This is a genomic window from Burkholderia sp. Bp9140, from assembly GCF_003853425.1.
In the GTDB taxonomy this organism is placed as follows: Bacteria; Pseudomonadota; Gammaproteobacteria; order Burkholderiales; family Burkholderiaceae; genus Burkholderia.
This window is the reverse complement of sequence record NZ_QTPQ01000005.1, coordinates 110,058-223,607: the sequence shown is the minus strand read 5'-3', so window position 1 is coordinate 223,607 and position 113,550 is coordinate 110,058. Positions and strand designations below refer to the sequence as shown.

Here is a 113,550-nt window from a genome sequence, read left to right as displayed (position 1 = left end):
TGCTCGACGGCCCGCTGCCGCGGACGTTGCCGGACGCCTATGCGCGGGCGCCGCCGGACGGGCCGGCCGTCTATCGCGTGGCGCTGCAGCGATCGGTTGGCGACGATGCGCCAGTCGTCTATGAACTCGTTGCGAGCCCGCTCGATGCAGGGCCGATGCGCGACGACGCATGCGGCGCATTCACGCTGCGTTCGGACGGGACGAAGGGCAATGCGGGATCGCGTGACGGAGAGACCGATGCACGGCAGCGGACATGCTGGGCCGCGCGTTGATCACGCCGGCAACGCACGGAAAGCCCACGAAAAACGCGCAACGGCCCGGGGCCGTGCGCGTCTGTCATCACGTGTCAGTCGTCGTTCGCGGCAGTTTCGCGTTCGTCGCGCGACTGTTTCCAGATCCGGTAGACCTCCCATGCGGCGAAGCCGACGGTGCCCCACTTCAGCGCGGGGCCCGCGCTCGCGCGCAGCAGCGAGCGAACGGGTTTCGCCAGCACGAGCGACGCGAGCGAACTCAACATCGGATACTGGTTGACGAGTTGGCCGAGGCTCGCGTTCAGGTTCCTGGCGGACTGGCTGAACTTGCTGCCCGACAGCCCGGGGATGAACACCTTGAGCCAACTGAAGCGCGTGACCGCGTGGCGCATTTCGGCGGCGGCTTCGGCAAGCTCGAGCCGCTCGACCTCGGATCGCAGGATCAGCAATTCCTTGCGGAGCGCGCGATGCTGCGATGCGCTCCAGTTCGATCGCGACGGATGGGGGCGGGGTGAATTGCCCGTGACGTTCTGGCTCATGGCGCGTCGGCGAAGTAGGTGAGAGGGGCGAACGCGACTGCGTTCACGACTTGCCGCGGAAAATTTCGCGGTCTTTCTCGAGCTCGGCGAGCGTGGTCTCGAACACGGTCGGCGCTTCGCGCAGGCCCGAGCGCGCCTTCAGCGCGCATACGATGCCGGCGATCGCGTACAGCGCGGTGATGGCCGCGAGCGACTGCCAGCGATAGGTGTCCCAGAACGCGATCGCGACGAGCACGGTCAGGCTGATCAGCGCCATCGTCGCGAGCATCATGGCCGCGAGCCCGAGGAACAGCACGCCCATCAGGCGTTCCTTCTCCTCGGCGAGTTCGATGCCGACGAGTTCGAGGCGCGTCTGCAGGAGGCCGATCGCGGAGCCGACGAGGCGGCGCAGCGGTCCCTGGCCGGACGGCTGCGGGTGGGTGTCTGTCGTCATGGATGAGGCGCTTGCGCGCGCAGTGAGCGGCTAGGTCGAAGCCGGCCGGCGGCGAACCGCCGGCCGGCTTCGGCACCCATGCGCCGCACCGGGCGGCACATGGGGAGGAACGGCGCCGAGCGCGCTACTTGCGGTTGACCAGCAGGCCGATCAGCACGCCGACGCCGGCGGCGACGCCGATCGACGTCCACGGATGCTCGTGCACGTAGTCGTCGGTCGCGCGCGCGGCCTTCTTGCCTTTCTCGACCACCACGACCTGGACGTCGGTTGCCTTTTCCTTGGCCTGCTTCAGGCGCGACATGGCTTTCTCGCGCAACTCGGCCGCACGGTCGCCCGTGCTGCTCGCCGCTTGCTTGAGCAGATCCTCGGCGTCCGCGAGAACGGTTTTGATATCCGACATCAGTTTCTCCTTGTTGATTTCCGACATTGCAACTCCCTTCATGCTGTCATGCTGCAGGTTCACATCGTAGCGAAACCCCTGCCTGCTGGCGAGCCGGGACGACACACGGCGGCGGCGCAAGATCGCATGGTAAACGACTCGTAATCGACTCGTAATCATCAACAGAGCCGCAAACCGTGCGAAAAGTTTCCACCGTGGCCGTCCGTCCTGCCCCGACACCGGGTAAAAATGACAAAAAAGTATGAATATCAAACGGAATAATCGTTCGCACGGCCCATTGCTTCCCGTAAGCTGATGGACTTTCCCGCGCCACCCAGCGCGCGGTTTCAACCAGCATCGTTCGAGGAGGGAACATCATGAGTCTGCGTCTTGGCGACATCGCACCGGATTTCGAGCAGGAATCGAGCCTGGGCCCCATCAAGTTTCACGAGTGGCTGGGCGACAGCTGGGGTGTCCTGTTTTCGCACCCGGCCGACTACACGCCGGTGTGCACGACCGAGCTCGGGCTGACCTCGAAGCTGAAGGGCGAGTTCGAGAAACGCAACGTGAAGGTGATCGCGCTGTCGGTCGACGGCGTCGAATCGCACCAGGGCTGGATCAACGACATCAACGAAACGCAGTCGACGGTCGTCGGTTTCCCGATCATCGCCGACGCGGACCGCAAGGTTTCGCAACTGTATGACATGATCCACCCGAACGCGAACGAAACGCTGACGGTCCGCTCGCTGTTCGTGATCGACCCGAACAAGAAGGTGCGGCTCACCATCACCTATCCGGCCAGCACCGGGCGCAACTTCGACGAAGTGCTGCGCGTGATCGACTCGCTGCAACTGACCGACAACTACAAGGTCGCGACGCCCGGCAACTGGAAGGACGGCGACGACGTCGTGATCGTGCCGTCGCTGCAGGATCCGGAAGAACTGAAGAAGCGCTTCCCGAAGGGCTTCAACGCGGTGCGTCCGTACCTGCGCCTCACGCCGCAGCCGAACAAGTAAGCAGCGGCTGACGCATCGGCGGCGCGTGACGAACGCGCGCGCCGATGAAAAACGGCCCGCCCGGCAGCGATGCCGGGCGGGCCGTGTCGTTTCGGCGGCGACGATGCGACGCGAAGCGCGCCGCGTATCGCACGCGAATGATCAGAAGAATGCCTGGATGCCCGTCTGCGCGCGGCCGAGGATCAGCGCGTGGATGTCGTGCGTGCCTTCGTAGGTGTTGACCACTTCGAGGTTCACGAGGTGGCGCGCGACGCCGAATTCGTCCGAGATGCCGTTGCCGCCGAGCATGTCGCGCGCGAGCCGCGCGATATCGAGCGCCTTGCCGCACGAGTTGCGTTTCATGATCGACGTGATCTCGACGGCCGCCGTGCCTTCGTCCTTCATCCGGCCGAGACGCAGCACGCCCTGCAGGCCGAGCGTGATCTCGGTCTGCATGTCGGCGAGCTTCTTCTGGATCAGCTGGTTCGCGGCGAGCGGGCGGCCGAACTGCTTGCGATCGAGCACGTACTGGCGCGCGGTGTGCCAGCAGGACTCGGCCGCGCCCAGCGCGCCCCAGGCGATCCCGTAGCGCGCCGAGTTCAGGCACGTGAACGGGCCGCGCAGGCCGCTCACGTTCGGCATCAGGTTCTCTTCGGGCACGAACACCTCGTCGAGGACGATTTCGCCGGTGATCGACGCGCGCAGCCCGACCTTGCCGTGGATCGCGGGCGCCGACAGGCCCTTCCAGCCCTTCTCGAGAATGAAGCCGCGGATCGCGTCCTGGCCGTTTTCTTCCAGCTTCGCCCACACGACGAACACGTCGGCGATCGGCGAGTTCGTGATCCACATCTTCGCGCCGGACAGCGAATAGCCGCCGGGTACCTTCTTCGCGCGCGTGACCATGCTGCCCGGGTCGGAGCCGTGGTTCGGCTCGGTCAGCCCGAAGCAGCCGATCCATTCGCCGGTTGCGAGCTTCGGCAGGTATTTCTGCTTCTGCGCATCGGAGCCGAATTCGAAGATCGGCACCATCACGAGCGACGACTGCACGGACATCATCGAGCGGTAGCCGGAGTCGACGCGCTCGACCTCGCGCGCAATCAGGCCGTAGTTCACGTAACTGAGGCCGGGGCCGCCGTATTCTTCCGGAATCGTCGGGCCGAGCAGTCCGACTTCACCCATCTCGCGGAAGATCTCGGCGTCGGTGCGTTCATGGCGGAACGCCTCGGTGACGCGCGGCGCGAGCTTGTCCTGCGCGTATGCGTGCGCGGCATCGCGCACCATCCGCTCTTCTTCGGTCAGTTGCTGGTCGAGCAGCAGCGGATCGTCCCAATGAAAAGTTGCGGCGCCCATCGTGTCATCTCCTGTCTGTCGAGTCCCGTGCCGGCGGCTTCGTCGCCTGGGCCGATGTCTAAAGTTCGCTTGACTGAAGTTCCGCTGTGCGGAACAATGTTTTGCAAATCGAACCCAGTGTAGCATCAGATGACGCTTTCAACCATCGACGAAACCACGATCGACGAACGCAAGTTCGTCGTTGCGCTCGCGCGCGGGCTCGACCTGCTGCGCGCATTCCGGCCCGGCGAGACGATGCTCGGCAATCGCGACTTCGCGGAGCGCACCGGGCTGCCGAAGGCGACGGTGAACCGGCTCGCCTATACGCTGACCGTGCTCGGCTACCTGCGCTACGACGAGACGCTCGGAAAGTATGCGCTCGACGCCGGCGTGCTGTCGCTCGGCTACGCGCTGCTGTCCGGCTCGGGGACGCTCGACCTCGCGCGGCCGCACATGCAGGCGCTCGCGCGCGAGATCGGCGCGGCCGTGTCGCTCGGCTGCCGCGACGGGCTCGACATGATCTACCTGGAGACGATCCGCAGCGAAACCGCGCTGACGCTCGGGCTTGCGCCCGGCTCGCGGCTGTCGATGCTGACGAGCTCGATGGGGCGCGCGTACCTGGCCGTGCAGCCGGAGGACGTGCGCCGCGCGCTCTATGCGGATCTGCACCGGACGGCGGGCGGCGCGGCCGACGCGGATGCGCTCGTCGCGGCCGCGCAGGATGCGGTGGCCGAATTCTCCGCGGGCGGATGCTGCTATTCGTTCCGCGCATGGCACATGGACGTGAACGCGGCGGCCGTGCCGTTTCGCGAGCCGCGCGAGGGGCGCTGGCTGATCCTGAGCTGCAGCGGGCCTGCGTCGTCGATGGACGAGCAGGTGTTCCGCACGCAGGTCGGGCCGAAGCTGAAGGCGCTCGCGCAGCGGCTCGGGCAGACGGTCTGAGACGGACGCCGCGAGCACGCGCGTCGCCGGTTCTCCGGAACGGGGAAAGCGCGCGGCCGCCGGTTGCACCGCGCGCAAACCGCGCTCATCATCGTTGCCCGGCTTCCCGACATGACGAGGTTCGCGATGCCACACCCGGAAACGATGGAAGGCGGTTGCGCATGCGGTTCGATCCGCTACCGGATCGCCGGCATTCCGGCTGACGCAGGCTTTTGCCATTGCCGGCTCTGCCAGCGCACGACGGGCGCGGCGGTGGTCGCGTCGGCATCGGTGCCGATCGACGCATTCGAGTACCTGCAGGGCGAGCCGACGGTCTATGCGTCGAGCGCATGGGGCGAGCGGCGCTTCTGCGGCCGCTGCGGCGCGCAGCTCGAGTACCGGCTGGCCGATGCGCCGACGACCGTGGAAATCAACTATGCGACGCTTGACGAGCCGTCGCGGCTGCGTGCCGCGTGGCACGTCTGGTACGGGGCCCGTTTCCCGGGCATCGAGATCGACGACGATCTGCCGAAATACGACGACGGTGGACGAGCGTAGGCGGCCATCGGCGTCGATGCGCCGCCAGCGAATCCGCGAGCAGGCGCGTTCGATCTTGCCGCGCGAGCGGACCAGGAACCGGCCGGCATCGGGTGACGAGGCACGCTGACCCCCGATTCCTGCAGCAATACGACATCGCAATCCGCCGTCCGGCGCGCCTGTCAGTCACGCGCCCGGCTCAGGCCGTGACGACCTTCGCGAACACCGGCCCCTGCATGAACCGCACGTCGTGCTGGCGCAGCAGCTCGCACTGCGTCTCGTCGACGACGCCGTCGAAAATCAGCGGAATCCTCACGCGCTGCGCATACGCGACCAGCGCCTTCACCATCCCGTCGCGCAGCGCGATGCCCGCATCGATCTTGATGTAGTCGGGCCGCGCCATCTCCGATTCGACCGCGAGGATCCGGCCCGGGTCGGGCAGCTTGTCCGCGACCTTGAAGCCGTGATGCTGGTAGCTGCGCGTCAGGTAGCCGAGGAAGGTCTTGTGCGCGACCGCGACCGCCGGCAGCTCGATCACGATCCGCTCGGTCGGCAGCCCGAAACGCTGCAGCACCGACGAGAAATGCTTCCCGTGGTCGTACTTCACGCTCTTGAGCAGCCGCTCGTGCACGCGCAGGAACAGCAGCCCGTGGCGTTGCGCGCCGAAGAAGTTGATCGCGTGCAGCGCGCGCGACAGCCGGTCGATCGCGACGAGCGCCTGGTCGTCGACGGCCGAGTCGACCGGGTCGTGCGGGGCGCCCGTGACCAGCGTGACGGCCTGGAAGCCGAGCTCGTCGCCGTAGCGCTCGATCGCGTCCGCGAACGACGTCGACTGCGGTGCGCCGGGCATCGTCACGTCGTAGATGGGTTCGTAGGCGCTCGCGAGCGTGCGCTCCGGCAGATGTGCGCACGCGGTGCCGCCCTCGGCGAGCGCAAGGTGTTCCCGCAGATACGGCAGTTGCCCGGCACGGACGACCAGCTCGGGAATGTTGGGCGGAATCATCGGCGTGGGAAGGAAAAATGGCGGCCGAAAGGGCCGCCTCATGTCTCGATATTAGCAGCGCGCGCCCGGCTCGGCTTGGCGTTTCGCTCATATGGTTATCCCATCCCCGAGACGATGGCTAGGGTTTACGTTGATTTCACTATTCGTAATTGGTTTTACTATTCGTAAATCCAAGGATGTGTCGCCGATCAAGAAAAGCGGCGTTCGGGCGCCCGGAGCGGCGTCGTGTCCCGAATCGAATCAACAGGAAGCAAGGAGCGAGACGTGGCGGGTGACAGGAAGTGGGCTGAGCAGGGCGGGCCGCGACAGCGGCGGGCAACGGGCGTGGGCGGAACGACGGGTCGCGCGCCGGCGTGCGCACGGCAGGGCTGAGGAGCGGATGGCGACCATGAGCATCGATTACCAGACGCTGAAGTTCGACTACCGGCCGCGCGCGGCGCGCGCCGCCGAAGACGACACGGCCATCCACCCGGTGATCGTCGTCGGTGCAGGCCCGGTGGGCCTGTCGGCCGCGATCGACCTGGCGCAGCAAGGCGTGCCGGTCATGCTGCTCGACGACGACGACACGCTGTCGACGGGCTCGCGTGCGATCTGCTTCGCGAAGCGCACGCTCGAGATCTTCGACCGGCTCGGCTGCGGCGAGCGCTTCGTCGACAAGGGGGTGAGCTGGCACGTCGGCAAGGTGTTCCTGCAGGACGAACAGCTGTATGCGTTCGACCTGCTGCCGGAGGAGGGGCATGCGCGCCCCGCGTTCATCAACCTGCAGCAGTACTACGTCGAAGGCTATCTGGCCGAGCGCGCGTTCGAGCTGCCGAATCTGGAGATTCGCTGGAAGCACAAGGTGACGGGCGTCGCGCAGTCGGCGGACCACGCGGCGCTGACCGTCGAGACGCCGGAAGGCATCGAGACGCTGCGCGCGCAGTACGTGATCGCGGCCGACGGCTCGCGCAGCCCGATGCGCGCGGCGATGGGCCTCGAGAGCCGCGGCCGTACGTTCAAGGACCGCTTCCTGATCGCCGACGTGAAGATGAAGGCGGAATTCCCGACCGAGCGCTGGTTCTGGTTCGATCCGCCGTTTCACCGCAACCAGTCGGTGCTGCTGCACCGCCAGCCCGACAACGTGTGGCGGATCGACTTCCAGCTTGGCTGGGACGCCGATCCGGTCGCCGAGAAGCAGCCGGAGCGCGTGATCCCGCGCGTACGCGCGCTGCTCGGGGCGGACGTCGAGTTCGAACTGGAATGGGTGAGCGTCTATACGTTCCGCTGCCAGCGGATGGATACGTTCCGGCACGGCCGCGTGCTGTTCGCCGGCGATTCCGCGCACGGCGTGTCGCCGTTCGGCGCGCGCGGCGCGAACAGCGGCGTGCAGGACGCGGACAACCTCGCGTGGAAGCTGAAGCTCGTGCTCGACGGCCGCGCGGACGACCGCCTGCTCGACACCTATGCGAGCGAGCGCGAGTTCGCGGCCGACGAGAACATCCGCAATTCGACGCGCTCGACCGACTTCATCACGCCGAAGAGCGCGGTGTCGCGCGTGTTCCGCGACGCGACGCTGAAGCTCGCGCGCGACTGTGAGTTCGCGCGCAAGCTCGTGAACAGCGGCCGCCTGTCGGTGCCGGCCGTGCTGGCCGATTCGCCGCTGAACACGCCGGACCGCAACGGCGACGCGTTCGCGTGCGCGATGCGCGCGGGTGCCGCGGCAGCCGATGCGCCGGTGCGCGCGCAGGGCGCGTCGGGCTGGCTGCTGCGGCATCTGGGCGACGGCTTCGCGGGCGTGCTGTTCGGGCTGCCGGGAGACGCGGCCGCGCTCGTGCAGGCGCTCGACGGCCTCGCGCTGCCGGTGCGGCCCGTGCTGGTCGTGCCGGCCGGGCAGGCGCAACCGGTGGCCGGTGTCGACGTCGTGGAGGACGTCGACGGTTTCGCCGCGCAGCGCTACGACGCGAAGCCCGGCACGTTCTACCTGCTGCGCCCCGACCAGCACGTGTGCGCACGGATGCGCACGCTCGATCGCCAGGCGATCGCCGACGCACTGGCGCGCGCGACCTGCGCACGCTGACCATCGCATTGGACACGACAACGACACCGGAGACACCCGTCATGCCCCGACTCGACACCCGCCCGCGCCTGGCCGACCCGGACGCGTTCTACGAAGCGCTGATCGACATGCATCGCGACCTGTCGGACGCCGACAGCCAGCTCGTCAACGCGAAGCTGATCCTGCTGCTCGCGAACCAGATCGGCGACGCCGACGTGCTGCGCGAAGCGATGGCGCTCGCGCGCCAGGGCGTGAGCCCGCCCGTGCATCCGGCCGCCGAGGTTGCGCAATGAGCGCGGCGCCGGCCGACGCGCGCGTGCTCGAAGTCGAGCGCGTGATCGACGAGACCCATCGCCCGGCCTTTCACTGGATGCTGCTCGTGCTGTGCGGGCTGTGCCTCGTGATCGACGGCTTCGACGTGCAGGCGATGGGTTATGTCGCGCCCAGCGTGATCGCCGAATGGGGCGTGCCGAAGCAGGCGCTTGGGCCCGTGTTCAGCGCGAGCCTGTTCGGGATGCTGCTCGGCGCGCTCGGGCTGTCGGTGCTGGCCGACCGGATCGGGCGGCGCCCGGTGCTGATCGGCGCGACGCTGTTTTTCGCGGTGACGATGCTCGCGACCCCGTTCGCGGGCTCGATCCCGGTGCTGATGGCGCTGCGCTTCGTCACGGGCCTGGGCCTCGGCTGCATCATGCCGAACGCGATGGCGCTGGTCGGCGAGTTCAGCCCGGCCGCGCATCGCGTGAAGCGGATGATGATCGTGTCGTGCGGCTTCACGCTCGGCGCCGCGATCGGCGGCTTCATCAGCGCCGCGCTGATTCCGGCGCTCGGCTGGCGCTCGGTGTTCTTCGTCGGCGGCGCGGTGCCGCTGGTGCTGACGCTCGCGATGTTTGCGCGCCTGCCGGAGTCGCTGCAGTTCCTGGTGCTGAAAGGGCGCGACGCGCAGGCACGCGCGTGGCTCGCGCGCTTCGCGCCGCAGGCCGGCATCGATGCGAGCACGCGCGTCGTCGTGCGCGAGCGCGCGGCGAGCGGCGCGCCGGTCGCCGAGCTGTTCCGCGATGGCCGCCGGCCGGTCACGCTGCTGCTGTGGGCCATCAGCTTCATGAACCTGATCGATCTGTACTTCCTGTCGAACTGGCTGCCGACCGTGATGCGCGATGCGGGTTATGCGCCGGGCACGGCAGTGATCGTCGGCACGGTGCTGCAGACGGGCGGCGTGGTCGGCACGCTGTCGCTCGGCTGGTTCATCGAACGCCACGGCTTCGTGCGTGTGCTGTTCGCGTGCTTCGCCTGCGCGGCCGTCTCGGTCGGACTGATCGGCTCGGTCGCGCATGCGCTGCCGTGGCTGCTGCTCGTCGTGTTCGCGGGCGGCTTCTGCGTGGTCGGCGGGCAGCCAGCCGTGAACGCGCTCGCGGGCCAGTATTACCCGACGTCGCTGCGCTCGACCGGCATCGGCTGGAGCCTCGGCATCGGCCGGATCGGCTCGGTGCTCGGGCCGCTCGTCGGCGGACAACTGATTGCGCTCAACTGGACCAACGGCGCGCTGTTCCATGCGGCCGCGGTGCCGGTGCTGTGCTCGGCGCTGTTCGTGCTGGGACTGGCCGGCGTCACGCGGCGCAACGGCGCGCAGGCGCCGAACGCCGCCATGAATTGATGGAGAAAGGAAACGATGACGCTTGACCTGTCGAAACCGGCGAGAGCCGGCTACCTGAGCGGTTTCGCGAACGAATTCGCGACCGAGGCGCTGCCCGGCGCGCTGCCGCACGGCCGCAACTCGCCGCAGCGCGCACCCTACGGGCTGTATGCGGAGCAGCTGTCGGGCACCGCGTTTACCGCGCCGCGCAGCCACAACCGCCGCTCGTGGCTGTACCGGATCCGGCCGGCGGCCGTGCACCGGCCGTTCGAGCCGTTCACGGGCCCGCAGCGGCTCGTGTCGGAATTCGGCGACTCGGCCGACGTGCCGCCGACGCCGCCGAACCAGCTGCGCTGGGATCCGCTGCCGATGCCGGTCGAGCCGACCGATTTCGTCGAAGGGCTCGTGACGATGGCCGGCAACGGCTCGGCGGCCGCGATGAACGGCTGCGCGATCCACCTGTATGCGGCGAACCGCTCGATGCAGGACCGCTTCTTCTACAGCGCCGACGGCGAACTGCTGATCGTGCCGCAGCAGGGACGGCTCTTCATCGCGACTGAATTCGGCCGGCTCGACGTCGAGCCGTTCGAGATCGCGGTGATCCCGCGCGGCGTGCGTTTCTCCGTCGCGCTGCCGGACGGCGACGCGCGCGGCTACATCTGCGAGAACTTCGGCGCGCTGCTGCGCCTGCCGGACCTCGGCCCGATCGGCTCGAACGGGCTCGCGAACCCGCGCGACTTCCTCACGCCGCAGGCCGCGTACGAGGATCGCGAAGGCGCGTTCGAGCTGGTCGCGAAGCTGAACGGGCGCCTCTGGCGCGCGGACATCGGCCATTCGCCGTTCGACGTCGTCGCGTGGCACGGCAACTACGCGCCGGTCAAATACGACCTGCGCCTGTTCAACACCATCGGCTCGATCAGCTATGACCATCCCGATCCGTCGATCTTCCTCGTGCTGCAGTCGCCCAGCGACACGCCGGGCGTCGACTCGATCGACTTCGTGATCTTCCCGCCGCGCTGGCTCGCGGCCGAGGATACGTTCCGCCCGCCCTGGTTCCACCGCAACGTCGCGAGCGAATTCATGGGGCTGGTGCACGGCGCGTACGACGCAAAGGCCGAGGGCTTCGTGCCGGGCGGCGCGAGCCTGCACAACTGCATGTCGGGCCACGGGCCCGACGCGGACACCTTCGAGAAGGCGTCCGCGAGCGACACGACGAAGCCGCACAAGGTCGACGCGACGATGGCGTTCATGTTCGAAACCCGCACGCTGATCCGGCCGACGCGCTACGCGCTCGACACCGCGCAGCTGCAGGCCGACTACTTCGAATGCTGGCAAGGCATCAAGAAACACTTCAATCCGGAGCAGCGATGAGCGACACCCAAGACTGGCGCGCGACGCTCGACCCGGCTCGCAAGAGCTGGGTCGAGACGGCGAACGATCCCGCCTGCGATTTCCCGATCCAGAACCTGCCGTTCGGGATCTTCAGCGACGCGAAGCAGGCGGCGCGCCGTGCGGGCGTCGCGCTCGGCGACCAGGTCGTCGACCTCGCCGCGCTTGCGCGCGCGGGCCTCGTGACGCTGCCGGCCGGCGCCGACGTGTTCGCCGTGCCGACGCTCAACGCGTTCATCGCGCTCGGCCGCGACGCATGGCGCAGCGTGCGCGTGCAGCTGTCCGACCTGTTCTCGCGCGACCACGCGCGGCTGCGCGATGATGCCGCGCTGCGCGCGCAGGTGCTCGTCGCGCAGCGCGACGCGACGCTGCATCTGCCGGTCGACATTCCCGGCTACACCGATTTTTATTCGTCGAAGGAACACGCGACCAACGTCGGCTCGATGTTCCGCGATCCGAAGAATGCGCTCCTGCCGAACTGGTCGGAGATGCCGATCGGCTACAACGGCCGCGCGTCGTCGGTGGTCGTGAGCGGCACGCCGGTGCGGCGCCCGAACGGGCAACTGAAGCTGCCCGACCAGGAGCGTCCGGTGTTCGGTGCGTGCCGCAAGCTCGACATCGAGCTGGAGACGGGTTTCATCGTCGGCCGCGGCAACGCGCTTGGCGAACCGATCGCGTGCGAGGACGCCGAAGCGCACATCTTCGGGATGGTGCTGCTGAACGACTGGAGCGCGCGCGACATCCAGCAGTGGGAATACGTGCCGCTCGGCCCGTTCAACGCGAAGACCTTCGCGACGACGATCTCGCCGTGGATCGTCACGCTCGACGCGCTCGAACCGTTCCGCGTCGCGCAGCCCGAGCAGTCGCCGCAGCCGCTCGCATATCTGCGGCACGCGGGCAGGCACGCGTTCGACATCGCGCTCGAAGTGACGCTGCGCGTGGAGGGGGCCGCCGAAGCGACGTCGATCTGCCGGACCAACTTCAGGCACATGTACTGGACGATGGCGCAGCAGCTTGCGCATCACACGGTCGCGGGCTGCAACACGCGCGTCGGCGACCTGATGGGTTCGGGGACGATCAGCGGGCCGACCCGGGATGCGTTCGGCAGCCTGCTCGAGCTGACGTGGAACGGCAAGGAGCCGCTCGCGCTGAACGGTGGCGGCAGCCGCGCGTTCATCGAGGACGGCGACGAACTCACGCTCGCGGGCTGGTGCCAGGGCGATGGCTATCGCGTCGGCTTCGGCGCGTGTGCAGGCAAGATCCTGCCGGCGCGCAGCGCGTAATACGTAACACGCAACGTGTGATCCGTAAGGACAGGGCGGCCCGCATTGCGCGGGCCGCTTTCGTTTTGCCGGCGAGCGGCGGTGCGTGTGCGCTTGTGCGTACCGATGCGTGGCGCCGCGCGCCGGCATCGGCGTCAGACCGCGCGCTGCAACGCGGCGCGTCGTTCCCATAGTGCGGCCGCAACGAACGCGGTGACGCAGACGACCAGCACGCCGATCAGTGCATTGCTGCCCAGCTGCTCCATCAATGCGCCCGCAACCAGCGGGCCGCCGAAGCTCGCGGCGCTCCACGATGCCGACACGAGCGAGCTCGCGGTGACGAGCGCCGCGCCGCGGAAGCGTTCGCCGCACGCGACGAGCGACAGCGTGTAGATGCTGCCGGCCGCCGCGCCGAGCGCGAACAGCAGCGGCCAGCACAGCCACGGATTCGCGATGACGAACGGCAGCAGCGGCAGGCCCGCGAGCACGATCCAGCCCGCGCCGAGGTGCACGCGTTCGCGACCGAGCTTGTCCGCGAGCCAGCCGATCGGGAACTGCATCGCGGTGTCGCCGAGCAGCATGATCGATGCGAGCAGCACGGCGGTCGCGCTCGCGACGCCATGATCCATCGCATAGAGCGGCAGCAGCGACAGCGCGAGCGTGTCGAACAGCGCAAAGAAGCCGGTGCCGATGATCAGCGCGGGCATGCGCGGCAGCACCGCGAGCCAGTGGTCGTGTTGTTCGTGATGCGCGTCGTCGCCGGCGAGCGGCGCGCGCCGGATCGTCGCGAGCGTCGGCAGCGCGAGCAGGAACAGCGCGCCGCACAGCGCGAAGCGGATGCTCGTCGCGCCGGCGATCTGGCTGACGAGCACGGGGCCCGCCATCTGGAACAGCGTGAAATTGGTCGCGTAGATCGCGACCACGCGGCCGCGTGTCGAATCGTCGGCGAGCTGGTTGACCCACGCTTCGCCGATCGTGAACAGCAGCATCAGCGCCGCGCCGCACAGCACGCGCAGCACGCCCCACAGGACCAGGTCCGACGTGAACTGCATCAGCGCGGTGGCCGCGGCGAGCAGCACGACCGACACGACGATCGCGCGGCGCGAGCCGATGTGTCGCGCGAGCGCGGTGACGAACGGGACGACCGCGAGGCCGCCCAGGGCCTGCGCGGCTGTCAGCATGCCGACGACGTTGGTGCCGTGTCCGGCTTCGGTCAGTGCGAGCGCGGTGAGCGGCAGCGTGGCGCCGGTGCCGAGGCCGACGACCGCGACGCTCAGGATCAGCGCGAGGAAATCGCGATTGAGAATGGCTTTCATCGGCGGGGATGCTACACCGGGGGCCTTGAAAGGTCCATGAAGGCCGTCAGGTTCGAATGGCGTTGCGTGCGCAACGAATGAATGGCCGTTGCGTTACACGTAGCCGGCCGGCCCGCTCACCGGGCGGCGTTCGAGCGATGCCGACCAGAGCGTGAGCGCGAGCGCCGCGACGGCCATCGCGGCACCGACCCACGGCAGGTTCACGAGCGACACGCCGGAGCCGATCGCCATCCCGCCGAGCCACGCGCCCGTCGCGTTGCCGAGGTTGAATGCGCCCTGGTTCAGCGTCGACGCGAGGTTCGGCGCATCGCTCGCGCGATCGACGATCAGGATCTGCAGCGGCGGCACGATCGCGAACGCGAGGATGCCCCACACGAAGATCGTCGCGAGCGCGGCGAACGGCAGGTGCATCGTGCCGGCGAACAGCGCGAGGACGATGCCGATCAGCGCGAGCGTCGCGATCAGCGACGGCATCCGGCGCCAGTCGGCGAGCTTGCCGCCGAGCGTGCCGCCGACGGTCAGGCCGAGGCCGAACAGCAGCAGCACGTAGGTGACCTGGCGCGGCGAGAAGCCCGTCACGTCCTCGAGGATCGGCGTGATGTACGTGAACACGCTGAACAGGCTCGCGGACGCGAGCACGCTGATGCCGAGCACCATCAGCACCTGCGGGTGCTTCAGCACGCTGAATTCGCGCGTGATGCTGGTGTCGGGCATCGCGAGATGCTTCGGCAGGCATACCGCGAGCGCGGCGGCCGCGGCGATGCCGATGCCGGTGACGGCCCAGAACGTCGCGCGCCAGCCGTAGGCCTGGCCGAGCGCGGTGCCGAGCGGCACGCCGAGCACGTTCGCGAGCGTGAGGCCGGTGAACATCAGCGCGATCGCCTGCGCGCGGCGGTTCGGCGCGACGAGGTTGCTCGCGACCACCGAGCCGATTCCGAAGAAGGCGCCGTGGCAGAACGCGGTGACGACGCGCGCGGCCATCAGCACCGCATAGCCGGGCGCGATCGCGCAGAACAGGTTGCCGGCGATGAACAGTCCGATCAGGCCCATCAGCGCGCGCTTGCGCGGCATCTTCGAGGTGACGATCGCGAGGATCGGCGCGCCGATCGTCACGCCGAGCGCGTAGCCGGACACGAGCATCCCGGCGGCCGGGATCGACACGCCGAGGTCGCGGGCGACGTTGGGCAGCAGCCCCATGATCACGAACTCGGTGGTACCGATTCCAAATGCGGCGACGGCAAGGGCGAAAAGAGGCAAGGGCATCGCGGTGGGCTACGGAAAAGACCGCGGCCCGAAGCCGGCGCGGGATGCGCGGGACGGGCGGGGCGGGGAGGCGTCAGCCGCGATTCTACTTCAGTGAAAACCCCTATGCTCGGGGTCAAAACGGATGTTGCCGGCGTGCGACGCGGTACGGGTGCGGTCGCGCCACAGTGTGGGATCTGGCGGTGTGTTCGACGGCGGCGGCGTGGCGAAATATCGGGTCGGAGCGAGGCTGGCGGCGCGTCCATGCCACGCGCCGTGCGCACGGTTACCGGTCGGGAAGCGTCCCGGCTGGTGCCGGGCCGGAGCCGCCGTCCGCTGCGCAAACCTCGGGCGACGGCGCCGACCCGGCGGTCGCCGCGCGATCGGCGGCCTGCGTCGCCGGCGCGTCCCAGCCGTTTTCGAACAGGCAGGCTTCGATCGGCATCCGTGCGGCCCAGCGCTCCTCCTCGAGCATCGGTTTCGCATAGAACGCGTCGACATGTCCGACGCACAGCACCGCGATCGGCTTCGCGCCGGCCGGCATGCCGAGCAGCGTGCGCAGCGCGTCGACGTCGAACAGCGACACCCAGCCCATCCCGAGCCCTTCGGCGCGCGCGGCGAGCCACATGTTCTGGATCGCGCAGGCGGCGGACGCGAGGTCCATCTCCGGCAGCGTGCGGCGGCCGAACACGTGGCGCTCGCGATCGTCGGTCAGCGCGACGACCAGCAACTCGCCGCATTCGCGCACGCCTTCGACCTTCAGCCGCATGAATTCGTCCTGCCGCTCGCCGAGCGCGTCGGCGGTCGCGCGGCGCTCGGCCTCGACCAGTGCATGGATCGCGGTGCGCAACGCGGCGTCGGTGATGCGGATGAAGCGCCACGGCTGCATGAAGCCGACGCTCGGCGCGTGGTGCGCGGCGCGCAGCAACCGCGCGAGCGTGGCCGGATCGACGGGCGCCGGCGTGAAGTGGCGCATGTCGCGCCGTTCGAAGATGGCGCGGTAGACCGCGGCAAGGGCGGAGTCGTCGAAACGCATGAGTGGCGGAAGCAGGGGGAGGTCGGCGCAACGATAGCAGACGCCGCGCGTGCGGCGTTACATCAGTCGAAACAAAATGGCGCATCGTTGACGGATCGCGTGCGCCGAACGCGGAATGCCGTGGATCAGCGTCCGGTCGTGACGACGTTGGTCGGCGTGCCGGCGTGCCACGCCTCGATGTTCAGCAGCGTCGTGTGCGCGATCTCGGCGAGCGCCTCGCGCGTGAAGAACGCCTGGTGCGACGTGACGATCACGTTCGGGAACGTCAGCAGGCGCGCGAGCACGTCGTCCTGCAGCGGCAGGTCGGAATGATCCTCGAAGAAGAGGCCGCTTTCCTCCTCGTACACGTCGAGCCCGAGATGGCCGAGCTGGCCGCTCTTGAGCGCGTCGACCAGCGCCTGCGCGTCGACGAGGCCGCCGCGGCCGGTATTGATCAGCATCGCGCCGTGCTTCATCCGCGCGAGCGTCTGCGCATTGATCAGATGATGCGTCGACGGCAGCAGCGGGCAGTGCAGGCTGACGATGTCGGCATGGTGCAGCAGCTCGTCGAGCTCGACGTAGCGCGCGCCGAACGCGATCAGCTCGTCGTCGTGCGGCGGCATCGAGTGCGCGAGCACGTGCATGCCGAAGCCCATCATGATCTTCGCGAACACGCGGCCGATCAGGCCGGTGCCGATCACGCCGACGGTCTTGCCGTGCAGGTCGAAGCCGAGCAGCCCGTTCAGCGAGAAGTCGCCTTCGCGCGTGCGCGCGACCGCGCGCGGCAGCCGGCGGTTGAGCGCGAGGATCAGCGCGACCGCGTGTTCGGCGACCGCATGCGGCGAATACGCGGGCACGCGCACGACCGCGATGCCGAGCCGCTCGGCGGCCGCCAGGTCGACATGGTTGAAGCCGGCCGAGCGCAGTGCGATGAGGCGCGTGCCGCCGTCGGCGAGCCGTTCGAGCACGGCCGCGTCGACGGTGTCGTTGACGAACGGACAGACAACCTCATAACCGTGCGCGAGGATCGCGGTTTCCGCGTCGAGATGCGACGGCTGGAAGTGCAGCCGATAGCCGAACTGCCGGTTGGCGGCGGTAAACGATTCGTCGTCGTACTGCCGGCTGCTGAACAGGATCACGCGCACGCTGCACCTCCGATGGCTGTCGCGTGCAGTTTACTGCAGGCCCGTCTGCCGGCCCGTGACGACATCGACGCGATCGGTCGTGCGCAGGAAGCCATAGCCGGTCCGCTCGCGGGCCGCCTGCACGCCGAAATGCTCGAGCGCGTGCTCGACGAAGCTGCGGGTGCGGGCCGGCACGTACTGGCGGTTCGGGTAGACGAGCGACAGCTGCGCGTCCGGGTCGTCGATCCGGTAGGCGGACAGCAGCCGCACCAGCGTGCCGGCGGCGAGCGCGTCGGCGACGCTCGGCTCGGGCAGCACTGCGATGCCGGACCCGGCGACGGCCGCCGCCTGCACGAGCGCCAGCTGGTTGACCGTGCAGGTCGGGCGCACGGTGATCGAATGCGTGACGCCGTCGTGGCCGACCAGCCGCCACGCGGGCGCATGCTGGTGCGGTGCGAGTGCGACCCAGTCGTGGCCAGGCAGGTCGTCGGGCGCGCGCGGCTCGCCGCGACGTTCGAGATAGGCGGGCGCCGCGCAGGCGACGAACGGGTTCGGCGCGAGTGCGTGGCCGATCAGTGTCGGGTTGCCGTCGAGCCGGTTGCCGGTCACGATGCCGACGTCGTAGCCCGAATCCAGCACGTCGAGCGGCCCTTCGGCGACGGTGAGCTGCACGCGCAGCTCGGGATAGCGGTGCCGGAAACTGCTGACGAGCGGCGTCAGCGCGAGCGGCGACAGCAGGCCCGACGCGACGACCCGCAGCGTGCCGGCCGGCTCGCGCACTGCATGCGCGACGGATGCCTCGAGATGATCGAATTCCTCGAGCAGCGCGCGACAGCCGTCGAGGTAGCGCAGGCCTGCCTCGGTCAGCGACAGGTTGCGCGTGGTGCGGTGGATCAACCGCGTGTTCAGGTGAGACTCGAGCATCGCGATCGAACGCGTGACGAGCGCATTGGATACGCCTAGATGGTGCGCCGCGCGCCGGAAGCTCTGCTGCTCGGCGACGCAGACGAACACACGCATGGTCTGAATCTGGTTCATGGCTCGCGGATTTCTGGCCCGGTTGATTGATTCTGGTGGTGATTTTTCGTGGCACGACCTGGAAACCGTCGCGCAACCCGCGGTTCTGGTCCGTATCGAAAAATCGGTTTTCGATTCTGCAGACGATTGTTGATTACAGAAGCGATATCCGTCAACCTGAGAAAAGGGGCGGGTTGCGGAAAATCGAAATCACGGGTATCGCTTTAACGAGGTGGGGTCGCAAGCGTGCGCCGGGGATAGTCGGTGGCGCATTGAAGTCGGCTGCCGGGTATTTGAATATTTCGTATGTTAATCAATGCCTTGTGTTTGATTCGGTGCGGCTGGATGCGGTAATGGGTGAAGTCGCTCACCAATTGATGTCGAGATTGTGGAGTTTTGAATAGGTTCGGTTTTCGCCGCCCGATTTCGCCTTCGCGATTTTTGCCGTGATGGCCAGTATTCCAGTCGATGCGTGGACCGTACTGAACGTCCGCATCGGGAAATCGTCGCAATATTGCCGGAGAAAATCGCGGGGGATCGAACCGCGAATGGAACCGTTTCGCATGCGGCCGGCAATGCCGCGACAATACGAAACCCGATCGTGCGACGTGTGCGCGGCCGGCTGGCCCGGTCCGTCGACCGGGCCAGCATCACGCTGTCCGGCCGCGCGTGCCTCTTGCGCGCGGCCGCGGAACGCGGAATCATCGATCAGTTCGCCATGCCGTGCGGCGGATGACGTCCGTGCGTTTTCTTCCTTCCTCTTTTGCCAGCCATGTCCATCGATTACTCGCCGATTCCCTGTCCCGTCGTCGTGCCGCTCGACGCGATCCTGCCCGAAGAACCGCTGCTGATGATGGGGGCCGGCCCGGTCCCGATCCCGGCCGCCGTCGCGAAGGCGAACACGATCGTGATCAACCACCTCGGCGCGACGATGGCGAAGATCATCGAGCAGGTGAAGGAGATGGCGCGCTACGTGTTCCAGACCCGCACGAAGTGGGTGCTCGGCGTCGCCGGCCCCGGCTCCGCCGCGATGGAAATGGCGATCTCGAACCTCGCGTGGCGCGGCACGCGCGTGCTGTCGATCCGCAATGGCTTCTTCAGCGCGCGGATGGCCGAGATGGCGACGCGCGTCGGCGCCGACGTCGCGACGCTCGAAGTGGCCGACCGCTCGGTCGCGAGCCTCGACGAGATCGCGGACGCGATCGCGCGCGAGCGGCCCGAGATCGTGACGATCGTGCAGGGCGAGACGTCGAACACCGTGTGGAACCGCGACCTGCGCGACATCGCGGCACTCGCGAAGGCGGCCGGCGCGCTGGTTGTCGTCGACGCGGTGTGCACGCTGTCGACGATGCCGCTCGAGATGGACGCGTGGGGCATCGACGCGGTGATCACCGGCGGCCAGAAGGGGCTGTCGTCGATCCCCGGCGTGTCGCTGATCGCATTCTCCGACGCCGCGTGGGAGCGGATGAAGCAGCGTCCGGAACCGAACGCGCACTGGTGCCTCGACATGGCGCTCGCGGAGAACTTCTGGCACAACGCGGGCTATCACTACACGGCGCCGGTGTCGGGCGTGCTCGCGCTGCACGAGGCGCTGCGCCTCGTCTGCGCTGAGACGCTCGAAAGCCGCTTCGCGCGCCACCTGCGCTGCTCGCTCGCGCTGCAGGCGGGCGTCGAGGCGATGGGGCTCACGCTCTATGCGCCGAAGGACTGCCGGCTCAATTCGGTGGTCGGGATCGAGACGCCCGAAGGGCTCACGCCCGGCATGGTGTGCGGCCATATCTCGAAGCAGTACCAGGTCGAGATATCGGGCTCGTTCGGGCTGCCGATCGTGCGGATCGGACAGATGGGCGAGCAGTGCCGCGAACACAACCTGTTCCGCACGCTGCATGCGTTCGGCCGCACGATGGTCGATCTGAAGGTACCGGTCGACCTGCCGGCCGGCGTGGCCGCGCTCGAGCAGGAACTGTCGCAGCGGGGCGTGTAAGCCAGGGGGAACCCGCGCGGGGGGCGCGCTTGCGGCGCTTCCGGCCCGGCGGTCGGCAACTGCCCCCGGTATGGCGAACGACGGTCGGCCGGCCTGGCCGCCTTTCGTCAACCGTGCTCAGCCGCCCTGCATCGCGCGCCGGTATGCATTCGGCGTCGTGCCGTGTGCGTCGCGAAAGCGGTGGCTGAAGTGGCCGGCGTTCGCGTAGCCGCATTCGGCGGCGACCTGCGCGAGCGGCAGCGCCGTCGTGCGCAGCAGCAGGCGCGCCCGCGCGAGTCGCTGCTCGGCGACCCACGCATGTGGCGCGCGGCCGAACGACAGCCGGAACATCCGCGAGAAGTGGTATTCGGACAGCGCGGCGACGTCCGCCAGTTCGCCGAGCGTCAGCGGCTGCGACAGGTAGCTGTCGATATAGTCGCGCACGCGGCGCCGCACGGCCGGCGCGAGCCCGCCGCGGAACGGCACGTCGGTGCGCGTCGTGCTCTGGCCGCGCAGCAGCAGGCTCAGCACGTCGTGCGCGGCCTCGTTCACGCGCAGCCGCCCATCGGCATCGTCCCAGCGCTCCAGCGCGAGCGACCGGAACTGCGCGGCGACGCGCGCATCCTCGAAATAGGTGCGGTCGGCGAGCTTCAGCTCGCGCGGCTCGCGATCGAGCTCGCGGATCGCGCGCTGCGTGAAGTGCTCGGGCAGGAAGTACAGGTGGATGAAGTGCATCTCGCCGCGCACCCACCAGCGCGATTCATGGTCGCCCGGCAGCGCGCACAGCAGGCTCGGCGCGCCGTAGCGCGGCACGCGTTCGCGCTCCGTCCGGTAGCCGCCGTCGAGATAGCACGACAGCGTGTGGTGGCCGGGCTGTTCGTAGATCGTCTCGCTTTCGTCGGTGATGCGCGTCCATTCGGCGATCGCGAGATGGTCGCCGAGCCACGTGAAACGCTCGAGCGTCGCGTTCGCGTCGGCGAGCGTTCGGCACACCGACTGCAGGCCGAACGGCAGCGCACCGCCGGCAAGGGCGGCCGCGTGATCGACGGGCGGGGCGTACAGGGGCGAACTCATGGTGCGACGAGTATAAGCGCGCGTGATGCGCGCCGTGCGGCGGCGAGAAAAAGAGCGCAATTCCGGACAATCCGCGCGGGCGGGGCGCCGGCATAGTCGGAGTCCGTTTCACTCGTTCCGCATCGTTGCCGCCATGAACCTGTCGCTTTATTTCGTCACCGTGCTGATCTGGGGCACCACCTGGATCGCGATCAAGTGGCAACTGGGCGCCGTGCCGCCGCCCGTGTCGATCGCGTGGCGCTTCTGGCTCGCCGCCGCCGTGCTGTTCGCGCTGCTGCGCGTGATGCGCCGGCCGGTCCGCCCGCCGCGCGAGGCGTGGCGCTACCTGGTCGCGCAGGGCGTCGCGCTGTTCTGCCTGAATTTCCTGTGCTTCTACTATTCGGAGCAGGTCGTGCCGAGCGGCCTCGTCGCGGTGATCTTCTCGACCGCGCCGCTGCTGAATTCGATCAACGGCCGGCTGTTCATGGGCCGCCCGCTGCGGCCGTCCGCGATCGCCGGCGCGCTGCTCGGGCTGACCGGCATCGCGTGCCTGTTCTGGCAGCAGATGGCCGGACACCTCGACGATCATGCGACGTGGACGGGCCTCGCGATCGCGTTCGCGGGCACGATGTGCTTCTCGGCCGGCAACCTGCTGTCGAGCCGGATGCAGTCGATGGGGCTGCACCCGCTCGTGACCAACGGCTGGGCGATGCTGATCGGCGCGGCGATTCTGACGGTCGGCAGCGCGCTGGCAGGATTGCCGTTCATGATCGATACGAGCCCGCGCTATCTCGGCGCGCTCGTCTATCTCGCGGTGCCGGGCTCGGTGATCGGGTTCACCGCGTACCTGACCCTCGTCGGCCGGATCGGGCCAGAGCGCGCCGCGTACTGCACGGTGCTGTTCCCGATCGTCGCCCTGGCCGTGTCGACGGTCTTCGAAGGTTACCAGTGGTCGCCGCTCGCGGTGATCGGGCTGCTGCTCGTGCTGGCCGGCAATCTCGTCGCGTTCGATCTGACGCGCAGGTTGTTTCTGCGCACGGCGTGACTGGCGTGCCATATGGCACGGCTTGGCCCGGTCCGGGTATCGCGCGAATTGGTTGACTTGGTTGACTTGGTTTTGATTTGGGGCTAGGCTTGATCCTCCGGTTGCATCAGGAGGTGATGATGGTCACGCACGCTCATGCGCTTGAAGGCGCCGCTACGATTCTCGATGTCGAGACCGAGGAGGCACTGCGCAGTGCCGTCGGCGCGGCGACCATGCTCGGGCCGGATCGCGCCCGTGCGCTGCTCAGGCTGTCGGATGAGCAACTAGGGCACCTGTTCAAGGTGGGCATCGCGCAGGTCATCGATCTGGCCGGCACGATCACGTTCGGTATCGCGGCAGCCGCGACGCGCGACAGGAAGCCATTGGGCCGGAAGAAGGGGACGACGGATACGCGCACCGGTGTCGCCGTCGCCGATCTGGAGCGGCGTGCGCAGGCTCAGCGACACGCGCTGGTTGCCGACGGCAAGCTGTTGCCGGCCGCGCAGATCTGGACCGGGCTCGGCATGACGCGGCAGGCGCTTAGCAAGGCGGTGGCGTCGGGGCGAATCTTCACGGTCGATGTCGGAGCCGCGCAGTACTACCCGGCGTTCTATCTGGCAGGCGACGTCGATCGCAAGACACTGGGGAGGGTGACCCAACGTCTCGGCGGCTTGCCGGGATGGAGCAAATGGCAGTTCTTCACGACACCCAAGGCATCCCTGGGCAACGTCACGCCGCTAGTTGCGCTGTCGCGCGGGAAGCTTGACGAGGTCGAGCGTGCCGCCACAGCGTTTGCGGAACGCTAGGAGGCGCATGTGTTGACGGCGCCGGGGAAACATTTCGGGAGCGCGACGCTCACGACCCGCGAGGTGGCGCCCGCGGCGCTGGTTCGCATCTCGCGATACGCGACCGGCGAGCCGCACTTCGGCAAGTCGGGCGGCAACCGCTTCGACGATCCGCGCCCGAGGCGGCGGTACGGCACCAGCTATTTCGGTTTCGATTTGCATTGCGCATTCGCCGAGACGGTGCTGCACGACGAAGTCGCCGATCTGGTGCTGGGCGGCTTTCCGCTCGTGACGACCGAACTCGATCGCTACGTGCTTGCATTTGACGGCACGCCGTTGACCGTGGCCGTCCTGCACGGCTTGCCGCTGAAGAACCTGGGCGGTGATGGCGCGTTGTCGACCATCGTGCCGTATGACGTTCCGCAGCAGTGGTCGCTTGCCGTCCACCGGCATCATCGGCGGGTCGACGGCTTTCTATACATGTCCCGCCATCTCAACACGTCGGAAGCGCTCGTGCTCTTCGATCGTGCCGAACCCAAGCTCTCGCTCACGAACGCCGTTCCGTTCCGGCGCCACCCTCAAGCCGTCCGCGTATTGCGGGACTTCAACGTGTTGCCGCGTTGAACGGCGCTGCACGTGCCGCAACACGGCTCAAGCCGCTGCGCCGCTCCCCGCGACCCGCGCCTGCCGCTGGTACAGCACCATCGACAGCGCGACGCCCGCCGCGGCGGCCACCGCCGCGAACAGGAACACCTGCGGATAGCCGAATGCACCGGCCACATAGCCGGCGAGCGGGCCGGTGATGCCGAGCGACAGGTCGAGGAACACCGAATACGCGGACAATGCCGCGCCGCGGCTCGCCGGCGGCACGAGCGCGACGGCCTCGACGCCGAGCGCCGGGAAGATCAGCGCGAAGCCGAAGCCGGTCAGCGCGGCGCCGACGAGCGCGACGTGCGGCACGGGCGCGAGCCACAGCAGCACGAGGCCCGAGCATTCGAACGCGAACGACACGATCGCGACGCGGAAGCCGCCGTAGGTCTTGATCGTATTCGCGAACAGCAGGCGCGCGCCGATGAACAGCGTGCCGAACACGGTCAGCGACAGCGCGGCGTTCGGCCAGTGGCGCGCCGCGTAGTACAGCGTGACGAAGGTCGCGATCGAGCCGAAGCCGGCCGAGCCGAGCGCGAGGCCGAGGCCGTGCGGCAGCACGCGGGTGAACACGCTCGCATACGACATCCGCTCGCCGTGCACGAGCGGCACGGAATCGATCAGGCGCGCGAGGTAGAAGCCGAGCGCCGCAAGCGCGATCACGATCACGCCGATCAGCGCCGGATTCAGCGTATGCGCGATGGCGACGCCGACCGGTGCGCCGAGCGCAAGCGCGCCGTAGGTCGCGATGCCGTTCCACGAGATTACCTTCGCGTTGTGCGCGACGCCGACCCGGCCGATGCCCCACAGGATCGCGCCGGTGCCGCACAGGCTTTCGCCGACGCCGAGCACGAGCCGGCTCGCGACCAGCAGCACGAGGCTCGCGACCGGCCAGTGAGCCAGCAGCAGCGCGACGAGCAGCAGCACGCCCGACACGCCGCAGCCGATCAGCCCGCGCAGCACCGTCTGCTTCGGCCCGAGCGTATCGGCGAAACGCCCGGCGAGCGGGCGTGACGCGAGCGTCGCGAAATACTGGACGCTGATCGCGCCGCCCGCGACGATCGCGGAAAAGCCGAGATCGTCGTGGACGAAGCCCGGCAGCACGGCGAGCGGCAGGCCGATGGTCAGGTAGCAGATGAACGTGAAGCAGACGACGGACACGATTTGCAGCGTGACGGCGAACCCGCTGCGCGGCGGTGTGGCGGAATCGGTTGACATGGGGTCGGATCGAATGAGCGAAACGAAACGGAAGGCGGCAAAAAACGGAATCGGGATTTTCCCATGGAACCGGTTTTCACGCAGGTACCATTTAGTTAATCGCGACCCGTTTCCGGTGCGGAAGGATCGATGACGGACCGGTGCGGGCAGGCGCGGAACCCAGGCGGGACAACGCGCACGACGCGCGTCGCGCGGCCCCGGCGCTCATATCGCGGCAGTTATATGGGCCCCATGCGTGATGGGCTATGGGTTGCGGAATTTGATGGTGATAGCGTGCAAACTGTCAGAGAAACGTCGGTCGAGCGCCCCGCGCAGGCCGCCTTGCCCCCACTTGAAGAACGACAGAGACATGAGTGAGCCGATTCGCTTCTACCATCGTCACGCGGTCCGCGAAGTCAGCGGCGCGGACGTCACCCGCACCGTGCTGCAATACCTGCGCGAGGATGCGCACTGCATCGGCACCAAGGAAGGCTGCGCGGAAGGCGACTGCGGCGCGTGCACGGTCGTCGTCGGCGAGCTGACCGACGCGGGCACGGTTGCGTTCAAGGCCGTCAACGCCTGCATCCAGTTCCTGCCGACCCTCGACGGACGTGCGCTGCTGACGGTGGAGGACCTGCGCCAGCCGGACGGTTCGCTGCACCCGGTGCAGCAGGCGATGGTCGATTGCCACGGCTCGCAATGCGGGTTCTGCACGCCCGGCTTCGTGATGTCGATGTGGGCGCTGTACGAGAAGCACGGCCACGAAGGCTGCGGCAGCGCGTGCGCGAAAGAGAAGGACGTGCCGACGCGCACCGAGATCGCCGATGCGCTGACCGGCAACCTGTGCCGCTGCACCGGTTACCGGCCGATCGTCGACGCGGCGGTCCGGATGTTTGATGCACCCGCGCCGGCGGCCCCGGTCGACACGGCCGCGCTGGCCCGCACGCTCGCATCGCTCAAGCGTGACGACACGTTCGACTACACGACGCTCGACGGCGCGCGCTTCGCGGCGCCGCGCACGCTCGACGCGCTGGCTGCGCTGAAGATCGAGCGTCCCGCCGCGCGGATCCTCGCCGGCAGCACCGACATGGGCCTGTGGGTCACCAAGCAGATGCGCCGGCTCGACGACCTGATCTACATCGGCCAGATCGCCGAACTGCAGAACGTCGTGCACGGCGACGACTGGATCGAGATCGGTGCGGGCGTGACCGTCGAAAACGCGTATGCGGCGCTCGCCGGCACATATCCGGAACTGACCGAAATGTGGAAGCGCTTCGCGTCGGTGCCGATCCGCAACGCGGGGACGATGGGCGGCAACGTCGCGAACGGCTCGCCGATCGGCGACTCGATGCCGGGCCTGATCGCGCTCGGCGCGCGGGTCGTGCTGCGCGGCGGCGACACGGTGCGCGAACTGCCGCTCGAGGCGCTCTACACCGGTTATCAGCAAAAGGACATGGCGCCGCACGAATTCGTCGTCGGCCTGAAGGTGCCGACCCGCACCGGCGCGCGCGCGAAGCTGCAGTTCCGTACCTACAAGCTGTCGAAGCGGTTCGACTCCGACATTTCTGCGGTGTGCGCGGCGTTCGCGTTCGTCGCGGACGGCGAGCTGATCCGCGAGCCGCGCATCGCGTTCGGCGGGATGGCCGCGACGCCGAAGCGCGCGACGCACACGGAAGCCGTGCTCGACGGCGCGCAGTGGCACGAAGCCACCGCGCAGGCCGCGATGCAGGCGCTCGAGCGCGACTACCAGCCCCTGTCGGACATGCGTGCGACGAGCACGTATCGCCTCGATACCGCGAAGAACCTGATGTATCGATTCTGGCTGGAGACGCGTCCGCACGATCCGCTGCCGCCGCAAGCCCTGAATGTGCGTGAAGTGGCCGCCGAAGCCGGCGCCGAAGCTGCCGATGTCCAGGCGCGCGTCTGAAGACGGAGAACACCGAACATGAACCAGCAAGCAGAACCGTTCCTGAGCACCCTCGACCCGCAAGCCGACGCCGCGCAGGTCCACGTCTCGCGCCCGCACGAATCCGCCCACCTGCACGTGAGCGGGCGCGCGACCTACACCGACGACATTCCAATCGTCGCCGGCACGCTGCACGCGGCGCTCGGGTTGTCCGCGAAGCCGCACGCGAAGATCGTGTCGATGAACTTCGACGCGGTGCGCGCGACGCCGGGCGTGGTCGCCGTGTTCACGGCCGACGATATCCCCGGCGTCAACGATTGCGGCCCGATCATCCACGACGACCCGGTGCTCGCGAAAGGCATCGTGCAGTTCGTCGGCCAGCCGATGTTCATCGTCGTCGCGACGTCGCATGAAATCGCGCGGCTCGCGGCGCGCCGCGCGCAGGTCGACTACGAGGAACTGCCCGCGATCCTGACCGCGCAGGACGCGCGCAAGGCCGAAACCTACGTGATCCCGCCGTTGAAGCTCGCGCGCGGCGACGCGGCCGCGCGGCTCGCCGCCGCGCCGCATCGCGAGTCGGGCGAGATGCTGCTCGGCGGCCAGGAGCAGTTCTACCTGGAAGGGCAGATCGCGTACGCGGTGCCGAAGGACGACGACGGGATGCACGTGTACTGCTCGACGCAGCACCCGAGCGAGATGCAGCACCTCGTCGCGCACGTGCTCGGTGTCGCGTCGCACAACGTGCTGGTCGAATGCCGCCGGATGGGCGGCGGGTTCGGCGGCAAGGAGTCGCAGTCGGGCCTGTTCGCGTGCTGCGCGGCGCTCGCCGCGTGGAAGCTGCTGTGTCCGGTGAAGCTGCGTCCGGACCGCGACGACGACATGATGATCACCGGCAAGCGGCACGACTTCCATTACCGCTTCGACGTCGGCTACGACGACGACGGCCGCCTCGACGGCGTCGCGCTCGACATGACGTCGCGCTGCGGCTTCTCGGCCGACCTGTCGGGCCCGGTGATGACGCGCGCGGTGTGCCACTTCGACAACGCGTACTGGCTCGGCGACGTCGACATCGCCGGCTACTGCGGCAAGACCAACACGCAGTCGAACACCGCGTTCCGCGGCTTCGGCGGCCCGCAGGGCGCGTTCGCGATCGAGTACATCCTCGACGACGTCGCGCGTGCGCTCGGCCGCGATCCGCTCGACGTGCGCTACGCGAACCTGTACGGCAAGACCGAGCGCAACGTGACGCCTTACGGGCAGACGGTCGAGGACAACGTGCTGCACGAGTTGCTCGGCGAACTCGAGACGACGAGCGACTACCGCGCGCGCCGCGCGGGCGTGCGCGAATTCAACGCACGCAACCCGGTGCTGAAGAAGGGCATCGCGCTCACGCCGGTGAAGTTCGGCATCGCGTTCAACGTCACGCACTTCAACCAGGCCGGCGCGCTGGTGCACATCTACACCGACGGCTCGGTGCTGGTGAACCACGGCGGCACGGAGATGGGGCAGGGGCTCAACACGAAGGTCGCGCAGGTCGTCGCGCACGAGCTCGGCATCCGCTTCGGCCGGATCCGCGTGACGGCGACCGACACGAGCAAGGTCGCGAACACGTCCGCGACGGCCGCGTCGACGGGCTCCGACCTGAACGGCAAGGCCGCGCAGGATGCGGCGCGCCAGCTGCGCGAGCGGCTCGCGGCGTTCGCGGCGAAGCAGTTCGGCGACGGCAAGGTCGATGCGGCCGACGTGAAGTTCGGCAACGACTTCGTGTGGGTCGGCGGCGCGAGCGTGCCGTTCGGCGAGGTGATCGCGAAGGCGTATCTCGCGCGCGTGCAGCTGTGGTCCGACGGCTTCTACGCGACGCCGAAGCTGTACTGGGATCAGTCGAAGCTGCAGGGCCGGCCGTTCTACTACTACTCGTACGGCGCGGCCGTATCGGAGGTCGTGATCGATACGCTGACGGGCGAGATGCGCACGCTGCGCGTCGATGCGCTGCACGACGTCGGCGCATCGCTGAACCCGGCGCTCGACATCGGCCAGGTCGAAGGCGCGTTCATCCAGGGGATGGGCTGGCTCACGACCGAGGAGCTGTGGTGGAACGCGGGCGGCAAGCTGATGACGCATGCGCCGTCCACGTACAAGATCCCGACCGTCAACGACACGCCGCCGGAGTTCAACGTGCGGCTGTTCCAGAACCGCAACGTGGAGGACAGCATCCATCGTTCGAAGGCCGTCGGCGAGCCGCCGCTGCTGCTGCCGTTCTCGGTGTTCTTCGCGGTGCGCGACGCCATTGCCGCGGTCGGCGACTACCGGGTGAATCCGCCGCTCGACGCGCCGGCCACCGGCGAGTCGATCCTGCGTGCCGTGCATGCGGTGCGTGCGGCGAGCGCCGCGCGGGCAGGCTGAGATGAGAATGACCCCCACGCTCACTTCGTTCGCTGCCCCCCGCGGGGGTGGTCAGCCTCCTTGGGGCGGCCCGGCGGAGGCTGATATGAAACGACCCCCACGCTCACTTCGTTCGCTGCCCCCCGAGGGGGCGGTCAGCCTCCTTGGGGCGGCCCGGCGGAGACTGACATGAACGGGCCCGCTCGTTCGCTGCGTGCCGCTTCGCACGGGCCCGCCGCCGGGTGTGACGGCGCATGCGGCACCGCACCGGCGCAGACGTTCGCGCCCGGCACCGGCCGGCGCAACCGCGCGACCGCCGCGCCGCCGCCGATGCACATCGTGCTGTTCGGCGCAGGGCACGTCGGTCACGCGCTCGTCACGCTGCTCGGCGCGTTGCCGTGCGTCGTGCAGTGGGTCGACACGCGCGACGAACTGTTCCCGGACGAATGTCCGCCGAACGTGCAGCCGGAGCCGACCGACACGCCGGAGGCCGTCGTCGACGCGGCGCCGCCCGGCGCATATTTCCTTGTGATGACGCACAACCACGCGCTGGACTTTTCGCTCGCCGCGCAGATCATGCGGCGGCGCGACTTCGCGTACTTCGGGATGATCGGTTCGCGCACCAAGCGCGTGAAGTTCGAGCGCCGGCTCGCCGCGCGCGGCGTCGACCCGGCGCGGCTCGCGGAGATGGTGTGCCCGATCGGCATCGCGGGCATCGTCGACAAGGCGCCCGGCGCGATCGCGGTGGCGGTGTGCGCGGAGCTGCTGCAGGCCCGCTCGGGCATGCCGGTGGCCGATGCGAAGGCGGCCGCGGCCGGGCGCGTGCGCGACGACGTGAGCTGCGCGCGGTAACGACGAGGGCCGAGACGCCCGACGCACGTCCGCGCGTTTTTGCCTACACTGCACGGATCGCGCGGCATCGGGCCGCGCGTCATGCGTGCAGGTGCCATGTCCGATCATCAGGTCTATCTCGACGCGCTCGATGCGAGCCTCGTCGCCATCGAGCGCTGGCTGTCCGGCGCCGATACCGCACCCGCGGCGCTCGATACGCTGCTCGTGCCTTTCTCCACCGATTTCACGATGATCATGACCGACGGCCGCGTGTTCGACCATGACGGCACGCGCGCGCTGTTCGCGAAGCTCGGCGGCGCGAAGCCGGGGCTGCGCATCGCGCTGTCGGACATCCGCGTGCTGGCGGCCGACGCGTCGCATGCGGTGCTCACCTATCTCGAAGCGCAGCACGCAGCGTCGGGCGAATTGCCCGCGCGTCGCGCGACTGCCGTGTTCGCGCGCGACGCGGCAGGCGTCGTGCGCTGGACCCATCTGCAGGAAACCTTCTGCACGGCCTGAGCGGCCGCGCCGCGTGATCCCGCGCGGGCCATCCCGTGCCGGGTCAGCGCCGGTTCAGCGCTTGCGGCCGCGCGCGGCCGTCAACTCGTCGGACACGCTCTGCATCAGCGCGCACAGCCACGCGATGTCGGTCGGGCGATCGGGTTGCGGGTGCGTGAGCAGGTAGCTCTTGATGCGCGGGAACGGCACGGGCGGCGCGACGACGACGAGCGGCAGCAACTGCGCATAGTGCGTCGCGAAGCGGCGCGTCGTCGTGAAGATCAGGTCCGACTGCAGCAGCACCTGCGGCACGATCCCGAAGTACGGCAGCGTTGTCACGATCCGCCGCGTGAGGCCCGCGCGTGCGAGGCCGATCTCGATCGCGTTGCGCTTGTCGCCGGTGTACGGCGTCGGCGCGACGTGCGCGGCCGACGCATACGCCTCGCGCGTGAGCGGTTCGCGCGCGAGCGGATGCGCGTCGCGCATCAGGCATACGATCGTGTCGGAGAACAGGTCCTGGCGCGCGAAGTGCGGGTCGGGCTTCGGCCAGTTGCCGATCACGAGATCGAGCGCACCCGATTCGAGCGCCTCCGCGTGATCGAGCGCGGGATTCAGCGAGTCGATTTCCAGATGCGCATGCGGCGCCGCGTCGCGAAAGCGCTCGATCAGCGTCGGCATGAAGAAATCGTTCAGGTAGTCGGGCGCGGCGACGCGGAACGTGCGCCGCGCGGACGACGGGTCGAAGTCGCCGTGCGGCGTCGCGATGAAGTCGACCTCGCGCAGCGCGCGCGATGCCGCACCGAGCAGCGACGCGCCATATTCGGTCGGCACCATCCCCGACTTGCCGCGCACGAGAATCGGGTCGTTCAGCGTCTCGCGCAGCTTGCGCAGCGCGGTGCTGATCGCGGGCTGGGTCTGGTTCAGCCGCAGCGCGGCCTGCGTGACGCTGCGCTCGAGCAGCAGCGTGCGCAATACGCGCACGAGCCAGATATCGAGCGAGGCGGTACGGTCGTCGTCTTCCATCGGGGCGGGGTGATTCAGGCGAAGCGTAACCTTACCGCAGGCACGCGTTGCCGTGCATGATACCGGCCATCACGCGCGCCCCTTGGGCAGCGTGCTGATCCGCTTGACCTCGCGCGATTCGAGCCAGTTCGGCGTGCGCGCGCAGTACAGCACCATCGGCAGCGCATCCTCGCCCCAGAACAGCTGCTGGTTCATCCAGAAGGTCGGGACGCCGAACACGCCGAGCGCGATGGCGTCGTCGGTGTTGCGGCGCAACTGCGCGCTCGTTTCCTCGAATTCGATCAGTTCGTCGCCGTGCCCGACGCCGACGCGTTCGCACAGCGCGGCGAACCCGTCCGGCGTAGACGGATCGTTGCCGTCGTGCCAGATGAAGCGGAACATTTCCAGCACGGTCGCGATGTCGGCGCGCAGCGCGATCGCGAGGCGCAGCACCTTGTCCGAATCGAACGGATGTGCGGGCGGCATCTTGAAGCGGATGCCGAGCTGTTCTGCGCGAAACAGCGCGTGGCGGTACGTGAACACGCGCTTGGCCGGCACGTCGGCGCTCGGGCGTTGCCCCCAGTGGCGCTGCAGGTCGAGCAGCGACACGGCGACGGGTTCGAACGGCACGTCCGGCCATTTGTCGACCTGTTCGAGCAACAGGTAGGAAAACGGCGACACGAAGTCGTAGAACCAGGCGGGTTGGGCGGTGTCGAGGCCGGTTGTCATGACGATCTCCAGAGGGTGGGGCGTGCGCGCCCGGCGGCGGCCTTCATGTTACGCGGCGGCGCGCGCATGCAGCAATGATCGCGGATCGGCCGCTCACGCGGAACCGGGAGTCGCCCGGGGGGGCTCGCCGGCCGGCGGCGATGCATCGCCGGCGCGTGCCGTCGCGGGGGCGCCGGCGCCTGGCGTGCCCGAAGTGCCCGAAGTGCCCGAGGCGGCGTCGTGGTCGAGCGCGGTGAGCCGCTCGCGCACGAAGCCGATGTGCTCGCGCAGCACGTAGAACTGCCCCGCGTACGCGAGCGGCATCTTCATACGGTTCACGGCTTCCTCGATGTCGTCGAGCTCGTTGAGCAACTGGACGCGCTCATCGGCCGTATGCTCGCCGAGCGCGCGGCGCTCGAGCGCGATCAGCGCGCCGTACCAGCGGTAGATGCGCGAGCGCACCCGCCAGCCGTACAGCGACGGCACGAGCCGCAGCCCCGGGATCAGCACGACGATCAGCGGCACCACCACGACGAGCAGCCGGTCGACGAGACTCGCGACCCAGAACGGCAGCCGCCGGTACAGGAAGGTCTTGCCCGATTTGTAATAGCGCGCCGCGTCGTCGGACAGAGGGAAGCCGCGCGTGACGGCGGACGGGAATTCGCCCGCGTGCTGCAGGATCGTCGCGTGGCCGTGCACCTCGCGCGCGGCCTCGATCAGCAGGTCGGACAGCGCGGGGTGCAGCGTATCGCGCGCGACCAGCTCGATCGTCGGCGCGACCGTATGGATGTCGGCGGGCGGCAGGTTGCGGCCGAGATCGTAGACGCCCATCGGCAGCGTGATCGCGGTCAGGTACGGAAAGCGCCGCGCGTACGCCTCGGCCTGCGTGAACGAGTACACGTGCACGCCGGGCGCGCGGAACAGCTTCGCCATCACCGGTATCTGGGTCGAGTCGCCGGACAGGAACGCGGCGTCGATCTTGCCGTCGAGCAGCGCGGTCGCGGCGTCCTCGCCGGCGGTCGGCAGCAGCTCGGTCGAGCCGCCCGGCACGATGCCGTTCATCTTCAGCAGCGCCAGGCTCAATTCGCGGGCGCCGCTGCCTTCCGCGCCGAGCGCGAGCCGCTTGCCCTTGAAGTCGGACAGGCGCGCGACGACCGGGCCGCGGTACATGATCGCGAGCGGCACGTAGCCGATGCTGCCGAGCGACGTCAGGTGCTCGTCGCGCTCCTTCGGACCGATGCCGCTCTGCACGAAGCCGACGTCGACCGGCGCGTTCGGGTTCGACAGCCGCTCGAGGTTCTGCGCGGACCCTTCCGACGACTGGACGTCGAGCGTGACGCCGTTCTTCGCGAGGATCGCCTTGTATTTCTGCGCGGCGTTCCAGTACGTGCTGCCGGGCGGGCCGGACGAAATCACGAGCGTGGACGGCGGCGCCGGCTGGATCAGCTTGACCGCGAGCCAGACGGCCGCGGCCGCGAGCAGCACGGTGGGGCCGATCGACAGCGCGAGGTCGCGCCACGACACCGCGACGAAGCGGGCGAGGATGCGGCGGGGCGGGCGAGGGCTGGCTGGCTTCATGGCGTCGGCGGATGACACGGGCGTGACGCATCGATGACGACCGTCACGGACGATGCACGCGATGCGCGTTCTGGCGGCGATGGTACCCGGTTTCCTCTGGCGTGCGCGAGTCGGACGCCGTGGCGGGGCCGCGGATCCGGGCGGGCGCGCCGCTGACGGCGGGCGGCCGCGCGTCAAAAGCTTTGCGCTTCGGCGGGCGCTGGATTACATTGTGCGACGCAGCCGCGCCCGATTCGCGCGCGACCCGGCACGCAATGAGACCGGGCGCGTCCGGCCGGCGGCTGTCCGGCCCGGCCGGCCCGCATTCGCGCGCGCCGGCTGCCGGCCCGTGTCGCCTCTCTCGCATCGCCGTGGAAATCATCGGCCGTCCCGCCCGTTCGCGCGCGGGCCGGCTGCCTTTGGGGGTATTCGGCCGTACTGTGCACGGCCGTTCCGGAGTCACAAGGAGATAGCATGAAGTCGATCGTGTTGAGAGCGTTGGGTGTTGCGGCCGTGGCGGCCTGTTTGTCAGGCAGCGTATACGCGCAGTCGAGCGATGCGGCGGCAACCGAGGCGCCGGCCGCGGCGGCGAGCTCGCCGAAGGCCGCGGCCAAGGCGGCGAAGAAGGAGAACCGCAAGCTCGGCTACGCGGTGCGCAAGGCGATTACGAAGGCTGGCGGCATCGACGTGGCGAACCTCGTCGTGCGCTCGAAGGGCGGGGCGATCACGCTGGAGGGCACGGTGCCCGACCAGGCACAGATCGACAAGGCGGAAGAGGCAGCGAAGGGCGTGAAGGGCGTGATGTCGGTCACGAACAAGCTGACGGTCCAGCAGCAATGACGCCGGGCGGGCGGCGCATGCGCGCCGCTCGCGCCCGATTTCAGGCGGGCCCCGGCGTGCCGGGGCCTGTTTGCGCTTCAACGGCCGCGAGCCGCGCACGACGAGGCGGCGGACCGATAACGATATCGAGAGGGCGGCAATGACGACGCACGGGTGGGGCAGTCGGATTCTTGTCGGCGCGGCGCTGGCCGCGCTCACGTTGCTCGGTGCCTGCAACGGCAACGATTCGGGCGAGCGCAACCGGCTGCCCGGTTTCGTGTCCGGCAGCGTGCGCACGACCGCCTATGACGGCTCGAGCGACGACCTGCTGACGGCCGGCCTCGGCAAGACGGGCCTCGCCGTCGCCACCGCGCCCGCGTTCGCGAATCCGTCCCGTCCGACGAGCGCCGAGCTGCGCCGCCTCGCGATCTGGTCGAACTACCGCGCGCTCGTCGACATGAGCGCGAACGGCGGCTACGGCCGCTTCTGGGGGCCGAACGTCGACCTCGACGGCAACGACACGCTCGGCGAAGGCAAGATTCCCGGCACCGAATATCTCGCGTATTCCGACGACGGCAGCGGCCGCAAGAACGTGACGCTGCTCGTGCAGGTGCCGGCCAGCTTCGATCCCGCGCAGCCGTGCATCGTCACCGCGACGTCGTCGGGTTCGCGCGGCGTGTACGGCGCGATCTCGGCGGCCGGCGAGTGGGGCCTCAAGCGCGGCTGCGCGGTCGCGTACAACGACAAGGGCGGCGGCAACGGCGCGCACGAGCTCGGTTCCGACACGATCACGCTGATCGACGGCACGCTCGCCAACGCGGTGCTCGCCGGCAATGCCAGTCTCTTCACCGCGAACGTGACGAGCGGCGACCTGGCCGCGTTCAACGGCCGCTTCCCGAACCGCTACGCATTCAAGCACGCGCATTCGCAGCAGAATCCCGAACAGGACTGGGGGCACGCGACGCTGCAGTCGGTCGAATTCGCGTACTGGGCGCTCAACGAACAGTTCGGGCCGCTGCTCGACAGCTCGCATCACGGCGTGCGCTACCACCCGGGCGACATCACGACGATCGCCGCGTCCGTCAGCAACGGCGGCGGCGCGGCGCTCGCGGCGGCCGAGCAGGACACGCGCCGCTGGATCACCGCGGTCGTGGTCGGCGAGCCGCAGGTCAACGTGCGGATGGCGCCGAACGCGGTCGTGCGCGAGGGCGGCCGGCCGGTGCCGTCGTTCGGCCGGCCGCTGGCCGACTACGCGACGCTCGCGAACCTGCTGGAGCCGTGCGCGGCCGCGTCGGCGTCGCTCGCGGACGCGCCGTACCTGAGCGCGCTGCCGGCCGCCACCACGCAGTCGATCCGCACGCAGCGCTGCGCGACGCTCGCGGCGGCCGGGCTCGTGGCGGGTGCCGATACGCAGAGCCAGGCCGCCGACGCGCTCGCCCAGCTGCACGCGGCCGGCTATCTCGCCGATTCCGACCTGCTGCAGGCGTCGATGTGGGATTCGCAGGCGATTCCGGCGATCGCGGTCACCTATGCGAACGCGTACACGCGCTCGCGCGTGACCGACAATCTGTGCAATTTCAGCTTCGCGACCACCAGCGCGGCGACGGGCGCGGTCGCGCCGCCCGCCGCGTCGCCGATGCCGGCCGTGTTCGGCCTCGGCAACGGCGTGCCGCCGACGGCCGGCGTCAATCTGGTGTTCAACACCGGCGCGGGTGTCGACCACCGGCTCGCGACGCCCGACGCGAGCTTCGCGGGCGCGCTGTGCCTGCGCCAGCTGTGGACCAACGGGATGCTCGACATGCCGGCGAACGTCGATGCGGTGCGCGTGAACGCGAACCTGCAGGGCAAGCCTGCGATCATTGTGCAGGGCCGCAGCGACGCGCTCGTGCCGGTGAATCATGCATCGCGTGCGTACGTCGCGCAGAACAGCCTCAGCGAAGGCGGCCGCAGCCAGCTCGTGTTCTACGAGGTGACGAACGGGCAGCACTTCGACGCGTTCCTGCCCGTCGCGGGTTTCGACACGCGCTTCGTGCCGGTCCACTACTACGACCTGCAGGCGCTGAACCTGATGTGGCGGCACCTGAAGAACGGCGCTGCGTTGCCGCCGTCACAGGTGATCCGCACGGTGCCGCGCGGCGGCACGCCGGGCGCCGCGCCCGCGCTGACGAGCACGAACCTGCCGCCGATCTCGGCGTCGCCCGGCGCGAACGCGATCACGGCCGGCGCCGGCGCAGTCGACGTGCCGCTCTGACGGCGCCCGCCGCGCCGCGTTTCCGAAGCCGGACCACCGTCCGGCTTTTTGCTTTTCGGCGACTGGAATCGGTCCCGTACTGGCCTTTATCGGAATGGCACGCGCTGTAACAAATTATTACTTTACGGCGGAAAACCCGGAATCTAATATGCGCCGGTATTTTCAATTAATTTAATAAATTACTGTAGAGAAAATATTCCTTTCCATATAATTAATCGATCCTTTCGATTTTATTAAATCGGCTCGAGCTGGGATTGGTCGCCATTTTGCGATTAATCGACATCTCGCCGAGAGGGATCGTTCGTCTGTTCGAAGCGGCGGCGCCTTGCCTGGCCGGCTTTGCAGGGAATACTTTTGCCTGCGATTTCTCGTGCATGCGGATCACGGGCCTGAATTCGCATTGCCGCGCAGTATTGAATTGCCGGTCGCAATGGAATTGATTCCATTGCGCGGTAGCGGAATATGGGTGGGGTAAATCATGCCGGCCGGTATTCGTCGATCCGGTAAAAACTCGGGGTGCATCGCAAAACGAATGCGCTCCCGGTGCGGAGCGCCGGCGCGAATGATCCTTTGCGCCGGCGGTATTTATCGTTCTGTTCGAGAGGCAATAATGACGACACTGAAGTCCTTGAAAGACGGTTTCGCGCTATTTGGAACGACACTGAGCATGCCGCTCGCCGCAGCCGCGGCCGCGGCGCTGCTCGTCACGGGATGCGGCGGCGACGACGGGTCCGGCCCGGCCGCCGCCACCGCGGCGGCGGCGACGACGTCGAACGGCAGCACGTCGGCCAGCACCGACGCAACGGCTGCCGTGGCCGACCAGCCGTATGTCGACAACGACGTGTACGGCACCGGACCGGACGACGCGGTCACGGATTCGACCGAAGGGGCCGCGGTCGTGCACCGTCAGGTCACGATCGGCGGCAAGACGATCAAGTACACGGCCACCTCCGGCCACCTGACCACGATCGATCCGATCACGTCGGCGCCGAACGCGAAGATGTTCTACGTCGCGTACACGCAGGACAACCCGGACCCGTCGAAGCCGCGCCCGGTCACGTTCTTCTACAACGGCGGCCCCGGCTCGTCGTCGGTGTACCTGCTGCTCGGCTCGTACGGGCCGAAGCGCCTGCAGTCGTCGTTCCCGAACTTCACGCCGCCGGCCCCGTACAAGCTGCTCGACAACCCGGACAGCCTGCTCGACCGCTCCGACCTCGTGTTCATCAACCCGGTCGGCACCGGCTACTCGGCGGCGATCGCCCCGGCGAAGAACAAGGACTTCTGGGGCACCGACCAGGACGCGCACTCGATCGACCGCTTCATCCAGCGCTACCTGACCAAGTACGCGCGCTGGAACTCGCCGAAGTTCCTGTTCGGCGAGTCGTACGGCACGGCGCGCAGCGCGGTCGTGTCGTGGGTGCTGCATGAAGACGGCATCGACCTGAACGGGATCACGCTGCAGTCGTCGATCCTCGACTATGCGAATGCGCTGTCCGCGCCGGGCACGTTCCCGACACTCGCGGCCGACGCGTTCTACTGGAAGAAGACGACGCTCAACCCCACGCCGACCGATCTCGACGCGTACATGGTGCAGGCCCGCAATTACGCGGACAACACGCTCGCGCCGCTCGCGCAGAAGCCGAACCCGCAGGACGGCGGCTTCGTGAACGTGCGGCTGAACCTGAACCTGCAGACCGCGCAGCAGATGGGGGCGTACATCGGCACGGATCCGACGTCGCTGATCCAGACCTTCGGCAACCCGGCCGCGCTCGGCAACGTGCCGTCGTCGGACGACAACCCGCCGTACACGTTCTTCCTGACGCTCGTGCCGGGCACGCAGATCGGCCAGTACGACGGTCGCGCGAACTTCACGGGCAAGGGCATCGCGCCGTACATCCTGCCGAACTCGGGCAGCAACGATCCGTCGATCACGAACGTCGGCGGCGCGTACACGGTGCTGTGGAACAGCTACATCAACACCGATCTCAAGTACACGTCGACGTCGTCGTTCGTGGACCTGAACGACCAGGTCTTCAACAACTGGGACTTCAGCCACACGGACCCGACCGGCGCGAACCGGGGCGGCGGCAATACGCTGTACACGGCCGGCGACCTGGCGGCGACGATGAGCGTGAACCCGGACCTGAAGGTGCTGTCGGCGAACGGCTACTTCGATGCGGTCACGCCGTTCCACCAGACCGAGCTGACGCTCGCGCAGATGCCGCTCGATCCGACGCTCAAGGCGCGGAACCTGACGATCAGGAACTACCCGTCGGGCCACATGATCTACCTGAACGACGCATCGCGGACCGCGCTGAAGGGCGACCTCGGCAACTTCTACGACGGCATCCTCGCGAACCGTACCGCGCTGCAGCGCGTCTTGAAGCTGCAGGCGCGCACGCAGCAGCTCAGGCAGCAGCAATTGCAGCAGCAGGGGCAGTAAGCGCAGCGGGCGGCGTGCGCGCCGCCCGCGCGATGCGATGCGCGTCGCCCCGGTTCGCCGCCGGGCCGTGCGCGGATCTCACCGCCCCGGATGGACGACAGCCCGATCGGCGCAGGCCGGTCGGGCTGTTTTCTTGTGCGGCGGGAGACGGGCCGGCGCGTCATGCGCCGGCGGGCACAAGGAGATAACCGCGGCGGAAGGGCGCCCGCGCCGCTTACGCGAGCACGAGCCGCACGCCGACCGCGACGAGCGTCGCGGCAAGCAGGTTGCGCAGCAGCCGCTCGGGCGCGCGCGCGGACAGCAGGCTGCCGAGCACGATGCCGGGCAGCGAGCCGAGCAGCAGCGACAGCAGCATCGACCAGTCGACCGAGCCGAGCAGCCAGTGACCCATGCCCGCGATGAGCGTGAGCGGCACCGCGTGCGCGATGTCGGACCCGACGATGCGGGTGGTCGCGAGCATCGGATACAGCAGCAGCAGCACGGTCACGCCGATCGCGCCGGCGCCGACCGACGTCATCGACACGAGCACGCCGAGCACGGCGCCCGTCAGCACGGTCGACCACAGCGTGCGCGCGGGGCTCGGCGCGAGCGGGTTGCGCGCGGCGAGCGCGGTCAGTTGCGGACGGAAGATCAGTGCGAGCGACGTGAGCAGCAGCGCGATGCCGAGCACCAGCTGGATCATCCGCGCGGTGCCGGGCGAATTCATCCCGTGCGTGTGCAGCACCCACAGCGTGACGGCCGCGGCCGGGACGCTGCCGGCCGCGAGCCGGCCGGTGATGCGCCAGTCGATGGACCCCTTCAGCCCGTGGACGAGCGTGCCGGTGGCCTTGGTCGCGGCGGCGTACAGCAGGTCGGTGCCGACCGCCGTCGCGGGGTGGACGCCGAACAGCAGCACGAGGATCGGCGTCATCAGCGAGCCGCCGCCGACGCCCGTCAGGCCGACGAGAATGCCGACGAACAGGCCGGACAGGGAGTACAGCAGATCGATATGGGGAAGCGACATCGGAAGCAGGCGGTTATGCGGCGTTCGGCGGCGGCGCGCGGGTCAAAGTCTGCCATTGTCGCAAAAGTGGCGCGTCGATGTACGACTACGTTAAAAATTGACCGGGAAAGTCCGCCGGACGGGCCGTTCGCGGCGGGTGAAACGGGCGTTTGAACGGGCGCCGGGCCCGGCGGGGCGGCGCGCCGGCGTCGGCAGGCGGTGCGGCCGATGCCTGGCTGTCGGGCGGGGCGCGCCGGATCGGGGAGGAAGGCGGGAGCGGGGCGTGACGGCGCGCCCCCCGGTCGAGGCGGGGCGGCCGTCAGTGCATCGCCGGGCCGGCGCCCGGCACGGCGTCCTGGCGGCGGATGCGCAGCGCGAGGCCGAGCAGCCCGGCCGCGGCCGCGCATGCCGCGCCGACCGCAAACGCGGCGTGGTAGCCGCCGTTCAGCGCGTCGAGCGGCGTCGTGCGAGCGGCCGCGAGCACATCGGTGCGCGCGGCCGCGAGGCTCGCGAGCACGGCGAGGCCGAGCGCGCCGCCCATCATGAACGCGGTGTTGACGATGCCCGACGCGAGCCCCGAGTCGGCCGGGTCGACGTCGCTCATCGCGGCAAGCAGCACCGGATTGAACGCGACGCCCGCGCCGATGCCGAGCAGCGTCATGCCGGGCAGTACGTGCCAGACGAAGCCGCCGTCCGCCGGCGCGCGCGCGAACAGCGCGAGGCCGCAGGCGGCGATCAGCAGGCCGGCCGCGATCGGGCCGCGGATCCCGAAGCGCATCACGATCCGCGCCGACAGCCCGAGCGAGAACGCGGCCATGATCAGGTTCGCCGGCAGGAACGCGAGCCCGACCTGCAGCGGCCCGTAGCCGAGCACGCGCTGCATGTAGAGCGCGGACAGGAAGAACCACGCGAACATCGCGGCGGCCCACAGCACGCCGATCACGTTCGCGAGCGCGACGTTGCGCGCGGCGAACAGCGTGAGCGGCATCAGCGGATGCGCGACGCGCGCCTCGATCGCGACGAACAGCGCGAGCAGCACGACGGCCGCGCCGATCAGCACGACGGTCTGCGTCGACAGCCAGCCGGCCTCATTGCCGCCGACGATCCCGTAGACCGCGAGCATCAGCGACGCGGTCACGGTGACCGCGCCCGCGACGTCGAGGCGCGCCGCGCCGGCCGGCGCGCGCATGCGCGGCAGCAGCGCGATGCACATCGCATGGACCGCGATGCCGATCGGCAGGTTGACGAGGAAGATCCAGTGCCACGACAGCGTGCTCGTCAAGAGCCCGCCGAGCAGCACGCCGATGCTGCCGCCGCCCGCGCAGACGAAGCCGTAGACGCCCATCGCGCGTGCCCGTTCGCCCGGTTCGGTAAAGAGATTCATGATCAGCGACAACGACACGGCCGACACGATCGCGCCGCCGAAGCCCTGCACGGCGCGCGCGGCGATCAGCATCGTCTGCGATTGCGCGAGGCCGCAGGCGAGCGACGCAAGCGTGAACACGACGAGGCCCGCGAGGAACATGCGCCGCTGGCCGTACAGGTCGCCGAGCCGGCCGCCGAGCAGCAGGCAGCCGCCGAACGTCAGCAGGTACGCGTTGACGACCCACACGAGGGCCGTCCCGGTGAAGTGGAGGTCGGTGCTGATCGACGGCAACGCAACGTTCACGATCGTGCTGTCGAGCACGATCATCAGCACGCCGAGGCAGAGGACGATCAGCGCGTACCAGCGCTTTTCGCCGTGGATCCCGTGGGTCATGGGCCTGCCGCCTTCTGACAGTTGTTTGAAAGGCTGCATTGTAGACGTCGGCGGCACCCGCTTCCTGCCGGTTTGTGGCAGGAGCGACGCGTAGCGGCGGCGGGTGTCGCGCGGCGCCGGACGTTATCCGCGTGGCGGCAGTTCGCAGCCGTCGGGGCCGCAGGCGGCCGCGTCGTCGCCGGCGAATTCGACGATCGCACCGTCGCGCCACGCCTGCTCGAGCGCCTGCGCGAACACGTCGGCCGGCTGCGCGCCCGACACCGCGTAGCGGCCGCCGAACACGAACAGCGGCACGCCGCGTCCGCCGATCTGCGCGGCGCGCGCGATGTCGGCCTCGACTTCGTCACGGTATGCGTCGCTGCGCAGCACGGCGTCGACGGCCGAGCGCTCGAGCCCCGCTTCGACCGCGAAGTCGCTCAGCGCCGCGTGGTCGAACAGCGAGCCGTGCTCGCAGAAATAGGCGCGGTACAGGCGTTCGGTCAGCGCATGGGCGCGGCCGGTCGCTTCCGCGAGCTTCACGAGCCGGTGACCGTCGAGCGTGTCGCCGACGACCGTGCCGGGCAGGTCGTAGTGGAGCCCGACGCTCGCGGCGGCATCGGTCACCTGGCGCAGCATCTGCTCGACCTGCGCGGGCGACATCCGGTACTTGCCGGCGAGCATCGCCTCGACCGGCTCGACCGGCTGGCCCGGCATCAGCCGGTACGCGCGCAGCGCGACGTCGACGTGCTCGGCGTGCGCGAACGCGGCGAGCGCCTCGTCGAAGCGGCGCTTGCCGATCCAGCACCACGGGCAGATCAGGTCGGACCAGATTTCGACGGTCAGGGTCGGGCGGGCAGTCGGGGCAGGGGTGGTCGTCATGGGCGGTCCGGGGCGGCAAATAAATGTAACCGGGACTATATCACTTTATGCTTCGACGCTTCGCCGTGGCCTGCCCCGGGCGGAACGGGCCGGCCTTCGACGCATCACGAAGCATGGAAACGGACGGCACGTAACGGTAGCGATTGCCCATGCTGGCGACGGCGGCATGTCCGGCGACCCGGCCCGCGGAGCACGCCGCTTACGCGTCGCCCTGCGTTTCCTTCAGATGCTTCAGGTGCTTGTAGACGGTCGCGCGCCCCATCCCGAGCACGTTCGCGACGTAGTTCGCGGCGCTCTTGCCGCGGAACGCGCCTTCCGCATGCAGCGCCTCGACGAGTTCGCGCCGGTGTTCGCGCGTGAGGCCGTTCAGGCCGACCTGCCGTTCGCGCAGCCAGCCGTGCAGGAACGTGTTGATGCGCTCCTGCCAGTCGTCGCGGAACAGCTCGTCGGGTTGCGCGACGATGCCGGCGCCCTTGATGAACACGTCGAGCGTCGCGCGGACGTCGTCGAACACCGCGATGTTGAAGTTGATGCACATCATCCCGGCCGGGCGGCCTTCGTCGTCGAACAGCACGTTGCTCACGCAGCGCATCCGCCGGCCGTCCCAGTTCAGCTTCTCGTACGGGCCGATCACGCGCTCGCGCGCCGAATGATCGATTTCCTCGAGCGCCGAGTCGTCCCCGACCTCGCGCTTCGACAGGTTGTTCGCGAGGTACAGCACGGTCTGGTCGTGCAGGTCGTGGATCACGACTTCCGCGTACGGGAAGAACAGCGCCGCGATGCCGTCGGCGATCGGTGCATAGCGGGTGAGCAGCAGGTCTTTGACGGGGGATTGCTTCTTGCGCATCGGAATCGCCATCTCGGGTGAGCGGGGGCCGGGCGGTGCGTCGACGCGGCGCGCCGGCGTGCCGTCGACCGGCATGTCCGTGCGCCCGCGCGCTGCCGCCGCGGCGGTTGCGCCATTGTATCGGCCCCGCGTGCGCGTGCCGCTCATGCGCGCATCAGGTGCGTGTACAGCGCGTGGGCGATCGCGATGTCCTCGAGACCGAGGCCGATCGAGCGGAAGAACGCGTGACGCGTGCGCGACGGCGCCGCGCAGGTGCCAGCGACGAGCGCGGGCAGGTCGCCGACGATCCGCTCGGGCGTCCAGCCGTGCCCGGCCGCCGCGATCTGCATCTCGCCCGCGCTCGCGGGCGTCGTGTGCCGGTAGTCGCAGTACACGTCCATGTCCGGCAGCCACGCGGGCGGGATCTCGTGTGCGCGCGCGACGTTGGTGCTGATCGACGTGACGAGCGCGGGACGTGTGAGCATGCCGTCGGCGAGCACCGGCGTGCCCGACGACGTGCACAGCATCACGACGTCCGCATCGCGCACGCACGCCTCGACGCTGGCGGCCGGGCGGGCGCGCGGATCGATCTGCGCGAGCGTCGCCTGCAGCGCCGGGTCGCCGGCGAGTGCGGGCGAATGAACACTGATCGAAGCCCAGTCGCGCAGTGCAGCCGTGTGGCGCAGATGCGCGAGGCCGACCGCGCCCGTGCCGATCACGGCGAGCCGGCGCGCGTCGCGCGGCGCGAGGCAGTCGACCGCGAGCGCCGTCGTGCCGGCCGTGCGCTCGACCGTCAGCAGCCCCGCATCGCACCACATCAGCGGCTGGCCGGTGCGCATCGACATCAGCGCGGTCCATGCGGTGACGATCGGTCTCCCGTCGGGCTTGCCGCCCGTCACGACGTACGGCGACAGCTTCGCGCCGAACACCTGCTCGTCGGCGAGCACGCCGAGGTACGTGATGAAATCGCCGGCCTGTTCGGGGAACGGCGTGAGGGTTTGCGGCGGCTGCACCGCGCGGGCCGACGCAAGCGACGCGAACATGCGGCGCAGCGTGCCGAGCACGTCGAGCGACGGCAGCGCCGCGCGCACCGCGGCTTCGTCGACGGTCAGCGGCAGGGTCGGGGCGGGTTGCGTCATGGGACTTCTCCGGTCGGGGGCCGGACAGGACTGTCTCGAAAGAGGGCGTCCGGCCGTGTTCGTAATGGATTAAAAGTCTAATATAGACAAAAGAACTCGGGTAGATTTTTCTTTTCGAGACTCGATCGTGCCGCCTTTCGAAGGAAAAATCTCGATAAATCAACGGGGTTTGGCGTGATCGACAACATTGCCGCCGACCACGGCCGCGCTGCGATTATCGTATCCCCTATAGTCTATAGTAGACTAAGAGTCTATATTTGGCGTGTGGATACAGCGTGTCTGCCGTACGGCGGCCGGCTGCATCGCATGCCGATCCGGCGGCCGGCAACGGCGTCGCGCGATCGGTCTTCATCGCCTCAATCCGGAATCGAAGGAAATCCGTCATGAACTGGAAGCTTTCCCTCTGCGCCGTCGCGGCGCTTGCATGCGCGGCCGTCACGGCCCACGCGGAACAGACCACGCTGCGCTTCGGGATCGAAGCCGCCTACCCGCCGTTCGAGAGCAAGACGCCGGCCGGCCAGCTGCAGGGCTTCGACGTCGACGTCGGCAACGCGGTCTGCGCGAGGCTGAACATGAAGTGCGTGTGGGTCGAGAACGCGTTCGACGGGCTGATCCCGGCGCTGCAGGCGCGCAAGTTCGACGCGATCAATTCGGCGATGAACATCACCGCGAAGCGCAAGCAGAGCATCGACTTCACGCCGCCGATCTACGTGGTGCCGATCGTGATGGTCGCGCACCGCGGCTCGCCGCTGCGGCCGGATGCCGCGAGCCTGCGCGGCAAGCGCGTCGGCGTGCTGCAGGGTTCGTCGCAGGAGGATTTCCTGAAGGCGCACTGGGCGAATGCGGGCGTGGCCGTCGTGTCGTATCAGGACCAGGACCAGATCTATGCGGATCTCGTCGCCGGTCGTCTCGACGCGGCCGTGCAGGAAGCGCAGACCGCGCAGGACGGTTTCCTCGACAAGCCGGCCGGCCGCGACTACCAGATCGTCGGCGAGCCGCTGAAGGATCCCGCGACGCTCGGAGAAGGCACCGGCTTCGGGATGCGCAAGGGCGACACGGCGCTGCAGGCGAAGATCGTCGGCGCGCTCGATGCGTTGAAGAAGGACGGCACGCTGAGCGCGCTGTCGCAGAAGTACTTCAAGCGCGACATCGTCGCGAAGTAAGCCCGGCCGCGCGCCGGCCGCGGTGCCGGCGCGCGTCGCAACGAATCTCGACGCAGTACGGAAAAGCATGGATTTCGACGTCATCGTTCTGGGGGCCGGCATCGTCGGCGTATCGTCGGCGCTGCATCTGCAGGATCGCGGGCTGCGCGTCGCGCTCGTCGACCGGCGTGCGCCCGGCGAGGAAACGAGCCACGGCAATGCCGGGCTGATCGAACGCTCGTCGGTCGTGCCGTACGCGTTCCCGCGCCGGCTCGGCACGCTGCTGCGCTACGCACGCAACCGCTCGGTCGATCTCTATTGGGACTACAAGGCGCTGCCCGCATACGCGAGCTGGCTCGCGCGCTTCTGGCGCGAATCGTCGCCGCAGCGGCTCGCGGCCGCCGCGCGTGACATGCTGCCGCTCGTCGCGGCGAGCGTCGTCGAGCACGACGCGCTGCTCGTGCGCACCGATGCGCAGCCGCTCGTGCATGACGGCGGGTGGATCGAGGCGTTTCGCTCGCCCGCGCTGTTCGATGCGGAAACGCGCGTGCAGCAGCGGGTGGCCGACGCCCACGGGTTGCGGATGAACGTGCTCGACGCGCACGCGTTGCGCGAACGCGAGCCCGGCATCGGCGCCGCATTCTGCGGCGCATTCCACTGGCAGGACCCGAAGACCGTGTCGAGCCCCGGCGGTCTCACGAAGGCATACGCGCGGCTGTTCGAGCGCGAGGGCGGCACGTTCGTGCTCGGCGACGCGACGACGCTCGCGCAGGTGCGCGACGGCTGGCAGGTCGATACCGAACACGGGCCGATCTCGGCCCGATCGGCCGTGGTCGCGCTCGGGCCGTGGTCCGATCACGTGTTCGCGCCGCTCGGCTACCGGATTCCGCTGCGCGTGAAGCGCGGCTATCACATGCATTACCGGCCGACCCGCCCGCAGCTGAGCGTGCCCGTGTGCGATACCGAGGAGGGCTTCGTCGTCGCGCCGATGGAGGGCGGCCGCCTGCGGCTCACGACCGGCGTCGAGATCGCACTGCGCGGCGCGGCGCCGACCGGCGTGCAGCTCGCGCGTGCCGAGCCGCTGGCGCGCGACGCATTCGGCATCGGCGAACGGCTCGACCCGGCGCCGTGGCTCGGGATGCGGCCGTGCACGCCCGACATGCGGCCGGTGATCGGGCCTGCGCCGCGCCATCGGCATTTGTGGTTCGCGTTCGGCCATTGCCACCACGGACTCACGCTCGGCCCCGCGACAGGACGGTTGCTCGCCGAAATGATGACGGGTGCGCCGACCTACCTCGATCCCCACCCGTACCGGCCCGCGCGCTTCTGCTGAACCCGTCGCGGCGGGATGCGGCCGTCACGGCTTTTCATTCGGCTTTCCGCATTATCGAAATCCGCGCAACCGGACATGGTCTGCGTAATTGATCGGAAAGAAATCGCGATATAAGAAGGTCAGAAAACAAGCGATTTATCAACGCATTTTCATGGAAATGCAATGTGAAACAGGTGGGCTGTCCGGGCCGCCCGGGCAATCCGGCGACGCTTCGTAACGGCCCGTTCCGATGTGACCCAGAATGTACCGGAACACGTTACCTCGGGACTCGCAAACGTTACGTTACATCCGCGCCCCGCACGCCTTTTTCGTCGGATGATTGACTCGTCACGGTCCGTCTGTTTCCCCGGGAAATCCATATAAAAACGTTATTGGCTTGCAATGAGCCAACGAATGAATCCGTTTTATCGAGGTGGCACACTTCGTGCGATCCGTCCCCATGCTTTATCAACGTAGTGCCAACCGAGATGGGGTAAGGATGGGGAAAAATATTAAGTTGACGGGTGTGGCGCTGTCGGTCGCGACGGCGTTCGGGGTGCTGGCTTCCGGTTCGGCCATCGCGGGGCCGCTCGATGGGCTGCCGATTCCGCAAGTGATCGTGAACCCGCCGACGAACAGCGCATCGATCGGGCTGGCCGCGACCGGCACGTCGCCGCTGGGTTCGGTCACCGTGGCGGCGGGCGGGGCGGGCGAGATTCAGACGTCGCTGGGCAATCCGGCGCAGGCTTTGCCGGGCGCGGTGAATGCGCTGACGGGTGCGCTCGGTGGCGGCAACCCGGCTGGTGCGCTGAATACGGCGACGGGGACGTTGAGCAATGCGGTTGGCACGGTAACGGGCGCACTGGGGAATGTTGGTGGCGGTACGAACCCGCTGGCGCCGGTTCAGGGCGCGGTCAATCAGGTGACGGGTGCGCTTGGTGGCGGCAACCCGGCTGGTGCGTTGACCGGTGCGATCGGCACGGTCACGGGTGCGCTGGGCAACATCGGTGGCGGCGCGAACCCGCTGGCGCCGGTTCAGGGCGCGGTGAATCAAGTGACGGGCGCGCTCGGCGGCAACCCGGCTGGCGCATTGACCGGCGCACTCGGCACGGCGACGGGCGCACTGGGCAACGTCGGCGGCACGAACCCGCTGGCGCCGATCCAGGACGTCGTCGACCAGGTCACGGGCACGCTGGGCAGCGGCAACCCGGCCGGCGCACTGAGCAACGCGGTCAATACGATCACGGGCACGCTCGGCGACGTCGGTGGCGTGTCGAGCCCGCTGGCACCGGTGCAAGGCGTCGTTACGCAACTCGCCGGCACGCTCGGCAACGGCAACCCGGCCAGTGCACTGACGAACGCGGTGAACTCGGTGACGGGTGCGCTCGGCAATCTTGGCGGCACGAACCCGCTCGCCCCGGTACAGGGCGTCGTGAACCAGGTCGTCGGCACGCTGTCGGGCGCCGGCGGCGGCAGCCCGATCACGCCGATCACGAACCTCGTCAGCGGCCTGCAGAACGCGCTGCCGACGGGCGGCAACGCGGCCGGCGCGCTCGGTTCGGTCACGGGCGCACTCGGCAACCTCGGCGGCTCGAACCCGCTGGCCCCGCTACAAGGCGTCGTGAACCAGGTCGTCAGCACGCTCGGCAGCGGCAATCCGGCCGGCGCACTGAGCAACGCGGTCAACTCGGTGACGGGCGCACTCGGCAACCTCGGCGGCACGAATCCGCTGGCGCTGGTGCAGGGTGTCGTGAACCAGGTCGTCAGCACGCTCGGCGGAGGCAGTCCGGCCGGCGCGCTGAGCAACGCGGTCAACTCGGTGACGGGCGCACTCGGCAACCTCGGTGGCACGAATCCGCTGGCGCCGGTGCAGGGCGTCGTGAACCAGGTCGTCGGCACGCTGTCGGGCGCAGGCGGCAGCAGCCCGATCGCGCCGATCACGAACCTCGTCAGCGGTCTGACCGGCGGCAGCAACCCGGCCGGCGCACTGACCGGTGCGCTCGGTTCGGTGACGGGCGCCCTCGCGAACGGTCCGGCAGCCCTCGGGCAGGCGGCCGGCACGCTGTCGGGCGCGGCCGGTTCGACGGCGGCAGCGGGCGGCAGCCTGCTCGGCTCGGGCGCGAGCGCGGCGGGCAGCACGGCGGGCGCAGCCGGTTCGCTGCTGTCGACGGGCGGCAACGCGACGGCGACGGTCGTCAATGCGGTCGGCACGACGCTGGGGACGGCGCTGGGTTCCACGCCGGGCCTGTCGGTCACGCCGCATTCGGGCAACAGCTCGGCGAACAACCCGCTCGCGCCGGTGTCGACGCTGCTCCAGGCGGTGACGGGCGCACTGCCGAAGTAACCGGCCGGAACGCGCGGCGGCGCGACATCGCCTGCCGCGCGCAACGGGTCGCGCAACGCGGCATGACAGCAATGTCATGCCGCGTTTTCTTTTGGGTTCCCGATGATATTCGTCGGATGAATGGCGCTGCGCGGCCTCCGGCCGGTCACCGCGGCCGCGGCATGGAATAACCGGCCGCGGCCGTCCGTTTACATTCCGAGTCGCGGCGCAACCGGACAGCGGGATAATGGTCATGACGAAGTCGACGTCCCGTCCGGCAGTGTCGTGCCGCGATGCCATGTCAAGGAGAACGGGAATGAAGACCATGCTGTTCGCCATCGCGCTGACGGCCGCGTTCGCGCGGCCCGCAGCCGCCGAGCCGCCGCAGGCCAGCAACGGGAAACTGGTCGACGAAGATCACATGACGCTGTACGTGTTCGATCACGACACGCCGGGCAAGAGCACGTGCAGCGGCACTTGCGCGGCCAACTGGCCGCCGGCGCTCGCCGACGGATACGACAAGGCGTCCGGTGCACTCAGCCTCGTCGCGCGCGACGACGGCGCGAAGCAATGGGCGTACCACGGTCGCCCGCTGTATCGCTGGAAAATGGACCGCAAGGCCGGCGACGCGGGCGGTGACGGGATTGGCGGCATGTGGCACGTCGCGCGTCCCTGAGAACTGATCGACGGACTGACGGACCGACTGACGGCGCGGCGACGCGCGAGGCATCCGCATGAGCTACGAATCGGACCTGCTGGTGTGGCTGCCCCATCTCACGCGGTACGCGCGTGCGCTGACGGGCGACCGGGCCTGGGCGGACGATCTCGTGCAGGACACGCTCGAGCGTGCGCTGAACCGGCCGCCGCGCGACGGCGGCAACCTGCGCGCGTGGCTGCTGACGCTGCTGCGCCACCGCTTCATCGACCAGTTGCGCGCACGGCACGAGATCGCGGTCGACGACGCGACCGCGCCATGGCGGACGATGGCCGCGCCGGCCGACGAGATCGGCGGCCTGATGCTGCGCGACGTGCAGCGCGCGCTGTACCGGCTGCCCGTCGAGCAGCGTGAAGTGCTGCTGCTGGTCGCGCTCGAGGAGTTGAGCTACCGCGACGCCGCACAGATACTTGGCGTGCCGGTGGGGACGGTGATGTCGCGGCTGTCGCGGGCGCGTGAACGGATGCGTGCGTTGCTGTCCGGCGAGCCGGCGGCGCACGGCACGGCCGCGTTACGGGTGATCGGGAAGACATGATGGACGACGATCCGCGCAAACCTTCGAACGATCGGGACGACGCTGCATCGGCCCAGCTGCTGTCGGCGCTGCTCGACGGCGAGCTGTCCGGGCAGGAGCGTCGCGAGGTGCTCGAACGGCTGCAGTCCGATCCGCGGGAAGCCGACCGGTTCGCGCATTACGGCGCGCAGCGCGACGCGTTGCGCGCGCTGTTCCCGCTGCCGGCCGCCGCACCGGCTTTGTTCGTGCAGCGGCGCGCGTCGCGCTGGCGCGTGGTCGCGTATGCGTGCGCGGGGCTGGCGGCCGGGCTGGTGCTCGGCATCGCGCTGCACGCGGGCTGGACGGCGTTCGGCGTCGAACCGGCGTTCGCCGCGCGCGCGGATGTCGCGTATGCCGTGTACACGGCCGATCGTGAACACCCGGTCGAAATCGACGCCCGCGACCCGGCGCGCCTGGCCGGATGGCTGTCCGCGCGTCTCGGCCGGCCCGTGCGCGCACCGTCGCTCGACGAATACGGCTACGCGCTGCTGGGCGGCCGGCTGTTGCCGGGCGACGCGGGGCCGGCCGCGCAACTGATGTACCAGCGTGCGGACGGCGCGCGCGTGACGCTGTACATGACGGCCTACGACGCGCGGCGCCTCGCGCCGCGGGCGATGTCGGCCGACGGCCGCTACACGTACTTCTGGTCGGATCGCGGCATGGGTTTTGCGCTGTCCGGCCGAGGCGACGAACGGCGCCTGCGCCAGCTCGCGATCGACGCGTGCGGCGCGCTCGGCGGGCCGACCGACGCATGGAAGGGGTGACGCGCGCGGCATCGGCAGGGAGCGGAGAATGAACACGAAGACGGCGAGGCTGGCGATGGCGATGGTGGTGGCGGTGCTCGCGGCAAGCGCCGGGCACGCGCGGGCGGACGGCGACGCCCCGGCGCGCGTGCCGGTCGACGCCGACGGCGTGCAGCGGGTGACGATCGTCGGCGGCAGCTATTTCTTTCGTCCGAAGCACGTGATCGTCCGCGCGCACGTCCCGGTCGAACTGACCGTGTCGGCCGAGCCGGGCGTCGTGCCGCACAGTTTCGAGATCGACGCGCCGCAGGCCGGCATCGCGGTTCACACCGAACTCGGCACGACGCCGCGCACCCTGCGCTTCACGCCGACGGCGCCCGGCCGCTTCGCCTACTATTGCACGCATCGGCTGCTGTTCCTGCGCAGCCATCGCGAGCGTGGAATGGAAGGCGTGCTCGACGTCGAGGCGGCGCCGTGATCGCCGCATTGCTGGCCGCGAGCCTGATAGGAGCGAGCATGACAGCCGACCCCGTGACCGTTGCGCAGGCACATTTCGACCAGGTCCGCTCGTACCGCGCGACGATCCGCTCGTCGGCGCGAAGCGGCGAGCACGCCGAATTCCGCTATGCGTACCTGAAGCCCGGTTTCGTCCGGATGGACTTCGTGTCGCCCCATCACGGCGCGGTACTCGCGTACGATCCCGGCGAAGGCAAGGTTCGGCTGCGCCCGTTCGGCGAGCATGCACTGCCCGCGTTGACCTTGTCGCCGTCCAATCCGCTCGTGCGCGACCGCAGCGGCCATCGCGTCGACCGGTCGGACGTCGGCGAGTTGCTGCGCAACGTGCATGTGCTGCAGCAGGGCGGCGCGACCGTGACGGAAGGCGAGGAGACCATCGGCGGCCGGACCGCGCTGCGCGTGTCGGTGACGGGCGCGCCCGCGCACGTGGTCGACGGCGTGCATCGCTACCGGCTGTGGCTGGACACCAAGGACGGCTTTCCGCTGAAGGTCGTCAGCTTCGCGGACGGCGACGGCGACCCGCTCGAAACGGTGACGTTCGACCACGTCGAGATCGACGTCGCGTTTCCCGCCCGCTTTTTCGCACCCTGATCGCGATTCGTGCCGGAGGCTGCATGGCGGAATACCGGTTTTCGACGACGTGGCGCGTGGACGCGCCGCTCGCGGCGGTCTGGGATGCGATCTACGAGGTCGACCGCTGGCCCGACTGGTGGAAGGGCGCCGTGCGGACCGTCGAGATCGAGCGCGGCGACGTGCGCGGCGTCGGCGCGCTGCAGCGATACACGTGGAAGGGCGCGTTGCCGTACCGGCTGACCTTCGACATGCGCGTGCTGCGCGTCGAGCGGCCGCATGTGCTCGAAGGCCGCGCGAGCGGCGCGATCGAAGGGGACGGCTGCTGGTCGTTCGCGGGCGACGGCACGCGTACCGTCGTGCGCTACGAGTGGCACATCCGCACGCGCGAGCGCTGGATGAACTGGCTGGAGCCGGTTGCACGGCCGCTATTCATCTGGAATCACGACGTCGTGATGCGCGAAGGCGCGAAAGGGCTCGCGCGTCTGCTCGGCGCGACGGTCGAAACCGACGGCCGGACGTTCCAGCCGGTCGCGGGCTGTCCGGACATGTGACGATCCGGCACCGGGCGGTGCGCCCCGTCGGCGCCCGGGCAGGTTTTTTCATGCGATGCCGGAGACCAACGGAACTCGGTGCTTACCCCGTGTCAAATCGGTGCGAGGGTCGGGATATCCCGCATCGTGCCGGATCCCGGCGCGCGTGGAAGATGCCTACTTGGTTGTTTCAAAAGGATTTTTCTAATTCATCCCCGTTTTTCCGCCGTTTCTGGCCGGGTGAAAAAACCTCCGGCTCCCCTTCTTGAATTTGTCAAAACCCGTCCATATAATTAGCACTCGCTGCACGAGAGTGCTAACAATTCTCTGCCGGGCAACCCGCCGGGCAGATTCCCTAAGCGTTCTTCAATCTCAGTCAAGAGAGGAGTGAATATGAACCTTCGTCCTTTGCACGATCGCGTGATCGTCAAGCGCCTGGATCAGGAAACCAAGACCGCCTCGGGCATCGTGATCCCCGAAGCTGCTGCTGAGAAGCCGGATCAAGGCGAGATCCTTGCGGTCGGCCCGGGCAAGCGCGACGACAAGGGCGCGCCGATCGCGCTCGACGTGAAGGTCGGCGATCGCGTGCTGTTCGGCAAGTACGCTGGCCAGACCGTCAAGGTCGACGGCCAGGAGCTGCTGGTCATGCGCGAAGAAGACATCATGGCCGTGGTCAACGCGCAGTAAGCGTCCACTGACGGTACATATTCCCAAGAATTCAAGGAGTTAGAAGATGGCAGCTAAAGACGTCGTATTCGGCGATTCCGCCCGTTCGAAGATGGTCGAAGGCGTGAACATTCTCGCCAATGCAGTCAAGGTCACGCTGGGTCCGAAGGGCCGCAACGTCGTGCTCGAGCGCAGCTTCGGCGGCCCGACGGTCACCAAGGACGGTGTGTCGGTCGCGAAGGAAATCGAGCTGAAGGACAAGCTCCAGAACATGGGCGCGCAAATGGTCAAGGAAGTGGCTTCCAAGACCAGCGACAACGCAGGCGACGGCACGACGACGGCAACCGTCCTCGCGCAATCGATCGTTCGCGAAGGCATGAAGTACGTCGCATCGGGCATGAACCCGATGGACCTGAAGCGCGGCATCGACAAGGCAGTCGCAGCGGCTGTCGAAGAGCTGAAGAAGATCAGCAAGCCGTGCACGACGAACAAGGAAATCGCACAGGTCGGCTCGATCTCGGCGAACAGCGACACGTCGATCGGCGATCGCATCGCTGAAGCGATGGACAAGGTCGGCAAGGAAGGCGTGATCACCGTCGAAGACGGCAAGTCGCTCGCCGACGAACTCGACGTCGTCGAAGGCATGCAGTTCGACCGCGGCTACCTGTCGCCGTACTTCATCAACAACCCGGACAAGCAAGTCGCCGTCCTCGACAACCCGTTCGTGCTGCTGCACGACAAGAAGGTGTCGAACATCCGTGATCTGCTGCCGGTGCTCGAGCAAGTCGCGAAGGCTGGCCGTCCGCTGCTGATCATCGCTGAAGACGTCGAAGGCGAAGCGCTCGCGACGCTGGTCGTCAACAACATCCGCGGCATCCTGAAGACCGTTGCGGTCAAGGCGCCGGGCTTCGGCGACCGCCGCAAGGCCATGCTGGAAGACATCGCGATCCTGACCGGCGGTCAGGTCGTCGCGGAAGAAACCGGCCTGACGCTCGAGAAGGCAACGCTGGCAGAACTGGGCCAGGCGAAGCGCATCGAAGTGGGCAAGGAAAACACGACGATCATCGACGGCGCAGGCGAAGCCGTGAACATCGAAGCGCGCGTCAAGCAAGTTCGCACGCAAATCGAAGAAGCGACGTCGGACTACGACCGTGAAAAGCTGCAAGAGCGCGTGGCCAAGCTGGCCGGCGGCGTGGCAGTGATCAAGGTCGGTGCTGCGACCGAAGTCGAAATGAAGGAAAAGAAGGCACGTGTCGAAGACGCACTGCACGCAACGCGCGCAGCTGTGGAAGAAGGCATCGTGGCAGGCGGCGGCGTTGCGCTGATCCGCGCTCGCACCGCGATCGCAGCCCTGACCGGCGCGAACGCCGACCAGAACGCCGGCATCAAGATCGTGCTGCGCGCAATGGAAGAGCCGCTGCGCCAGATCGTCACGAACGGTGGCGAAGAAGCCAGCGTCGTGGTGGCGGCAGTGGCTGCAGGCACGGGCAACTACGGCTACAACGCAGCAACGGGCGAGTACGTCGACATGGTTGAAGCCGGCGTCGTCGACCCGACCAAGGTCACGCGCACCGCACTGCAGAACGCAGCGTCGGTTGCAGGCCTGCTGCTGACGACGGACGCAGCGGTCGCGGAACTGCCGAAGGAAGATGCACCGATGCCGGGCGGCATGCCGGGCGGCATGGGCGGCATGGGCATGGACATGTAATCGACTTCGGTCGATGGTGTCCGGAACGCGCAGCGATGCGCGTTCCAGCCAAAAGAAAAGACCCGCAGCGATGCGGGTCTTTTTTTATGTGTGTGCACGAAAGGAGCGGACATGCGGGGCGGACATGCCGCCCCGCGGCGATGATCAACCGCGCACGACGGCGGCGCGGGGCCGCCATGCATGCGTCAATGCCGGTGCGACGTCCGCGGCACCGGATCGGCCTTCACGGCCCGAGGCGTGTCCGTTTCATCGTTGCTGCGCGCCCAGAAGAACCGGTCGGGCAGGTATGCGCCCATGCCGGGCCGGAACGCATCGCGTACGGCCTGGTACAGGTATTCCTGCGCTTCGCGCACCGCTTCGGGCGGCTCCTGGCCGTTCGCAAGCAGTGCCGCGATCGCCGCGCCGAGCGTGTCGGTGATGCCCATCAGCCGATGCGGCGAGCGATCCCACATGTCTTCGCGGAGCTGGCCTTCCTCGCCGTACAGCGTGTTGACGAGCCGGTGCGAGCCCGTCTCCGACGACAGGATGTACTCGCAGCCCTGCGACAGCAGGTGCGACACGGCCGCGTCGAGATTCGGCGCCTCGGCGTCGCCGTCCGGCTGCGCGAGCGCGATCAGCGTCGCGTGGTCGGCGACCAGCAGCGTCGTCTGCGGCGCGAGCAGGTCGGCGATCGATTCGCGCAGGTCGTCGGCGGCGAGCACGTGCTCGTCGTCGAGCGTGAAATCCGGTGCGAGCACGAGCGGCACGCCGTCGTAGTCGGCGACCACTTCGGCGATCGCGCTCACGACTTCGGCGCGCGTCGCCGCGCCGATCTTGAACGCGGCGACCGGCATGTCCTCGAGCAGCATGCGCGCCTGGGCGGCGACGACATCGGGGTCGAGGCCGGTCACTTCGTCGCAGGCGGCCGAGTCGCGCACGGTGTAGCCCGTCAGGACGGACACGCCGTGACAGCCCATGCTCGCCAGGGTCATCAGATCGGCTTGGAGGCCGGAGCCGCCGGTGGGATCGGACAGGCCGAAGGTGAGGACGATCGGAGGGGCGTTGCTGGACATGTAAAAATGGGGCAAGAAAAAAACGGGGAAGCGACGGAACTGCGGACGGCGAGGCGAAATGGGCGGTTTGGCCCTGTGTTGCCCGGCAGGCCGCACTTTCCAGCCATTATGCGGCGGAATCCGGCCCGCACGATGGATTTTTTAGCGCAGCGCAACGTAGTCGCCGCACTCCAGTGCGATTGCTAGGCAGTCCGGCCCCGACACGGTACCATCATGGCTCCCGAATTTACCGACTTTCCCAACGCGGCTTAAGATGGAATACAAGAGCTGGATGTGCCTGATTTGTGGCTGGATTTATGACGAAGAAGCCGGGCTGCCCGAAGAGGGCATCGCCCCGGGCACGCGCTGGGAAGACGTCCCGATCAACTGGACGTGCCCCGAATGCGGCGCTCGCAAGGAAGACTTCGAGATGGTCCAGATCTGACCGGACCCTTGGCCCACGGACACCCCGCTCCGGCCTCGCGGTTGCCCGGCGCTTGCGCGTCGCGGCCGGTGCGAGCGACTTGACGATGACAGGCGCGCGTGTCCATGACGTCCGATCCGGCGAACGTTCCCTACCCTGACGCACTGCCCAACCCGCGCGGCGGGGCCGTGCACGCGGCCGACGCGTGGCTCGCGGCGGCCGCCGACGCATTCGAGCGTCGCGACGACGCGGCCGCGCCGCTGTCGGCCGCCGCCGCCGTGCTGGCGGAGGCCGGCTGGCTGCCGGCCGCCCGTTTCGCCGGGCAGCTGGCAGCCACGGCGCCGCTCGTCGCCGCCGACCCGACGTCCGCCGCGTGGCGCATCGCGTTGCGCGATTTCCGCGCGGCGGTCGGGCGCCACAATCTGCGCGAGCTGGCCTGCTCGCCGCTTCTGTTGGACCATTTCCGTGCACTGCGTGCCCAAAGCGCGGCCGACCTGCATGCGAGCGTGCCGCTCGACGTGCTGGCGCTCGTCGGGCGCGCGATGCCGCCGGCGACGCTGCGTGCGTTGCCCGACGCGTTCGCGAGCCGGGCGCGAGCCCGCTACGAGCAGGCCCTGCTCGGCGTGCTGCGTGCGCCGAACGGCACGCCGGATGCGGCGCTCGACGAACTCGATGCGACCCTGACCGCGCTGGCCGACGAGGCCCCGTACGACTTCTGGCGGCTCGCCGCCGCATGCCTGCGCGCGCTGCGCGCCAGCGCCGCGCCCGAACTGAAACGTTTCCTTGCGCGGACCAACCTGCTGCTCGGCGAGCACGCTCAGGGCCGGCGCCATGCGCCGCCGGCGCTCGTGCGCGAGACGGTTGCGCTGCTGTGGCGCGATTTCGCGCTGTTCGGCGCGGCCGCGGAAGATGTCGCGCTCGTCGATGTGCTGCACGACTATGGACTGACCGTGGACTGGCACGTCGCCGGCACGCCCGCATCGGAGGCGCTGTGGGAGGCCGATGCCGCGCGGGCCGAGCAGGACGCGGTCGCGGCGGCGCCCACCCGCATGCTCGGTGTCGTGACCGTCAACGCGCATGCGTATGAGGATTTCCTGCAGACGGCCGATGCGTCGATGGCCGATCTGGCCGTCGATCCGGCCGCGGCCGATGCGGGGGCCGCATGGCGCGCATCCGCGGCCGCCTATCGGGTCGGTACGGCCGCGTGCGCACTCGGGCTCGGTCACGCGGCGCTGCTGGCCGATACGCTTGGGCTGGCGTGGCGCCGCGCCGCGCACGGCCTGCCGCTCGCTGGCAGCGGGCTCGACGCGCACGGCCGCGCGTCCGACATGCTGCGCGCCGCGCTGCTGAAGATCGCCGCGGGGGTGGCGCCGCCGGACCTGACCGCGGCGTCCGGGGCGCTCGGCGGGGCGCTTGGCCGGACCTGACGCGCAACGGGGCGCGTACACGGCGGCAGCCCTTGCGGCGCGGGCCGGCAACACGCTGCCGACAGCGCCCGCGCGCGTGTTAGAGTGCCGTGTGATCCGCGTGCGTCGTTGCCAGCGTCGCGCGGCGTTGCTTGTTGATCGCGGCCCGGTCAGGTCGCGGCGTCTTTGCTAAAATTCAAACCATGTCAAAGCCTTCCGATCGCATCAATCTCACCAACCAGTTCCTGATCGCCATGCCGAACATGGCCGATCCGACGTTTTCGGGAACGGTGGTCTATCTTTGCGATCACAGCGAGCGCGGGGCGCTCGGCCTCGTCATCAATCGTCCCACCGACATCGACCTCGAATCCCTGTTCAGCCGCATCGACCTGAAGCTCGACATCGAGCCGCTGCTGCACATTCCCGTGTACTTCGGCGGCCCGGTGCAGACCGAGCGGGGCTTCGTGCTTCACGAGCCGGTCGAGGGCGCGAACTACAACTCGTCCATGTCGGTCGAGGGCGGGCTCGAGATGACGACGTCGAAGGACGTGCTCGAGGCGGTCGCGACGGGCACCGGCCCGAAGCGCTTCCTGCTGACGCTCGGCCATGCAGGCTGGGGCGCAGGGCAGCTCGAGGAAGAAATTTCCCGCAACGGCTGGCTGACCGTGGCCGCCGATCCGCGCATCGTGTTCGACACGCCGGCCGAGGAGCGCTTCGAAGCCGCGCTCGGCCTGCTCGGTGTCAGCTCGTCGATGCTGTCCGGCGAAGCAGGGCACGCATGAGCGGCGCGAGCGCGCGCGATGCGACGCTCCTGGCGTTCGACTACGGCGAGAAGCGGATCGGGGTCGCAATCGGCAATGCGCTGACGTGCTCGGCCCGCGCCCTCGTCGTGATTCCCAACCTGAACCGCGAGCACCGCTTCAAGGCGGTCGGCGACCTGCTGGCCGAATGGCGGCCGGATGCGCTCGTCGTCGGCCTGCCGATGCATCCTGACGGCACGCCGCACGAGATGACGCAGCAGGCGAAGCGCTTCGGCAACCAGCTGAACGGCCGGTTCGGGCTGCCCGTCACATGGGTCGACGAACGCTATTCGTCGGTCGAGGCCGAGGCCGGGCTGCGCGAGCGCAACGTGCGCGGCCGCGCACGCGCCGAGATGCTCGATGCCGAGGCCGCGCGCGTGATCCTTCAACAGTATCTCGATCAATTGTCCGACCATGAGCACCATTGACGCCGACGCGCTCTACCGCGTCCTGCTCGACCAGATCCGCGACGCCTACGGCACGGCCTTCGCCGAGCCGGGCGGCCCGCGGCTCGCCGGCATTCACAGCGGCGGCGCCTGGCTCGCCGAGCGCCTCGCGCGCGATCTCGGCGCGCCGGGGTTCGGCGTCGTGAACGTCGCGCTGCATCGCGACGACTACGCGAAGAAGGGGCTGCACAGCCAGGCCAGCCCGACGTCGCTGCCGTTCGAGGTGGACGGCGCGCGCATCGTGCTCGTCGACGACGTGCTGTACACCGGCCGCACCGTGCGCGCCGCGCTCAACGAACTGTTCGACTACGGCCGTCCGGCCGCGGTCGAGCTCGCGGTGCTCGCCGATCGCGGCGGCCGCGAGCTGCCGGTCGCCGCGCGCTTCGCGGGCGGCACGCTCGACGTGCCGGCCGATGCGACGCTCGTGCTCGCGCGCGACGAAGCCGCGCAGTTCACGCTGCGCATCGAGGCGCACGGCGCCTGACCGGACCGCGAAACCGTATCCCGGGCCGCCGGTTCGCGCCGCGGCCCGTTTGCATAGTTGGAATCACGCACACCATGACCACCGACACCACTGGCCGCACCGGCAATCCCGCTGCGACCGCGAGCCCCGAGCGGTTCCGCTACGGTTTCCTGAAGGGCAATCCGCAGCTCACGAAAAACGGCGAGCTGAAACACCTGCTGTCGATCGAGGGCCTGCCGCGCTCGATCGTCAACCACATCCTCGATACGGCCGAGCAGTTCGTCAGCGTGACGGACCGCGAAGTGAAGAAGGTGCCGCTGTTGCGCGGCAAGTCGGTGTTCAACCTGTTCTTCGAGAACTCGACGCGCACGCGCACGACCTTCGAGATCGCCGCGACGCGCCTGTCGGCCGACGTGCTGAACCTGAACATCAACGCGTCGTCGACGAGCAAGGGCGAGTCGCTGCTCGACACGATCAACAACCTGTCGGCGATGCATGCCGACCTGTTCGTCGTGCGTCACGCGTCGAGCGGCGCGCCGTACCTGATCGCTGAGCACTGCGCGCCGCACGTGCACGTGATCAACGCCGGCGACGGCCGTCATGCGCACCCGACGCAGGGCCTGCTCGACATGTACACGATCCGCCACTACAAGCGCGACTTCACGAAGCTGCGCGTGGCGATCGTCGGCGACATCCTGCATTCGCGCGTCGCGCGCTCCGACATCCACGCGCTCACCACGCTCGGCGTGCCGGAAGTGCGCGCGATCGGCCCGCGCACGCTGCTGCCGGGCGGTCTCGAGCAGATGGGCGTGAAGGTGTTCCACAACCTCGACGAAGGGCTCAAGGGCGTCGACGTGATCATCATGCTGCGCCTGCAGAACGAGCGGATGAGCGGCGCGCTGCTGCCGTCCGCGCAGGAGTACTTCAAGACCTGGGGCCTGACGCCCGAGCGCCTCGCGCTCGCCGCGCCCGACGCGATCGTGATGCACCCGGGCCCGATGAACCGCGGCGTCGAGATCGACTCGCAGGTCGCCGACGGTCCGCAGTCGGTGATCCTCAACCAGGTCACGTTCGGCATCGCCGTGCGGATGGCGGTGATGGGCATCGTCGCCGGCAATAGCGACTGAGCCCGTTCGCGCATCCTTATTCAGGCATTCAACGCATTCAACGCATTCACAGACAGCGCATGAAGATTCATATCCAAGGCGGCACGCTGATCGACCCGGTCGCCGGCACCGAACGGCAGGCCGACGTATTCGTCGCGGACGGCAAGATCGCCGCGCTCGCGGAGGCCGGTAAAGCGCCGGCCGGTTTCAACGCGGAGAAGACGATCGACGCGTCGGGCCTGATCGTCGCGCCCGGCCTCGTCGACCTGTGCGCGCGGCTGCGCGAGCCCGGCTACGAGCACAAGGCGACGCTCGCGTCCGAGATGGCCGCGGCCGTTGCGGGTGGCGTCACGACCCTCGTGTGCCCGCCGGACACCGACCCGGTGCTCGACGAGGCGGGCCTCGTGGAGATGCTCAAGTTCCGCGCACGCAACCTGCACCAGGCGAACGTTCATCCGCTCGGTGCGCTCACCGTCGGCCTGAAGGGCGAAGTGATCACCGAGATGGTCGCGCTGACCGAGTCGGGCTGCGTCGGCTTCACGCATGCGAACGTGCCGGTACGCGACACGCAGGTCCTGCTGCGCGCGCTGCAGTACGCGAGCACCTACGGCTACACGACGTGGCTGCGGCCGCTCGACGCGTTCATCGGCCGTGGCGGCGTCGCCGCGAGCGGCGCGCTCGCATCGCGGCTCGGACTGTCCGGCGTGCCGGTCGCAGCCGAGACGATCGCGCTGCATACGATCTTCGAGCTGATGCGCGTGACCGGCGCGCGCGTGCACCTCGCACGCCTGTCGTCGGCGGCCGGCCTCGCGCTCGTGCGCGCGGCGAAGGCCGAGGGGCTGCCCGTGACGTGCGACGTCGGCGTGAATCACCTGCACCTGATCGACGTCGACATCGGCTACTTCGATTCACAGTTCCGCCTCGACCCGCCGCTGCGTGGCGAGCGCGACCGCGAAGCGATCCGCGCGGCGCTCGCCGACGGCACGATCGACGCGATCTGCTCCGATCACACGCCGGTCGACGACGACGAGAAGCTGCTGCCGTTCGCCGAAGCGACGCCCGGCGCGACGGGGCTCGAACTGCTGCTGTCGCTCACGGTGAAGTGGGCCGATGAAACGAACACGCCGCTCGCGCGGGCGCTGCGCCGCATCACGGCCGCGCCGGCCGACGTGCTGCAGCTGCCGGCGGGCCGCCTGGCCGAAGGCGGCGTGGCCGACCTGTGCGTGTTCGACCCGCGCGCGCACTGGCGCGTCGAGCCGCGTGCGCTGAAGAGCCAGGGCCACAATTCGCCGTTCCTCGGCTACGAACTCCCGGCCTGCGTGCGTGCGACGCTCGTGGCGGGGCAGGTCGCGTTCGAGCGCCACTGAACCACGCCGGATCCTCGCCATGACCGCTCTTCGCAAGCTGCGTCTCGTCTTTCACCTGCTGCGCGGCATGGCGATCGTCGCGCTGCGCTTTTCGCACGTGAGCCCCGCGCGGCGCCTCGCGCTCACGCGCCGCTGGTCGCTCAAGCTGCTGCGGATCTGTGGAATGCGCCTCGTCGTCCACAACGACGGGGCGCGCCTCGACGCGGGCGCGCTCGTCGTCGGCAACCACGTGTCGTGGCTCGACATCTACACGGTCAACGCGTGGCGGCCGACGCCGTTCGTGTCGAAGGCCGAGGTGCGGCAGTGGCCGGTGGTCGGCTGGCTGGCCGAGAAGCTCGATACCGTGTTCCTGCAGCGCGAGAAGCGCACCGAGGCGATGCGGGTCATGCACGAGATGGCCGACCGGCTGCGCAACGGCGGCGTGATGTGCGTGTTTCCGGAAGGGACGACGTCGGACGGGCAGGCGCTGCTGCCGTTCCATGCGAACCTGTTCCAGGCCGCGGTGTCGGCCGGCTGTGCGGTGCAGCCGATCTGCCTGATGTACGAGGACGCGCAGCAGCGGCAGTCGGTCGCGCCGGCCTACACCGGCGAGTTGTCGCTCGGGATGTCGCTCGACATGGTGTTGCGCGGCGGCCCGCTCGTCGTGCATTTGTACGTGTGCGAGCCGATCGCGCCGGGCGGTGATCGTCGCACGACGTCAGCGGCCGCGCGCGATGCGATCGCGGCCGCGCTCGAGACGCTGCAGGCGAAGGTCGGCAAGCCGTCGCCCGAGTCGCTGGCGGAGCTCGAGAAGCATGCCTATCCGGCAACCGAAGTCGGCGCCGGGGCGGCGGGCGATGCCGCGGCGGAGGAGGCGGTGCCGGGGCGCGAGGGCTGACGCGCCGTGTCGTTCGCGCGCGTCGCCGCGCGTGTCAATCGCCGCCGGGCGTGCGGCACGCTTCGCACTGCACCTGCGTGACCGTGCGCAGTGCCGGGTCGGCCGTCAGTCGCACGGCCGACAGCTGATTTCCCCATACGCATCCCGAATCCAGCGCGACGACATTGTCGCGCAGCATCAGGCCAAGCGCGGCCCAGTGGCCGAACACGACCGTCACGTCGTCGGTGCGGCGGCCCGGCACGTCGAACCACGGCAGGTAGCCTGGCGGCGCGCTGTCGGGGCCGCCGTTGGTCTTGAACTCCATCGCGCCGTCGGGCGTGCAGAAGCGCAGGCGTGTGAACGCGTTGAACGCGACGCGCATCCGGTCGCGTTTCTTCAGGTTCGGATTCCATTGGTTCGGCTCGTTGCCGTACAGGTTTTGTAACGTTTCGCGCCAATCCGGCGCGCGCAGCGCGCGCTGCAATTCGTCAGCGAGTTCGAGCGCGAGCGACGTGTCCCATTGCGGCAGTACGCCCGCGTGCACGAGCAGCATGTCGTTCTCGAAATGGGCGAACGGACGGTGACGCACCCAGTCGAGCAGGGCGTCGGCGTCGGGCGCGTCGAGGATTTCGCCGATGGTGTCGCCCGGGCGTTCGGTGCGAATGCCCGCCGAGACCGCGAGCAGGTGAAGGTCGTGATTGCCGAGCACGGCGGTCGCGCGCGGGCCGAGCTCGGCGAGCGCACGCAGCGCGGCGAGGGAGTCGGACCCGCGGTTGACGATGTCGCCGGCGATCCATAGCGGGGTGTCGGCGGGGGCTGACAGCTTTTCCAGCAGAAAGCGGAAAGCGGAATGACAGCCCTGGATGTCGCCGATGGCGATGGGAGTGCGCGGCATGGGAGGCGATAGTTGCAAATTTTGACGTTGATCGGGAAGCGGCGCAGGGGGCGGCATCGTGTGGTCAGGCACAATAATCTTGTTATTTTAACATATTGATTTAAAAGATAATTTTATTCGCGTTGCCGAGCGTGGGGCACTGTTTCAAGTTGTTAGCAGCATGGCTTTTGCAGCGGCTTGCTTCCTATAATTGCCGCTTCCTCGACAAAATTAGCATTTCATGACTTTGGCGGTCACGGTGAGAAGTTAGAATGCCCGGCTTGAGCGACGCGCACCTTGACGTTGTCGCTGTTCGAAATGATGGCGGCTCGTGCTCGAGGCCTGCCGCGTACGACTGAAGGGAGTCTCATGATCCTGGTGACGGGGGGCGCGGGTTTCATCGGCGCCAATTTTGTACTCGACTGGCTGCGTCAGTCCGACGAGGCCGTGCTCAATGTCGATAAATTGACCTACGCCGGCAACCGTCACACGCTGCAGTCGCTGGACGGAAGCCCGAAGCACGTGTTCGTACGCGCCGACATTTGCGACCGCGCCGCACTCGACGCGCTGTTCGCCGAGTACAAGCCTCGCGCTGTCCTGCATTTCGCCGCTGAAAGCCATGTCGATCGCTCGATTCACGGGCCGGCGGATTTTGTTCAGACCAATGTGGTGGGCACGTTCACGCTGCTCGAGGCCGCACGGACATACTGGAACGGCCTGAACGAAGCCGACGCGTCGGCCTTTCGTTTCCTGCACGTATCGACGGATGAAGTGTTCGGCTCGTTGTCGGCCACCGATCCGCAGTTCTCGGAAACCACGCCGTACGCCCCGAACAGCCCGTATTCGGCGACCAAGGCGGGCTCCGATCATCTCGTGCGCGCCTATCATCATACGTACGGCCTGCCCACGCTCACCACGAACTGCTCGAACAACTACGGTCCGTACCAGTTCCCCGAGAAGCTCATTCCGCTGATGATTGCCAATGCGCTTGCCGGCAAGGCGCTGCCCGTCTACGGTGACGGGCAGAACGTGCGCGACTGGCTGTACGTCGGCGACCACTGCAGCGCGATTCGTGAAGTGCTCGCGCGCGGCGTGCCCGGCGAGACGTACAACATCGGCGGGTGGAACGAGAAGAAGAACCTCGAGGTCGTGCATACGCTGTGCGATTTGCTCGACCAGGCGCGCCCGAAGGCAACGGGTTCGTACCGAGACCAGATTACCTATGTGACGGATCGTCCCGGCCATGATCGTCGCTATGCGATCGATGCGCGCAAGCTCGAGCGCGAACTCGGGTGGAAGCCCGCCGAGACGTTCGAGACCGGTCTGGCGAAGACGGTCGCGTGGTATCTCGACAACCAGGCGTGGGTCGATGAGGTAGCCTCGGGTGAATACCGCAAGTGGGTTGAAACCAACTACGCAGAACGCGCTTGAGGAGTCGATCGATGGCACGTAGGGGCATCATTCTCGCCGGCGGTTCAGGCACGCGTCTGTATCCGATCACGCACGTCGTATCGAAGCAGCTCCTGCCGGTGTACGACAAGCCGATGATTTACTATCCGCTGTCGACGCTGATGGTCGCCGGAATCCGCGACGTGCTGATCATTTCGACCCCGCAGGATACGCCGCGCTTCGAAGCCATGCTCGGCGACGGCAGCCAGTGGGGGATGAATATCCAGTATGCGGTGCAGCCGTCACCGGACGGCCTTGCGCAGGCGTTCGTCATCGGGCGGGATTTCGTCGGCAACGATCCGTCGGCGCTCATCCTCGGCGACAACATCTTCTACGGGCACGATCTCGCGAAGCAACTCGAGCACGCCTATGCTCAGGAAAGCGGCGCGACCGTGTTCGCGTATCACGTGCAGGATCCGGAGCGCTATGGCGTCGTCGAATTCGACGCGTCGTTCCGCGCGCTGTCGATCGAGGAAAAGCCCGCGAAGCCGCGTTCGAACTATGCGGTCACGGGCCTGTACTTCTACGACAACCGCGTATGCGACATCGCGGCCGACATCAAGCCGTCGTCGCGCGGCGAGCTGGAAATCACCGACGTCAACTCGCGGTACCTCGCGGATGGCGCGCTGAACGTCGAGATCATGGGGCGTGGTTATGCCTGGCTCGACACGGGCACCCACGATTCGCTGATCGAGGCGGCGAGCTTCATCGCGACGCTGCAGAAGCGTCAGGGGCTCGTGGTCGCCTGCCCCGAAGAGATTGCGTACCGTCGGCAATGGATCGACGCAGAACAGGTGCTGAAACTGGCGCAGCCGCTGTCGAAGAACGCCTACGGGCAGTATCTCAGGAACCTTCTCACGCACCAGGTCGCATGGCTATCCAAGTAACGGCAACGGCGCTGCCCGAAGTCAAGCTCATCGAACCGAAGGTGTTCGGCGATGCGCGCGGGTATTTCTACGAGAGTTTCAAGGCAAGTGATTTTGCGGAGCAGGTGGAGCCGGGCATCGTGTTCGTGCAGGACAACCACTCCCGTTCGGCGAAGGGCGTGCTGCGCGGGCTGCATTACCAGATTCAGCATGCGCAGGGCAAGCTCGTGCGCGTGGTCGAAGGCGCGGTATTCGACGTCGCCGTCGATATCCGCCGCGGGTCGCCGAATTTCGGCAAGTGGGTCGGCGTGACGCTGTCGGCTGACAACCATCGGCAGCTGTGGGTTCCGCCCGGCTTCGCGCACGGCTTCGTCGTGCTGTCGGAGGCCGCGCAGTTCCTGTACAAGACGACCGACTACTGGTTTCCCGAGCACGAACGCAGCATCGCGTGGAACGATCCCGAGATCGGGATCGCGTGGCCGATCGATGGCGAGCCGGTTCTGGCGCCGAAGGATGCGGCAGGCAAGCGCCTGAGCGAGGCGGAAGTCTATGCGTGAGGGCGGCATGAATCCCGAGCCGACGATCCTCGTGACGGGGGTGAACGGCCAGGTCGGGTTCGAACTGCTGCGCACGCTGCAGGGGCTCGGCCGCGTGGTGGCGTGTGACCGGACGATGCTCGACCTGTCCGATCTCGATCGCGTGCGCGCCGTCGTGCGGGACGTGAAGCCGTCGCTGATCGTGAACCCGGCCGCCTATACGGCGGTGGACAAGGCCGAGACCGAGGTCGAGGCCGCGCGGCGCGTGAATGCCGACGTGCCGCGCATCTTCGCCGAGGAGATGGCGCGCACCGGTGGTGCGCTGATTCACTATTCGACCGACTACGTGTTTGATGGCACGAAGGCGGGTGCGTATACGGAAACCGACGCGACGAATCCCGTCAACGCCTACGGCGCGACGAAGCTTGAAGGCGAGCAGGCGATCGCGGCCACGGGTTGTGCGCATTTGATTCTCCGGACGAGTTGGGTGTACGGGCGGCGCGGAAGGAACTTCCTGCTCACGATACTGAAGCTCGGCAGGGAGCGGCCGGAGTTGCGCGTCGTGGCGGATCAGGTCGGTGCGCCGACCTGGGCACGGACGATCGCCGTCGTCACCTCGCACATCGTCGCGCAGCAAGCGGTCGCGGATGATGTCGCCGATTGGTGGGCGAAGCGTTCCGGCGTCTATCACTTCACGTCGTCCGGCGCGACGTCGTGGCACGGCTTCGCGGAAGCGATCCTTGATAACGCGATGGGCGAGCTTGCGCCGAAGGTGTTGCCGATTCCGGCGAGCGAGTATCCGGTTCCGGCGAAGCGCCCGGCAAATTCACGGATGGCGCTGGAAAAGCTGGCGCAGACGTTCGGCGTGAGGATGCCGGCGTGGGACGACGCACTGCGGCTCTGCCTGGGCGAGTAGGGTGCGTCGGCTATAATTCCGTCCCAACTAAGTTGGCCTAAGTGGCTGATATTTTTTGCTGACGGTCTGTTGAATCAAAGGCGAAAGGGGGTGAAAGCCTTCCTTTCGCGGTTGGAAAACCAAATCTGGAGTGAAAGTGATGTTGATCCCCGTCATCCTGTCTGGTGGCGCAGGCACGCGACTTTGGCCGGTCTCTCGTGAAGGGCACCCTAAACCGTTCATGAAGCTTGCGGACGGCGAGAGCCTGCTCTCGAAAACCTATCGCCGTGCGGCAGCCGTGGTTGGCAGCGACGCGGGGCCGGAGCAGCGGGAGATTCTCACGGTCACCAATCGCGACTACTACTTCATGAGCAAGGACGAGTTCGCAGGCGTGAAGCTTGGCGAATCGGTGTCCGGCGCATTCATGCTCGAACCTGCTGGTCGCAACACGGCACCGGCAGTCGCAATGGCGGCCCATCACGTCGCGGAAAAGTACGGGCGTGATGCGCTGATGCTGATTCTCGCGGCCGATCATCTGGTTCAGGATCAGCAAGGATTTTCCGCCGCGGTCGCGAGTGCCGTCGAACTGGCGAATCAGGACAAGCTGGTGACGTTCGGCATCGTGCCGACCCGCCCGGATACAGGCTTCGGTTACATCGAGGCCGGGGATACGATGGGCGCGGGCCGGGCCGCACTGCGCTTCGTCGAAAAGCCGGATGCCGACAAGGCGGCCGAGTATCTTGCCGCGGGCAACTATCTCTGGAATTCCGGGATGTTCTGCTTCAAGGCAGGGGTCATTCTGGCCGAAATGGCACGTCATGCGCCGGACGTTGCGACAGCCGCCGAGGCGTGCTGGTCGTCGCTGAAGGCGAACAACGCGTCGGCGCAGATGCTCGAGATTCCTGCGGAGTCTTTCGCAAAAATGCCCGACATCTCGATCGACTACGCGGTAATGGAGCGATCGGCGAACGTGGCGGTCGTGCCATCCAGTTTCGGGTGGAGCGATATCGGTTCTTGGGGTGCGGTTCGCGACCTGGTGTCGCCTGACGCGGATAGTAACCGCGCGATCGGCGAAGCAATCTTCGTCGACAGCCGGAATACCTATGTGCAGAGCCAGGACCGCGTGGTCGCGGCCGTGGGCGTGGCTGATCTGATGATCATCGATACGCCGGATGCGCTCCTGGTCGCGCATCCCGATTGCGCGCAGGACGTGAAGCGGGTCGTGGCTCGCCTCAAGAAACAGAATCACGAAGCGTACAAGCTGCATCGCACCGTGAGCCGTCCGTGGGGGACTTACACCGTGCTGGAAGAGGGGCCCCGCTTCAAGATCAAGCGCATCGAGGTCAAGCCGGGCGCCAGCCTGAGTCTGCAAATGCACCATCACCGGAGCGAGCACTGGATTGTCGTGTCCGGCATGGCCAAGGTCGTGAACGGAGATCAGGAAATCTTCGTGCGTACCAATGAGTCCACCTACATTCCCGCAGGCCACAAGCATCGACTCGAGAACCCGGGCGTGCTGGATCTCGTGATGATCGAGGTACAAAGCGGCGAATATCTCGGGGAAGACGACATCGTTCGCTTCCAGGACGTTTACGGGCGGGCGTGATGCTAGGGATGTTGAAAGTCCTTTGGGCCTATCGCGGTTTCATTCTGGGTAGCGTCAAACGGGAATTCCAGTCCAAGTACCGCAATTCCCTGCTCGGCGCGGCGTGGACGGTGCTCAATCCGCTGGCGATGATCGTCGTGTACACGGTGATCTTTTCGCGCGTCATGCATGCCCGCTTGCCCGGGGTGGACAGCACGTTTGCGTACAGCATCCACTTGTGCGCCGGCGTGTTGCCGTGGGCCATGTTTGTCGAAATCGTCAGCAATGGCCAGAACACATTCGTCAACAACGCGAACCTGCTCAAAAAGCTGAGCTTCCCGCGGTTGTGCCTGCCGATCATCGTGGTGATCAATGCGCTGGTCAATTTCGCGATCGTGTTCGGGCTGTTTACGGTGTTCCTGCTGATGACGGGCAACTTCCCGGGTTTGGCCTATTTCGCCGTCATTCCCGTGTTGACCCTGATGACGTTGTTTGCCATCGGACTGGGCATCACGCTCGGGGTGTTGAACGTGTTCTTTCGCGACGTGGGGCAGTTCTTCGGGATCGTGCTGAATTTCTGGTTCTGGCTGACGCCGGTCGTCTATGCGGCCAACATTTTGTCCAAGTCGGCACAGGAGGCGTTGCGCTTCAACCCGATGGCACCCGTGATCGAAGCCTTCCAGGTCACGATGGTGCAACACGTCTGGCCGGACTGGTCGGCGCTGCTGTATCCGTTCGTATTGAGCATCGCGCTGTGTCTCGCCGGCTTCAGTCTGTTCCGCAAGCATGCGGGTGAAATGGTGGATGAACTCTGATGGGCACCATTACCGTTACCAATCTTGGCAAGGCATACAAACAGTATCCGACGCGGTGGTCACGTCTTCTCGAGTGGCTGGATCCGCGCGGCAAGCCTCATCACACGCTGCACTGGGTGCAGCGTGACGTCAGTTTCTCGGTTCGTTCCGGCGAGGCGCTGGGTATTGTCGGCATCAACGGTGCCGGCAAGAGCACGCTGCTGAAAATGATTGTTGGAACCACGCAGCCGACCGTCGGCAGCGTGACGCGAACCGGCCAGATCGCAGCATTGCTCGAGCTGGGAATGGGGTTCCATGCGGACTTCACCGGGCGCCAGAACGTGATGATGGCAGGGCAACTGCTCGGTTTCAGCGTCGAAGAGATTGTCGCGTTGATGCCGGAAATCGAGGCGTTCGCCGAAATCGGCGAATACATCGACCAGCCGGTGCGCGTTTATTCGAGCGGGATGCAGGTGCGTCTCGCGTTCAGTGTCGCGACGGCTCGTCGTCCGGATATCCTGATCGTCGACGAGGCGCTCTCGGTCGGCGACGCCTATTTCCAGCACAAGAGTTTCGATCGCATCCGGGAGTTTCGCAAGCAGGGCACGACGTTGTTGATCGTCGCGCACGACAAGGCCGCGATTCAGGCCATCTGTGATCGCGCGATCCTGCTGAATGCCGGGCGGCTGGAGATGGAAGGGACGCCCGAAGCGGTCATGGATTACTACAACGCGATGCTGGCGGACCATCAGGATCAGGAAGTACGTCAGGAAGTGCTCGAGAGTGGCAAGGTCCAGACGATTTCCGGTACGGGTGAGGTCACGATCGATCAGGTTGCGTTGCTGAATCGGGACGGCAGGTCGATCGAGGTCGCTCAAGTCGGGCAGCCGGTGACGCTGCGGATTTCCGCCGAATGTCGTGAGTCCGTGCAGGATCTGGTCATGGGCTTCATGATCAAGGACCGACTGGGGCAGACAGTCTTTGGCACCAACACGCACAATCTCAAGTCCGACATCGGCGATGTGGCTGCCGGGGCGAATGCGACGGTCGATTTCGAATTCCCGGCGAATATCGGCCCGGGCAGCTATTCGGTTGCCGTTGCGTTGCATACGGGCAGTACGCACATGCAGAACAATTTCGAGTGGAGGGACCACGCCCTTACATTCAATATGGTGAACGGCAACGTGAGCGAGTTCGTCGGAATGACGTGGATGCCGACACAGGCGAAGGTGGTGTCGTGAGTGACAATTTCTACCGGGCGTTCGAAGAGCGGTATTACGCGCCCCGGGACCTCATCAAAAGCATCCGCAAGCAGTATTTGCCGTTCGTCGAACCGCTGGCATCGATCTATCCGGGTGGCCGCACGTTCGACCTCGGCTGTGGCCGCGGCGAGTGGCTGGAACTGATGTCCGAACGAGGCTTGACGCCTTTCGGCGTTGACCTGGACGCCGGCATGCTGCAGGCCTGCGAGGAGCGTGGCCTGCCCGCGACGCAGGGCGATGCGGTGGCCTATCTGAAGACGCTGGAATCCGACAGTCAGGTCGTCGTGTCGGCTTTCCATGTCGTCGAACACATTACCTTCGAGCAGTTGCAGACTGTCGTTTCGGAGGCGTTGCGGGTATTGCGGCCTGGCGGTTTGCTGATTCTCGAAACGCCCAATCCGGAAAATATCGCCGTCGCGACCAACAACTTTTACCTGGATCCCACGCATCAGAAGCCGATTCCGTCGCTGCTGTTGTCTTTCGTGGCCGAGCATGGTGGATTCGAGACGGTGAAGACGCTACGGTTGCAGGAATCGCCGGCGTTGCGTAATCCTGATCATCCGGTGTCTCTGCTGGACGTGATCCGGGGTGCGAGTCCCGACTATGCGGTCATCGCGCAGAAGGCTGCCGGTCCGGAAATCAAGGAGAAGTTTGCCCAGGTGTTCGCGGCTGAGTACGGTTTGTCGCTGGAGCAGCTTGCCGACCGTTACGAAGCGCGAACGGATGCCGTACGGCTTCGGATGGACAAGGTCGAGGCGGGAGTCGAGCGGGTCGACGAACTGGTGCGCGTGATCAACGGGCAGCTCCATCTGGCCCAGGAGCGGCTTCAGTCCGTCGAAGCTGATCTGAACGCCGGGCAAAGGCAGGTCGTCGAGGACCGGCTCAAGCTTGCGGAGGAACGGTGCCGGCATGCAGAGGAACTGCGCCAGCACGCGGAGAACCAGCTTGGCGCCGTTGAGGCGCGGGCTCAACATGCCGAAGCGCAGGCGCGGCAGGCGAATGAACTGTTGCACGCCGTGCTGCACAGCACGTCCTGGCGTGTGTCGAAGCCGGTGCGTATCGTAGGCATGCCGCTTCGCAGATTGACGTCTGCAATTCGCGAGCGCAGGTTGCTGACAGGGATCAAGACGCGAATCAAGGGCGTGCTCAGAGTCGGGGCGGCTGAACTGGCGAAGCGGCCGGCACTGAAGCGTGCCGCCCTCAGGTTGGTGAGGATGAGTCCGGCACTGGATCGTCGACTGCGCGCCGTCGTGACACAGTCGGCGAGCGCTGCCGTCGGTTCTCCTGCGTCTCAACGCGCGTTGCCGGAGTCGGCCCGTGAGGTGCTCGACGAGCTCCGGGCTGCCGCACGTGCGTCTGAATCCCGGTGACGAGGCGCGTAACCGGATAGATGGAACTGCCGTGCACGCGAACAGTGTGCCGGCAACAATGGTAAGTGCTGCTTTGGAAACAACATCCCCCATGCATAAACCCCAGCCTGCTAACGCAATCAGACCTCGAATCCTGGTGGTTGGCGACATCATGCTTGACCGCTACGTCATGGGTGGCGTCTCTCGCATTTCTCCTGAGGCACCGGTTCCCGTTCTGGCGGTCGGTCGCGAAGAGAATCGGCCCGGCGGTGCTGCGAATGTGGCCGCCAACGTCAGTGCCATGGGAGGGGACGCGACGCTGCTGGCGGTGGTCGGTCACGACAGCGCGTCCATCGAGCTTCAGAAGTGCCTGCAGGAGTACGGCGTCCGGACGCTGTTCGTGTCCGACCCCGAGGGAGGCACGACGCAAAAGACCCGCTTGATGGCGGGTGCGCAACAGATCGCCCGCGTTGATCGCGACGTGCGTCCGACGGCGCGTACCCAGGCGCTGCTGCTCGAAGAATTCAGGCGGGTCGCATCCGACCATGACCTGATCGTGTTTTCGGACTATGCGAAGGGTACGCTGGACCACCTGCCGGAATTTCTGGCGGCGGCCGCGGCTTTGAATGTTCCCACGCTCGTTGATCCGAAGCGGACCGACCCCGCGTTCTATCGCGGCGCAACATTGCTCAAGCCGAACAATTCCGAGTTCATCGGACTGTTCGGCGACTACACCTCCGAAGAGGAACTGCTGGAACGGGCCCATCACGCGTTGAGCGAGCTGAACTTGCGGCATCTCGTCGTGACCCGTGGCGCGAAGGGCATGGTCTATGTGAGTACTGACGGCCATCTGGGCAGCATTCCCACGCACGCGCGTGATGTGTTCGATGTATCGGGCGCCGGCGATACCGTGCTCTCGGCGCTCGCACTGGCGCTGGCCCGCGGTACGCCGGTATCCGAGGCGGTGCATATCGCCAATGTGGCGGCGGGCATCGCGGTCTCCCATTCCGGTACCTATGTGGTCACGGCGGATGAAGTTCGCGATCAACTGTATCCGTCACGCCAGCGCGCCCCCAAGCGGGTGGATGAGGAAACACTCGGGAAGCTGCTGCTGACGCATCGGCAGCGAGGGGAAGTCATCGTGTTCACCAACGGCTGTTTCGACACGCTGAACCCTGGCCATACCCGCTTCCTCAACGAAGCGCGTGCGCAGGGCGACATTCTGGTCGTGGGGCTCAATTCCGATGCTTCGGTGCACGAACTCGACGGGTCCGCGCGCCCGGGAAATTCCCTGGCCCATCGCGCCGAAGTGCTGGCTGGCCTGGCAGCAGTGGATTACGTGGTGGAGTTCGATGCGCCGACGCCGTTGAAACTGATCGAGTCGCTCGAACCCGATGTTCTCGTGAAGGGCGGCGATTACGAAGTGCATGACATCGTTGGACATGACGCGGTAAATGCCCGCGGAGGCCGCGTGGCCGCGCTCGCGTTCCACGATGGCTACCCGACCGCGCGCGTCGTTCGGAAGATCAGCGCGGTGCGTGATCAATGACCTTGCTTGCCGTAAAAGAGGCGTGGAGCGTGCGCGGGTTGCGCGAAGCGGGCGTGCAGCGATGGGCAGTCCGGGGCGGCGATGCCGGTTTGGGCCTGTTTCACGAGCGGCTCGGCTTTTCAGGTCGTCCGCGGAGCGCGCTGCTTCGTCGCTCGATGGTGCAATGCCGTCAGCTCGACGTTGTGAGCCATACGAGTTTTCAAGGCTTGTTTGACGGCAGTGCTCTGATTGAACGAACCTGGAGCGAGGTTCAGCGCCGCTTTGGCCACTCGAGGCTGCCCTTTGGACGGGCATTTTCCGTCAGCGCGCCCCGATGCGCTGCTGCGCCGGATTGTTCCGGGATCAAGACGGCCTCATGGGCGTCGCTAGCCAAGTAAAGTAGGACAACCATGCGAATCGTTATTGACATGCAGGGAGCGCAAACCGAGAGCCGCTTCCGGGGCATCGGGCGCTATTCCCTTTCCTTGGCGCTTGCCATTGCCCGCAATGCGGGAGACCACGAAGTCTATCTGGCGCTCAGCGGACTTTTCCCTGAGACCATCGGACCGATACGTCAGGCATTTCGGGGACTGGTGCCGCAGGAGCGGATTCGGGTCTGGCAGGCGCCGGGGCCGATGCGCTGGATCGACGCACACAATGCGTCGCGTCGCGCCATTGCCGAACGGGTGCGCGAGGCGTTTCTGGAAACGCTCGATCCCGATATCGTGCTGGTCACCAGCCTGTTCGAGGGGTTGGGGGACGACGCGGTCATCAGCATCGGGGCATTGGGTGAGCCGCTGCCGACCGCGGTCATCCTTTACGACCTGATTCCGCTGATCAACCCGGACGAGCATTTCCGCACGAATCCTGTTCATCGTGGCTACTATGCAGACCGCATCGAAAACCTGAAGCGTGCGCGGCATCTTCTTGCGATCTCGGAGAGTGCCCGGCAGGAGGCGTTGGGTGCATTGCCTTTTTCGCCCGAGAAGGTGACCAATGTGTCGGGCGCTTGCGATGAGACGTTTACCCGCGTCGTGCCCGATGCAGACCAGATGGCGACCCTGAAGAAACGCCTGGGGGTAACCCGGCCTTTCATCATGTACACGGGTGGCGCCGATGCACGCAAGAACCTCCCGCGGCTGATCGAGGCGTTCGCCGACCTGCCCGATACGTCGCGCCGTCACCACCAGCTGCTGTTTGTCGGTCGAATGCCGCAGTCGGAAGTGAGCGCGCTTCGTGCCCATGCACAACGCGTCGGTCTCCGTGGCGACGAGCTGTTGTTCAGCGATTACATCTCCGATGACGAGTTACTGGCGTTGTTCAGTACGTGCCGCCTGTTTGTCTTCCCGTCCCTGCACGAAGGATTTGGCTTGCCGCCGCTTGAAGCGATGGCATGCGGCGCAGTGGTGATCGCGGCCGACAGCACCAGCCTTCCGGAAGTCATGGGCAGCCCCGAGGCGCTGTTCGATCCGCAGTCGGTCCCGGCCATCAGCGCCAAGATGCATGCGGCGCTGACTGACGAGGGCCTGCGTGCGCGGTTGCTGGAGAACGCCAGGATTCAGGCGCAGGCATTCTCGTGGGATCGCAGCGCCAAGCTCGTGTTGCAGGCCATCACGCCCTTCGAGCGCCCCCGTGAGTCGCGGACGGTGCGCGCAGTGACCTTCGAGCGCACCACGCTGTTCGAGCCGAAAATCAAAAGAATCCTGCTGCTCAAGCTGGATCACATGGGGGATCTGCTGCTGGCGGTGCCGGCTATCTCCCGTCTGCGCGCACGATACCCGAAGGCCAGTATCGATGTCGTGGTGGGTAGCTGGAATCAGGCGTTGGCTCAAACCCTGCCGTTCTTCGACCGGGTGTTGACGCTCGACTACTTCAAGCGCAAATCGTCGTTGCAGGCGGATCTGTCCGATGGTTCATTAGCCGAGTTCGTGAAGCAGCTGGGTTCCTACGACCTGGCTATCGATTTGAGGCGACAGCCTGATACACGGTTCGTCCTGGCACAAGTCGAGGCGGGGCTCAAGGTCGGCTACGGCAGCCTCAATCCAGCCATCGATGCCAAGCTCGACATCGCGCTGCCCACGTATCAGGATCGGCCGTTCGTGGAAACGCCGCTGAATCGCATTTCGATCAGCGAGCAGATGCTGGCTCTGGTCGACGCGCTCCCGGCTCATCCGTCCGACTATGTGGTTTTGCCGCCGCTCGCGGCCCCGGTGCAACAGCATACTCGTGCGGTTGCGCTGTTTCCTTACGCCGGCGGCGATGCGAAGGAATGGCCTGTCGCGCGGTTCCACGAACTGGCACGCCGGCTGGCCGCGGACGCCTCGGTGGAACGCGTCAGCGTCTTTTTTGCCAGCGAAAAGGAAGCTCAGCGTTTCAGCTTTGACGGCATCGAAAAAGTAGTGATTCAGGCGGGGCTCAGCATTCCCGAACTGATGCAGCATCTCGCCGGCCACCAGCTATGCGTCGCCAACAATTCCGGCGGCGCGCACATGGCGGCCTATCTGGGCGTGACAGCGTTAGGCGTCTACGGCGGTTTGGAAACCGCGCACGAATGGGCGCCTGTGTTCGGCAACAGCTATGTCTTGCATAATGAGGCGGCTTGCTCCCCTTGCCACATTGCCGCGCGACGCGATTGTCCGCACGAGTTTTTCTGTCTCGATGACATCGCTGTGGATGACGTGTATGCCCACTGTCGGGAACTGCTTGATCAGAATGGTGCGGTGGTGCCGGCGGCACAGTCGCGTCCGAGCATCCAGTCGACACGCAAAAAACTGATTCAAGCCCTCGCGCCTTTGGTACGTCAATGCAACGAAGACGAGTTGAGTCAAGTGGCGCAGGGCATTGCACTCAGTTTGCCCAAGCGGACGCATCGCGCGCTGTTTGTCGATGTATCGCAGCTGGTCAACCACGATGCCCGGACCGGAATTCAACGGGTCGTACGGAGTATCCTGAGCGAGCTGCTCAACGACCCACCGAAGGACTTCGAGGTATGGCCGGTCTACGCGAAGCATGACCGAACGGGGTACTTTTATGCGAAACGTCTGCGGTCGGAATTCATGGGGCAGGGTGACCCCGGATCGGAGCAGGAAGATCCCATCGATTTTCAGGCGGGCGATGTCTTTTTGGGGCTGGACCTAAACCCGGATGGCGTGCCTGCTCAGGAAGCGTTCTTTGATGAAATGCATCGCCATGGTGTTCGGATCCTGTTTGTGGTGTACGACCTCTTATGCGTGCTGATGCCGAATTATTTCAGGCCCGGGAGCATGGAGCTGTTCGAGCAATGGCTGAACACGATCTCTCGATATGATGGCGTTGTTTGCGGCTCGCAGACCGTGTCGAATGACTTCACCCAATGGTTGCACGAGCATCATCCTCAGCGTGAGGGAGCGCTTGAGGTGGGCTGGTTCCATTACGGGGCAGACGTACAGAATTCGCGACCGAGCACTGGCATGCCGAGCGACGCGCCTCGTATACTCGAGGCGCTGCGCGCGGCTCCCAGCTTTTTGATGGTGGGGACGGTCGAGCCGCGTAAAGGGCATGCGCAGGCGTTGGCGGCTTTCGAGCAGCTCTGGCAGGAAGGTACGGCGGTCAATCTGGTGATCGTCGGCAAATCCGGATGGCTGATCGAGAAGCTGGTTGCACGTCTGCGAGCGCATCCCGAGCTTGGAAAACGACTATTCTGGCTGGAGAGCATCAGCGATGAATACCTGGAGCAAGTCTATGGCGCTTGCTGCTGTTTGCTTGCGGCGTCTGAAGGAGAGGGCTTCGGGTTGCCGCTGATCGAGGCGGGGCACAAGCATCTGCCCATATTGGCTCGAGATTTGCCGGTGTTCCGCGAGGTCGCGCTGGACCACGCGCATTACTTCCACGGCACGAGCGGTGAAGCGTTGGCGGAGGCCGTGACACACTGGCTCACGCTGTATCGGCAAGGCGCACACCCGAAGTCCGAGGGAATGCCCACGCTGACGTGGCAAGCCTCGGTTCAGCAGTTGCTGGACAGCGTATTGCCGACGCGCCAGGTCATCAAGGTCGTCCCCCGCATGGAAGTATCCGCGGAGACAGAGTGACATTGCCGTCAATCATCCGATAAAGATTTTGCAAGAGAACTTAAGATGAATTCTCAAACTATGAAAGTTTCCATCATTACCGGCATCACTGGCCAAGACGGTGCCTATCTCGCCCAGCTCCTGCTCGAGAAGGGCTATCAGGTCTATGGCACTTATCGCCGCACCAGCTCGGTGAACTTCTGGCGTATCGAAGAGCTTGGCATCGCCAAGCACCCGAACCTGCACCTGATCGAATACGATCTGACGGACCTGTCGGCGAGCATCCGCCTGCTGCAGACGACGGGCGCCACGGAGGTCTACAACCTCGCCGCGCAAAGCTTTGTCGGCGTGTCCTTCGACCAGCCGGTCACCACGGCGGAAATTACCGGGATCGGTCCGCTGAACCTGCTTGAGGCGATCCGCATCGTCAATCCGAAGATCCGCTTCTACCAGGCGAGCACGTCCGAAATGTTCGGCAAGGTGCAGGCGATCCCCCAGATTGAATCGACGCCGTTCTATCCGCGCAGCCCGTATGGCGTGGCCAAGCTGTATGCGCACTGGATCACGGTGAACTACCGCGAAAGCTACGATATCTTCGGCTGTAGCGGCATCCTGTTCAATCACGAATCGCCGTTGCGCGGCCGCGAGTTCGTCACGCGAAAGATCACCGACTCCGTCGCGAAGATCAAGCTTGGTCAGCTCGACGTGCTCGAACTGGGCAATATGGACGCGAAGCGCGACTGGGGTTTCGCGAAGGAATACGTGGAAGGTATGTGGCGCATGCTGCAGGTCGACGAACCGGACACGTACGTGCTCGCCACGAATCGAACGGAAACCGTCCGCGATTTCGTCCGCATGGCGTTCAAGGCCACCGGTGTCGATCTCGAGTTCAAGGGCAGCGACGTGAATGAAATCGGCGTCGATGTCGCGACCGGCAAGACGGTTGTGCGCGTCAATCCGAAGTTCCATCGCCCGGCCGAAGTCGACCTGCTGATCGGCAACCCGGAGAAGGCGAAGCAGAAGCTGGGCTGGGAGCCGACGACGACGCTCGAGCAGCTGTGCGCCATGATGGTTGAAGCGGATTTGCGTCGCAATGAACTCGGCTTCTCGTTCTGACGCGCCGCGGGCTCTGGTGACAGGGCTCGGCGGCTTTACCGGCGACTTCCTGGCGCAGTCGTTGCGAGCGGCCGGCTATCGCGTGTTCGGCACGACGCACGGTTCCGAAGTGACGGGGCCCGATATGTATCGGGTCGACTTGTGCGACCGCGCGGCGCTCGCACAGGTCGTCACCGACGTGCAGCCGGATGTGGTCGCGCATCTTGCCGCGATCGCGTTCGTTGCGCACGGTGACGCCGATGCGATCTATCGCACCAACGTGGTCGGCACCCGCAACCTGCTCGACGCGCTCGCGAATCTGGACCGCCGTCCGAAGGCGGTGCTGCTCGCGAGCAGTGCCAACATCTACGGCAACGCGGCGGTTGAAGTCATCGACGAATCGGTTGAGCCCAACCCGGCGAACGACTACGCGGTGAGCAAGCTGGCGATGGAGTACATGGCGCGCCTGTGGTGCGACAAATTGCCGATCGTTGTCGCGCGTCCGTTCAACTACACGGGCGTCGGGCAGTCGCCGCAGTTCCTGCTGCCGAAGATTGTCAGCCACTTCCAGCGCGGCGAACGCGTGATCGAACTCGGCAATATCGATGTCGAGCGTGATTTCTCCGACGTGCGCCGCGTGGTGGATGCCTATCGACGCTTGCTGCAGCTCGCACCGGCCGGCGGCGTGTTCAACGTATGCTCCGGTCGTGCGGTGTCGCTGAAGGCGGTGATCGCGATGATGGAGAAGATTGCCGGTTACACGATCGAAGTGCGCGTCAACCCGGCTTTCGTGCGCGCGAACGAAGTGCGGCGGTTGCAGGGTGACGGTACGCGGCTGCAGGCCGCCATCGGCCCGCTCGACGATATTCCGCTGGAAAGCACGCTGCGCTGGATGTTTGGCGGAGGGCGTGGGTGAAGGTCGGTTTTGGCACGACGGCCCTCGCACGGAGCCGTGCGCACGGCGGCGTCGACGGTATTGGTTCGTACACGCGCGAATTGGGACAGGCGCTGATCGCGCGGGGCGGGGTCGACCTGGTTCCCGCCGGTTTTGGCGCGACCGTCGGGGACGACGTATTTCCGGGCGCCCGTCCGGCGGTGGATCTCGGTCGACATGAAATCGCGACGGTGCTGGGTGCCGTGACGCCGTGGTCGTCCATCGACGAGAAGGTACTGCGCGCGGAACGCGTGGACGTGTTTCATGCGACCGATCACCTGATTCCGAAGCTGCCCTCGACACCGGTCATCGCGACGCTGATGGACGCGATTCCGCTGTCGCATCCGGAGTGGACGACGATCCGGTTGGCGGCGCTGCGCCGTTGGCTGCTGCGTCGTTCGGGCGCCTGGGCCGACCATGTGATCACGATCTCCGACTACTCGAAGCAGGAGATCGTCGAACATTTCGGCATTGCGCCGGAGCGGATTTCGGTTGTTCCGCTGGGTGTCCATCCCCGGTTCTTCGAGCGGATCGATCGGGCCGATCGCGAGGCGGTGCTGAAGCGTCTCGGCTTGCCGGCGCAATTCTTCCTGTGCGTCGGGACCCTGCAACCGCGGAAGAATCTCGAGCGAGTGCTCGACGCCCATGCGAGTTTGCCTGCCGGTCTGCGTCGCGATATCCCGCTCGTGATCGTCGGCCGGGCCGGGTGGGGCTGCGAGCAACTCGTGGCGCGCCTGCGCGCGGACGAGAGTGATAACGTACGTTGGCTCGAATATCTGCCTGATCACGACGTGCGCGCGCTGCTTCAGTCGGCAAGCGCGCTGGTGTTCGCGTCGCTGTGCGAGGGTTTCGGGTTGCCCGTCGTGGAAGCGTTTGCTTCGGGGCTGCCGGTCGTCGCGTCGAGCACGACGTCCGTTCCGGAAGTCGCGGGCGACGCGGCGATCCTGGTCGATCCCACCCGGACCGGCGACATCGCCGACGGCATGAGAATGGTGGTCGAGCAGCCCGGCCGGGCCGACGTGCTTCGCGAGGCCGGGCTGGCGCGAGCGCGAGCGCTGACCTGGCCGGCTTGCGCGGAGAAGACGCTGGCCGTCTACGAAACCGTCCTGGGCGGAACACGTCGTCAATGAATCAATTCGCTTCAAGGAGCACCGCGTGAAGTTGGGGGTGGACATCACCTGGATGGTCGGCAACTACCGCGGCATGGGGCGCTTCGCCCGTCAACTGGTGGCGCCGATCGGCGAGTCGGTGCTGGGCTTCGCGCCAAGCGGGGTGAGCACCGACGAATGGCCGTGCGTCAGCAAGGGGCACGGTTTCTTTCCGTGGTGGGAGCAGGTCGAGTTGCCGCGCTTGTGCCGCGAGCAGAAGCCGGACTATCTGCTGTGCCCGTACAACACCGGGCCGCTGCGCTCCACCGGCAACACGCCACTGATCGCGGTCATTTACGATCTGATCTACATGCAGCCGTGGAGCGTGCTGCCGCCGGCGAGGTCGCTGTATCAGACCGCCGGGCGCCTGTATCGCCGCCATGTGGTCCCGCGGCTGGCACGCCGGGCCGACGTCGTGCTGACCATCTCGCGGTTTACGCAGCGGGAGTTGGTCGAGACGTTCGGGCTGAGCGAGTCCGACGTGCAGGTCATCCCGTGCATGATTTCGGACGACTGGTTCGACGCACCGGTGAGCCCGGCGGAGCGTCGGCCGTACCTGTTCACGGTCGCGGGCGAGGTGCCGAGCAAGAACGTCGATCGCCTCTTGCAGGCGTTCGCGATCGCGCGGCCGGTGCTTGGTGATGACGCTACGCTCAGGATCGCCGGGATCAAGTCCGAACATCACGCGCACTTTCTCGGGCGGGCGGCAGCGCTCGGGCTCGCGGGTGCCGTCGAGTTGCTCGGCTATGTTTCGCGGGACGAACTGCGCGAACAGTATCGTCACGCACGCGCATTCATCTTTGCTTCGTTGTTCGAAGGGTTCGGCATTCCACTGCTGGAGGCGATGGCGTCGGGTACGCCGGTTGCGTGCAGCAATACGACGTCGATGCCCGAGGTGGTCGGCGATTGTGGCCTGCAGTTCGATCCCTTTGTGGTGGAAGACATGGCGGAGCAGATTCGCAAGGTATGGAACGACGGCGCGCGATTCGACGTCGCGATCGGCGACGGTGTCGCCCGCGCGCGTACCTTCTCGGAGTCGGCCGTGCGTCCGTTGATTCAGGATTTCTGGGCACGTCTGCCATGAACCAGGGCAAGAAGAAGTTGCTGGTGCTGACGCCGCGGTTTCCGTACCCGGTGATCGGCGGCGACAAGTTGCGGATCTACCATCTTTGCCGTGTGCTGTCCCGTCGATACTCGCTGACGCTGCTGAGCATGTGCGAGACGGACGAGGAGATGCATGCCGCGTTGCCCGACGATGGCGTATTCGACCGGGTCGAACGGGTCTTTCTGTCCCGCCGGCGATCGTACTTGAATACGTTGCTCGCGTTGCCCACGCGCACGCCGCTGCAGGTGGCGTACTACCGGAGCCGTGCGTTTGCGGCGGCGGTGGCGCGATTGCTGCCGTCGCACGACGGCGTCTTCGTGCATCTCGTGCGTTGCGCCGAGTATGTCCGCAAGTCGGACAAGCCGCGCGTCCTGGAAATGACCGATGCGATTTCGCTCAACTACAGCCGGGTGAAGCAGTTGAAGCGCGCACGGGGGCTGAAGTCGCGCGTGTTCGGCATCGAGGCGAAGCGCCTGCTCGACTACGAGCGCACGATCGTCGACGATTTCGACCTGTCGGTGCTGGTTTCCCGGACCGATCGCGACTACCTGTTTCCCGGCGAGTCGGGCAAGAAGGTGATGGTGTGCTCGAACGGCGTGGATTTGTCAGGCCTCCCGTACATGGCGCGCAGCATGGCGAGCCGGATCCTGATTTTCATCGGTGACATGCGCACGGTCCAGAACCAGGACATGTGCCACTATTTCGCGGAGGCCGTGCTGCCGTTGCTGCGCAAGCGTGCCGATTACCGCTTCCGGATCGTCGGGTCCATCGCGCCCGCACTCGCGGAACGATTTCGCGCGTATGACGGCGTCGACGTGACCGGCCGCGTGGAGTCGGTCGCGCAAGCCGCATCCGACGGCGCAATCGGCGTGTGCCCGATGCGCATCGGTGCCGGTGTGCAGAACAAGATTCTCGAGTACATGGCGCTCGGGCTGCCCGTGGTCACCACGTCGCTGGGCCACGAGGGCCTGGGTGCGGAAAGCGGTCGCGATCTGCTGATCGCGGATACGCCGGAGGAATTCGTCGATCGGATCGAGCAGCTCGCCGCCGACGAGGCCGGGGCGGTCGAGATGACGACGCGAGCGCGAGCCTTCGTCGAGCACGAGCACGGTTGGGAACGGATGCTCGCGCCGCTCGTCGACGAGGTGGGGGCGTTGCTGGCCTGAGCGGCGGCAGGTCCGGCTCTCGTGGTGCCGGTGGCCGCGGGGCCGGAGCCTGTGGCTTGGTTGCGGCGGATCGGCAAGGTTACAATATTCGCGCATCGATTCGGCACCGTCGACACGCCGCCGCCAATGGCCATCGGTCGGGACCGCGTCGTGGCGATACCGCCGTCCCCGCAAGCGGGGCGAGTCGCGCCGCGCGACGCCTTCATCCGATACGGAGCCCGACCATCGCCGCGTCTTTCCCTAGGGTTGCATCCGGCAGCCCATGCTTTGATGCACTGCCGGATGCCGGTCGCGCGGCACTGATCAATCACGGTGCCGGCGAGCGGCATGCCTTACGTCTTCGAGATCCCGACGTGTTTGTCTCAACATCCCTTTCCGTTCCCCCGTGCCGTTCCAGCATGCATCGGCCCACGCCGCCTGCCCGCGCGACAGGCGGGTTCAGGATGCTTCGTCGAGTCGTCAGCCGACACGGCCGGAGGGGGCGATGACCCATCTCGTCGTCACCGGCGCGAACGGTTTTGTCGGCCGTGCCCTGTGCCGCCGTGCGCTGCAGGCCGGGTACACGGTTACCGCGCTGGTACGGCGACCGGGCGGCTGCATCGACGGCGTGCGCGAATGGGTACACGGCGCCGCCGATTTCGATGCGCTGGATGAAGGGTGGCCGGCCGATCTGGCCGCCGACTGCGTGATCCATCTCGCCGCCCGTGTGCACGTAATGCGCGACGAGTCGCCCGATCCCGACGCCGCGTTCGACGCCACCAACGTCGTCGGCACCCTGCGTCTCGCCCGGGCGGCGCGCAATCGCGGCGTACGCCGCATCGTGTTCGCGAGCAGCATCAAGGCGGTCGGCGAGGGCGACGACGGTGTGCCGCTGTCGGAAGCCGTCGAACCCGATCCGCAGGATGCATACGGCCGTTCGAAACTGCGTGCGGAGCGACAACTCGCGCAGTTCGGCGCGTCGGCCGGGCTCGACGTCGTCGTCGTTCGTCCTCCGCTCGTTTATGGCCCGGCCGTACGCGCCAACTTCCTGCGGATGATGGATGCGGTCGCACGCGGGATACCGTTGCCGCTCGGCGCCGTTTCGGCGCGCCGCAGCATCGTCTACGTCGACAATCTCGCGGATGCGCTGCTGCGTTGCGCGATCGACCCGCGCGCGGCCGGCGAATGCTTTCATGTTGCCGACGGCGATGCGCCGTCGGTCGCGAACCTGCTGCGTCTCGTCGGCGACGCGCTTGGCAGGCCGGCACGGCTGATCGCGGTGCCGCCGGCGCTGCTGCGCGTGCTCGGGAAGCTGACGGGCCGCAGCGCGGCCATCGACCGCCTGACCGGCAGCCTGCAGCTCGATACCGGCCGGATCGGGCGCGTGCTTGGCTGGCAGCCGCCCTATACGACCCGCCAGGGCCTCGAAGCGACCGCCGCATGGTATCGTTCGCGCGATACACAACAATAGTCGACATGCCTCTCCCGATCTCCACATGGCCTGGTGCGGTCGTGGTGGCGCTGGTCGCCGCCATCGCGTCGACGGCCATCCTGCGCATGCTGCTTGCGACCGGCCTCGCATGGCGCCTCGCCACCGATATTCCGAACGATCGTTCGCTTCATACGCTGCCGACGCCGCGGGTCGGCGGATGGGGAATCGTGCCGGTCTGCGTTGTCATGCTGCTGGCGCTTGCGCCGGCGTTGTGGCTGATTGCCGCCTCGGCCGCGGGGCTGGCGGCGATGTCGCAAATCGACGACCGGCGCGGGCTGCCGGCCCGCGTGCGATTCTCGGCTCACCTCGCGGCGGTGGTTGCGCTGATCGCCGTCTATCCGGCCGATGCGCCATGGTGGCTGCTCGTCGGCGTCGGCTTCGTGATGGTCTGGCTGACGAACCTGTACAACTTCATGGACGGCGCCGACGGCCTCGCGGGCGGTATGGCGCTGTTTGGCTTCGGTGCATACGCAGTCGCGGCGCTGAACGGCGCGGGCCCGTCACCGGAGCTCATCGTGGCGGGTGCGGCCGTGGCTGGCGCGGCGCTCGGCTTCCTGTTGCTCAACTTCCATCCGGCCCGCCTGTTTCTCGGCGACGCCGGCTCGATTCCACTGGGATTCCTGGCCGGCGCGCTCGGCTACTGGGGATGGCGTGCCGATGCCTGGCCGATCTGGTTTCCCGCGCTCGTCTTCGCGCCCTTTATTGCCGATGCGTCTGTAACACTTTTGAGACGTCTGTTACGCGGAGAAAAGTTCTGGCAGGCGCACCGGGAGCATTATTATCAAAGGATGGTCCGCTCGGGCGTAGGTCACCGCCGGACTGCTCTTTATTGGTACCTCATCATGCTCGCAGGCATAATCGTTGCCGTGTGGGCAAAGGGCCGCCCTGAACAGCAGCAATGGCTGTTGTTTTTCGCATGGTATGGCGTCCTTGCATGTATCGGGTTGGTGATCGACATGCGTTGGCGCCGGTTTCAGTCGGCCGCCGAAAACAACTCTTGAGGTTTCCTGCCAATGTTGCGATCCAAAGCATCGTGGCTGTCGCTGAGTGCTTTCCTGTTCGACCTGACGGCGGTTGTTGCCTCGTGGTTGTTCGCTTATCTCGTTCGTTTCAACGGTAGCGTTCCGCCTGATTTCCTGGGCGGCGCGGTGACCGCGCTCGTCTGGACGCTGCCGGTCTACGCGCTGATGTTCCACGTGTTCGGCCTGTATCGCGGCCTGTGGGTGTTCGCCAGCCTTCCCGACCTGATGCGAATCTCGAAGGCGGTCGTCGGCGGCGGCGTGATCGTGATGATCGGGGCCGTGATGTTCCAGCCGTCGCCGATCATCCCGCGCTCGGTGCTGCTCGTATCGCCGCTGATGCTGTTCCTGGTGATGGGCGGCGCCCGTGCGCTGTACCGGGCGACGAAGGAGTTCTACCTGTACGGCGGCCTCGTCGGGCAGGGCAAGCCCGTGCTGGTTCTCGGCGCCGGCACGGCGGGTGCGAGCCTCGCGCGCGAGCTGTCGCGTTCGGGCGAATGGCGCCTCGTCGGCTTGCTCGATGACGACGTCACCAAGCACGGGCGCGAGATCTACGGCTACAAGGTGCTCGGCTCGTTCAACGACCTGAAGCACTGGACCGACGCGATGAAGGTCGAGTACGCGATCATCGCGATTCCGTCGGCGTCCGTCGAAACCCAGCGACGAGTCGCGACGCTGTGCGTGCGCGCCGGCGTGAAGGCGATGGTGCTGCCGTCCCTGACCGCACTGATGCCGGGGCAGGGGTTCCTGTCGCAGGTGCGCAATATCGACCTCGAGGATTTGCTCGGCCGAGATGCGGTGACGATCGACACGCCGCACGTCGAGGCGCTGCTGCGCGGCCGTGTCGTGATGGTGACGGGCGCAGGCGGTTCGATCGGCTCCGAGCTGTGCCGACAGATCCTTCGTTTTGCACCCGCGCAGCTCGTCGCGTTCGATCTGTCCGAATACGCGATGTATCGGCTCACCGAGGAGTTGCGGGAACGCTTCCCCGACCAGCCCGTCGTGCCGATCATCGGCGACGCGAAGGATTCGCTGCTGCTCGATCAGGTGATGTCGCGCTATGCGCCGCACATCGTGTTCCATGCAGCCGCGTACAAACATGTGCCGTTGATGGAGGAGCACAACGCGTGGCAGGCGCTGCGCAACAACGTGCTCGGCACGTATCGCGTCGCGCGCGCGGCGATCCGGCACGGCGTTCGCCATTTCGTGCTGATTTCGACCGACAAGGCCGTCAACCCGACCAACGTCATGGGCGCGAGCAAGCGTCTCGCCGAGATGGCGTGCCAGGCGTTGCAGCAGACGAGCGGCGGCACCCAGTTCGAGACCGTGCGGTTCGGCAACGTCCTCGGCAGCGCAGGCAGCGTGATTCCGAAGTTCCAGCAGCAGGTCGCGAAGGGGGGGCCGGTGACCGTCACGCATCCCGAGATCACGCGGTTCTTCATGACGATCCCGGAAGCGTCGCAACTCGTGCTGCAAGCGTCGAGCATGGGTCATGGGGGCGAGATATTCATCCTCGACATGGGCGAGCCCGTCAAGATCGTCGATCTCGCGCGCGACCTGATTCGGCTGTACGGCTTTTCGGAGGGACAGATCCGGATCGAGTTCACGGGGTTGCGGCCGGGCGAAAAACTCTATGAGGAACTGCTCGCGGACGACGAGACGACGACGCGCACGCCCCATCCGAAACTGCGGATCGCGCGTGCGCGGGAAGTGCCGGATCACCTGCTCGACGAATTGCTGCCGTGGCTGATGCAGAATCGTGTGTTGAGCGATGACGAAGTCCGGCGCGATCTGCGGCGCTGGGTGCCGGAATACCAGTCGACGGTTGCACCCGTGCTGCAGAGTGTGCCGGACGTGCGGGCCGCATCGAACGAGTGAGCATCGGCTGCGCGCGTGTATCGGTCACGCCCGGTAAGAAAAGCGCCCTTGAGGCGCTTTTTTTATTCCGGTCACGGACCAGCCCGTTCTCGGCCACCCGCACCCACCGGCCGCATTCATTTGACTACCGGCCGATTCCTTCCTATGTTTTCCTCAAGGTAACCGTGCGATTGCCGTAAAAGAAGAACGAGGTGAAAAGCCAGATACGAGATCTACGGTCCATACAAATCCAATGAAAGCGCAGCATATTGCAAGGGGAATGAGCGCGGCACTCATGGTGTTCGCGCTCGCCGGGTGCGGCGGCGACGAGAGTCCGACGGCGGCCGCGACCAGTGCCACAGTGCAGACCGGCAAACTGTCGGCACTGCGTGCCACGGGCAACGTGGTAAGCGCGACGCCGATGAGCGCGACGGCGCCGGTCCATGTCGCGCTGGTACTCAAGCTGAATGACGAAACCGCGTTGCATCGCTTCGTGCAGGACGCGCGAACGCCTGGCAGCGCCAGTTTCGGCACCGTGCTGAGTTCCGAGCAGATCGCCGCGCGATACGCGCCTGGCGCCGGCCAGGTCGCCACCGTGAAGGCCTATCTGCAAAGTAAGGGCTTCACGAACATCAACGTCGCCGGCAACAACATGATCGTCGAAGCCGATGCGCCGGCCGGCGTGATATCCGGCGTGTTCCAGACGACGCTGGTGCCGGTCGCGATGGCGGACGGCAGCCGCGCACACATCAACACCGCGCCGGAGACGATGCCCGATGCGATCGGCGGGGTCGTTCAATCGGTGCTGGGGCTGGATACGGCGACCCGCCTCCGTCCGCATTTCGTTCGCGCCACCCTTTCGGCAGCAGCGCCGCAAGCGAATGCGTCGCCGACAACCGCGGCCGTGACGGTGGGGCATAGTCCGACGGACTTTCCCGGCATCTATTCCGTGGGCAGTGCTCCGACGGCCAGCAACATCACCGTGGGCATCATTGCGGAAGGCGACCTGACGCAGCCGGTCATCGACCTGGCCACCTTCGAAAGCAACCACCAGCTGCCTGCCGTGCCCGTTTCGGTGATCAACGCCGGATTGCCAAGCACCGACACCAGCGCGAACCTCGAATGGTCGCTCGATAGCCAGACCGTCGTCGGGATGTCCGGCGGCATCAAGCAACTCAACTTCTATGTCGCGCGGTCCTTCACGTGGAGCGATATGGCGCTCGCGATCAATCGGGCCGTGACGGACAACACCGCCCGCGTCGTGAACATGTCGATCGGCGGTTGCGAGAGCTGGGCGCCGACGGCCGCCATCGACACGCTGTTCGAGCTCGCCGTCGCGCAGGGACAGACTTTCGCGGTCAGTTCCGGGGATTCAGGCAGTGTTGCATACGGCTGCACCGGCACGTCGGTGCAGTATCCTGCGACGTCGCCTTATGTCGTGGCCGTGGGCGGCACGACGCTCTATACGAACGGGAACGGCAGCTACGGCGGCGAGACGGCCTGGGACGGCAGTGGCGGCGGCATCAGCGGCATCGAGCCGATTCCATCGTGGCAGTCGAACGTTCCGGCGCTCAAGGGCCGCGCTTTTCGGGGCATGCCGGACATCGCGTTCGACGCCGATCCGAACAGCGGCGCACTGATCGTCGTGGGCGGTCAACTCGAGCTGGTGGGCGGGACGAGCCTGTCCGCGCCGCTGTTTTCCGCGACCTGGGCGCGCATGCTGTCCGGTGCCTGCGCGACCAATCTCGGGTTCGCGGCGCCCACGCTGTACAGTGCGGAAGCCACGACGCCATCGATCTTCCGCGATATCACCAACGGGTCGAACGGCGCCTACAGTGCGGGTTCGGGATGGGACTTCGTGACCGGCTGGGGCACGCCGAGCGTCAGCGTGCTGCATTCGTCGATATGCGTGCCGACGGCGCCGATCTACGGCGGGGTGATCAACGAAGGCACGACGCTCAAGTCGGGGCAAATCGTGTACTCGGCTTCCCAAAGCCATCGACTGGTCATGCAGGGTGACGGCAACCTCGTGCTGTACAACACGACCAGCGGTGCCGCAGTCTGGAACTCGGGGACCAACGGAAACGCCGGCGCCTATGCCGTGTTCCAGACCGACGGCAACTTCGTGGTCTACAGCGCGGGAAGCACGCCGTTGTGGTACTCGTCGACCAGCAGCGCGTCGTATGGCCAGAGTCTTACCGTGCAGGACGACGGCAACATGGTGATCTACCGGTTGTCGGTACCGGTATTTGCCACGGCGACTTCCGCGGCCGGCATGGCGAATTCCTCGAGCGGCCCCGCCGTCTGGAAGGGCGGCGTCACCCTGACCAGTGGCCAGAGTCTGACTTCGGGCAACGGCGCGAACGTGCTCGTCATGCAGGGTGACGGGAATCTGGTGCTGCTTCGCCAGGGCGTTCCGAAGTGGAGTTCGCGTACTTACAATCATTCGGGTGCGTATGCGACGATGCAAACGGACGGCAACCTGGTCGTCTACAGTTCGGCGGGGGCACCGCTCTGGTATTCCGGCACCAGTGGGAATCCGGGGGCAGTCACGGACGTCCAGGACGACGGTAACGTCGTGATCTATTCGCAAGTACCCGGCTGGAGCACGAACACCTCGGGAAGCTAGCGGTCCATTCGTCGAGCCGCCGCGGCGCCGTCATGATCCTGTCGGCAACGGCGGCTCGTCCTTCAACGGGGCACCCGCGTCGTCGCGCGAACCGGCCGCCCGCCGACGGTACGCCGGCCGCCCGCCGCGCTCAATGCCCGCGCCTTTCCTTCCTCACGACCATCCACCGCGGCACCCTGAACCGCACGATGCTGAGGTACAGCCACACATAGGTCAGCGCGAACAGCACGACGAACACGAACAGGTGCACGGTGTGCCGCCAGAACAGCGTCGCGGGAATCACCGCGACGAGGCACAGCAGCCACAGATAAGGCGAAGTCAGCGAATTCCGCCGCGTGAGGTCATGCGCATGCTTGGTGCCGACGGCCCAGCGCATCAGCCGCTTGTACACGAGCATGTGCAGGTGCACGCCATCCGGAATCCCGGGCGACATCCCGCGAATGAACTTCTTCCGGTAGATCGAGAAGCAGGTCTCGAAGATCGGATACATGAACAGCAGCACCGGGTACCACGCGGACACTTCCCGGTTGCGCATCACCAGCATGATCGCGAGCTCGGCGAGCATGAAGCCGATGAAATACGCGCCGCCGTCGCCGAGGAAGATCAGGCCGGCCGGGAAATTCCACAGGAAGAAGCCGAGCACGGCGCCCATCATGATGATCGACGCGGACATCACCACCGGGTCGCCCACATGGAATGCCACATACGCGAGCGACGCGAACATCATGAAGCTGACCATCGACGCGAGGCCGTTGAAGCCGTCGATGATGTTGATCGCGTTCGCCAGCGCCGCGACCGCGAGCACGGTGATGAACGCCGAAATGGCCACGTAGTGGAGCAGGAAGTCGAGCGGCGGCACGCTGATGCGCGTGACCGCGATCCCCAGCAGCCAGAACGCCAGCGCGGCGGCGGCCATCGTGCACAGCAGCCGCGCGCGCGGCGACACGCGCTTGGTCAGGTCCTCGACGAGGCCCGACAGGAACGCCGGCATCCCGCAGGCGGCGATCCCGAGAATGCTGCCGGCGATCGTCGGATAGCGCCGGGACAGGATCAGCGCGGCAACGACGACCCCAGCGAGGATCCCGATGCCCCCGACGCGCGGCACCGGCCGCACGTGGAATTTCTGCACGCCGGCCAGGTCGCTGTCGATCGAGAATTTCTCGTGCAGATGCGCATAGCGCACGATGAACAGCGTGACGAGCAGGGAGACGATGAAGCCGGACGCGAAGCTGAGCATGGGATCGCTCGAAAAATGGACAGCGGATTATACAAAACCGCGGGGGTTCCCCTCCTGCCATTTCCAGTGGTCGGCGCACATCTCGTCGATCCCGAGCGTCGCGCGCCAGCCGATCAGGTCGGCCGCGGCCTGCGGGTTCGCGTAGCACTCGGCGATGTCGCCCGGGCGGCGCGCGACGAGTTCGTACGGCACCGGGCGGCCCGATGCCTTCTCGAACGCGCGCACGACTTCCAGCACGCTGTAGCCCTGGCCCGTGCCGAGGTTCACGACGAAGCTCGCATCGCGCTTCGCGAGCGCGTCGAGCGCGGCGATGTGCCCCTTCGCGAGATCGACGACGTGGATGTAGTCGCGCACGCCAGTGCCGTCCGGCGTCGGGTAGTCGGAGCCGAACACGCGCAGTTTCTCGAGCTTGCCGACCGCGACCTGCGCGACATATGGCATCAGGTTGTTCGGGATGCCGGCCGGATCCTCGCCGATCAGCCCGCTCGCATGCGCGCCGACCGGGTTGAAGTAGCGCAGCGTCGCGATCCGCCACGATGGGTCCGATACCTCGAGATCGCGCAGGATCTGCTCGGCAATCAGCTTCGACTGGCCGTACGGGTTGGTCGCGGACAGCGGGAACGATTCGTCGATCGGCGAGCGCTCCGGCACGCCGTACACGGTCGCCGACGAGCTGAACACGAACTGCCGGACGTTGCGCTCGCGCATGATCTTGAGCACCGAGAGCAGCCCGCCGATGTTGTTCTGGTAGTACTCGAGCGGCTTCGCGACCGATTCGCCGACCGCCTTGAGCGCCGCGAAATGGATCGTGCCGGTGATCGGGTGCGCGTCGAACACCTTCGCGAGCGCGGCTTCGTCGCACACGTCGACCTGGTGGAACGCGGGCGTCCTGCCCGTGATCTGCTCGATGCGCCGGACGGACTCGGCCTTGCTGTTGACGAGGTTGTCGACGATCACGACATCGTAGCCGTTGTCGAGCAGCTCGACGGCCGTGTGCGAGCCGATGTAGCCCGCACCGCCGGTAACGAGGATGGTGCCTTTAGCGGTCATGCTGATGCGCTCCTTCAGAGTGTGATGCCGGTCAATGTATGAATGGTCTGCCGGTAGCGTTCGACGACCTGCTGCTCGTCGAATTCCGCGGCCACCTTGCTGCGGCCGCGCGCGCCCATCGTGTCGCGGCCGGCAGGCCCGAGTTCGATCATGCGGATCAACTGCCCGGCGAGGCTCGCGCTGTCGCGCACGCGGCACAGGAAGCCGGTTTCGCCGTCGGCCACGACGTCGCGGCAGCCCGGCACGTCGGTCGCGACGATCGGGCGGCCCATCGCGGACGCTTCCATCAGCGTGCGCGGCACGCCCTCGCGGTACGACGGCAGCACGACGCAGTCGGCCGCCGCGATGTGCGGGCGCACGTCGTGCGCCTCGCCGAGATACTCGACGACGCCTTCGCCGACCCACGCGTCGACGTCCGCGCGGCCGATCGCGCTCGGGTTGTCGACACCGAGCGGCCCGAGCAGCTGGAAGCGCGCGTCCGGGTAGCGGGCGCGCACGATGCGCGCGGCCTCGATGTACTCGCGCACGCCCTTGTCCCATAGCAGCCGGCCGATCAGGATGAACATGGGGCCCCGGCCGGCGGGCAGCGGCACCGGCGCGAACTGTTCGAGATCGACGCCTTCGCCGTGCAGCAGCCGTGCGCGGTCCGGATGCGCGAGCAGCTGCTCGCCGGTGAAGGTCGCGAGATCGTCGCGGTTCAGGAACCAGACTTCACGCGGGAAGCGGAACGCGAACCGGTACAGGCGTTTCGCGACGCTCGCCGCACGGCTTTTCTGGATGAACACGTAGCCGAGGCCCGTGGTGACCGCGATCGACGGCACGCGCGCGAGCCACGCGGCGATCGATCCGTAGATGTTCGGCTTGATCGTGTAGTGGAACACGAGATCGGGCTCGAGCGCGCGGTAATGGCGCGTCAGCGCCGCGAGCGTGCCGAGATCCTCGCGCGGGCTCGTGCCTTTCGACGCGACGGCGAGCGCGACGTAGCGGCAGCCCATCTGCTCGAGCAGCGGCACCGTGCGGTCGTGCGGCGCGATCACGACGACCTCGGCGCCGCGCGCGACGAGCGCACGGATCAGCCCGTGGCGGTACGTGTAGATCGCCCAGGCCGTGTTGCAGACGAGCGCGATGCGCAGCGAGGAGGTAGCGGACATGAAAAAAAGAAAAAATAAAGCGTCGAAAATGCCGGATGCGGGGCTACGCGGACGGCCGCGCCGCGAACAGCGTCTGCTTGATCCGCTGCAGCGTACGGTACGGCGTCACGAAATGCAGCAGGTTCTTGGCGAGGCCGGCCCAGTCGTACGGGTTCAGCGCGTTGAAGTAACGCAGCAGCAGCGACAGGGTCGACGTCAGCTGGCGGCGGCGCTTGGTCGCGCTGATCCCGCCCTCGTTGAGCTCGTAGTAGAGGCCGAGCTCGGGCAGGTTCGCGCAATCGTAGCGCTGCATTAACCGTAAAAAAAGATCGAGATCCTCGGCCGCACGGTACTTCGCGCGGTAGTTGCCGACTTCGCGCACGGCGTCGACGCGCAGCATGACCGACGGATGCACGAGCGGCGAGCGCAGGAAGCGCGTGCGGCGCAGCGCGCGCGGATCGGCGGGCGGGGTCAGCATGAAGCGCGGCTCGCCGGCGCGCGACACGACCTGGGTCCACATGCCGACGCAGGCCACGCGCGGGTGCGCATCGAGATACGCGCGCTGCTTCGCGAGCCGCTGCGGCGCGGCGAGGTCGCCGGCGTCGATACGGGCCGCATAGCGGAAGCCGCGCGCCGCGAGCGCGTCGATGCCGGCCTCGAGCGCGCGCTCGATGCCGCCGTTCTGCGGCATGCGCAGCACTTCGACCGCGAGGCCGGGCAGGTCGGGCGCGACGATCGGCGGTGTGCTGCCGTCGTCGACGATCAGCACGTGCACCGGCGCGTCCTCGCGAAACGACGCGAGGGTGCGGGCGACGTCGTCGTGGCCGTTGTAGGCCGGCATCAGCACGGCCACGTCGTCGAGCAGGGGTGGGCAATCGGGAGACGTCATGGGCGCAGCTTGAAACGGATGTAATAAAAATTAACGGCGGTGGCGGCGACATAGCCGGCCGCGAGCCCGACGAGCGCGCCGTACAGGCCGAGCCGGGGGATGGCGAACACGTTGACGAGCGCGGCGATCGCGAGCGCGAGCACCCATTTCGCCAGCAACACGAATTTTGCTTGATATTTGAGAACGATAAGATTGCCTATCGCCTCGATGCCGGCCGGCACGGACAGCCAGACGGCCCAGCGGAAGATGTCGACCGACGCCTCGTAGCCGTGGCCGAACACCTTGCCGACGATGAGCGGCGCGGCCGCGTCCAGCACCAGCGCGCCGGCCGTCATCAGGCCGGCGGTCATCGCGATCAGCCGGACGATGTTGCGGCGCAGCCGCGCGACGTCCTGCACGCGGTACACGAACGCGGGCGCGATGGTCTGCGCGAGCATCAGCGCGAGCGTGATCCAGTTCTCGTTGAGCTGCTGGGCCGCCGCGTAGCGGCCGAGGTCGGCGAACGACACGTGACGCTCGAGCATCAGGCGGTCGAGCTTCAGGAACAGGTACATGCAGATCAGGCCGAGCCAGAACACGGTGCCGGCGGTCGCAAAGTGCCTGAACAGCGGTTTGTCGAACGTCCAGCCGAGCGTGCCGCCGTTACGATGGCGGTAGTACAGCACGAGCGCGAAGCCGATCGCGGCGGCCTCCAGCGCCCACAGCCATGCGAAGCGGGCAGGGCCGGCGGCCGCGCGGACCAGCAGCCAGACGAGCAGCGCCTTCGCCAGCGCGGTGACCATGCTGGTCACGAGCTGCGGCTTGCTGTAGGTCAGGCTCTGCAGCCACGCGTTGATCACGCCGACGAACGGCTCGCGGAACACCATCGTGACGGCGAGGCCCGCGAGCATCGCGCCGACGAGCGGGTCGAACGCGCCGGCGCCGATCGCGATCCAGGTCGCGACGAGCGCGGCGGCGGACACGCCGATGCGCAGCGCGAATGCGCTGCCGAGCACCGCGCCGAGTTGCGCGGGCGGGCGCTGGACGATGGTCGGAACCAGGATTTCGGCACCGCACACCCAGGTGAGCGGCGCCAGTACGAGGAGAAGCGTATTCGCATACTGCCATTTGCCGAACACGTCCGGCCCGAAATAACGGGCCAGAAGACCGCTGATCGCGATCGCGACGCCGATCTGCGTGAGCCGTTCGAGCCCCAGCCAGACGAGATTCGCGACGGCTTTCGCGACGTCCGGGTTGCCGAATCGTTTCAGCATGCGGGGCAGCCGCACGCGCGCAAGGCGACCGGCAGGGCGCCCGGAGGCGGCAGGTTGGCGGCGGCGGAACGGCTAGGCATTAAAATGGACAGAATGCGCGTCATCAAAACCCGCGATTATAAGTGGGATCGGGGCCGCTCCAGCCGTCCCGTTCCTTGTTGTGCAAGGCCCGCATGTATGATGCCGGGCATGCGCGAAAGGCGGCCAGATTATTTTCCATGCACGCAACCGAGAGAGAATCGATGATCTCCCAATCCATCTTCAAGGCATATGACATTCGCGGTGTGGTCGGCAAGACGCTCGACGCCGACACGGCGCGCGCGATCGGCCGGGCATTCGGCAGCGAAGTGCGCGCACAGGGCGGCGACGCGGTTGTCGTCGCGCGCGACGGCCGCCTGTCGGGGCCCGAGCTCGTCGGCGCACTCGCCGATGGCCTGCGTGCGGCGGGCGTCGACGTCGTCGACGTCGGCATGGTGCCCACGCCGGTCGGCTATTTCGCGGCGAGCGTGCCGCTTGCGCTGAAGGGCGGCGAGCGCCGCGTCGATTCGTGCATCGTCGTCACGGGCAGCCACAACCCGCCCGACTACAACGGCTTCAAGATGGTGCTGCGCGGCGCCGCGATCTACGGCGAGCAGATCCAGGCGCTGTACCGCCGCATCGTCGACGAGCGCTATGACACGGGCAGCGGCTCGTACGAGGCGTTCGACGTCGCCGATCAATACATCGCGCGGATCGTCGGCGACGTGAAGCTCGCGCGCCCGCTGAAGCTCGTCGTGGATGCCGGCAACGGCGTCGCGGGCCCGCTCGCGACGCGCCTGTTCAAGGCGCTCGGCTGCGAACTCGTCGAGCGTTTCACCGACATCGACGGCACGTTCCCGAACCACCACCCCGATCCCGCGCACCCGGAAAACCTGCAGGACGTGATCCAGGCGCTGAAGGACACCGACGCCGAGCTCGGCTTCGCGTTCGACGGCGACGGCGACCGCCTGGGCGTCGTCACGAAGGACAGCCAGATCATTTTCCCGGACCGCCAGCTGATGCTGTTCGCCGAGGAAGTGCTGTCGCGCAACCCGGGCGCGCAGATCATCTACGACGTGAAGTGCACGCGCCATCTCGCGCAGTGGGTCAAGGCGAAGGGCGGCGAGCCGCTGATGTGGAAGACGGGCCATTCGCTCGTGAAGGCGAAGCTGCGCGAGACGGGCGCACCGCTCGCCGGCGAGATGAGCGGCCACGTGTTCTTCAAGGACCGCTGGTACGGCTTCGACGACGGTCTCTACACGGGCGCGCGCCTGCTCGAGATCCTCGCGAAGACGGCCGATCCGAGCGCGCTGCTGAACGCGCTGCCGGACGCGATGAGCACGCCCGAACTGCAGCTCTGGCTCGACGAAGGCGAGAACTTCCGTCTGATCGAGAAGCTGCAGAAAGAGGCGAAGTTCGACGGCGCCGAGGAAGTCGTGACGATCGACGGCCTGCGCGTCGAGTACCCGGACGGCTTCGGCCTCGCGCGTTCGTCGAACACGACGCCGGTCGTCGTGATGCGGTTCGAATCGGAGACCAAGGAAGGGCTCAAGCGCATCCAGGACGACTTCCGCCGCGTGCTGACGGCCGCGAAGCCGGACGTCAAGCTGCCGTTCTGAGTTCGGGCGGCCTGCGGGCCGCCGCCGGTGCGACGGTCGAGCGATTCGTCGCGTCACCCCCGAAAAGCGGCGCATGCCACCGGCATGCGGCCGCTTTTTGTCTGTCTGACGTCCCGGGCGCGATAAAATCGCGTCTTTATGCCTGTCGCCGGCTGTCCGCCGGCGTTTTTCCAGCGTGCAAAAGATCCTGATCGTGCGCGTATCGTCGCTGGGCGACGTCGTGCACAACATGCCGGTGATCGCCGATATCCGGCGCCGCCACCCCGATGCGCAGATCGACTGGCTCGTCGAGGAGAGCTTCGTCGACCTCGTGCGGCTCGTCGACGGCGTGCGCGACGTGCTGCCGTTCTCGCTGCGCCGCTGGCGCAAGAAGCCGTTCTCGGGCGCCACGTGGCGCGAGATCCGCGCGTTCCGCAAGCGCCTCGCGGCCGAGCAGTACGACCTCGTGATCGACTGCCAGGGGCTCATCAAGACCGCCTGGGTCGCGGGCTGGGCGCGCGGCCCGCTCGCCGGCCTCGGCAACCGCACCGACGGCGCCGGCTACGAATGGCCGGTGCGTTTCTTCTATCGCAAGCGCGTGCCGATCGCGCCACGCACGCACGTGGTCGAGCGTTCGCGCCAGCTGGTCGCGGCCGCGCTGGGCGACCCGGCGCCGACGCCGGCCGATCCGGTCGATTTCGGCCTCGACACGCGCGCGGCGGCGCTCGCGGTCGCGGCGCTCGGCCTGAACCTGCCGGTGCCGTACGTGGTGTTCGTGCATGCGACGTCGCGTGCCGACAAGCAGTGGCCGGACGCCGCGTGGATCGAGCTCGGCCAGGCGCTCGTGCGGCGCGGCGCGTCGCTCGTGCTGCCGTGGGGCAACGACGCGGAGCGCGCGACCAGCGAGCGGCTCGCGAAGGAGTTCGGCGCGGCGGCGATCGTGCCGCCGAAGCTGTCGCTGCCGGCCGTCGTCGGCCTGATCGACGGCGCGGCCGCGACGGTCGGGGTTGATACAGGTCTGGTTCATATCGCGGCCGCGCTGAAGCGTCCGACGGTCGAACTGTACAATTTTGCGACGGCCTGGCGGACCGGCGGCTACTGGTCGCCGAACGTCGTCAATCTCGGCACGGTGGGGCAGCCGCCGTCGATCGCACAGGTGAAGGCGGCGCTCGCGGGCTTCGGTCTGCTGTGATGCCCGTCATGCCTGCCCTGCCTGTTCCGCCCGTTACGCACGCGAACCGATCATGAGCGAATCCCAGATCATCGAAGTCCCGTCCGCCGACTGGAGCGGACACAACCTGTCGACGCCGCGCGAGCAGTTGCTGGCCGCGGTCGAGGAAGGCAAGGTGCTGTATTTCCCGCACCTGCGCTTCGCGATCGAAGGCGGCGAGGAAGCGCTGCTCGATCCGGCGCTCGCCGATCCGAACCGCAAGAACATCAGCCTCGCGCCGAACGGCGGCGCGCTCGCCGGCGTGCTCGGCGACAGCGTCACCCAGTCGGCCGTGCGCGCGCTCGTCGCGCGCTTCCAGCAGCAGGCCGGCACGCTCGTCGACGGCCTCTTTCCCGAATATCGCGGCAAGCTGCGCGTCGCGCCGACGAGCCTGCGGCTGATGCGGGTCGAGACGCGTCAGACGTCCTGGCGCAAGGACGACAGCCGGCTGCACGTCGACGCGTTCCCGTCGCGGCCGAACTACGGCGAGCGGATCCTGCGCGTGTTCACGAACGTGAACCCCGCCGGCCAGCCGCGCGTGTGGCGCGTCGGCGAGCCGTTCGAGGACGTCGCGAAGCACTTCCTGCCGAAGATCCGGCCGCAGTTCCCGGGCTCGGCGTGGCTGCTGAACCTGCTGCACGTGACGAAGTCGCCGCGCAGCGCGTACGACCACCTGATGCTGAACCTGCACGACGGGATGAAGGCCGATCTCGACTACCAGAAGACCTGTCCGCAGCAGACGATGCCGTTTCCGCCGGGCAGCGTGTGGATATGTTTCTCCGATCAGACTTCGCACGCTGTGATGTCCGGCCAGTTCATGCTCGAGCAGACCTTCTTCCTGCCGGTCGACGCGATGGTGCGCCGCGAATGCGCGCCGCTCGGGATTCTCGAGCGCCTGACCGGCAGGGCGCTGGTTTGAGCGCGCACCGTCTCCTCCGCGGTAACGGAGCACGCTCATGCTGAGGGCGATCTATCGCGCATTGTGGTGGCTCGTCGCGCCGATCGCCGTGATCCGGCTCTACGTGCGCTCGCGCAAGGAGCGCGGCTATCGCGAGCACATCGGCGAGCGCTTCGGCCACGTCGCGGGCCGTTCGCCCGACGATCGCGCGCCGCTGATCTGGGTGCATGCGGTGTCGGTCGGCGAGACGCGTGCCGCGCAGCCGCTGATCGATGCGCTGATGCGTGCGCGTCCCGACGCGCGCATCCTGCTCACGCACATGACGCCGAGCGGCCGCGCGACCGGCGAGCAGATCTTCGGCGATCGCGTGCTGCGCTGCTACCTGCCGTACGACATGCCGGGCGCGGTGCGGCGCTTCCTGCACGCATGGCGGCCGACGCTCGGCCTCGTGATGGAAACCGAGGTGTGGCCGACGCTGATCGACGAGTGCCGTCGCGCGGACGTGCCGCTCGTGCTGACGAATGCGCGAATGTCCGCGCGCTCGCATCGCCGTGCGGCGAAGTTCGGCGCGGCGACGCGCGATGTGTTCGGCGGTTTCTCGCGCGTGCTCGCGCAGAGCCCGGCCGACGCGGAGCGGCTGACGTCGCTCGGTGCGCGCAACGTGGCGGTGTTGGGCAATCTGAAATTCGACATGACGACGCCGCCGGAGCTGGCGGCGCGCGGCCATGCATGGCGCGACGCGATCGGCACGCGGCCGGTGTGGGTTGCGGCCAGCACGCGCGAGAACGAAGAAGCGCTGGTGCTGCAGGCGTTCGCCGCGATGCACACGCCCGGCGCGCTGCTGATCCTCGTGCCGCGCCATCCGCAGCGTTTCGCCGAAGTCGAGGCGCTGGTCGCGCGCAACGGATTCAAGTGCGTGCGGCGTTCGGCGTGGGGTGCGGACGCGGCGGCGCTCGCGGCCGGCAGGCCCGCCGCGGCGGAACCGCTGCCGGCGGACGTGACGGTGTTGCTTGGCGATTCAATGGGTGAGCTCGGCGCGTACTACGCGGCCGCCGACGTCGCGTTCATCGGCGGCAGCCTGCTGCCGCTCGGCGGGCAGAACCTGATCGAGGCGTGCGCGGTCGGCGTGCCGGTGCTGATCGGGCCGCACGTGTTCAACTTCACGCAGGCGACTGCCGATGCGGTCGCGGCCGGCGCGGCGATGCAGGTTGCGGATCCGCTCGACCTCGCACACGTGCTCGACGCGCTGTTTGCCGACAACGCGCGGCGCATCGCGATGGGTGCGGCGGGTGCCGCGTTCGCGTCGCGCCATCGCGGCGCGACCGCGCGCTCGGTCGACGTGCTCGCGGCGCTGCTGCCGCCGGTCGAACGCGGCGCGAATTCGATGCAGGACGACGGGCAGGACGCTCAGGGCAAGTAGGTGTAGAGACATGCATTCGAGCGCGCCGCGCTCGAATGATCTTCAATCAAGTTGCAGGGGTAAGGTCGTGTCCAGTGAACCTTGAGTCGGGAAAGTGCGTGCTTGGCCTTCTGTCCACTTATAGAGGCATGGGTGGGCATAACGACATACGATGCGATAGAGCGAGCAGACCGATAAACAGCGCGATTTTTGAAAACCTGCGGGTACGGCTATTCTTAGGCGTTATTTCTCAATATGGTTTTTGAGATGGTGTCGCCACAGCCGCGTAATCGCTACGTAGGCGAGCACTGCCGTGATCACCTCGATAGTTACCCACACCATGAAATACAAATCATCGGGATCGCGAACGCCGAGCCATTCCGAAGCACGCCACCTGCACGCGCCTCGGCTGGCGTCCACTCATAGTGGTATGGACGGACATAACGAAGCGATAGAGCGAGCAGGCCGATAAACAGCACGATCTTGAAGAGCCTACGGGTAAAAGTGATCATTCTCGGGCGCTATTTCTCAACATGGCTTTTTCCACGATAGTGCTTCCATAGCTTTGTGATCATCATATACGCAAGCGTTGCCACAAGCAGATCAAGAGCCAGCATCACCGGGATATAGACATCATCCGCCTCGTGCAGACCAAGGCTTTGCGCGATGCTCAACCATCTAAGTGCCTCACTTTCCGGCATCGCCCCATTCCGACCAATGCAGCGCACGGATAGAAGAAACAAGCCGATAAACAGCGCCATCTTGAAAAGTCTACGGGCAAGTGTTGCCATGCGCGATGACCTCAATTGTTCCGTATGCATTAAGTCCTGAATTGCCGGCCGCGATTTTCTTGGCGGTTAAAAGTGCTGTTCGGATTCTCAGGAAATCCGTACGGCTCGGCAGAGTAATGCAACGTCGCGATTTTGAAAGGTCCACGGATTCGGTCATTCTCAGTCACTATTTCTCGACATGCTCTTTCCGGCGATAGTGTCGCCACATCCACATGATCGCTATGTAGGCGAGCACTGCCACGATCAGTTCGATAGTCACCCACACCACGAAATACACATCATCGGGATCGCTAACGCCGAGCCATTCTGAAGCGCGCCACCATGCGCGCGCTTCGGCTGGTGTCCACTCATTAGATAGCGGAATATAACGAGCTGAAATAAGAAATAGCCCGATAAATAGCAAAACCTTCAGTAACCTACGGGCAAGTGTTGCCATGCGTGATGACCTCGATTGTTCCGTATGCATTAAGTCCTGAACTCCCAGCAGGGACTGTAGTGGTGTGCAGTAGGGCTGAACGGATTCTCAGGAAATCGACCCGGCTTGGCAGGGTAATGCAGCCAAGTGATACACCTTCACCACCTGCCGGATGCAACCGGAACTGACCGCGCTGAACGCCATTAACCCACGTTTGATCGTCAATCACCCCATCATTTCTATAGAGTGCGAACCATTCACTGTGGTCGGTCGCATTTCCCTTGAAGGCGTTCCACTGATCTTTTATCCAAGCGTAGGCTTGGGAGCGTGCGCCACCAGTAGGACGCGCAACGATCCAGTATTTTCCGCCAGGAATCGGACCGTTATCGGGCACCGCCGTACAGCCCCCTCGATTCCGATAGATGCCGTTGCCAGAGAACGCATCGAACGTACCCACACCATCAATGGTAAGGGGCGACAAAAAGTCGTTATTCACCAGAAATTTACCGGTATAAGCCATTGACCGCCCCCGCTTATCCGATGTCATTCCATGAATCGGTGAATTTTATATTGCCGTCGAGGTAATGCCACGTGATGCGGTCATACATCATGGAGACGGCTTCCACGTGATTGAGCGCGGACGCCTGCGACAGTCTGGTATTCGCCATGCCCGGATTGATGCCGGAGACTTTTACGCCTTCGAGCAGCATCACGAAATAGACTTCCTCTCTTCCCGCATCGTTGATGCGATACCACTTGATCTCGGCCGATTGCAGCGTCTGCCCCTTCGCCACGGCCTTGTAAAGATAGGGAGTCGCCGCGTCGAATTCCTTTTCGAACGCAATCGGCGAATGTGTCCGCTTGCCGGTGATCTTGCCGTTGGCGCCGTCAACCGGCAGATTTACACCGTGGCCGAAACTGATGATTTCAATGCTTCCTTCACGGTCCTGGACGGTTGACGAGCCTTTGATGTCTGCGCCGCCATCATCCTTCAGCCACATATGTGCGGGAATCGGCATATCGAAAATCCTTACAAATAAAGAAAGCGTAATGTAAGAAATCGATGCTAGCCGAGTTCAATTGGCTGCGCAAAGTCGCTGGAGGCTTTTCGGCAGCGGACTCGCTCTTGTGTGCGCAAATGCTAGGTGGTTCTGCCTGGACACTTATTCAAACCGTCAACAACCCCTTTTTCTCGATGAACGCGACGACCTCCGCGACGCCTTCGAGCGCCTTCAGGTTCGCCATCACATAAGGCCGTTCGCCGCGCATCTTCTTCGTGTCGGACGCCATCACGTCGAGGTTCGCGCCGACGAGCGGCGCGAGATCCGTCTTGTTGATCACCAGCAGGTCGGACTTCGTGATGCCGGGGCCGCCCTTGCGCGGAATCTTCTCGCCGCCGGCGACGTCGATCACGTAGATCGTCAGGTCCGACAGCTCGGGGCTGAACGTCGCCGCGAGATTGTCGCCGCCCGATTCGATGAACACGATGTCGGCGTCCGGGAAGCGCGACAGCATCCGGTCGACGGCCTCGAGATTGATCGACGCATCCTCGCGGATCGCCGTGTGCGGGCAGCCGCCCGTCTCGACGCCCATGATGCGTTCCTCGGGCAGCGCACCCGCGACCGTCAGCAGGCGCTGGTCTTCCTTCGTATAGATGTCGTTCGTGATCGCGACGAGGTCGTAGCGCTCGCGCATCGCCTTGCACAGCATTTCGAGCAGCGTGGTCTTGCCGGAGCCGACCGGGCCGCCGATGCCGACGCGCAGCGGCGGCAGTTTCTTGGTGCGGCGGGCGGAGGAGGGGGCGGGTGCGTTCATGGCGTGGGTCGGGTTCAGGAGCGGAACAACCGCGAATACTGGGTTTCGTGCCGCGCGGACAGGATGCCGAGCTGCGGCGCGAACGTGTTGACGGCGTCGGGCGGCGTCGCGAGCGCGCGGCGCACGGCCGCGTCGATCGCGCCGCGCAGCGCGACGATGATGCGTTGCCCGGCAAGCTGGCCGAGCGGCACCGCTTTCAGCGCGGCCGACGTCTGGTTCTCGACCCAGCCGAATGCGTACGCGGCGAGCACGGCGTCGGCGCTCGCGTCGTGTGCGGCGGCGGCATAGGCGAACGCGGTCGGCAGCGCGATCGGCGACAGCGACGCGAGCGTCGTGCGGCGCGCGGCATCGCCCCATTCGAGCGACGCGCAGAGTTGCGCGAGCGACCAGCCCATCTGCTCGGTCTCGCGGCGCAGTTCCGCCGATTCGCGGCTCGCGACGAACCACGCGTTTTCGGCGGCGAGGGCGTGCGCGTCATGGGCCTGCCAGCGTGCGAGCTGGTGCGCGAGGAACGGCAGCTCGCCGTGCGCGAGCACGTCGGTCAGCCCGCTCGCGATCCAGTCGCGCGCGGTGTCGGCGTCGCGGATCAGGCTCGCGTCGAGCGCGGCTTCGAGTCCCTGCGAATAGCTGAACGCGCCGATCGGCAGCGCGGGCGACGCGAGATGCAGCAGCGCGACGAGCTCAGTGATGGTCATGGCCGTGGTGGCCGTGCGTGCAGCCCGGACCATGCTGGTGATCGTGATCGTGATCGTGATCGTGCGAGTGGCCGTGGTGTTCGCCGAACACCTGCTGCGCGAGTGCGTAATCCTCGGCGAATGTCGCATCGTGTCCGTGCTTGTGGCCGCCGCCGTATGCACCGGCTTCCGGCTGGAACGGTGCGCTCGCCTCCTCGACCTGCGTGCCGAGCCGGCGCAGCATGTCCGCGAGCACCGGATCGGCTTCGAGTTTCAGGTAGCCGTCGCCGATCTCGACCGGCGTGTGACGGTTGCCGAGGTGATAGGCGGCGCGCATCAGCGTGAGCGGGTCGGCCGCGCGCACGAGCAGCACGGTCTCGGGCGCCGCGGCGATGCGCACGAGCGCGCCGTCGTCGGCGACCAGCACGTCGCCGTCGCGCAGCACGGTGCCGCGCGGCAGCAGGACCGCGACGTCCTCGCCGGTATCGAGCGTGGCCGCGAGGCGGCTCTTGCAGCGGGCGTCGTAGGCGAGCGTGAGCGTCGGCGCGCGCGCGACGAGCGACGCAGCGAGCTTCACGTTCGGGGCAATGCGTTTGTCGAGGGTGCGCATGGAGCGAAAGCCGGAAATCAGAACAGGAAATAGCGCTGCGCCATCGGCAGCACCGACGCCGGCTCGCACGTGAGCAACTGGCCGTCGGCGATCACGTCGTAGGTTTCGGGGTCGACGCTGATCGACGGGCGCCACGCGTTGTGGATCATGTCGGCCTTCGTCACGTTGCGGCAGTTGCGCACCGGCACGATGCGCTTCGCGAGACCGTAGCGTTCGGCGATGCCCGCATCGGCGGCCATCTGCGACACGAAGGTCAGCGACGTGCGCGCGAGCGCGCCGCCGCGCGTGGCGAACATCTCGCGGTAGTGGACCGGCTGCGGCGTCGGGATCGACGCGTTCGGGTCGCCCATCTGCGCCATCGCGATCATCCCGCCCTTCAGGATCATCGACGGCTTGATCCCGAAGAACGCCGGTTCCCACAGCACGAGGTCGGCCCACTTGCCGGGTTCGATCGAGCCGACTTCGTGCGCGATCCCGTGCGTGATCGCCGGGTTGATCGTGTACTTCGCGACGTAGCGTTTCGCGCGGAAGTTGTCGTTGCGGGCGCCGTCTTCCGGCAGCGCGCCGCGCTGCACCTTCATCTTGTGCGCGGTCTGCCAGGTGCGGATGATCACTTCGCCGACGCGGCCCATCGCCTGCGAGTCGGACGACAGCATCGACAGCGCGCCGAGGTCGTGCAGGATATCCTCGGCCGCGATCGTCTCGCGGCGGATCCGCGATTCCGCGAACGCGAGATCCTCGGCGATCGACGGATCGAGGTGGTGGCACACCATCAGCATGTCGAGATGCTCGTCGAGCGTGTTGATCGTGTACGGGCGCGTCGGGTTGGTCGACGACGGCAGCACGTTCGCCTCGCCGCACACCTTCAGGATGTCGGGCGCATGGCCGCCGCCCGCGCCTTCGGTGTGGTACGTATGGATCGTGCGGCCCTTGAACGCGGCGACCGTCGATTCGACGAAGCCGCCTTCGTTCAGCGTATCGGTGTGGATCGCGACCTGGGTGTCGGTGTCGTCGGCGACCGACAGGCAGTTGTCGATCGCGGCGGGCGTCGTGCCCCAGTCTTCATGCAGCTTCAGGCCGATCGCGCCGGCCGCGATCTGCTCGACGAGCGGCTGCGGCAGGCTCGCGTTGCCCTTGCCGAGGAAGCCGAGGTTGATCGGCCAGCCGTCGGCCGCCTGCAGCATCCGCTCCATGTGCCACGGGCCCGGCGTGCAGGTGGTCGCATTGGTGCCGGTGGCCGGGCCGGTGCCGCCGCCGAGCATCGTCGTGACGCCCGACGCGAGCGCCTCGTCGATCTGCTGCGGGCTGATGAAGTGGATGTGCGTGTCGATGCCGCCGGCCGTCACGATCAACCCTTCGCCGGCGATCACTTCGGTCGCGGCGCCGATCGCGATCGTCACGCCGGGCTGGATGTCCGGGTTGCCGGCCTTGCCGATCGCGGCGATGCGGCCGTGCTTGATCGCGATGTCGGCCTTCACGATGCCCCAGTGGTCGAGGATCACCGCGTTCGTGATGACCGTGTCGGGCACGTCGGCGGCCACGCGCTGCGACTGGCCCATCCCGTCGCGGATCACCTTCCCGCCGCCGAATTTCACTTCCTCGCCGTAGGTCGTGTAGTCGCGTTCGATCTCGATCAGCAGTTCGGTATCGGCGAGCCTCACGCGGTCGCCCGTCGTCGGCCCGAACATTTCCGCGTACGCGCGGCGGCTCAAGCGTAGTGTCATGTTGCTGTTCCTGAAGAGCGGGGCGCGGCTTACAGCGGCCCCATCACCTTGCCCTGAAAACCGTAGACGGCGCGTTCGCCGGCCAGCTCGACCAACTCGACGGTGCGCGTCTGGCCCGGCTCGAAGCGCACGGCCGTGCCGGCCGCGATGTTGAGCCGGAAGCCGCGCGCGGCCGCGCGGTCGAACGACAGCGCGTCGTTGACTTCGAAGAAGTGGTAGTGCGAGCCGACCTGCACCGGGCGGTCGCCGGTGTTCGCGACGACGAGCGAGATCGTCGCGCGGCCCGCGTTCAGTTCGTGCTCGCCGTCGTCGGTGAGGATTTCGCCGGGAATCATGCGGGTGGCCTCGGTCACGGAATCGGGTGGTGGACGGTGACGAGCTTGGTGCCGTCGGGGAAGGTCGCCTCGACCTGGATGTCGGGGATCATCTCCGGCACGCCGTCCATCACGTCGTCGCGCGTGAGCAGCGTCGTGCCGTAGTGCATCACCTCGGCGACGGTCTTGCCGTCGCGCGCGGCTTCCATCAGCGCGGCGGTGATGAACGCGACCGCTTCCGGATAGTTGAGCTTCAGCCCGCGCGCGCGGCGACGCTCGGCCAGCAGCGCCGCCGTGAAGATCAGCAGCTTGTCCTTCTCTCGGGGAGTCAGTTTCATGAAGGCAGTCGTTCAGGAAAACGTAATTTTTATCGATGCGCAGCGGTTCCGGCGACGGCGCGGTTCATCGTAGCACCGTGCCGATTTGCGCGCGTCGTGTATCCGTTATGTAAGCAGCAAGGGGCGTGCCATGCCGCTGGAACGCGCGGCGATGCGCGTTCGTGGTGCGCGATGCATGGATCGCGGGCACCGCGGGCGGCGCTGCTGCGCCGAAACGGTGCGTGCGGGGCCTGGCGCCTTCAGGTTTGCCAGAGGCGCAGCGGCCGTGCATCGACGCCGTGCACGAGCGGCCGCAGGTATAGCCAGCAGTCGGTGAAGTGACGCTGCAGCGCTTCCATCGACGTCGACAGCGCGCGCACCAGCACGACGCCGGGCGTCACGCAGGTCGCGCCCGCGCGCAGCGTGTCGTCGAACGGCATCCGCGCGGCGAGCGCTTCGGCGAGTGCCGCGTCGCACGCGGCGCCGGCCGCCCACAGCGTGCCGTATGCGGGAAAGCCGGCGAGACCCTGCAGCGCGCCGCGCAGCGGATCGTGCGCGTCGAGCAGCGCGCGCTCGGTCCACAGCGGCCGGCCGTCGGCATCGACGAGTGCCGAACCCGACGCGATGCGGCCTGCCGACCACGTCTCGCCGGCCGCCTGCCGGCCGAGCTGCGTCGCGTCCCAGCCGATCGCGCTCGCGCCGGCGCCGAGCGTCACGGTGAAGTCGAGCGCGGCGTGGGCCGCGTCGAAGAACAGGTTGTTCTGCGGCAGCCAGTCGAGCTTCGCGTGCGCGCCGACCGTGATGTCGATGCGTTGTGTCGCGTCGAGGCCGTTCGACTTGTACCACTTGGTCGCGCCGGGCGTCGTCAGCACCGCGTGCGTGCCGTCGCCGAGCGCGATGTCGATGTCGAGCCGGTCGCCGCCCGCGACGCCGCCCGGCGGGTGAACGATGACCGCGTGGCAGATCGCGTCGCCTTCCGGATACAGCGGCCGCTGCACGCGCAGCGGGCCATCGTGCAGCCGATGGACGAGCGTCGTGCGCGCGCCGTGCCGTTCGAAGCCGAGTTCGAGGCGGCCGCGCCACGATTTGGCGACGGCGGGGCGGGACAGCGGGGCGTGGGAGTCGGGGGCGGACATCGGCGGAAAGGGCGCGGAAAACGTGGATGCTACTGGAACAATAATGCAGATGCCGTCTGCGTTGAAAGCGCCGGGTTCGGGCGAGCCGCGAATCCGCTGGGTCACCGGCCTGGGCGGTTCCTTCGACGGGGCTTGGAAGCGTTCGAGGCCCGCCAAATTGCGGTGCTGACCGCTAGCACGCGACGCGCACGCTGGACGGAGCGGCGCGAAAACGGCGCCACGTGGCTGACGCCCTTACTCCGGGCTCCGTGGCGTGGTGTCGGTCACCGCGTCAGCTGGCGCATGTTCCTTGTCCTGCCTGGCGAAGTTCTCGCGGAGCGCCGACTCCTGCTGTGCGAACACCTCCGGTTTTTTCTTCTTGAGATTCTCGAGGTTGATGAGCTTCCCTCTCAGGGCCGGCAACTCGCGCAGATGCGCGTATGGCATCAAGGACCAGTCGGGCTCGGCCCGGACCAGCGATATGAGGAATTGACGATGGTTCTCCGTGAGCGAGGCCGGCAGTTCCCGATGGAGCCGCTTTTGCGTTTCTTCGAGCGTTGCCAGGTCGATGGGGTCGGCTGTCATGCCGACGAAATCGGCGTATCTGCAATTTTTTAACGCTATTGCGCCGAATCGCGCCGCACCTTGAGTCACCCGCCCAGGACACGGGCTCACGTGCGCCTGGCGGGATGGCGGTGTATCGGGATGACAGGACCCATTGCGGGGGCAACGCGTTGACTGTGTGCGAGAAATAGCGACTTTATTTGATAATTTGCGAATAATTAACGCATGGATCGTGACGGTCGGAAGCGACCTGGACGCCGGCAACGGGAGCGCACGGTCTGTCGCAGTGCCAACTCCGCGTCGCCTCTTGTCATGGGGGGAGGAAGCGCGCCGGAATATCACACCGTGCGTGCGAACGACCTGCGCCGGCGGCAAAGTAGTCGCATTCGGCTGGCCTCAACCCCCGAACCATCCCTGCCGCAGGCGCGCAGGTCATTCGCGGCAATTTGGCCATTCAGGCGCACGTCACACCGCGATCAGTTCCCGCACGCCGTTCGCCTCCATGTCCCGCGCGTCGCCGCCCGCGACGATCTCGCCGCGGCTCATCACCCAGTACTGGTCCGCGATCGAGCGCGCGAAGTCGAAATACTGCTCGACGAGCAGCACGGTCATCTTCGATTCGTCGACGAGCTGGCGCAGCGTGCGGCCGATGTCCTGGATGATCGACGGCTGGATGCCTTCGGTCGGCTCGTCGAGGATCAGCAGCTGCGGCTCGCTCATCAGCGCACGGCCGATCGCGAGCTGCTGCTGCTGGCCGCCCGACAGGTCGCCGCCGCGCCGTGCGCGCATGTCCTTCAGCACCGGGAACAGATCGTAGATGCGGTCGGGCACCTTCGACGGCGCCTTGCGGCTCGCCGCGCCGACGAGCAGGTTTTCCTCGACGGTGAGCCGCGGAAAGATGTCGCGGCCCTGCGGCACGTATGCCAGCCCGGCCGCGACGCGCGCATACGGCGGCAGCGCGCCGAGCGCCGTGCCGCGCCACGACACGCTGCCGCTCTTCGCGGCGACGACGCCCATCAGGCAGCGCAGCAGCGTGCTCTTGCCGACGCCGTTGCGGCCGAGCAGCACGGTGAGCTTGCCGTCGTCGGCGGTCAGGTTCACGTTGCGCAGGATATGGCTGCCGCCGTAGTACTGGTTCAATGCATCGATCTTCAGCATCGCATCATCGTCCGAGGTAAGACTCGATCACCGCATCGTCGCGCTTGACCTGGTCGAGCGTGCCTTGCGCGAGCACCGCGCCTTCGGCCATCACCGTCACGCGGCCCGTGTCGCCCGCGAGCGCCGCGACGAACTCCATGTCGTGCTCGACGACCATCATCGAGCAGGTGCCGCGCAGCGTGTTCAGCAGCGCGGCGAGTTCCATCGTCTCGTGGTCGGTCATCCCGGCCGCCGGCTCGTCGAGCAGCAGGAGAGCAGGGCGCTGCATCAGCAGCATGCCGATCTCGAGCCGCTGCTTCTGTCCGTGCGACAACTCGCCCGCCGCACGATACGCGTCGCTTTCGAGGCCGATCAGCGCGAGCGTCTCCTCGATCCTCGCCTGCGCGGTGCGGTCGAGCCGCGCGCGCAGCGACGCGAGCCAGCCCTTGTCGGTCTGCATCGCCAGTTCGAGGTTTTCCCATACCGGGTGCTGTTCGAACACGGTCGGCTTCTGGAACTTGCGGCCGATGCCCGCGCGCGCGATCTCGGGCTCGTTCATCCGCGCGAGGTCGATGGTCTGGCCGAGAAACACCTTGCCCGCATCGGGACGCGTCTTGCCGGTGACCACGTCCATCATCGTCGTCTTGCCCGCGCCGTTCGGGCCGATCACGCAGCGCAGCTCGCCCGCGTCGATCGTGAGCGACAGCTTCTTCAGCGCGCGAAAACCGTCGAAGCTCACCTCGATATCCTCGAGATAGAGGATCGTGCCGTGCGAGGTGTCGATGCCGGGCGGCACCACGCGGCCCATCGATGCGGTGCCGCTGACGGCCAGCAGCTCGTCTTCGGGCGGCGGCGTGAACTGGTAGAGGGCCGTGCCGTTCATCCGCGTTTCCCCTTCGCGAGCAGTGTTTCGACGAGGCCCATGATGCCGCGCGGCAGCAAGAGCGGCACGAGCACGAAGATCAGGCCGAGAAAGAACAGCCAGTATTCGGCGAAGTACGCGGTAAAGAGACTCTTCGCGCCGTTCACCGCGAATGCGCCGACGATCGGCCCGATCAGCGTGCCGCGCCCGCCCACCGCGACCCAGATCGCCATTTCGATCGAGTTGCCGGGCGACATCTCGCCGGGATTGATGATGCCGACCTGCGGCACGTACAGCGCGCCGGCGATCCCGCACAGCACGGCCGACAGCGTCCACACGAACAGCTTGTACGCGAGCGGGCTGTAGCCGAGGAACATCAGCCGCGTCTCGCCGTCGCGCACCGCGGTGACCACGCGCCCGAGCTTGCTGGTGACGATCGCGCGCGCGGCGATGAACGCGAGCACGAGCGTCGCGAAGGTCAGCAGCAACAGCACCGTGCGCGTGCCGGGCGACGTGATCGGAAACCCGGCGATGCGCTTGAAGTCGGTGAAGCCGTTGTTGCCGCCGAAGCCCGTCTCGTTGCGAAAGAACAGCAGCATCGCGGCGAACGTCAGCGCCTGCGTGATGATCGACAGGTACACGCCCTTCACGCGCGAGCGGAACGTGAAGAAGCCGAACACCCACGCGAGCACGGCCGGCACGAGCACGACGAGCAGCAGCGCCCACGCGAGATGCTGCGTGCCGCTCCAGTACCACGGAAGCTGATGCCAGTCGAGGAACACCATGAAGTCGGGCAGGTCGCTGCCGTACTTGCCGTCGCGGCCGATCTCGCGCATCAGGTACATGCCGATCGCATAGCCGCCGAGCGCGAAGAACAGCCCGTGGCCGAGGCTGAGGATGCCGCAGTAACCCCACACGAGATCGAGCGCGAGCGCGGCGATCGCGTAGCACATCAGCTTGCCGGCGAGCGTCATCGCATACGCGGACAGATGGAACGCGCTCGCCTCCGGCGCGACCAGCGCGGCGAGCGGCACGCCGATGCCGATCGCGAGGCACAGCGCGACGAGCGCGAGCCATGCGCGGCGCGACAGCAGCGCGGGGCGCGGCGGCAGGCCGAGTGCGAAGCCGCCTTCCGCGCGTGCGGCGGCGGAAGGCTTCGGCGTGCCGGCGACCGGGTTCGACAACGAATCGGTG

General features: G+C 67.0%; 107 protein-coding genes (2 of these 107 running past the window's edge). 65 read left to right on the top strand and 42 right to left on the bottom strand.

The annotated features are described in order from the left end of the window. Positions 1–272 carry the 3' portion of a type IV pilin protein gene (locus tag DIE21_RS06820; RefSeq protein WP_124496964.1) on the top strand. The gene continues 181 nt to the left of window position 1, outside the view, so 272 of the gene's 453 nt are visible here — the last part of the coding sequence; the start codon falls outside the window, past its left edge; the stop codon is at positions 270–272. A 74-nt stretch (positions 273–346) separates the two neighbouring features. Here DIE21_RS06820 and DIE21_RS06815 read toward each other — a convergent pair whose 3' ends face one another. From DIE21_RS06815 to DIE21_RS06805, 3 genes are all read right to left on the bottom strand, one after another. Continuing rightward, positions 347–790, bottom strand: a complete 444-nt coding sequence (locus tag DIE21_RS06815) for a DUF3318 domain-containing protein (RefSeq protein ID WP_124496963.1) — start codon at positions 788–790, stop codon at positions 347–349. A gap of 43 nt (positions 791–833) precedes the next feature. Further along, on the bottom strand, positions 834–1,223 hold the full coding sequence (locus DIE21_RS06810; protein ID WP_124496962.1) for a phage holin family protein: 390 nt from the start codon (positions 1,221–1,223) through the stop codon (positions 834–836). Positions 1,224–1,347: 124 nt separating this feature from the next. After that, a complete protein-coding gene (locus tag DIE21_RS06805) occupies positions 1,348–1,650 on the bottom strand; it encodes a YqjD family protein (protein ID WP_124496970.1) in 303 nt (100 codons plus the stop codon). A gap of 329 nt (positions 1,651–1,979) precedes the next feature. Here DIE21_RS06805 and DIE21_RS06800 point away from each other — a divergent pair, with 329 nt between their 5' ends. Further along, the gene (locus tag DIE21_RS06800) at positions 1,980–2,618 is read left to right on the top strand and encodes a peroxiredoxin (RefSeq protein WP_124496961.1); all 639 of its coding nucleotides are present in this window, start codon (positions 1,980–1,982) and stop codon (positions 2,616–2,618) included. 141 nt (positions 2,619–2,759) lie between these two features. On the opposite strand, the gene DIE21_RS06795 is transcribed toward DIE21_RS06800, so the two are convergent. Next, entirely contained in the window at positions 2,760–3,947 is a 1,188-nt protein-coding gene (locus tag DIE21_RS06795) for an acyl-CoA dehydrogenase (protein WP_124496960.1), read from the bottom strand. Positions 3,948–4,076: 129 nt separating this feature from the next. Here DIE21_RS06795 and DIE21_RS06790 point away from each other — a divergent pair, with 129 nt between their 5' ends. Both DIE21_RS06790 and DIE21_RS06785 read left to right on the top strand, forming a co-directional pair. Continuing rightward, a complete protein-coding gene (locus tag DIE21_RS06790; protein WP_124496959.1) occupies positions 4,077–4,868 on the top strand; it encodes an IclR family transcriptional regulator in 792 nt (263 codons plus the stop codon). 126 nt (positions 4,869–4,994) lie between these two features. Then, complete coding sequence (locus tag DIE21_RS06785; protein ID WP_124496958.1) at positions 4,995–5,405, top strand: GFA family protein; 411 nt, start codon at positions 4,995–4,997, stop codon at positions 5,403–5,405. Between the two features lie 178 nt (positions 5,406–5,583). Here the strand turns inward: DIE21_RS06785 and DIE21_RS06780 are convergent, their stop codons facing one another. Then, complete coding sequence (locus DIE21_RS06780; RefSeq protein ID WP_124496957.1) at positions 5,584–6,387, bottom strand: EAL domain-containing protein; 804 nt, start codon at positions 6,385–6,387, stop codon at positions 5,584–5,586. Between the two features lie 379 nt (positions 6,388–6,766). Between DIE21_RS06780 and DIE21_RS06770 the strand changes: the two genes are divergently transcribed. The 5 genes from DIE21_RS06770 to fahA are packed head-to-tail and all read left to right on the top strand — an operon-like array spanning position 6,767 to position 12,724. Continuing rightward, on the top strand, positions 6,767–8,443 hold the full coding sequence (locus DIE21_RS06770) for an FAD-dependent oxidoreductase (protein ID WP_124496956.1): 1,677 nt from the start codon (positions 6,767–6,769) through the stop codon (positions 8,441–8,443). Between the two features lie 41 nt (positions 8,444–8,484). After that, the gene (locus DIE21_RS06765) at positions 8,485–8,715 is read left to right on the top strand and encodes a DUF2783 domain-containing protein (protein ID WP_124496955.1); all 231 of its coding nucleotides are present in this window, start codon (positions 8,485–8,487) and stop codon (positions 8,713–8,715) included. After that, positions 8,712–10,073, top strand: a complete 1,362-nt coding sequence (locus DIE21_RS06760) for an MFS transporter (protein ID WP_124496954.1) — start codon at positions 8,712–8,714, stop codon at positions 10,071–10,073. Before DIE21_RS06765 ends, DIE21_RS06760 begins: the two co-directional genes overlap by 4 nt. Positions 10,074–10,088: 15 nt before the next feature. Next, on the top strand, positions 10,089–11,423 hold the full coding sequence (gene hmgA / locus DIE21_RS06755) for a homogentisate 1,2-dioxygenase (protein WP_124496953.1): 1,335 nt from the start codon (positions 10,089–10,091) through the stop codon (positions 11,421–11,423). After that, positions 11,420–12,724 (top strand): fumarylacetoacetase, encoded by a 1,305-nt coding sequence (fahA, locus tag DIE21_RS06750; protein ID WP_124496952.1) that lies wholly within the window; start codon positions 11,420–11,422, stop codon positions 12,722–12,724. The genes hmgA and fahA overlap by 4 nt, the downstream gene beginning before the upstream one ends. Before the next feature lie 134 nt (positions 12,725–12,858). On the opposite strand, the gene DIE21_RS06745 is transcribed toward fahA, so the two are convergent. The 5 genes from DIE21_RS06745 to DIE21_RS06725 form a co-directional block, all read right to left on the bottom strand. Continuing rightward, positions 12,859–14,019, bottom strand: coding sequence for an MFS transporter (locus DIE21_RS06745; RefSeq protein WP_124496951.1), 1,161 nt, complete (start codon positions 14,017–14,019; stop codon positions 12,859–12,861). Positions 14,020–14,112: 93 nt separating this feature from the next. Further along, the gene (locus tag DIE21_RS06740; protein ID WP_124496950.1) at positions 14,113–15,282 is read right to left on the bottom strand and encodes an MFS transporter; all 1,170 of its coding nucleotides are present in this window, start codon (positions 15,280–15,282) and stop codon (positions 14,113–14,115) included. 265 nt (positions 15,283–15,547) lie between these two features. Next, entirely contained in the window at positions 15,548–16,297 is a 750-nt protein-coding gene (gene bluB / locus DIE21_RS06735) for a 5,6-dimethylbenzimidazole synthase (RefSeq protein ID WP_124496949.1), read from the bottom strand. 125 nt (positions 16,298–16,422) lie between these two features. Beyond that, complete coding sequence (locus tag DIE21_RS06730; RefSeq protein ID WP_124496948.1) at positions 16,423–17,421, bottom strand: 2-hydroxyacid dehydrogenase; 999 nt, start codon at positions 17,419–17,421, stop codon at positions 16,423–16,425. A gap of 30 nt (positions 17,422–17,451) precedes the next feature. Then, on the bottom strand, positions 17,452–18,438 hold the full coding sequence (locus DIE21_RS06725; RefSeq protein ID WP_124496947.1) for a LysR family transcriptional regulator: 987 nt from the start codon (positions 18,436–18,438) through the stop codon (positions 17,452–17,454). A 26-nt stretch (positions 18,439–18,464) separates the two neighbouring features. On the opposite strand from DIE21_RS06725, the gene DIE21_RS37115 reads away from it, so the two are divergent. From DIE21_RS37115 to DIE21_RS06715, 3 genes are all read left to right on the top strand, one after another. Then, on the top strand, positions 18,465–18,821 hold the full coding sequence (locus DIE21_RS37115) for a hypothetical protein (protein WP_185640606.1): 357 nt from the start codon (positions 18,465–18,467) through the stop codon (positions 18,819–18,821). A 68-nt stretch (positions 18,822–18,889) separates the two neighbouring features. Next, positions 18,890–19,153, top strand: coding sequence for a hypothetical protein (locus tag DIE21_RS37110; RefSeq protein WP_185640607.1), 264 nt, complete (start codon positions 18,890–18,892; stop codon positions 19,151–19,153). 36 nt (positions 19,154–19,189) lie between these two features. Then, positions 19,190–20,401, top strand: a complete 1,212-nt coding sequence (locus tag DIE21_RS06715; protein ID WP_124496946.1) for an alanine--glyoxylate aminotransferase family protein — start codon at positions 19,190–19,192, stop codon at positions 20,399–20,401. 117 nt (positions 20,402–20,518) lie between these two features. On the opposite strand, the gene DIE21_RS06710 is transcribed toward DIE21_RS06715, so the two are convergent. After that, complete coding sequence (locus DIE21_RS06710; protein ID WP_124496945.1) at positions 20,519–21,454, bottom strand: AraC family transcriptional regulator; 936 nt, start codon at positions 21,452–21,454, stop codon at positions 20,519–20,521. Between the two features lie 133 nt (positions 21,455–21,587). On the opposite strand from DIE21_RS06710, the gene DIE21_RS06705 reads away from it, so the two are divergent. From DIE21_RS06705 to DIE21_RS06695, 3 genes are all read left to right on the top strand, one after another. Next, on the top strand, positions 21,588–22,478 hold the full coding sequence (locus DIE21_RS06705) for a DMT family transporter (RefSeq protein WP_124496944.1): 891 nt from the start codon (positions 21,588–21,590) through the stop codon (positions 22,476–22,478). A gap of 119 nt (positions 22,479–22,597) precedes the next feature. Beyond that, positions 22,598–23,263 (top strand): hypothetical protein, encoded by a 666-nt coding sequence (locus DIE21_RS06700; protein ID WP_124496943.1) that lies wholly within the window; start codon positions 22,598–22,600, stop codon positions 23,261–23,263. 63 nt (positions 23,264–23,326) lie between these two features. Then, entirely contained in the window at positions 23,327–23,866 is a 540-nt protein-coding gene (locus DIE21_RS06695; RefSeq protein WP_260432330.1) for an RES family NAD+ phosphorylase, read from the top strand. A gap of 27 nt (positions 23,867–23,893) precedes the next feature. Here DIE21_RS06695 and DIE21_RS06690 read toward each other — a convergent pair whose 3' ends face one another. Beyond that, complete coding sequence (locus DIE21_RS06690) at positions 23,894–25,108, bottom strand: MFS transporter (RefSeq protein ID WP_124496941.1); 1,215 nt, start codon at positions 25,106–25,108, stop codon at positions 23,894–23,896. A gap of 349 nt (positions 25,109–25,457) precedes the next feature. On the opposite strand from DIE21_RS06690, the gene xdhA reads away from it, so the two are divergent. The 4 genes from xdhA (at position 25,458) to DIE21_RS06670 (ending at position 30,725) form a co-directional block, all read left to right on the top strand. After that, the gene (gene xdhA, locus DIE21_RS06685) at positions 25,458–27,014 is read left to right on the top strand and encodes a xanthine dehydrogenase small subunit (RefSeq protein WP_124496940.1); all 1,557 of its coding nucleotides are present in this window, start codon (positions 25,458–25,460) and stop codon (positions 27,012–27,014) included. An 18-nt stretch (positions 27,015–27,032) separates the two neighbouring features. Continuing rightward, positions 27,033–29,396 carry a xanthine dehydrogenase molybdopterin binding subunit gene (gene xdhB / locus DIE21_RS06680; protein ID WP_124496939.1) on the top strand — a complete coding sequence of 788 codons (2,364 nt, stop codon included), beginning with the start codon at positions 27,033–27,035 and terminating at the stop codon, positions 29,394–29,396. 168 nt (positions 29,397–29,564) lie between these two features. Next, a complete protein-coding gene (gene xdhC / locus DIE21_RS06675) occupies positions 29,565–30,227 on the top strand; it encodes a xanthine dehydrogenase accessory protein XdhC (protein WP_124496938.1) in 663 nt (220 codons plus the stop codon). Positions 30,228–30,323: 96 nt separating this feature from the next. Further along, positions 30,324–30,725, top strand: a complete 402-nt coding sequence (locus DIE21_RS06670) for a polyketide cyclase (protein ID WP_124496937.1) — start codon at positions 30,324–30,326, stop codon at positions 30,723–30,725. 54 nt (positions 30,726–30,779) lie between these two features. Here the strand turns inward: DIE21_RS06670 and DIE21_RS06665 are convergent, their stop codons facing one another. The 3 genes from DIE21_RS06665 to DIE21_RS06655 all read right to left on the bottom strand — a co-directional run bounded on the left by DIE21_RS06665 (position 30,780) and on the right by DIE21_RS06655 (position 33,992). Continuing rightward, on the bottom strand, positions 30,780–31,727 hold the full coding sequence (locus DIE21_RS06665) for a LysR family transcriptional regulator (RefSeq protein ID WP_124496936.1): 948 nt from the start codon (positions 31,725–31,727) through the stop codon (positions 30,780–30,782). A gap of 69 nt (positions 31,728–31,796) precedes the next feature. After that, entirely contained in the window at positions 31,797–32,435 is a 639-nt protein-coding gene (locus tag DIE21_RS06660; protein ID WP_124496935.1) for a 2-hydroxychromene-2-carboxylate isomerase, read from the bottom strand. A 93-nt stretch (positions 32,436–32,528) separates the two neighbouring features. Beyond that, a complete protein-coding gene (locus tag DIE21_RS06655; protein ID WP_124496934.1) occupies positions 32,529–33,992 on the bottom strand; it encodes a TAXI family TRAP transporter solute-binding subunit in 1,464 nt (487 codons plus the stop codon). Positions 33,993–34,445: 453 nt separating this feature from the next. Here DIE21_RS06655 and DIE21_RS06650 point away from each other — a divergent pair, with 453 nt between their 5' ends. The 3 genes from DIE21_RS06650 to DIE21_RS06635 all read left to right on the top strand — a co-directional run bounded on the left by DIE21_RS06650 (position 34,446) and on the right by DIE21_RS06635 (position 39,484). After that, positions 34,446–34,811 carry a BON domain-containing protein gene (locus tag DIE21_RS06650; protein WP_124496933.1) on the top strand — a complete coding sequence of 122 codons (366 nt, stop codon included), beginning with the start codon at positions 34,446–34,448 and terminating at the stop codon, positions 34,809–34,811. Between the two features lie 139 nt (positions 34,812–34,950). Beyond that, on the top strand, positions 34,951–37,041 hold the full coding sequence (locus DIE21_RS06645) for a D-(-)-3-hydroxybutyrate oligomer hydrolase (RefSeq protein WP_124496932.1): 2,091 nt from the start codon (positions 34,951–34,953) through the stop codon (positions 37,039–37,041). A 610-nt stretch (positions 37,042–37,651) separates the two neighbouring features. Then, positions 37,652–39,484, top strand: a complete 1,833-nt coding sequence (locus tag DIE21_RS06635) for a S10 family peptidase (RefSeq protein ID WP_124496931.1) — start codon at positions 37,652–37,654, stop codon at positions 39,482–39,484. Between the two features lie 214 nt (positions 39,485–39,698). Here DIE21_RS06635 and DIE21_RS06630 read toward each other — a convergent pair whose 3' ends face one another. The 5 genes from DIE21_RS06630 to DIE21_RS06610 all read right to left on the bottom strand — a co-directional run bounded on the left by DIE21_RS06630 (position 39,699) and on the right by DIE21_RS06610 (position 45,048). Next, entirely contained in the window at positions 39,699–40,487 is a 789-nt protein-coding gene (locus DIE21_RS06630; protein ID WP_124496930.1) for a sulfite exporter TauE/SafE family protein, read from the bottom strand. A gap of 298 nt (positions 40,488–40,785) precedes the next feature. Next, positions 40,786–42,225 carry a DHA2 family efflux MFS transporter permease subunit gene (locus DIE21_RS06625; protein ID WP_124496929.1) on the bottom strand — a complete coding sequence of 480 codons (1,440 nt, stop codon included), beginning with the start codon at positions 42,223–42,225 and terminating at the stop codon, positions 40,786–40,788. A gap of 123 nt (positions 42,226–42,348) precedes the next feature. Further along, on the bottom strand, positions 42,349–43,083 hold the full coding sequence (locus DIE21_RS06620) for a DsbA family oxidoreductase (RefSeq protein ID WP_124496928.1): 735 nt from the start codon (positions 43,081–43,083) through the stop codon (positions 42,349–42,351). A 199-nt stretch (positions 43,084–43,282) separates the two neighbouring features. Further along, on the bottom strand, positions 43,283–44,077 hold the full coding sequence (locus DIE21_RS06615) for a transcriptional regulator (RefSeq protein ID WP_124496927.1): 795 nt from the start codon (positions 44,075–44,077) through the stop codon (positions 43,283–43,285). Continuing rightward, on the bottom strand, positions 44,074–45,048 hold the full coding sequence (locus DIE21_RS06610; protein ID WP_124496926.1) for an ornithine cyclodeaminase family protein: 975 nt from the start codon (positions 45,046–45,048) through the stop codon (positions 44,074–44,076). Before DIE21_RS06610 ends, DIE21_RS06615 begins: the two co-directional genes overlap by 4 nt. A 383-nt stretch (positions 45,049–45,431) precedes the next feature. Between DIE21_RS06610 and DIE21_RS06605 the strand changes: the two genes are divergently transcribed. The 11 genes from DIE21_RS06605 to groL all read left to right on the top strand — a co-directional run bounded on the left by DIE21_RS06605 (position 45,432) and on the right by groL (position 55,829). Beyond that, positions 45,432–46,211 (top strand): ABC transporter substrate-binding protein, encoded by a 780-nt coding sequence (locus tag DIE21_RS06605; RefSeq protein ID WP_124496925.1) that lies wholly within the window; start codon positions 45,432–45,434, stop codon positions 46,209–46,211. A 67-nt stretch (positions 46,212–46,278) separates the two neighbouring features. Continuing rightward, positions 46,279–47,523, top strand: a complete 1,245-nt coding sequence (locus tag DIE21_RS06600; protein ID WP_124496924.1) for an FAD-binding oxidoreductase — start codon at positions 46,279–46,281, stop codon at positions 47,521–47,523. 478 nt (positions 47,524–48,001) lie between these two features. Next, positions 48,002–49,846, top strand: coding sequence for a hypothetical protein (locus tag DIE21_RS06590; protein WP_124496923.1), 1,845 nt, complete (start codon positions 48,002–48,004; stop codon positions 49,844–49,846). 295 nt (positions 49,847–50,141) lie between these two features. Beyond that, positions 50,142–50,501, top strand: coding sequence for a hypothetical protein (locus DIE21_RS06585; protein WP_124496922.1), 360 nt, complete (start codon positions 50,142–50,144; stop codon positions 50,499–50,501). Positions 50,502–50,559: 58 nt separating this feature from the next. Next, entirely contained in the window at positions 50,560–51,075 is a 516-nt protein-coding gene (locus tag DIE21_RS06580) for a sigma-70 family RNA polymerase sigma factor (RefSeq protein ID WP_124496921.1), read from the top strand. Beyond that, a complete protein-coding gene (locus DIE21_RS06575; protein ID WP_124496920.1) occupies positions 51,075–51,857 on the top strand; it encodes an anti-sigma factor in 783 nt (260 codons plus the stop codon). Before DIE21_RS06580 ends, DIE21_RS06575 begins: the two co-directional genes overlap by 1 nt. A 55-nt stretch (positions 51,858–51,912) precedes the next feature. Then, positions 51,913–52,314: a quinol oxidase gene (locus DIE21_RS06570; RefSeq protein ID WP_124496969.1), complete on the top strand. Its 402-nt coding sequence runs from the start codon at positions 51,913–51,915 to the stop codon at positions 52,312–52,314. Next, complete coding sequence (locus DIE21_RS06565) at positions 52,311–52,943, top strand: DUF1571 domain-containing protein (RefSeq protein WP_124496919.1); 633 nt, start codon at positions 52,311–52,313, stop codon at positions 52,941–52,943. The genes DIE21_RS06570 and DIE21_RS06565 overlap by 4 nt, the downstream gene beginning before the upstream one ends. Positions 52,944–52,966: 23 nt before the next feature. Next, entirely contained in the window at positions 52,967–53,476 is a 510-nt protein-coding gene (locus DIE21_RS06560) for an SRPBCC family protein (RefSeq protein WP_124496918.1), read from the top strand. 372 nt (positions 53,477–53,848) lie between these two features. Further along, positions 53,849–54,142 (top strand): co-chaperone GroES, encoded by a 294-nt coding sequence (locus DIE21_RS06555; protein WP_124496917.1) that lies wholly within the window; start codon positions 53,849–53,851, stop codon positions 54,140–54,142. 46 nt (positions 54,143–54,188) lie between these two features. Next, positions 54,189–55,829: a chaperonin GroEL gene (groL, locus tag DIE21_RS06550; protein WP_057926130.1), complete on the top strand. Its 1,641-nt coding sequence runs from the start codon at positions 54,189–54,191 to the stop codon at positions 55,827–55,829. A 185-nt stretch (positions 55,830–56,014) separates the two neighbouring features. On the opposite strand, the gene DIE21_RS06545 is transcribed toward groL, so the two are convergent. Next, the gene (locus DIE21_RS06545; protein ID WP_124496916.1) at positions 56,015–56,881 is read right to left on the bottom strand and encodes a hydroxymethylpyrimidine/phosphomethylpyrimidine kinase; all 867 of its coding nucleotides are present in this window, start codon (positions 56,879–56,881) and stop codon (positions 56,015–56,017) included. Between the two features lie 253 nt (positions 56,882–57,134). Between DIE21_RS06545 and DIE21_RS06540 the strand changes: the two genes are divergently transcribed. From DIE21_RS06540 to DIE21_RS06505, 8 genes are all read left to right on the top strand, one after another. Further along, the gene (locus tag DIE21_RS06540; RefSeq protein WP_004186709.1) at positions 57,135–57,305 is read left to right on the top strand and encodes a rubredoxin; all 171 of its coding nucleotides are present in this window, start codon (positions 57,135–57,137) and stop codon (positions 57,303–57,305) included. A 104-nt stretch (positions 57,306–57,409) separates the two neighbouring features. Beyond that, on the top strand, positions 57,410–58,711 hold the full coding sequence (locus DIE21_RS06535; RefSeq protein ID WP_124496915.1) for a hypothetical protein: 1,302 nt from the start codon (positions 57,410–57,412) through the stop codon (positions 58,709–58,711). A 182-nt stretch (positions 58,712–58,893) separates the two neighbouring features. Next, positions 58,894–59,472 (top strand): YqgE/AlgH family protein, encoded by a 579-nt coding sequence (locus DIE21_RS06530; protein WP_044846295.1) that lies wholly within the window; start codon positions 58,894–58,896, stop codon positions 59,470–59,472. Further along, positions 59,469–59,918: a Holliday junction resolvase RuvX gene (gene ruvX / locus DIE21_RS06525; protein ID WP_124496914.1), complete on the top strand. Its 450-nt coding sequence runs from the start codon at positions 59,469–59,471 to the stop codon at positions 59,916–59,918. Before DIE21_RS06530 ends, ruvX begins: the two co-directional genes overlap by 4 nt. Continuing rightward, positions 59,905–60,420: a bifunctional pyr operon transcriptional regulator/uracil phosphoribosyltransferase PyrR gene (gene pyrR / locus DIE21_RS06520; protein ID WP_124496913.1), complete on the top strand. Its 516-nt coding sequence runs from the start codon at positions 59,905–59,907 to the stop codon at positions 60,418–60,420. The genes ruvX and pyrR overlap by 14 nt, the downstream gene beginning before the upstream one ends. 74 nt (positions 60,421–60,494) lie before the next feature. Then, positions 60,495–61,526, top strand: a complete 1,032-nt coding sequence (locus tag DIE21_RS06515) for an aspartate carbamoyltransferase catalytic subunit (protein WP_059608134.1) — start codon at positions 60,495–60,497, stop codon at positions 61,524–61,526. A 59-nt stretch (positions 61,527–61,585) separates the two neighbouring features. Then, a complete protein-coding gene (locus DIE21_RS06510; RefSeq protein WP_124496912.1) occupies positions 61,586–62,872 on the top strand; it encodes a dihydroorotase in 1,287 nt (428 codons plus the stop codon). A 19-nt stretch (positions 62,873–62,891) separates the two neighbouring features. Beyond that, positions 62,892–63,749 carry a 1-acyl-sn-glycerol-3-phosphate acyltransferase gene (locus DIE21_RS06505; RefSeq protein ID WP_124496911.1) on the top strand — a complete coding sequence of 286 codons (858 nt, stop codon included), beginning with the start codon at positions 62,892–62,894 and terminating at the stop codon, positions 63,747–63,749. Between the two features lie 34 nt (positions 63,750–63,783). On the opposite strand, the gene DIE21_RS06500 is transcribed toward DIE21_RS06505, so the two are convergent. After that, a complete protein-coding gene (locus tag DIE21_RS06500) occupies positions 63,784–64,623 on the bottom strand; it encodes a symmetrical bis(5'-nucleosyl)-tetraphosphatase (protein ID WP_124496910.1) in 840 nt (279 codons plus the stop codon). A 348-nt stretch (positions 64,624–64,971) separates the two neighbouring features. Between DIE21_RS06500 and rfbB the strand changes: the two genes are divergently transcribed. From rfbB to DIE21_RS06400, 20 genes are all read left to right on the top strand, one after another. Continuing rightward, positions 64,972–66,033, top strand: coding sequence for a dTDP-glucose 4,6-dehydratase (gene rfbB, locus DIE21_RS06495; RefSeq protein WP_124496909.1), 1,062 nt, complete (start codon positions 64,972–64,974; stop codon positions 66,031–66,033). Between the two features lie 11 nt (positions 66,034–66,044). Next, the gene (gene rfbA / locus DIE21_RS06490; RefSeq protein WP_124496908.1) at positions 66,045–66,938 is read left to right on the top strand and encodes a glucose-1-phosphate thymidylyltransferase RfbA; all 894 of its coding nucleotides are present in this window, start codon (positions 66,045–66,047) and stop codon (positions 66,936–66,938) included. Then, on the top strand, positions 66,923–67,474 hold the full coding sequence (gene rfbC / locus DIE21_RS06485) for a dTDP-4-dehydrorhamnose 3,5-epimerase (protein WP_124496907.1): 552 nt from the start codon (positions 66,923–66,925) through the stop codon (positions 67,472–67,474). Before rfbA ends, rfbC begins: the two co-directional genes overlap by 16 nt. Beyond that, positions 67,467–68,369 carry a dTDP-4-dehydrorhamnose reductase gene (gene rfbD / locus DIE21_RS06480; RefSeq protein WP_124496906.1) on the top strand — a complete coding sequence of 301 codons (903 nt, stop codon included), beginning with the start codon at positions 67,467–67,469 and terminating at the stop codon, positions 68,367–68,369. The genes rfbC and rfbD overlap by 8 nt, the downstream gene beginning before the upstream one ends. Before the next feature lie 139 nt (positions 68,370–68,508). After that, positions 68,509–69,954 carry a mannose-1-phosphate guanylyltransferase/mannose-6-phosphate isomerase gene (locus DIE21_RS06475; protein ID WP_124496905.1) on the top strand — a complete coding sequence of 482 codons (1,446 nt, stop codon included), beginning with the start codon at positions 68,509–68,511 and terminating at the stop codon, positions 69,952–69,954. Continuing rightward, entirely contained in the window at positions 69,954–70,748 is a 795-nt protein-coding gene (locus tag DIE21_RS06470; RefSeq protein ID WP_124496904.1) for an ABC transporter permease, read from the top strand. Before DIE21_RS06475 ends, DIE21_RS06470 begins: the two co-directional genes overlap by 1 nt. After that, positions 70,748–71,968 carry an ABC transporter ATP-binding protein gene (locus DIE21_RS06465; RefSeq protein ID WP_124496903.1) on the top strand — a complete coding sequence of 407 codons (1,221 nt, stop codon included), beginning with the start codon at positions 70,748–70,750 and terminating at the stop codon, positions 71,966–71,968. Before DIE21_RS06470 ends, DIE21_RS06465 begins: the two co-directional genes overlap by 1 nt. Continuing rightward, positions 71,965–73,359 (top strand): class I SAM-dependent methyltransferase, encoded by a 1,395-nt coding sequence (locus tag DIE21_RS06460; protein WP_124496902.1) that lies wholly within the window; start codon positions 71,965–71,967, stop codon positions 73,357–73,359. The genes DIE21_RS06465 and DIE21_RS06460 overlap by 4 nt, the downstream gene beginning before the upstream one ends. A gap of 58 nt (positions 73,360–73,417) precedes the next feature. Continuing rightward, the gene (locus DIE21_RS06455) at positions 73,418–74,887 is read left to right on the top strand and encodes a bifunctional heptose 7-phosphate kinase/heptose 1-phosphate adenyltransferase (protein ID WP_311767433.1); all 1,470 of its coding nucleotides are present in this window, start codon (positions 73,418–73,420) and stop codon (positions 74,885–74,887) included. After that, complete coding sequence (locus DIE21_RS06450) at positions 74,884–75,264, top strand: hypothetical protein (RefSeq protein WP_124496900.1); 381 nt, start codon at positions 74,884–74,886, stop codon at positions 75,262–75,264. Before DIE21_RS06455 ends, DIE21_RS06450 begins: the two co-directional genes overlap by 4 nt. A 12-nt stretch (positions 75,265–75,276) precedes the next feature. Beyond that, positions 75,277–78,933: a glycosyltransferase gene (locus DIE21_RS06445; RefSeq protein WP_124496899.1), complete on the top strand. Its 3,657-nt coding sequence runs from the start codon at positions 75,277–75,279 to the stop codon at positions 78,931–78,933. Positions 78,934–78,993: 60 nt separating this feature from the next. After that, a complete protein-coding gene (gmd, locus tag DIE21_RS06440; protein WP_105787408.1) occupies positions 78,994–80,028 on the top strand; it encodes a GDP-mannose 4,6-dehydratase in 1,035 nt (344 codons plus the stop codon). Then, a complete protein-coding gene (locus DIE21_RS06435; protein ID WP_124496898.1) occupies positions 80,006–80,923 on the top strand; it encodes an NAD-dependent epimerase/dehydratase family protein in 918 nt (305 codons plus the stop codon). Before gmd ends, DIE21_RS06435 begins: the two co-directional genes overlap by 23 nt. Next, positions 80,920–82,071 carry a glycosyltransferase family 1 protein gene (locus DIE21_RS06430; protein WP_124496897.1) on the top strand — a complete coding sequence of 384 codons (1,152 nt, stop codon included), beginning with the start codon at positions 80,920–80,922 and terminating at the stop codon, positions 82,069–82,071. Before DIE21_RS06435 ends, DIE21_RS06430 begins: the two co-directional genes overlap by 4 nt. Before the next feature lie 97 nt (positions 82,072–82,168). After that, entirely contained in the window at positions 82,169–83,173 is a 1,005-nt protein-coding gene (locus DIE21_RS06425) for a glycosyltransferase family 1 protein (protein WP_260432327.1), read from the top strand. Beyond that, positions 83,170–84,360 carry a glycosyltransferase gene (locus tag DIE21_RS06420; protein ID WP_124496895.1) on the top strand — a complete coding sequence of 397 codons (1,191 nt, stop codon included), beginning with the start codon at positions 83,170–83,172 and terminating at the stop codon, positions 84,358–84,360. The genes DIE21_RS06425 and DIE21_RS06420 overlap by 4 nt, the downstream gene beginning before the upstream one ends. Before the next feature lie 484 nt (positions 84,361–84,844). Beyond that, positions 84,845–85,810, top strand: a complete 966-nt coding sequence (locus DIE21_RS06415; protein WP_124496894.1) for an SDR family oxidoreductase — start codon at positions 84,845–84,847, stop codon at positions 85,808–85,810. Positions 85,811–85,815: 5 nt separating this feature from the next. Next, the gene (locus DIE21_RS06410; RefSeq protein WP_124496893.1) at positions 85,816–86,832 is read left to right on the top strand and encodes a glycosyltransferase family 4 protein; all 1,017 of its coding nucleotides are present in this window, start codon (positions 85,816–85,818) and stop codon (positions 86,830–86,832) included. A gap of 12 nt (positions 86,833–86,844) precedes the next feature. Next, positions 86,845–88,728 (top strand): nucleoside-diphosphate sugar epimerase/dehydratase, encoded by a 1,884-nt coding sequence (locus DIE21_RS06405; RefSeq protein WP_124496892.1) that lies wholly within the window; start codon positions 86,845–86,847, stop codon positions 88,726–88,728. A gap of 259 nt (positions 88,729–88,987) precedes the next feature. Then, on the top strand, positions 88,988–91,336 hold the full coding sequence (locus tag DIE21_RS06400; protein ID WP_260432326.1) for a protease pro-enzyme activation domain-containing protein: 2,349 nt from the start codon (positions 88,988–88,990) through the stop codon (positions 91,334–91,336). A 130-nt stretch (positions 91,337–91,466) separates the two neighbouring features. Here the strand turns inward: DIE21_RS06400 and DIE21_RS06395 are convergent, their stop codons facing one another. From DIE21_RS06395 to DIE21_RS06375, 5 genes are read right to left on the bottom strand one after another with little or no spacing between them, the layout of a single operon-like run. Continuing rightward, on the bottom strand, positions 91,467–92,573 hold the full coding sequence (locus DIE21_RS06395) for a glycosyltransferase (protein ID WP_124496890.1): 1,107 nt from the start codon (positions 92,571–92,573) through the stop codon (positions 91,467–91,469). A gap of 27 nt (positions 92,574–92,600) precedes the next feature. Further along, the gene (gene galE, locus DIE21_RS06390) at positions 92,601–93,623 is read right to left on the bottom strand and encodes a UDP-glucose 4-epimerase GalE (protein ID WP_124496889.1); all 1,023 of its coding nucleotides are present in this window, start codon (positions 93,621–93,623) and stop codon (positions 92,601–92,603) included. 14 nt (positions 93,624–93,637) lie between these two features. Continuing rightward, positions 93,638–94,774: a glycosyltransferase family 4 protein gene (locus DIE21_RS06385; RefSeq protein WP_124496888.1), complete on the bottom strand. Its 1,137-nt coding sequence runs from the start codon at positions 94,772–94,774 to the stop codon at positions 93,638–93,640. A gap of 43 nt (positions 94,775–94,817) precedes the next feature. Further along, positions 94,818–95,642, bottom strand: coding sequence for a glycosyltransferase (locus tag DIE21_RS06380; protein ID WP_124496887.1), 825 nt, complete (start codon positions 95,640–95,642; stop codon positions 94,818–94,820). Beyond that, positions 95,639–96,895: an oligosaccharide flippase family protein gene (locus DIE21_RS06375; protein WP_124496886.1), complete on the bottom strand. Its 1,257-nt coding sequence runs from the start codon at positions 96,893–96,895 to the stop codon at positions 95,639–95,641. Before DIE21_RS06375 ends, DIE21_RS06380 begins: the two co-directional genes overlap by 4 nt. Before the next feature lie 242 nt (positions 96,896–97,137). Here DIE21_RS06375 and DIE21_RS06370 point away from each other — a divergent pair, with 242 nt between their 5' ends. The 4 genes from DIE21_RS06370 to waaA all read left to right on the top strand — a co-directional run bounded on the left by DIE21_RS06370 (position 97,138) and on the right by waaA (position 102,039). After that, the gene (locus tag DIE21_RS06370; protein WP_124496885.1) at positions 97,138–98,532 is read left to right on the top strand and encodes a phosphomannomutase/phosphoglucomutase; all 1,395 of its coding nucleotides are present in this window, start codon (positions 97,138–97,140) and stop codon (positions 98,530–98,532) included. A 175-nt stretch (positions 98,533–98,707) separates the two neighbouring features. After that, positions 98,708–99,703 carry a lipopolysaccharide heptosyltransferase I gene (gene waaC / locus DIE21_RS06365; protein WP_124496884.1) on the top strand — a complete coding sequence of 332 codons (996 nt, stop codon included), beginning with the start codon at positions 98,708–98,710 and terminating at the stop codon, positions 99,701–99,703. Positions 99,704–99,755: 52 nt separating this feature from the next. Then, the gene (locus DIE21_RS06360) at positions 99,756–100,640 is read left to right on the top strand and encodes a Kdo hydroxylase family protein (RefSeq protein WP_124496883.1); all 885 of its coding nucleotides are present in this window, start codon (positions 99,756–99,758) and stop codon (positions 100,638–100,640) included. Positions 100,641–100,677: 37 nt separating this feature from the next. Then, a complete protein-coding gene (waaA, locus tag DIE21_RS06355; RefSeq protein WP_124496882.1) occupies positions 100,678–102,039 on the top strand; it encodes a lipid IV(A) 3-deoxy-D-manno-octulosonic acid transferase in 1,362 nt (453 codons plus the stop codon). Between the two features lie 500 nt (positions 102,040–102,539). On the opposite strand, the gene DIE21_RS06345 is transcribed toward waaA, so the two are convergent. The 15 genes from DIE21_RS06345 to urtC all read right to left on the bottom strand — a co-directional run. Then, a complete protein-coding gene (locus tag DIE21_RS06345; protein ID WP_124496881.1) occupies positions 102,540–102,809 on the bottom strand; it encodes a hypothetical protein in 270 nt (89 codons plus the stop codon). A 166-nt stretch (positions 102,810–102,975) separates the two neighbouring features. After that, positions 102,976–103,245: a hypothetical protein gene (locus DIE21_RS06335; protein WP_124496880.1), complete on the bottom strand. Its 270-nt coding sequence runs from the start codon at positions 103,243–103,245 to the stop codon at positions 102,976–102,978. Beyond that, positions 103,226–103,744: a DUF2778 domain-containing protein gene (locus DIE21_RS06330; protein ID WP_124496879.1), complete on the bottom strand. Its 519-nt coding sequence runs from the start codon at positions 103,742–103,744 to the stop codon at positions 103,226–103,228. Before DIE21_RS06330 ends, DIE21_RS06335 begins: the two co-directional genes overlap by 20 nt. Positions 103,745–103,757: 13 nt before the next feature. After that, entirely contained in the window at positions 103,758–104,243 is a 486-nt protein-coding gene (locus DIE21_RS06325; protein ID WP_124496878.1) for a type VI secretion system tube protein TssD, read from the bottom strand. Positions 104,244–104,391: 148 nt separating this feature from the next. Further along, positions 104,392–105,039 (bottom strand): urease accessory protein UreG, encoded by a 648-nt coding sequence (ureG, locus tag DIE21_RS06320; protein WP_124496877.1) that lies wholly within the window; start codon positions 105,037–105,039, stop codon positions 104,392–104,394. Between the two features lie 14 nt (positions 105,040–105,053). Further along, the gene (locus DIE21_RS06315) at positions 105,054–105,734 is read right to left on the bottom strand and encodes an urease accessory protein UreF (protein WP_124496876.1); all 681 of its coding nucleotides are present in this window, start codon (positions 105,732–105,734) and stop codon (positions 105,054–105,056) included. Then, the gene (gene ureE / locus DIE21_RS06310; RefSeq protein ID WP_124496875.1) at positions 105,721–106,323 is read right to left on the bottom strand and encodes an urease accessory protein UreE; all 603 of its coding nucleotides are present in this window, start codon (positions 106,321–106,323) and stop codon (positions 105,721–105,723) included. Before ureE ends, DIE21_RS06315 begins: the two co-directional genes overlap by 14 nt. A 17-nt stretch (positions 106,324–106,340) precedes the next feature. After that, positions 106,341–108,047 carry an urease subunit alpha gene (gene ureC / locus DIE21_RS06305; RefSeq protein ID WP_124496874.1) on the bottom strand — a complete coding sequence of 569 codons (1,707 nt, stop codon included), beginning with the start codon at positions 108,045–108,047 and terminating at the stop codon, positions 106,341–106,343. 29 nt (positions 108,048–108,076) lie between these two features. Then, on the bottom strand, positions 108,077–108,382 hold the full coding sequence (locus DIE21_RS06300) for an urease subunit beta (RefSeq protein WP_044846264.1): 306 nt from the start codon (positions 108,380–108,382) through the stop codon (positions 108,077–108,079). A 14-nt stretch (positions 108,383–108,396) separates the two neighbouring features. Then, on the bottom strand, positions 108,397–108,699 hold the full coding sequence (ureA, locus tag DIE21_RS06295) for an urease subunit gamma (RefSeq protein ID WP_006406310.1): 303 nt from the start codon (positions 108,697–108,699) through the stop codon (positions 108,397–108,399). Positions 108,700–108,938: 239 nt separating this feature from the next. Continuing rightward, positions 108,939–109,814, bottom strand: a complete 876-nt coding sequence (locus DIE21_RS06290) for an urease accessory protein UreD (protein ID WP_124496873.1) — start codon at positions 109,812–109,814, stop codon at positions 108,939–108,941. A 234-nt stretch (positions 109,815–110,048) separates the two neighbouring features. Further along, on the bottom strand, positions 110,049–110,378 hold the full coding sequence (locus DIE21_RS06285; RefSeq protein WP_260432325.1) for a hypothetical protein: 330 nt from the start codon (positions 110,376–110,378) through the stop codon (positions 110,049–110,051). Positions 110,379–110,822: 444 nt separating this feature from the next. After that, positions 110,823–111,515 (bottom strand): urea ABC transporter ATP-binding subunit UrtE, encoded by a 693-nt coding sequence (gene urtE, locus DIE21_RS06280; protein WP_124496872.1) that lies wholly within the window; start codon positions 111,513–111,515, stop codon positions 110,823–110,825. Positions 111,516–111,519: 4 nt separating this feature from the next. Then, positions 111,520–112,377: an urea ABC transporter ATP-binding protein UrtD gene (urtD, locus tag DIE21_RS06275; protein WP_124496871.1), complete on the bottom strand. Its 858-nt coding sequence runs from the start codon at positions 112,375–112,377 to the stop codon at positions 111,520–111,522. After that, positions 112,374–113,550, bottom strand: the 3' portion of a protein-coding gene (gene urtC / locus DIE21_RS06270) for an urea ABC transporter permease subunit UrtC (protein WP_124496870.1). Its footprint extends 11 nt past the window's final position; only the last 1,177 of its 1,188 coding nucleotides appear in the window; the start codon falls outside the window, past its right edge; the stop codon is at positions 112,374–112,376. The genes urtD and urtC overlap by 4 nt, the downstream gene beginning before the upstream one ends.

Coding starts and splice junctions, on each gene's coding strand:
- DIE21_RS06815 (WP_124496963.1), bottom strand. CDS start 790: ATGAGCCAGAACGTCACGGGCAATTCACCCCGCCCCCATCCGTCGCGA.
- DIE21_RS06810 (WP_124496962.1), bottom strand. CDS start 1,223: ATGACGACAGACACCCACCCGCAGCCGTCCGGCCAGGGACCGCTGCGC.
- DIE21_RS06805 (WP_124496970.1), bottom strand. CDS start 1,650: ATGTCGGAAATCAACAAGGAGAAACTGATGTCGGATATCAAAACCGTT.
- DIE21_RS06800 (WP_124496961.1), top strand. CDS start 1,980: ATGAGTCTGCGTCTTGGCGACATCGCACCGGATTTCGAGCAGGAATCG.
- DIE21_RS06795 (WP_124496960.1), bottom strand. CDS start 3,947: ATGGGCGCCGCAACTTTTCATTGGGACGATCCGCTGCTGCTCGACCAG.
- DIE21_RS06790 (WP_124496959.1), top strand. CDS start 4,077: ATGACGCTTTCAACCATCGACGAAACCACGATCGACGAACGCAAGTTC.
- DIE21_RS06785 (WP_124496958.1), top strand. CDS start 4,995: ATGCCACACCCGGAAACGATGGAAGGCGGTTGCGCATGCGGTTCGATC.
- DIE21_RS06780 (WP_124496957.1), bottom strand. CDS start 6,387: ATGATTCCGCCCAACATTCCCGAGCTGGTCGTCCGTGCCGGGCAACTG.
- DIE21_RS06770 (WP_124496956.1), top strand. CDS start 6,767: ATGGCGACCATGAGCATCGATTACCAGACGCTGAAGTTCGACTACCGG.
- DIE21_RS06765 (WP_124496955.1), top strand. CDS start 8,485: ATGCCCCGACTCGACACCCGCCCGCGCCTGGCCGACCCGGACGCGTTC.
- DIE21_RS06760 (WP_124496954.1), top strand. CDS start 8,712: ATGAGCGCGGCGCCGGCCGACGCGCGCGTGCTCGAAGTCGAGCGCGTG.
- hmgA (WP_124496953.1), top strand. CDS start 10,089: ATGACGCTTGACCTGTCGAAACCGGCGAGAGCCGGCTACCTGAGCGGT.
- fahA (WP_124496952.1), top strand. CDS start 11,420: ATGAGCGACACCCAAGACTGGCGCGCGACGCTCGACCCGGCTCGCAAG.
- DIE21_RS06745 (WP_124496951.1), bottom strand. CDS start 14,019: ATGAAAGCCATTCTCAATCGCGATTTCCTCGCGCTGATCCTGAGCGTC.
- DIE21_RS06740 (WP_124496950.1), bottom strand. CDS start 15,282: ATGCCCTTGCCTCTTTTCGCCCTTGCCGTCGCCGCATTTGGAATCGGT.
- bluB (WP_124496949.1), bottom strand. CDS start 16,297: ATGCGTTTCGACGACTCCGCCCTTGCCGCGGTCTACCGCGCCATCTTC.
- DIE21_RS06725 (WP_124496947.1), bottom strand. CDS start 18,438: ATGAACCAGATTCAGACCATGCGTGTGTTCGTCTGCGTCGCCGAGCAG.
- DIE21_RS06715 (WP_124496946.1), top strand. CDS start 19,190: ATGTCCATCGATTACTCGCCGATTCCCTGTCCCGTCGTCGTGCCGCTC.
- DIE21_RS06710 (WP_124496945.1), bottom strand. CDS start 21,454: ATGAGTTCGCCCCTGTACGCCCCGCCCGTCGATCACGCGGCCGCCCTT.
- DIE21_RS06705 (WP_124496944.1), top strand. CDS start 21,588: ATGAACCTGTCGCTTTATTTCGTCACCGTGCTGATCTGGGGCACCACC.
- DIE21_RS06700 (WP_124496943.1), top strand. CDS start 22,598: ATGGTCACGCACGCTCATGCGCTTGAAGGCGCCGCTACGATTCTCGAT.
- DIE21_RS06690 (WP_124496941.1), bottom strand. CDS start 25,108: ATGTCAACCGATTCCGCCACACCGCCGCGCAGCGGGTTCGCCGTCACG.
- xdhA (WP_124496940.1), top strand. CDS start 25,458: ATGAGTGAGCCGATTCGCTTCTACCATCGTCACGCGGTCCGCGAAGTC.
- xdhB (WP_124496939.1), top strand. CDS start 27,033: ATGAACCAGCAAGCAGAACCGTTCCTGAGCACCCTCGACCCGCAAGCC.
- xdhC (WP_124496938.1), top strand. CDS start 29,565: ATGAACGGGCCCGCTCGTTCGCTGCGTGCCGCTTCGCACGGGCCCGCC.
- DIE21_RS06670 (WP_124496937.1), top strand. CDS start 30,324: ATGTCCGATCATCAGGTCTATCTCGACGCGCTCGATGCGAGCCTCGTC.
- DIE21_RS06665 (WP_124496936.1), bottom strand. CDS start 31,727: ATGGAAGACGACGACCGTACCGCCTCGCTCGATATCTGGCTCGTGCGC.
- DIE21_RS06660 (WP_124496935.1), bottom strand. CDS start 32,435: ATGACAACCGGCCTCGACACCGCCCAACCCGCCTGGTTCTACGACTTC.
- DIE21_RS06655 (WP_124496934.1), bottom strand. CDS start 33,992: ATGAAGCCAGCCAGCCCTCGCCCGCCCCGCCGCATCCTCGCCCGCTTC.
- DIE21_RS06650 (WP_124496933.1), top strand. CDS start 34,446: ATGAAGTCGATCGTGTTGAGAGCGTTGGGTGTTGCGGCCGTGGCGGCC.
- DIE21_RS06645 (WP_124496932.1), top strand. CDS start 34,951: ATGACGACGCACGGGTGGGGCAGTCGGATTCTTGTCGGCGCGGCGCTG.
- DIE21_RS06635 (WP_124496931.1), top strand. CDS start 37,652: ATGACGACACTGAAGTCCTTGAAAGACGGTTTCGCGCTATTTGGAACG.
- DIE21_RS06630 (WP_124496930.1), bottom strand. CDS start 40,487: ATGTCGCTTCCCCATATCGATCTGCTGTACTCCCTGTCCGGCCTGTTC.
- DIE21_RS06625 (WP_124496929.1), bottom strand. CDS start 42,225: ATGACCCACGGGATCCACGGCGAAAAGCGCTGGTACGCGCTGATCGTC.
- DIE21_RS06620 (WP_124496928.1), bottom strand. CDS start 43,083: ATGACGACCACCCCTGCCCCGACTGCCCGCCCGACCCTGACCGTCGAA.
- DIE21_RS06615 (WP_124496927.1), bottom strand. CDS start 44,077: ATGAGCGGCACGCGCACGCGGGGCCGATACAATGGCGCAACCGCCGCG.
- DIE21_RS06610 (WP_124496926.1), bottom strand. CDS start 45,048: ATGACGCAACCCGCCCCGACCCTGCCGCTGACCGTCGACGAAGCCGCG.
- DIE21_RS06605 (WP_124496925.1), top strand. CDS start 45,432: ATGAACTGGAAGCTTTCCCTCTGCGCCGTCGCGGCGCTTGCATGCGCG.
- DIE21_RS06600 (WP_124496924.1), top strand. CDS start 46,279: ATGGATTTCGACGTCATCGTTCTGGGGGCCGGCATCGTCGGCGTATCG.
- DIE21_RS06590 (WP_124496923.1), top strand. CDS start 48,002: ATGGGGAAAAATATTAAGTTGACGGGTGTGGCGCTGTCGGTCGCGACG.
- DIE21_RS06585 (WP_124496922.1), top strand. CDS start 50,142: ATGAAGACCATGCTGTTCGCCATCGCGCTGACGGCCGCGTTCGCGCGG.
- DIE21_RS06580 (WP_124496921.1), top strand. CDS start 50,560: ATGAGCTACGAATCGGACCTGCTGGTGTGGCTGCCCCATCTCACGCGG.
- DIE21_RS06575 (WP_124496920.1), top strand. CDS start 51,075: ATGGACGACGATCCGCGCAAACCTTCGAACGATCGGGACGACGCTGCA.
- DIE21_RS06570 (WP_124496969.1), top strand. CDS start 51,913: ATGGCGATGGTGGTGGCGGTGCTCGCGGCAAGCGCCGGGCACGCGCGG.
- DIE21_RS06560 (WP_124496918.1), top strand. CDS start 52,967: ATGGCGGAATACCGGTTTTCGACGACGTGGCGCGTGGACGCGCCGCTC.
- DIE21_RS06555 (WP_124496917.1), top strand. CDS start 53,849: ATGAACCTTCGTCCTTTGCACGATCGCGTGATCGTCAAGCGCCTGGAT.
- groL (WP_057926130.1), top strand. CDS start 54,189: ATGGCAGCTAAAGACGTCGTATTCGGCGATTCCGCCCGTTCGAAGATG.
- DIE21_RS06545 (WP_124496916.1), bottom strand. CDS start 56,881: ATGTCCAGCAACGCCCCTCCGATCGTCCTCACCTTCGGCCTGTCCGAT.
- DIE21_RS06540 (WP_004186709.1), top strand. CDS start 57,135: ATGGAATACAAGAGCTGGATGTGCCTGATTTGTGGCTGGATTTATGAC.
- DIE21_RS06535 (WP_124496915.1), top strand. CDS start 57,410: ATGACGTCCGATCCGGCGAACGTTCCCTACCCTGACGCACTGCCCAAC.
- DIE21_RS06530 (WP_044846295.1), top strand. CDS start 58,894: ATGTCAAAGCCTTCCGATCGCATCAATCTCACCAACCAGTTCCTGATC.
- ruvX (WP_124496914.1), top strand. CDS start 59,469: ATGAGCGGCGCGAGCGCGCGCGATGCGACGCTCCTGGCGTTCGACTAC.
- pyrR (WP_124496913.1), top strand. CDS start 59,905: ATGAGCACCATTGACGCCGACGCGCTCTACCGCGTCCTGCTCGACCAG.
- DIE21_RS06515 (WP_059608134.1), top strand. CDS start 60,495: ATGACCACCGACACCACTGGCCGCACCGGCAATCCCGCTGCGACCGCG.
- DIE21_RS06510 (WP_124496912.1), top strand. CDS start 61,586: ATGAAGATTCATATCCAAGGCGGCACGCTGATCGACCCGGTCGCCGGC.
- DIE21_RS06505 (WP_124496911.1), top strand. CDS start 62,892: ATGACCGCTCTTCGCAAGCTGCGTCTCGTCTTTCACCTGCTGCGCGGC.
- DIE21_RS06500 (WP_124496910.1), bottom strand. CDS start 64,623: ATGCCGCGCACTCCCATCGCCATCGGCGACATCCAGGGCTGTCATTCC.
- rfbB (WP_124496909.1), top strand. CDS start 64,972: ATGATCCTGGTGACGGGGGGCGCGGGTTTCATCGGCGCCAATTTTGTA.
- rfbA (WP_124496908.1), top strand. CDS start 66,045: ATGGCACGTAGGGGCATCATTCTCGCCGGCGGTTCAGGCACGCGTCTG.
- rfbC (WP_124496907.1), top strand. CDS start 66,923: ATGGCTATCCAAGTAACGGCAACGGCGCTGCCCGAAGTCAAGCTCATC.
- rfbD (WP_124496906.1), top strand. CDS start 67,467: ATGCGTGAGGGCGGCATGAATCCCGAGCCGACGATCCTCGTGACGGGG.
- DIE21_RS06475 (WP_124496905.1), top strand. CDS start 68,509: ATGTTGATCCCCGTCATCCTGTCTGGTGGCGCAGGCACGCGACTTTGG.
- DIE21_RS06470 (WP_124496904.1), top strand. CDS start 69,954: ATGCTAGGGATGTTGAAAGTCCTTTGGGCCTATCGCGGTTTCATTCTG.
- DIE21_RS06465 (WP_124496903.1), top strand. CDS start 70,748: ATGGGCACCATTACCGTTACCAATCTTGGCAAGGCATACAAACAGTAT.
- DIE21_RS06455 (WP_311767433.1), top strand. CDS start 73,418: ATGGTAAGTGCTGCTTTGGAAACAACATCCCCCATGCATAAACCCCAG.
- DIE21_RS06450 (WP_124496900.1), top strand. CDS start 74,884: ATGACCTTGCTTGCCGTAAAAGAGGCGTGGAGCGTGCGCGGGTTGCGC.
- DIE21_RS06445 (WP_124496899.1), top strand. CDS start 75,277: ATGCGAATCGTTATTGACATGCAGGGAGCGCAAACCGAGAGCCGCTTC.
- gmd (WP_105787408.1), top strand. CDS start 78,994: ATGAAAGTTTCCATCATTACCGGCATCACTGGCCAAGACGGTGCCTAT.
- DIE21_RS06435 (WP_124496898.1), top strand. CDS start 80,006: ATGAACTCGGCTTCTCGTTCTGACGCGCCGCGGGCTCTGGTGACAGGG.
- DIE21_RS06420 (WP_124496895.1), top strand. CDS start 83,170: ATGAACCAGGGCAAGAAGAAGTTGCTGGTGCTGACGCCGCGGTTTCCG.
- DIE21_RS06415 (WP_124496894.1), top strand. CDS start 84,845: ATGACCCATCTCGTCGTCACCGGCGCGAACGGTTTTGTCGGCCGTGCC.
- DIE21_RS06410 (WP_124496893.1), top strand. CDS start 85,816: ATGCCTCTCCCGATCTCCACATGGCCTGGTGCGGTCGTGGTGGCGCTG.
- DIE21_RS06405 (WP_124496892.1), top strand. CDS start 86,845: ATGTTGCGATCCAAAGCATCGTGGCTGTCGCTGAGTGCTTTCCTGTTC.
- DIE21_RS06400 (WP_260432326.1), top strand. CDS start 88,988: ATGAGCGCGGCACTCATGGTGTTCGCGCTCGCCGGGTGCGGCGGCGAC.
- DIE21_RS06395 (WP_124496890.1), bottom strand. CDS start 92,573: ATGCTCAGCTTCGCGTCCGGCTTCATCGTCTCCCTGCTCGTCACGCTG.
- galE (WP_124496889.1), bottom strand. CDS start 93,623: ATGACCGCTAAAGGCACCATCCTCGTTACCGGCGGTGCGGGCTACATC.
- DIE21_RS06385 (WP_124496888.1), bottom strand. CDS start 94,774: ATGTCCGCTACCTCCTCGCTGCGCATCGCGCTCGTCTGCAACACGGCC.
- DIE21_RS06380 (WP_124496887.1), bottom strand. CDS start 95,642: ATGACGTCTCCCGATTGCCCACCCCTGCTCGACGACGTGGCCGTGCTG.
- DIE21_RS06375 (WP_124496886.1), bottom strand. CDS start 96,895: ATGCTGAAACGATTCGGCAACCCGGACGTCGCGAAAGCCGTCGCGAAT.
- DIE21_RS06370 (WP_124496885.1), top strand. CDS start 97,138: ATGATCTCCCAATCCATCTTCAAGGCATATGACATTCGCGGTGTGGTC.
- DIE21_RS06360 (WP_124496883.1), top strand. CDS start 99,756: ATGAGCGAATCCCAGATCATCGAAGTCCCGTCCGCCGACTGGAGCGGA.
- waaA (WP_124496882.1), top strand. CDS start 100,678: ATGCTGAGGGCGATCTATCGCGCATTGTGGTGGCTCGTCGCGCCGATC.
- DIE21_RS06345 (WP_124496881.1), bottom strand. CDS start 102,809: ATGGCAACACTTGCCCGTAGACTTTTCAAGATGGCGCTGTTTATCGGC.
- DIE21_RS06335 (WP_124496880.1), bottom strand. CDS start 103,245: ATGGCAACACTTGCCCGTAGGTTACTGAAGGTTTTGCTATTTATCGGG.
- DIE21_RS06330 (WP_124496879.1), bottom strand. CDS start 103,744: ATGGCTTATACCGGTAAATTTCTGGTGAATAACGACTTTTTGTCGCCC.
- DIE21_RS06325 (WP_124496878.1), bottom strand. CDS start 104,243: ATGCCGATTCCCGCACATATGTGGCTGAAGGATGATGGCGGCGCAGAC.
- ureG (WP_124496877.1), bottom strand. CDS start 105,039: ATGAACGCACCCGCCCCCTCCTCCGCCCGCCGCACCAAGAAACTGCCG.
- DIE21_RS06315 (WP_124496876.1), bottom strand. CDS start 105,734: ATGACCATCACTGAGCTCGTCGCGCTGCTGCATCTCGCGTCGCCCGCG.
- ureE (WP_124496875.1), bottom strand. CDS start 106,323: ATGCGCACCCTCGACAAACGCATTGCCCCGAACGTGAAGCTCGCTGCG.
- ureC (WP_124496874.1), bottom strand. CDS start 108,047: ATGACACTACGCTTGAGCCGCCGCGCGTACGCGGAAATGTTCGGGCCG.
- DIE21_RS06300 (WP_044846264.1), bottom strand. CDS start 108,382: ATGATTCCCGGCGAAATCCTCACCGACGACGGCGAGCACGAACTGAAC.
- ureA (WP_006406310.1), bottom strand. CDS start 108,699: ATGAAACTGACTCCCCGAGAGAAGGACAAGCTGCTGATCTTCACGGCG.
- DIE21_RS06290 (WP_124496873.1), bottom strand. CDS start 109,814: ATGTCCGCCCCCGACTCCCACGCCCCGCTGTCCCGCCCCGCCGTCGCC.
- DIE21_RS06285 (WP_260432325.1), bottom strand. CDS start 110,378: ATGACAGCCGACCCCATCGACCTGGCAACGCTCGAAGAAACGCAAAAG.
- urtE (WP_124496872.1), bottom strand. CDS start 111,515: ATGCTGAAGATCGATGCATTGAACCAGTACTACGGCGGCAGCCATATC.
- urtD (WP_124496871.1), bottom strand. CDS start 112,377: ATGAACGGCACGGCCCTCTACCAGTTCACGCCGCCGCCCGAAGACGAG.